At 73.2% G+C, this 113,347-nt stretch carries 87 protein-coding genes, 2 tRNA genes and 41 pseudogenes (2 of these 130 running past the window's edge); 73 read left to right on the forward strand and 57 right to left on the reverse strand.

The window, feature by feature from the left end:
• Positions 1-280, forward strand: the 3' portion of a protein-coding gene (locus tag WKH84_RS19330) for a rhodanese-like domain-containing protein (RefSeq protein ID WP_341854806.1). 227 nt of this gene lie to the left of the window's left edge; the window shows 280 of its 507 coding nt (coding positions 228-507); its start codon lies off the left edge, out of view; the stop codon is at positions 278-280.
• Positions 281-374: 94 nt separating this feature from the next.
• On the opposite strand, the gene WKH84_RS19335 is transcribed toward WKH84_RS19330, so the two are convergent.
• Both WKH84_RS19335 and moaA read right to left on the reverse strand, forming a co-directional pair.
• Positions 375-710, reverse strand: coding sequence for a MoaD/ThiS family protein (locus WKH84_RS19335; protein WP_341854807.1), 336 nt, complete (start codon positions 708-710; stop codon positions 375-377).
• 10 nt (positions 711-720) lie between these two features.
• Positions 721-1,823, reverse strand: a pseudogene (gene moaA, locus WKH84_RS19340) (GTP 3',8-cyclase MoaA).
• 230 nt (positions 1,824-2,053) lie between these two features.
• Between moaA and WKH84_RS19345 the strand changes: the two are divergent.
• From WKH84_RS19345 to WKH84_RS19365, 5 genes and pseudogenes are all read left to right on the forward strand, one after another.
• Positions 2,054-3,016: pseudogene (locus WKH84_RS19345) on the forward strand (molybdopterin molybdotransferase MoeA); the annotation flags it as partial.
• Between the two features lie 166 nt (positions 3,017-3,182).
• Positions 3,183-3,368 carry a hypothetical protein gene (locus tag WKH84_RS19350; RefSeq protein WP_341856972.1) on the forward strand — a complete coding sequence of 62 codons (186 nt, stop codon included), beginning with the start codon at positions 3,183-3,185 and terminating at the stop codon, positions 3,366-3,368.
• Positions 3,365-3,882, forward strand: a pseudogene (moaC, locus tag WKH84_RS19355) (cyclic pyranopterin monophosphate synthase MoaC). Before WKH84_RS19350 ends, moaC begins: the two are co-directional and overlap by 4 nt.
• A 171-nt stretch (positions 3,883-4,053) precedes the next feature.
• A complete protein-coding gene (locus WKH84_RS19360; RefSeq protein WP_341856973.1) occupies positions 4,054-5,163 on the forward strand; it encodes a molybdenum cofactor biosynthesis protein MoaE in 1,110 nt (369 codons plus the stop codon).
• A 306-nt stretch (positions 5,164-5,469) separates the two neighbouring features.
• Entirely contained in the window at positions 5,470-6,327 is an 858-nt protein-coding gene (locus WKH84_RS19365) for a metallophosphoesterase (protein ID WP_341854808.1), read from the forward strand.
• A gap of 84 nt (positions 6,328-6,411) precedes the next feature.
• On the opposite strand, the gene WKH84_RS19370 is transcribed toward WKH84_RS19365, so the two are convergent.
• Positions 6,412-6,576, reverse strand: coding sequence for a hypothetical protein (locus WKH84_RS19370; protein ID WP_341854809.1), 165 nt, complete (start codon positions 6,574-6,576; stop codon positions 6,412-6,414).
• Between the two features lie 628 nt (positions 6,577-7,204).
• Here WKH84_RS19370 and groES point away from each other — a divergent pair.
• From groES to WKH84_RS19400, 6 genes and pseudogenes are all read left to right on the forward strand, one after another.
• Positions 7,205-7,501, forward strand: a complete 297-nt coding sequence (groES, locus tag WKH84_RS19375) for a co-chaperone GroES (protein WP_010551191.1) — start codon at positions 7,205-7,207, stop codon at positions 7,499-7,501.
• A 3-nt stretch (positions 7,502-7,504) separates the two neighbouring features.
• Positions 7,505-9,095: pseudogene (gene groL / locus WKH84_RS19380) on the forward strand (chaperonin GroEL).
• A gap of 426 nt (positions 9,096-9,521) precedes the next feature.
• A complete protein-coding gene (locus WKH84_RS19385) occupies positions 9,522-10,589 on the forward strand; it encodes a hypothetical protein (protein WP_341854810.1) in 1,068 nt (355 codons plus the stop codon).
• Positions 10,579-11,289 carry a pseudouridine synthase gene (locus WKH84_RS19390; protein ID WP_341854811.1) on the forward strand — a complete coding sequence of 237 codons (711 nt, stop codon included), beginning with the start codon at positions 10,579-10,581 and terminating at the stop codon, positions 11,287-11,289. Before WKH84_RS19385 ends, WKH84_RS19390 begins: the two co-directional genes overlap by 11 nt.
• A gap of 16 nt (positions 11,290-11,305) precedes the next feature.
• The gene (locus WKH84_RS19395) at positions 11,306-11,755 is read left to right on the forward strand and encodes a hypothetical protein (protein ID WP_341857044.1); all 450 of its coding nucleotides are present in this window, start codon (positions 11,306-11,308) and stop codon (positions 11,753-11,755) included.
• Positions 11,734-12,075, forward strand: a complete 342-nt coding sequence (locus WKH84_RS19400) for a hypothetical protein (RefSeq protein ID WP_341857045.1) — start codon at positions 11,734-11,736, stop codon at positions 12,073-12,075. Before WKH84_RS19395 ends, WKH84_RS19400 begins: the two co-directional genes overlap by 22 nt.
• Before the next feature lie 119 nt (positions 12,076-12,194).
• Here the strand turns inward: WKH84_RS19400 and WKH84_RS19405 are convergent.
• Positions 12,195-13,824: pseudogene (locus WKH84_RS19405) on the reverse strand (inorganic phosphate transporter); the annotation flags it as partial.
• 201 nt (positions 13,825-14,025) lie between these two features.
• On the opposite strand from WKH84_RS19405, the gene WKH84_RS19410 reads away from it, so the two are divergent.
• Positions 14,026-14,592: an IMP dehydrogenase gene (locus WKH84_RS19410; RefSeq protein WP_341854812.1), complete on the forward strand. Its 567-nt coding sequence runs from the start codon at positions 14,026-14,028 to the stop codon at positions 14,590-14,592.
• A 47-nt stretch (positions 14,593-14,639) separates the two neighbouring features.
• Positions 14,640-15,523 (forward strand): annotated as a pseudogene (locus WKH84_RS19415) (IMP dehydrogenase).
• Positions 15,524-15,598: 75 nt separating this feature from the next.
• On the opposite strand, the gene WKH84_RS19420 reads toward WKH84_RS19415, so the two are convergent.
• A complete protein-coding gene (locus WKH84_RS19420; RefSeq protein ID WP_341854813.1) occupies positions 15,599-16,054 on the reverse strand; it encodes a VOC family protein in 456 nt (151 codons plus the stop codon).
• Between the two features lie 155 nt (positions 16,055-16,209).
• Here WKH84_RS19420 and WKH84_RS19425 point away from each other — a divergent pair, with 155 nt between their 5' ends.
• On the forward strand, positions 16,210-16,887 hold the full coding sequence (locus tag WKH84_RS19425) for an exonuclease domain-containing protein (RefSeq protein ID WP_341856974.1): 678 nt from the start codon (positions 16,210-16,212) through the stop codon (positions 16,885-16,887).
• Positions 16,888-16,959: 72 nt separating this feature from the next.
• Positions 16,960-18,070: pseudogene (locus WKH84_RS19430) on the forward strand (GuaB3 family IMP dehydrogenase-related protein).
• A gap of 90 nt (positions 18,071-18,160) precedes the next feature.
• Here WKH84_RS19430 and WKH84_RS19435 read toward each other — a convergent pair.
• The 3 genes and pseudogenes from WKH84_RS19435 to pta all read right to left on the reverse strand — a co-directional run bounded on the left by WKH84_RS19435 (position 18,161) and on the right by pta (position 22,303).
• Positions 18,161-18,727, reverse strand: a complete 567-nt coding sequence (locus tag WKH84_RS19435) for a hypothetical protein (protein WP_341854814.1) — start codon at positions 18,725-18,727, stop codon at positions 18,161-18,163.
• Positions 18,728-18,933: 206 nt separating this feature from the next.
• Positions 18,934-20,199, reverse strand: coding sequence for an acetate kinase (locus tag WKH84_RS19440; RefSeq protein ID WP_341854815.1), 1,266 nt, complete (start codon positions 20,197-20,199; stop codon positions 18,934-18,936).
• Positions 20,196-22,303, reverse strand: a pseudogene (gene pta / locus WKH84_RS19445) (phosphate acetyltransferase). The gene WKH84_RS19440 and the pseudogene pta overlap by 4 nt, the downstream one beginning before the upstream one ends.
• A gap of 244 nt (positions 22,304-22,547) precedes the next feature.
• Between pta and WKH84_RS19450 the strand changes: the two are divergent.
• The 5 genes and pseudogenes from WKH84_RS19450 to WKH84_RS19470 all read left to right on the forward strand — a co-directional run bounded on the left by WKH84_RS19450 (position 22,548) and on the right by WKH84_RS19470 (position 26,924).
• Complete coding sequence (locus tag WKH84_RS19450) at positions 22,548-23,432, forward strand: SURF1 family protein (protein WP_341854816.1); 885 nt, start codon at positions 22,548-22,550, stop codon at positions 23,430-23,432.
• 2 nt (positions 23,433-23,434) lie between these two features.
• The gene (locus WKH84_RS19455) at positions 23,435-23,848 is read left to right on the forward strand and encodes a DUF3817 domain-containing protein (RefSeq protein ID WP_341854817.1); all 414 of its coding nucleotides are present in this window, start codon (positions 23,435-23,437) and stop codon (positions 23,846-23,848) included.
• 145 nt (positions 23,849-23,993) lie between these two features.
• Positions 23,994-25,596, forward strand: a pseudogene (gene guaA, locus WKH84_RS19460) (glutamine-hydrolyzing GMP synthase).
• Positions 25,597-25,990: 394 nt separating this feature from the next.
• A pseudogene (locus WKH84_RS19465) lies at positions 25,991-26,344 on the forward strand (MFS transporter); the annotation flags it as partial.
• 55 nt (positions 26,345-26,399) lie between these two features.
• Positions 26,400-26,924 carry an MFS transporter gene (locus tag WKH84_RS19470; protein ID WP_341856975.1) on the forward strand — a complete coding sequence of 175 codons (525 nt, stop codon included), beginning with the start codon at positions 26,400-26,402 and terminating at the stop codon, positions 26,922-26,924.
• Between the two features lie 166 nt (positions 26,925-27,090).
• Here WKH84_RS19470 and WKH84_RS19475 read toward each other — a convergent pair whose 3' ends face one another.
• Positions 27,091-29,271: a GNAT family N-acetyltransferase gene (locus WKH84_RS19475; RefSeq protein WP_341854818.1), complete on the reverse strand. Its 2,181-nt coding sequence runs from the start codon at positions 29,269-29,271 to the stop codon at positions 27,091-27,093.
• An 80-nt stretch (positions 29,272-29,351) separates the two neighbouring features.
• Positions 29,352-30,737: an MDR family MFS transporter gene (locus WKH84_RS19480; protein WP_341854819.1), complete on the reverse strand. Its 1,386-nt coding sequence runs from the start codon at positions 30,735-30,737 to the stop codon at positions 29,352-29,354.
• A gap of 140 nt (positions 30,738-30,877) precedes the next feature.
• On the opposite strand from WKH84_RS19480, the gene WKH84_RS19485 reads away from it, so the two are divergent.
• Positions 30,878-31,507, forward strand: coding sequence for a helix-turn-helix domain-containing protein (locus WKH84_RS19485; RefSeq protein WP_341854820.1), 630 nt, complete (start codon positions 30,878-30,880; stop codon positions 31,505-31,507).
• Here WKH84_RS19485 and WKH84_RS19490 read toward each other — a convergent pair.
• Positions 31,473-32,657, reverse strand: coding sequence for an acyltransferase domain-containing protein (locus WKH84_RS19490; protein WP_341854821.1), 1,185 nt, complete (start codon positions 32,655-32,657; stop codon positions 31,473-31,475). The two genes, WKH84_RS19485 and WKH84_RS19490, sit on opposite strands and share 35 nt — an antisense overlap.
• A 90-nt stretch (positions 32,658-32,747) precedes the next feature.
• Here WKH84_RS19490 and WKH84_RS19495 point away from each other — a divergent pair.
• Positions 32,748-34,376, forward strand: a pseudogene (locus WKH84_RS19495) (helicase HerA-like domain-containing protein).
• A gap of 66 nt (positions 34,377-34,442) precedes the next feature.
• Here WKH84_RS19495 and WKH84_RS19500 read toward each other — a convergent pair.
• Positions 34,443-35,190 (reverse strand): annotated as a pseudogene (locus tag WKH84_RS19500) (phosphoglyceromutase).
• A 121-nt stretch (positions 35,191-35,311) separates the two neighbouring features.
• Between WKH84_RS19500 and WKH84_RS19505 the strand changes: the two are divergent.
• Positions 35,312-35,824 (forward strand): annotated as a pseudogene (locus tag WKH84_RS19505) (HAD hydrolase-like protein); the annotation flags it as partial.
• Positions 35,825-36,108: 284 nt separating this feature from the next.
• Here the strand turns inward: WKH84_RS19505 and dtd are convergent.
• Both dtd and WKH84_RS19515 read right to left on the reverse strand, forming a co-directional pair.
• A pseudogene (gene dtd / locus WKH84_RS19510) lies at positions 36,109-36,535 on the reverse strand (D-aminoacyl-tRNA deacylase).
• A 43-nt stretch (positions 36,536-36,578) separates the two neighbouring features.
• Positions 36,579-37,622, reverse strand: a complete 1,044-nt coding sequence (locus tag WKH84_RS19515; RefSeq protein WP_341854822.1) for a hypothetical protein — start codon at positions 37,620-37,622, stop codon at positions 36,579-36,581.
• A 934-nt stretch (positions 37,623-38,556) separates the two neighbouring features.
• On the opposite strand from WKH84_RS19515, the pseudogene WKH84_RS19520 reads away from it, so the two are divergent.
• From WKH84_RS19520 to WKH84_RS19550, 7 genes and pseudogenes are all read left to right on the forward strand, one after another.
• Positions 38,557-38,981: pseudogene (locus tag WKH84_RS19520) on the forward strand (DUF3151 domain-containing protein).
• A 182-nt stretch (positions 38,982-39,163) separates the two neighbouring features.
• A pseudogene (locus WKH84_RS19525) lies at positions 39,164-40,465 on the forward strand (adenylosuccinate synthase).
• Between the two features lie 85 nt (positions 40,466-40,550).
• Entirely contained in the window at positions 40,551-40,946 is a 396-nt protein-coding gene (locus WKH84_RS19530; protein ID WP_341856976.1) for a sterol carrier family protein, read from the forward strand.
• A complete protein-coding gene (locus WKH84_RS19535; RefSeq protein WP_341854823.1) occupies positions 40,943-41,740 on the forward strand; it encodes a copper homeostasis protein CutC in 798 nt (265 codons plus the stop codon). The genes WKH84_RS19530 and WKH84_RS19535 overlap by 4 nt, the downstream gene beginning before the upstream one ends.
• Positions 41,737-42,144 carry a hypothetical protein gene (locus tag WKH84_RS19540; RefSeq protein ID WP_341854824.1) on the forward strand — a complete coding sequence of 136 codons (408 nt, stop codon included), beginning with the start codon at positions 41,737-41,739 and terminating at the stop codon, positions 42,142-42,144. The genes WKH84_RS19535 and WKH84_RS19540 overlap by 4 nt, the downstream gene beginning before the upstream one ends.
• A gap of 164 nt (positions 42,145-42,308) precedes the next feature.
• Positions 42,309-43,800, forward strand: a pseudogene (gene purF, locus WKH84_RS19545) (amidophosphoribosyltransferase).
• A gap of 88 nt (positions 43,801-43,888) precedes the next feature.
• Positions 43,889-44,950, forward strand: a complete 1,062-nt coding sequence (locus WKH84_RS19550) for a phosphoribosylformylglycinamidine cyclo-ligase (protein ID WP_341854825.1) — start codon at positions 43,889-43,891, stop codon at positions 44,948-44,950.
• Between the two features lie 89 nt (positions 44,951-45,039).
• Here the strand turns inward: WKH84_RS19550 and WKH84_RS19555 are convergent, their stop codons facing one another.
• Complete coding sequence (locus WKH84_RS19555) at positions 45,040-45,240, reverse strand: DUF3073 domain-containing protein (protein WP_341854826.1); 201 nt, start codon at positions 45,238-45,240, stop codon at positions 45,040-45,042.
• 311 nt (positions 45,241-45,551) lie between these two features.
• Between WKH84_RS19555 and WKH84_RS19560 the strand changes: the two genes are divergently transcribed.
• Both WKH84_RS19560 and WKH84_RS19565 read left to right on the forward strand, forming a co-directional pair.
• Positions 45,552-45,779, forward strand: coding sequence for a BldC family transcriptional regulator (locus WKH84_RS19560; protein WP_341854827.1), 228 nt, complete (start codon positions 45,552-45,554; stop codon positions 45,777-45,779).
• A 354-nt stretch (positions 45,780-46,133) separates the two neighbouring features.
• The gene (locus WKH84_RS19565) at positions 46,134-46,793 is read left to right on the forward strand and encodes an alpha/beta hydrolase (RefSeq protein ID WP_341854828.1); all 660 of its coding nucleotides are present in this window, start codon (positions 46,134-46,136) and stop codon (positions 46,791-46,793) included.
• 312 nt (positions 46,794-47,105) lie between these two features.
• Here the strand turns inward: WKH84_RS19565 and WKH84_RS19570 are convergent, their stop codons facing one another.
• The 3 genes and pseudogenes from WKH84_RS19570 to WKH84_RS19580 form a co-directional block, all read right to left on the reverse strand.
• Positions 47,106-47,270, reverse strand: a complete 165-nt coding sequence (locus WKH84_RS19570) for a hypothetical protein (protein ID WP_341857046.1) — start codon at positions 47,268-47,270, stop codon at positions 47,106-47,108.
• A 276-nt stretch (positions 47,271-47,546) separates the two neighbouring features.
• Positions 47,547-47,804 (reverse strand): annotated as a pseudogene (locus tag WKH84_RS19575) (lysylphosphatidylglycerol synthase domain-containing protein); the annotation flags it as partial.
• Between the two features lie 396 nt (positions 47,805-48,200).
• A complete protein-coding gene (locus WKH84_RS19580; RefSeq protein WP_341854829.1) occupies positions 48,201-48,563 on the reverse strand; it encodes a hypothetical protein in 363 nt (120 codons plus the stop codon).
• A gap of 79 nt (positions 48,564-48,642) precedes the next feature.
• On the opposite strand from WKH84_RS19580, the gene WKH84_RS19585 reads away from it, so the two are divergent.
• Entirely contained in the window at positions 48,643-48,942 is a 300-nt protein-coding gene (locus tag WKH84_RS19585; protein WP_341854830.1) for a hypothetical protein, read from the forward strand.
• Positions 48,943-49,096: 154 nt separating this feature from the next.
• Positions 49,097-51,912: pseudogene (locus tag WKH84_RS19590) on the forward strand (UvrD-helicase domain-containing protein).
• A 46-nt stretch (positions 51,913-51,958) separates the two neighbouring features.
• On the opposite strand, the gene WKH84_RS19595 reads toward WKH84_RS19590, so the two are convergent.
• From WKH84_RS19595 to WKH84_RS19615, 5 genes are all read right to left on the reverse strand, one after another.
• A complete protein-coding gene (locus WKH84_RS19595; protein ID WP_341854831.1) occupies positions 51,959-52,375 on the reverse strand; it encodes a VOC family protein in 417 nt (138 codons plus the stop codon).
• Entirely contained in the window at positions 52,372-54,360 is a 1,989-nt protein-coding gene (locus WKH84_RS19600) for a multicopper oxidase domain-containing protein (RefSeq protein ID WP_341856977.1), read from the reverse strand. The genes WKH84_RS19595 and WKH84_RS19600 overlap by 4 nt, the downstream gene beginning before the upstream one ends.
• Positions 54,361-54,375: 15 nt before the next feature.
• Complete coding sequence (locus tag WKH84_RS19605; protein ID WP_341854832.1) at positions 54,376-55,482, reverse strand: hypothetical protein; 1,107 nt, start codon at positions 55,480-55,482, stop codon at positions 54,376-54,378.
• 120 nt (positions 55,483-55,602) lie between these two features.
• A complete protein-coding gene (locus WKH84_RS19610) occupies positions 55,603-56,394 on the reverse strand; it encodes a hypothetical protein (protein WP_341854833.1) in 792 nt (263 codons plus the stop codon).
• A gap of 13 nt (positions 56,395-56,407) precedes the next feature.
• Positions 56,408-56,731 carry a hypothetical protein gene (locus WKH84_RS19615; RefSeq protein ID WP_341854834.1) on the reverse strand — a complete coding sequence of 108 codons (324 nt, stop codon included), beginning with the start codon at positions 56,729-56,731 and terminating at the stop codon, positions 56,408-56,410.
• Positions 56,732-56,919: 188 nt separating this feature from the next.
• Between WKH84_RS19615 and sucC the strand changes: the two are divergent.
• From sucC to WKH84_RS19660, 9 genes and pseudogenes are all read left to right on the forward strand, one after another.
• Positions 56,920-58,090, forward strand: a pseudogene (gene sucC / locus WKH84_RS19620) (ADP-forming succinate--CoA ligase subunit beta).
• A 12-nt stretch (positions 58,091-58,102) separates the two neighbouring features.
• Positions 58,103-58,993: a succinate--CoA ligase subunit alpha gene (gene sucD, locus WKH84_RS19625; RefSeq protein ID WP_263311620.1), complete on the forward strand. Its 891-nt coding sequence runs from the start codon at positions 58,103-58,105 to the stop codon at positions 58,991-58,993.
• 207 nt (positions 58,994-59,200) lie between these two features.
• A complete protein-coding gene (locus tag WKH84_RS19630; RefSeq protein WP_341854835.1) occupies positions 59,201-60,064 on the forward strand; it encodes a hypothetical protein in 864 nt (287 codons plus the stop codon).
• Positions 60,010-60,201, forward strand: coding sequence for a CPBP family glutamic-type intramembrane protease (locus tag WKH84_RS19635; protein WP_341854836.1), 192 nt, complete (start codon positions 60,010-60,012; stop codon positions 60,199-60,201). Before WKH84_RS19630 ends, WKH84_RS19635 begins: the two co-directional genes overlap by 55 nt.
• Before the next feature lie 172 nt (positions 60,202-60,373).
• Positions 60,374-60,685, forward strand: a pseudogene (locus WKH84_RS19640) (metal-dependent transcriptional regulator); the annotation flags it as partial.
• Positions 60,686-60,834: 149 nt separating this feature from the next.
• Positions 60,835-61,062 carry a FeoA domain-containing protein gene (locus WKH84_RS19645; protein WP_341854837.1) on the forward strand — a complete coding sequence of 76 codons (228 nt, stop codon included), beginning with the start codon at positions 60,835-60,837 and terminating at the stop codon, positions 61,060-61,062.
• 189 nt (positions 61,063-61,251) lie between these two features.
• A complete protein-coding gene (locus tag WKH84_RS19650) occupies positions 61,252-62,223 on the forward strand; it encodes a C40 family peptidase (protein ID WP_341854838.1) in 972 nt (323 codons plus the stop codon).
• 113 nt (positions 62,224-62,336) lie between these two features.
• Positions 62,337-62,786 (forward strand): hypothetical protein, encoded by a 450-nt coding sequence (locus WKH84_RS19655; RefSeq protein ID WP_341854839.1) that lies wholly within the window; start codon positions 62,337-62,339, stop codon positions 62,784-62,786.
• Positions 62,783-63,160: a hypothetical protein gene (locus tag WKH84_RS19660; protein ID WP_341854840.1), complete on the forward strand. Its 378-nt coding sequence runs from the start codon at positions 62,783-62,785 to the stop codon at positions 63,158-63,160. Before WKH84_RS19655 ends, WKH84_RS19660 begins: the two co-directional genes overlap by 4 nt.
• On the opposite strand, the gene WKH84_RS19665 is transcribed toward WKH84_RS19660, so the two are convergent.
• Positions 63,157-63,660 (reverse strand): HAD hydrolase family protein, encoded by a 504-nt coding sequence (locus tag WKH84_RS19665; RefSeq protein ID WP_341856978.1) that lies wholly within the window; start codon positions 63,658-63,660, stop codon positions 63,157-63,159. The two genes, WKH84_RS19660 and WKH84_RS19665, sit on opposite strands and share 4 nt — an antisense overlap.
• 44 nt (positions 63,661-63,704) lie before the next feature.
• Positions 63,705-63,998 (reverse strand): annotated as a pseudogene (locus WKH84_RS19670) (HAD hydrolase family protein); the annotation flags it as partial.
• A gap of 150 nt (positions 63,999-64,148) precedes the next feature.
• Between WKH84_RS19670 and WKH84_RS19675 the strand changes: the two are divergent.
• Positions 64,149-65,150, forward strand: a complete 1,002-nt coding sequence (locus WKH84_RS19675) for an IS481 family transposase (RefSeq protein WP_341854841.1) — start codon at positions 64,149-64,151, stop codon at positions 65,148-65,150.
• Between the two features lie 40 nt (positions 65,151-65,190).
• Here the strand turns inward: WKH84_RS19675 and WKH84_RS19680 are convergent, their stop codons facing one another.
• Positions 65,191-66,054 carry a putative RNA methyltransferase gene (locus tag WKH84_RS19680; protein ID WP_341854842.1) on the reverse strand — a complete coding sequence of 288 codons (864 nt, stop codon included), beginning with the start codon at positions 66,052-66,054 and terminating at the stop codon, positions 65,191-65,193.
• A gap of 233 nt (positions 66,055-66,287) precedes the next feature.
• Positions 66,288-67,478, reverse strand: a complete 1,191-nt coding sequence (locus WKH84_RS19685) for an NlpC/P60 family protein (RefSeq protein ID WP_341854843.1) — start codon at positions 67,476-67,478, stop codon at positions 66,288-66,290.
• Positions 67,479-67,501: 23 nt separating this feature from the next.
• Between WKH84_RS19685 and WKH84_RS19690 the strand changes: the two genes are divergently transcribed.
• The 4 genes and pseudogenes from WKH84_RS19690 (at position 67,502) to WKH84_RS19705 (ending at position 68,928) form a co-directional block, all read left to right on the forward strand.
• Positions 67,502-68,131, forward strand: a complete 630-nt coding sequence (locus WKH84_RS19690) for a hypothetical protein (RefSeq protein WP_341854844.1) — start codon at positions 67,502-67,504, stop codon at positions 68,129-68,131.
• The gene (locus WKH84_RS19695; protein ID WP_341854845.1) at positions 68,089-68,220 is read left to right on the forward strand and encodes a hypothetical protein; all 132 of its coding nucleotides are present in this window, start codon (positions 68,089-68,091) and stop codon (positions 68,218-68,220) included. Before WKH84_RS19690 ends, WKH84_RS19695 begins: the two co-directional genes overlap by 43 nt.
• Positions 68,208-68,429, forward strand: a pseudogene (locus WKH84_RS19700) (FAD-dependent oxidoreductase); the annotation flags it as partial. The gene WKH84_RS19695 and the pseudogene WKH84_RS19700, both read left to right, overlap by 13 nt.
• A gap of 142 nt (positions 68,430-68,571) precedes the next feature.
• Entirely contained in the window at positions 68,572-68,928 is a 357-nt protein-coding gene (locus tag WKH84_RS19705; RefSeq protein WP_341854846.1) for a hypothetical protein, read from the forward strand.
• Between the two features lie 139 nt (positions 68,929-69,067).
• Here WKH84_RS19705 and WKH84_RS19710 read toward each other — a convergent pair whose 3' ends face one another.
• Positions 69,068-70,588: an LCP family protein gene (locus WKH84_RS19710; RefSeq protein ID WP_341854847.1), complete on the reverse strand. Its 1,521-nt coding sequence runs from the start codon at positions 70,586-70,588 to the stop codon at positions 69,068-69,070.
• Positions 70,582-71,028 (reverse strand): hypothetical protein, encoded by a 447-nt coding sequence (locus WKH84_RS19715; RefSeq protein WP_341854848.1) that lies wholly within the window; start codon positions 71,026-71,028, stop codon positions 70,582-70,584. The genes WKH84_RS19710 and WKH84_RS19715 overlap by 7 nt, the downstream gene beginning before the upstream one ends.
• 1,073 nt (positions 71,029-72,101) lie before the next feature.
• Between WKH84_RS19715 and WKH84_RS19720 the strand changes: the two are divergent.
• Together WKH84_RS19720 and galE are read left to right on the forward strand one after the other, a co-directional pair.
• A pseudogene (locus WKH84_RS19720) lies at positions 72,102-73,562 on the forward strand (GuaB1 family IMP dehydrogenase-related protein).
• A gap of 141 nt (positions 73,563-73,703) precedes the next feature.
• Positions 73,704-74,702, forward strand: coding sequence for a UDP-glucose 4-epimerase GalE (gene galE, locus WKH84_RS19725; RefSeq protein WP_341854849.1), 999 nt, complete (start codon positions 73,704-73,706; stop codon positions 74,700-74,702).
• 141 nt (positions 74,703-74,843) lie between these two features.
• On the opposite strand, the gene WKH84_RS19730 is transcribed toward galE, so the two are convergent.
• The 4 genes and pseudogenes from WKH84_RS19730 to WKH84_RS19745 all read right to left on the reverse strand — a co-directional run bounded on the left by WKH84_RS19730 (position 74,844) and on the right by WKH84_RS19745 (position 76,998).
• Positions 74,844-75,548: a pyridoxal-phosphate dependent enzyme gene (locus WKH84_RS19730; RefSeq protein ID WP_341856979.1), complete on the reverse strand. Its 705-nt coding sequence runs from the start codon at positions 75,546-75,548 to the stop codon at positions 74,844-74,846.
• A 125-nt stretch (positions 75,549-75,673) separates the two neighbouring features.
• Positions 75,674-76,243 (reverse strand): annotated as a pseudogene (locus WKH84_RS19735) (pyridoxal-phosphate dependent enzyme); the annotation flags it as partial.
• A pseudogene (ispF, locus tag WKH84_RS19740) lies at positions 76,232-76,702 on the reverse strand (2-C-methyl-D-erythritol 2,4-cyclodiphosphate synthase); the annotation flags it as partial. The pseudogenes WKH84_RS19735 and ispF, both read right to left, overlap by 12 nt.
• Complete coding sequence (locus tag WKH84_RS19745; RefSeq protein WP_341854850.1) at positions 76,699-76,998, reverse strand: PTS lactose transporter subunit IIB; 300 nt, start codon at positions 76,996-76,998, stop codon at positions 76,699-76,701. The gene WKH84_RS19745 and the pseudogene ispF, both read right to left, overlap by 4 nt.
• A 162-nt stretch (positions 76,999-77,160) precedes the next feature.
• Here WKH84_RS19745 and WKH84_RS19750 point away from each other — a divergent pair, with 162 nt between their 5' ends.
• On the forward strand, positions 77,161-77,937 hold the full coding sequence (locus WKH84_RS19750) for an IspD/TarI family cytidylyltransferase (protein WP_341854851.1): 777 nt from the start codon (positions 77,161-77,163) through the stop codon (positions 77,935-77,937).
• A gap of 36 nt (positions 77,938-77,973) precedes the next feature.
• Complete coding sequence (locus WKH84_RS19755) at positions 77,974-78,258, forward strand: hypothetical protein (RefSeq protein ID WP_341857047.1); 285 nt, start codon at positions 77,974-77,976, stop codon at positions 78,256-78,258.
• Positions 78,259-78,260: 2 nt separating this feature from the next.
• Here the strand turns inward: WKH84_RS19755 and WKH84_RS19760 are convergent, their stop codons facing one another.
• The 3 genes and pseudogenes from WKH84_RS19760 to WKH84_RS19770 form a co-directional block, all read right to left on the reverse strand.
• A complete protein-coding gene (locus WKH84_RS19760; RefSeq protein WP_341857048.1) occupies positions 78,261-78,545 on the reverse strand; it encodes a hypothetical protein in 285 nt (94 codons plus the stop codon).
• Between the two features lie 64 nt (positions 78,546-78,609).
• Positions 78,610-78,654 (reverse strand): annotated as a pseudogene (locus tag WKH84_RS19765) (hypothetical protein); the annotation flags it as partial.
• 351 nt (positions 78,655-79,005) lie between these two features.
• Positions 79,006-79,488, reverse strand: a complete 483-nt coding sequence (locus WKH84_RS19770) for a CarD family transcriptional regulator (RefSeq protein WP_010551260.1) — start codon at positions 79,486-79,488, stop codon at positions 79,006-79,008.
• A gap of 276 nt (positions 79,489-79,764) precedes the next feature.
• Here WKH84_RS19770 and WKH84_RS19775 point away from each other — a divergent pair, with 276 nt between their 5' ends.
• Positions 79,765-80,262: a hypothetical protein gene (locus tag WKH84_RS19775; protein WP_341854852.1), complete on the forward strand. Its 498-nt coding sequence runs from the start codon at positions 79,765-79,767 to the stop codon at positions 80,260-80,262.
• A gap of 88 nt (positions 80,263-80,350) precedes the next feature.
• Here the strand turns inward: WKH84_RS19775 and WKH84_RS19780 are convergent.
• The 5 genes and pseudogenes from WKH84_RS19780 to WKH84_RS19800 form a co-directional block, all read right to left on the reverse strand.
• Positions 80,351-81,042 (reverse strand): annotated as a pseudogene (locus WKH84_RS19780) (response regulator transcription factor).
• A gap of 1 nt (position 81,043) precedes the next feature.
• Positions 81,044-81,286 (reverse strand): ATP-binding protein, encoded by a 243-nt coding sequence (locus WKH84_RS19785; protein WP_341856980.1) that lies wholly within the window; start codon positions 81,284-81,286, stop codon positions 81,044-81,046.
• 82 nt (positions 81,287-81,368) lie between these two features.
• Positions 81,369-81,503, reverse strand: a pseudogene (locus WKH84_RS19790) (sensor histidine kinase); the annotation flags it as partial.
• Complete coding sequence (locus WKH84_RS19795) at positions 81,497-81,823, reverse strand: histidine kinase dimerization/phospho-acceptor domain-containing protein (protein ID WP_341854853.1); 327 nt, start codon at positions 81,821-81,823, stop codon at positions 81,497-81,499. The pseudogene WKH84_RS19790 and the gene WKH84_RS19795, both read right to left, overlap by 7 nt.
• Positions 81,753-82,310: a hypothetical protein gene (locus tag WKH84_RS19800; protein WP_341854854.1), complete on the reverse strand. Its 558-nt coding sequence runs from the start codon at positions 82,308-82,310 to the stop codon at positions 81,753-81,755. Before WKH84_RS19800 ends, WKH84_RS19795 begins: the two co-directional genes overlap by 71 nt.
• A gap of 172 nt (positions 82,311-82,482) precedes the next feature.
• Between WKH84_RS19800 and WKH84_RS19805 the strand changes: the two genes are divergently transcribed.
• Together WKH84_RS19805 and WKH84_RS19810 are read left to right on the forward strand one after the other, a co-directional pair.
• The gene (locus tag WKH84_RS19805; RefSeq protein WP_341854855.1) at positions 82,483-82,896 is read left to right on the forward strand and encodes a PhoU domain-containing protein; all 414 of its coding nucleotides are present in this window, start codon (positions 82,483-82,485) and stop codon (positions 82,894-82,896) included.
• On the forward strand, positions 82,893-83,162 hold the full coding sequence (locus WKH84_RS19810) for a PhoU domain-containing protein (protein WP_341854856.1): 270 nt from the start codon (positions 82,893-82,895) through the stop codon (positions 83,160-83,162). Before WKH84_RS19805 ends, WKH84_RS19810 begins: the two co-directional genes overlap by 4 nt.
• A 161-nt stretch (positions 83,163-83,323) precedes the next feature.
• On the opposite strand, the gene WKH84_RS19815 is transcribed toward WKH84_RS19810, so the two are convergent.
• The 9 genes and pseudogenes from WKH84_RS19815 to WKH84_RS19855 form a co-directional block, all read right to left on the reverse strand.
• Complete coding sequence (locus WKH84_RS19815; RefSeq protein ID WP_341854857.1) at positions 83,324-83,719, reverse strand: DUF4235 domain-containing protein; 396 nt, start codon at positions 83,717-83,719, stop codon at positions 83,324-83,326.
• A gap of 47 nt (positions 83,720-83,766) precedes the next feature.
• Positions 83,767-84,618 (reverse strand): LCP family protein, encoded by an 852-nt coding sequence (locus WKH84_RS19820; protein WP_341854858.1) that lies wholly within the window; start codon positions 84,616-84,618, stop codon positions 83,767-83,769.
• A gap of 225 nt (positions 84,619-84,843) precedes the next feature.
• The gene (locus tag WKH84_RS19825) at positions 84,844-85,362 is read right to left on the reverse strand and encodes a hypothetical protein (protein ID WP_341856981.1); all 519 of its coding nucleotides are present in this window, start codon (positions 85,360-85,362) and stop codon (positions 84,844-84,846) included.
• Positions 85,346-85,456, reverse strand: a pseudogene (locus WKH84_RS19830) (tRNA (guanosine(46)-N7)-methyltransferase TrmB); the annotation flags it as partial. The pseudogene WKH84_RS19830 and the gene WKH84_RS19825, both read right to left, overlap by 17 nt.
• A 208-nt stretch (positions 85,457-85,664) precedes the next feature.
• Entirely contained in the window at positions 85,665-86,090 is a 426-nt protein-coding gene (locus WKH84_RS19835) for a Rieske (2Fe-2S) protein (RefSeq protein WP_341854859.1), read from the reverse strand.
• 138 nt (positions 86,091-86,228) lie between these two features.
• Complete coding sequence (def, locus tag WKH84_RS19840) at positions 86,229-86,795, reverse strand: peptide deformylase (protein WP_341854860.1); 567 nt, start codon at positions 86,793-86,795, stop codon at positions 86,229-86,231.
• Positions 86,792-87,973, reverse strand: coding sequence for a YihY/virulence factor BrkB family protein (locus WKH84_RS19845; protein WP_341854861.1), 1,182 nt, complete (start codon positions 87,971-87,973; stop codon positions 86,792-86,794). The genes def and WKH84_RS19845 overlap by 4 nt, the downstream gene beginning before the upstream one ends.
• 148 nt (positions 87,974-88,121) lie before the next feature.
• Positions 88,122-90,671: pseudogene (locus WKH84_RS19850) on the reverse strand (glycosyl hydrolase family 65 protein).
• Positions 90,668-91,415, reverse strand: a pseudogene (locus WKH84_RS19855) (HAD-IA family hydrolase). Before WKH84_RS19855 ends, WKH84_RS19850 begins: the two co-directional pseudogenes overlap by 4 nt.
• A 339-nt stretch (positions 91,416-91,754) precedes the next feature.
• Between WKH84_RS19855 and WKH84_RS19860 the strand changes: the two are divergent.
• The 3 genes and pseudogenes from WKH84_RS19860 to WKH84_RS19870 form a co-directional block, all read left to right on the forward strand.
• Complete coding sequence (locus WKH84_RS19860; protein WP_341856982.1) at positions 91,755-92,252, forward strand: hypothetical protein; 498 nt, start codon at positions 91,755-91,757, stop codon at positions 92,250-92,252.
• 54 nt (positions 92,253-92,306) lie between these two features.
• Positions 92,307-92,573 carry an MFS transporter gene (locus tag WKH84_RS19865; protein WP_341854862.1) on the forward strand — a complete coding sequence of 89 codons (267 nt, stop codon included), beginning with the start codon at positions 92,307-92,309 and terminating at the stop codon, positions 92,571-92,573.
• A pseudogene (locus WKH84_RS19870) lies at positions 92,567-93,490 on the forward strand (MFS transporter); the annotation flags it as partial. The gene WKH84_RS19865 and the pseudogene WKH84_RS19870, both read left to right, overlap by 7 nt.
• Before the next feature lie 130 nt (positions 93,491-93,620).
• Here the strand turns inward: WKH84_RS19870 and WKH84_RS19875 are convergent.
• A complete protein-coding gene (locus WKH84_RS19875; RefSeq protein WP_341854863.1) occupies positions 93,621-94,157 on the reverse strand; it encodes a CarD family transcriptional regulator in 537 nt (178 codons plus the stop codon).
• Between the two features lie 382 nt (positions 94,158-94,539).
• Here WKH84_RS19875 and WKH84_RS19880 point away from each other — a divergent pair.
• Positions 94,540-94,851: pseudogene (locus WKH84_RS19880) on the forward strand (ATP-binding cassette domain-containing protein); the annotation flags it as partial.
• Between the two features lie 772 nt (positions 94,852-95,623).
• Complete coding sequence (locus WKH84_RS19885; RefSeq protein ID WP_341857049.1) at positions 95,624-96,718, forward strand: hypothetical protein; 1,095 nt, start codon at positions 95,624-95,626, stop codon at positions 96,716-96,718.
• Positions 96,719-96,886: 168 nt separating this feature from the next.
• Here WKH84_RS19885 and WKH84_RS19890 read toward each other — a convergent pair whose 3' ends face one another.
• Genes WKH84_RS19890 through WKH84_RS19900 form a run of 3 tightly spaced genes read right to left on the reverse strand, consistent with a single transcriptional unit; the run spans position 96,887 to position 98,096 of the window.
• Positions 96,887-97,123, reverse strand: a complete 237-nt coding sequence (locus WKH84_RS19890; protein WP_341854864.1) for a hypothetical protein — start codon at positions 97,121-97,123, stop codon at positions 96,887-96,889.
• Positions 97,120-97,482 carry a hypothetical protein gene (locus WKH84_RS19895; protein ID WP_341854865.1) on the reverse strand — a complete coding sequence of 121 codons (363 nt, stop codon included), beginning with the start codon at positions 97,480-97,482 and terminating at the stop codon, positions 97,120-97,122. Before WKH84_RS19895 ends, WKH84_RS19890 begins: the two co-directional genes overlap by 4 nt.
• Positions 97,473-98,096, reverse strand: coding sequence for a PLP-dependent aminotransferase family protein (locus WKH84_RS19900; RefSeq protein ID WP_341854866.1), 624 nt, complete (start codon positions 98,094-98,096; stop codon positions 97,473-97,475). The genes WKH84_RS19895 and WKH84_RS19900 overlap by 10 nt, the downstream gene beginning before the upstream one ends.
• Positions 98,097-98,200: 104 nt before the next feature.
• Here WKH84_RS19900 and WKH84_RS19905 point away from each other — a divergent pair, with 104 nt between their 5' ends.
• Both WKH84_RS19905 and WKH84_RS19910 read left to right on the forward strand, forming a co-directional pair.
• Positions 98,201-99,019, forward strand: coding sequence for a methyltransferase (locus tag WKH84_RS19905; protein WP_341854867.1), 819 nt, complete (start codon positions 98,201-98,203; stop codon positions 99,017-99,019).
• A gap of 31 nt (positions 99,020-99,050) precedes the next feature.
• Positions 99,051-99,506, forward strand: a complete 456-nt coding sequence (locus WKH84_RS19910) for a hypothetical protein (protein WP_341854868.1) — start codon at positions 99,051-99,053, stop codon at positions 99,504-99,506.
• 169 nt (positions 99,507-99,675) lie between these two features.
• Here WKH84_RS19910 and WKH84_RS19915 read toward each other — a convergent pair.
• Positions 99,676-99,749: transfer RNA gene (locus WKH84_RS19915), tRNA-Gly, on the reverse strand.
• 138 nt (positions 99,750-99,887) lie between these two features.
• Between WKH84_RS19915 and WKH84_RS19920 the strand changes: the two genes are divergently transcribed.
• From WKH84_RS19920 to WKH84_RS19930, 3 genes are all read left to right on the forward strand, one after another.
• Positions 99,888-99,961 (forward strand) — tRNA-Pro (locus WKH84_RS19920).
• Between the two features lie 85 nt (positions 99,962-100,046).
• Entirely contained in the window at positions 100,047-101,537 is a 1,491-nt protein-coding gene (gene tig / locus WKH84_RS19925; protein ID WP_341854869.1) for a trigger factor, read from the forward strand.
• A gap of 141 nt (positions 101,538-101,678) precedes the next feature.
• The gene (locus WKH84_RS19930) at positions 101,679-102,347 is read left to right on the forward strand and encodes a dihydrofolate reductase family protein (protein ID WP_341854870.1); all 669 of its coding nucleotides are present in this window, start codon (positions 101,679-101,681) and stop codon (positions 102,345-102,347) included.
• Between the two features lie 58 nt (positions 102,348-102,405).
• Here WKH84_RS19930 and WKH84_RS19935 read toward each other — a convergent pair.
• Positions 102,406-103,243 (reverse strand): annotated as a pseudogene (locus WKH84_RS19935) (NlpC/P60 family protein).
• A gap of 398 nt (positions 103,244-103,641) precedes the next feature.
• Here WKH84_RS19935 and WKH84_RS19940 point away from each other — a divergent pair.
• From WKH84_RS19940 to nrfD, 7 genes and pseudogenes are all read left to right on the forward strand, one after another.
• Complete coding sequence (locus WKH84_RS19940) at positions 103,642-104,217, forward strand: ATP-dependent Clp protease proteolytic subunit (protein ID WP_050815762.1); 576 nt, start codon at positions 103,642-103,644, stop codon at positions 104,215-104,217.
• A 120-nt stretch (positions 104,218-104,337) separates the two neighbouring features.
• Positions 104,338-104,969: pseudogene (locus WKH84_RS19945) on the forward strand (ATP-dependent Clp protease proteolytic subunit).
• A gap of 158 nt (positions 104,970-105,127) precedes the next feature.
• A pseudogene (gene clpX / locus WKH84_RS19950) lies at positions 105,128-106,467 on the forward strand (ATP-dependent Clp protease ATP-binding subunit ClpX).
• A pseudogene (locus WKH84_RS19955) lies at positions 106,464-106,811 on the forward strand (chorismate mutase). Before clpX ends, WKH84_RS19955 begins: the two co-directional pseudogenes overlap by 4 nt.
• Before the next feature lie 144 nt (positions 106,812-106,955).
• Positions 106,956-110,253, forward strand: a pseudogene (gene fdnG / locus WKH84_RS19960) (formate dehydrogenase-N subunit alpha).
• Positions 110,250-111,255: pseudogene (locus tag WKH84_RS19965) on the forward strand (4Fe-4S dicluster domain-containing protein). The pseudogenes fdnG and WKH84_RS19965 overlap by 4 nt, the downstream one beginning before the upstream one ends.
• Positions 111,252-112,367 (forward strand): annotated as a pseudogene (gene nrfD, locus WKH84_RS19970) (NrfD/PsrC family molybdoenzyme membrane anchor subunit). The pseudogenes WKH84_RS19965 and nrfD overlap by 4 nt, the downstream one beginning before the upstream one ends.
• 211 nt (positions 112,368-112,578) lie before the next feature.
• On the opposite strand, the gene selD reads toward nrfD, so the two are convergent.
• A protein-coding gene (selD, locus tag WKH84_RS19975) for a selenide, water dikinase SelD (protein WP_341854871.1) crosses the window boundary here: on the reverse strand, positions 112,579-113,347 show its 3' portion. 251 nt of this gene lie beyond the right edge of the window; the window shows 769 of its 1,020 coding nt (coding positions 252-1,020); the start codon falls outside the window, past its right edge; its stop codon occupies positions 112,579-112,581.

Below are 113,347 nucleotides of genomic sequence, written 5' to 3' on the forward strand. Positions count from 1 at the left end.
GTCGCCCGCCCTGCTCGCGGCCGGGACGAGGGTGATCGACATCCGCGAGGAGCGAGAGCTGGCCGAGGGCGGCATGGTCGCCGGCGCCGAGCACCTCCCGATGGGGGAGCCGCTGCGCGGTGTCGATCACGAGGTCGCGGGCGCGGTGCTGTACTGCGCGGCGGGAACGCGCTCGGCGAGCACGCAGAGGGCGCTCGCCGAGCGGGGGATCCGGGTGCGCTCGCTCGCGGGCGGCTTCGACGGGCTGACCGGCGGCGGGGTCGAGATCCAGCGGCTCTGACGCGGCTCGGCAGGGCGCGAACCCTGCCGCCGGGCAGGGCCCGGGCTCAGCTGTCAGGAAGTGCCCGGGCCCGACCGCCGGGCAGGATGGGGGCTCAACCGCCGGCGAAGGGCGGCGCGACGTCCACGCGCGAGCCGGGGGCGAGCGCACGATCGTGATCGGTGCAGGCCACGCCGTCGACCAGGAGGCTCGACCGGCCGATCACCCGGGCCGCCTCCGGGGTGGTGCCTGCGGTGAGGGCCTGGAGGAGCTCGCCCACAGTGCGGGCGTGCACGGTCGCGTCGTCGGCCCCGAACTCGGCGGCGGCGCCTGCGAAGAGGCGCACCGCGATCTCGGGCGCGGTGGTGTCGGGCGCGGAGACGTCGGGCGGCGCGGCGCCCGGGGCGAGGGAGTCGCCGGGGCGGGCGCTCGCGGTGCGGGTGTCGGTCATCGGGTCCTCCTCATCCGCCGATCGCGCTCATCGGGCGCTCCGGTCGCACGAAATCGGCCCGGTCCATGCCGTGGCCGGCCTTCTTGCCCCACTGGGCGGCGCGCCAGATGTCGGCGATCGCCTCGTCGTCCGCTCCCGAGCGCAGAGCGGTGCGCAGGTCGGTCTCCTCGCGGGAGAACAGGCAGGTGCGCACGCGGCCCTCGGCGGTCAGGCGGGTGCGACGGCAGTCGGCGCAGAAGGGGCGCGTCACCGAGGCGATGATCCCCACCCGGCCCCGGTGACGGCCGGTAGCGCGGTCAGCGACCTCGTACAGCTCGGCGGGCGCGCCGTCGCGCGGCTCGGCGACCGGGGTGAGCGCGTAGCGGGGCGCGAGCATCTCGTGCACGTCCCCGGCGGTGATCATCGTGGAGCGCTCCCAGCGGTGGTCCGCGTCCAGCGGCATCTGCTCGATCACCCGCGGCTGCAGGTCCCGTTCGAGGCACCAGTCCAGCAGGTCGGGCGGCTCGTGGTCGTTGATCCCGGGCATCAGCACGGCGTTGACCTTGATCGGGTCCAGGCCCGCCGCGCGCGCCCCGTCGATCCCGGCGAGCACGCGGTGCAAAGCAGGGGCCTGCGGGTGAGGCGCTCGAAGGTCTCTGTGACCACCGAGTCCAGCGAGACGTTGATCCGGTCGAGCCCCGCTTCCCGCGACCGCTCCGCCCGATGGTCCAGGCCGATCGCGTTGGTGGTCAGGGAGATGTCGGGTCGGCGCTCGAGGGAGGCGACCCCGGAGATGATCTCCTCGAGATCCGGCCGGGTCAGCGGCTCCCCGCCGGTGAAGCGGACCTGCTCGATCCCCAGGCGCTCCACCCCGATGCGGACCAGGCGCACGATCTCCTCGACCGAGAGCGGCTGGTCCTTCTTGAGGAACACCATCCCCGACTCGGGCATGCAGTAGGTGCGGCGCAGGTTGCAGAAGTCCGTCAGCGACAGGCGCAGGTCCGTGGCCTCGCGTCCGAAGCGGTCCGCGAGCGCCGGGGTGTCTGGTCGGTCGGCGGTGTCCGGGAGCGCGTCAGCCGCTTCGTCGGTGCGGCGCGGCACCGGGATGCCGAGGGAGACCCGTCCAGACGACATGCGCGCACCTCCTGCTCAGCGGCCCGGCGGCTCCGGGGTCCCTCCAGGATAGGACGGCTCGGCGGGACGGGGGGCGGGACTTCGGGGTGGGACTGGGCACTGACGCGACACGGACCGGGCGCCGGGGATGGGTTCTCGCGCACGGGCCGGTCGGGCAGCGGCGGCCGCGAGCGCCATACTGGAGGGGACCAGGACGGGCCGATGAGGCACAGGAGACGGAGGTCCGAGCGATGACCCGTGCGCGGCCGCGCCCGCTGGCCGACCACGTGGCCGACGCCGTCGCGCCGCTCGCGGCCGTGCGGGCGACCGAGCCGGTCGCGCTGGGCGGCAGGGCCGTCGGCCGCGTCGCCGCCCGGCCGCTGCGCTCGCATGTGGACGTGCCCGGGGTGGACAACTCGCAGATGGACGGCTTCGCCGTCGCGTCGGCCGATCTCGCGGGCCCCGGTGCCGCGGCGACTCTCCCGCTCGGGCCGACGATCGCTGCCGGCGACGCGCCGGGCCGGCTCGAGCCCGGGCAGGCGCGGCCGATCATGACGGGCGCGCCCCTCCCGGACGGCGCGGACCTCGTGGTCCCGGTCGAGGAGAGCGCCCAGGGGCGCTTCGACTCCGATAACGCGGGGGCCGAGGGAGGCGGCGCGGGTGGCGAGGGAGCGCACGCCGCGCACGGCACGGACCCGGCGACCGTGACGCTCACGCCGGCCGATGTCGCGCCGGGCCGCTTCGTGCGCCGCCGCGGCTCCGACACCCACCGCGGGGACACCGTCGCGCGCGAGGGGCAGATGCTCACCCCCGCGCGGATCGCGCACCTCGCCGCCTGCGGCCTGAGCGAGGTCGAGGTGGGTGCATCGGCGCGGGTCGTGGTGCTCTCGACCGGTTCCGAGGTGCGCGGCCCCTCGGGTGCGGAGCCCGCCCCCGGCACCCTCCATGACGCGAACGGACCCGGACTCGCCGCCGCGCTCACCGAGGCGGGCGCCGAGGTGGTCCACCGCGGCGCCGTGCCCGATGACGCGACGCCGCTGCTGGCGCGCCTGCGCGAGGAGGTCCTCGCGCAGGACGCCGACCTGATCGTCACCAGCGGCGGCGTGAGCATGGGCGCCTTCGAGGTGGTGCGCCACGCCGCCGATCTGCCCGGGACGACCCTTGCCTTCCCGACCCTCGCGATGCGGCCCGGAGGGCCCCAGGGCATCGGCACCCTCGAGGCGGACGGGCGGCGCGTGCCCTGGCTCGCCTTCCCCGGCAACCCGGTCTCCGCGCCGCTGAGAGCGCGAGCTGATCGCCCGCCCCGCCCTCGGCGCGCCGCCGCGCCGGCGGCCGCGCCTGCCCGTCCGCCTCGAGGTCGAGGAGTCCTCGCCCGAGCATCTGGAGCAGTACCGTCGGGCGAGGGTCCTGCCCTCCGGGCACGTGCGCCTGGTCGGCGGCGCGTCCTCGCACCTGATCGGCGGGTACGCCGCGGCCGACGCGCTCGCGATCGTCCCCGTCGGAACCGCCGTCGTGCGCGACGGCGACCTGCTCGAGACCCTGCTGATCCCCGGAGGAGACTCATGACCACCGCCCCCGACCCCGTCGGCCGGTCGACCGACGCGGGCGAGCTCTCGCACGTGCGGGCCGACGGCACCGCCCACATGGTCGACGTGACCGCCAAGCAGGTCACCTCCCGCGAGGCGACCGCCCGCGCCGTCCTCGTCACCCGCGAGGACGTGGTGGCCCGGATCGCGAGCGGCGACCTGCCCAAGGGCGAGGCGCTCGCCACCGCGCGCCTGGCCGGGATCATGGGCGCCAAGCGCACCGCCGAGCTGATCCCGCTGTGCCACCCGCGCCGCTGACCGGCATCGAGGTCGACCTCGACCCGCGCGGGGACCGCGTCGAGATCACCGCGACCGTGCGCACCAAGGGCGTCACCGGTGTGGAGATGGAGGCGCTGACCGCGGCGAGCACCGCGGCGCTGACCCTCTACGACATGATCAAGGCCGTGGACAACCTCGCCGTGATCGAGGAGATCCGCGTGCTCGCGAAGTCCGGCGGCAAGAGCGGGGACTGGCGCCGTGAGGAACCGCGATGACCGCGTGCGACAGGCGAAGACCGCACATGACGAGCGATGACTGCGCGCCACGAGCGATGACGCAGGGGGAGGAACGATGAAGCAGATGCCCGCCCAGCGCACCGACGAGGACTGCACGGTGCGCGAGGACCCGGACGCGCCGCCGCTCCTGCACGGCGGCGCCGGATCATCATCGCCTCGACCCGCGCGACCGACGGCACCTACGAGGACCGCACCGGCCCGCGGCTCGAGCGATGGCTGGGCGGGCGGGGCCTGGCCCCCGTCGAGAAGCAGGTCGTGGCCGACGGCCCCGAGGTGGGCCGCGCGCTCGCCGAGGCGATCGCCGACGGCGTCGACGTGGTCATCACCTCCGGCGGCACCGGCATCAGCCCCACCGACGTCACCCCCGAGCAGACCGCGCCGCTGATCGAGCGGGAGATGCCCGGGATCCTCGAGGCCGTGCGCCGCCGGGGCGAGTCGGCGAAGGCCACCGCCCTGCTCAGCCGCGGCGTCGCCGGGATGGCGGGACGGAGCTTCGTGGTGAACCTGCCGGGCTCCCGAGGCGGGGTGAAGGACGGCATCGCCGTGATCGACCCGCCGCTGGACCACCTGCTCGAGCGGCCGCGACGGCGGGGACCACGGGCCGGAGGGCGGGGCGGGGGCCGATGGGTCCGGCGACTCGGCCCGCGTCGCCGTGACCACGGCGGCGATGAGCGGGACCGACCCGATCGCGGAGGCGACGGACCCGGGGACCCCGTCGGACCAGGCCGATCCGACTCGCGGGACGAGCACCTTCCCGGCGGGCGGCGTCGACGAGCGCGGCGACGCCGCGGTGCGGGGTCGCGGATCGCGGGAGACCCCGCGATGGGGGAGGCTCCGCAGCGGGTGCGGCATGCTGCGGTCGGCACCGAGGAGATCACCGTGGCCGCCATGGCGAAGGACGTCGCTGACCCGCGCCGCGGCGCCGTGGTCACCTTCGACGGCGTGGTGCGCGACCACGACGGCGGGCGCGGCGTGGACCGGCTCGAGTACACCTCCCACCCCTCCGCCCCCGCCGTGATCGCCGAGGTCGCCGCCGAGATCGCGGAGCGCTATCCGGACGTCCTCGTCGCGGTCGCCCATCGCGTCGGGCCCCTCGCCATCGGGGACTCCGCCCTCGTGTGCGCGATCGCGGCCCCGCACCGCAAGCAGGCCTTCGTCGCCTGCGACGAGCTCGTGGACACCGTCAAGCGGCGCGTCCCGATCTGGAAGCACCAGGTCTTCGACGACGGCGCGAGCGAATGGGTGGGGGCGCTGGGCTGATCGACGTGCTGCGAGGGACGAGCGGCAGGAGATCGGCGGGAGGGCTGGGCTGATCGACGTGCTGCGAGGGACGAGCGGCAGGAGATCGGCGGGAGGGCTGGGCTGATCGACGTGCTGCGAGGGACGAGCGGCAGGAGATCGGCGGGAGGGCTGGGCTGATCGACGTGCTGCGAGGGACGAGCGGCAGGAGATCAGCGGGAGGGCTGGGCTGATCGACGTGCTGCGAGGGACGAGCGGGAGGAGATCGGCGGGAGGGCTGGGCTGATCGTCACCTGCCCGTCACCTGCGGCCGCTACCGTTCCCGGCATGCGCATCCTGCACCTGACCGACACGCATCTCTACGGCGATCCGTTCGCCCGCCACTACGACCGGATCGACACCGCCGCCGCCCTGCGCGGACTCCTCGCCCGCCTGGAGGGCCTCGCGGGCATCGACGCCGTGGTCCACACCGGCGACGCCTCCGAGGACGGCACCGCCGAGAGCTATCGCCTGCTCCACGAGATCCTCGACCCCTTCGCCGCCGCTCTCGACGCGCCGCTGGCGATCGTCATGGGCAACCACGACGTCTCCGCCGTCTACGGCGAGGCGGTCGCCCCGGGCGAGCGGACCGCGCCGAGCCAGGACCGGGTCGTGGCGCTGGCCGGAGGGGCCCGCGTGGTCGTGCTCGACTCGAGCGTCCCCGGCGCCGGCTACGGGCACCTCGATCCCGAGCAGCTGGACTGGACTGGCGCGCGGAGTCCTCGCCGAGCCCGCGCCCGGCGGGACCGTGCTCGCGATCCACCACCCGCCGCTCGTCGCGGCGACCCCTCGCTGCGCGGCCTCGACCTCGACGGGCTCGACGAGCTCGCCGCCGTGCTCGACGGCTCCGACGTGCGGATCGTGCTCTCGGGCCACTACCACCACGAGATGACCGGTGAGATCGCCGGGATCCCGGTGCACGTCGCCCCCGGGATCACCAACGTGGTCGACCCCGTCGGGGCGGGCGCGGACGAGCAGTCGCGCGCCCTGTCGGGCGTGAGTCTGGTGGAGCTGGGGGAGGGGGCGCCGCGCGTGGTCAGCTCGGTGTTGCCGAACGCCGGCGACACCCTCGCCGATGCGGAGCGCCCGGTCTACCGCTTCACCCCCGAGCAGGTCGCGCAGATCCTCGAGGCCGCCGGGCGCTGATCCGCGGCCCGGACATGCACGACGCCCCTGCAGGCACTGCCTGCAGGGGCGTCGGCGGCGGCGCTGGGGGCGCGCCTGAGGAGATCAGTAGCCAAAGCCGTAGGGTCGGATGCCCTGGGAGCCGTGACGGGCGACGGAGGCGGTGGCATCGTCGCGATGGTCGCGGTGCGTGCCCGTCTCGACGATGTCCTGCGCGAGCTGGTCGTCGCGGCGACGGAGGGCGGAGCGGAGGGTGCGGATGAAGGCCATGGAGGATCTCCTCGGGTTCGGAGGGGTGTGAGCGTTGCGGACGGGCCCTGGATCGCAGGTGCGCCGTCGGTCTCGACATCCCCAGTCCTATCGCGCGCGGGGCGTGGCGTCACGCCTTCGGGGACGACAAGTTATCGGGTTCACAAGAAGGGTGTGACCTGGGCATCCCACGAGCCTTTCGGGGTGCGGGGGGCGGGTGAAGCAGGGGTTGTGGCCTGCGGGCTCGGAGCCTCGACGCCGACCCCGAGGGGCGGCGCGGCCCAAGGAAGAAAGAGCGGAACGGGAGGGGTGGCAATCCGGTCGTCGCGAACTCGGTCGCCGCGCTCTCCGGAGTCGCGGAGCCGGCGGAGTCGGGTGTACGGCGTGCACGCGGGTGGCTTTCTCCGGGTTCGTTGCCTGCGGCGACGCGTGCGGCGCGACGCATTGACCACATCCGGCCCAGATCTAGCACTCGCCTTGCGTGAGTGCCAGCCGTCGTCCTAGAGTGAGCGCCGTTGGCAGTCGATGGCCGAGAGTGCCAGAAGCTGCGACGAGGGACCCGTCCCGGTCGGCACCGCGACGACGATCGGACCCGGGCCCCGACCCCGAACTCACACAGAGTCCATCTCTTCATGAAGGAGTGAGCCGCATGTCGGTCTCCATCAAGCCCCTCGAGGACCGCGTCGTCGTCAAGCCGCTCGAGGCGGAGCAGACCACCGCCTCCGGCCTGGTCATCCCGGACACCGCGAAGGAGAAGCCCCAGGAGGGCGAGGTCGTCGCCGTCGGCGCCGGTCGCTTCGACGACAAGGGCGAGCGCGTCCCCATGGACGTCAAGGTCGGCGACAAGGTCGTCTTCTCCAAGTACGGCGGCACCGAGCTCAAGTACGGCAACGAGGAGTTCCTGGTCCTCGGCGCGCGCGACATCCTCGCGATCATCGAGGCCTGAGCCATGGCCAAGGAGATCCTGTACAACGAGGACGCGCGCCGCGCGCTCGAGCGGGGCGTGGACAAGCTCGCCAACACCGTCAAGGTGACGCTCGGGCCCAAGGGCCGCAACGTCGTCCTCGACAAGAAGTGGGGCGCCCCCACCATCACGAACGACGGCGTGACCATCGCCCGTGAGATCGAGCTCGAGGATCCCTACGAGAACCTCGGCGCTCAGCTCACCAAGGAGGTCGCGACCAAGACCAACGACGTGGCCGGCGACGGGACCACCACCGCCACCGTCCTCGCCCAGGCCATCGTGCACGAGGGTCTGCGCAACGTCGCCTCCGGCGCGGCGCCCGCCGCCCTCAAGCGCGGCATCGAGAAGGCCGTCGAGGCCCTCTCCGAGAAGCTCGGGGAGATCTCGACCCCGGTCGACGGCAAGGCCCAGATCGCGTCGGTCGCCTCGGTCTCCAGCCAGGACCGCGAGATCGGCGACCTGCTCGCCGAGGCCTTCGACAAGGTCGGCAAGGACGGCGTCATCACGGTGGAGGAGTCCTCCACCACCGCGATGGAGCTCGACTTCACCGAGGGAATGCAGTTCGACAAGGGCTTCATCTCCCCGCACTTCGTCACCGATGCGGACCGCCAGGAGGTCGTCCTCGAGGACGCGCAGGTGCTCGCTGCACCAGGGCAAGATCTCGGCCGTGGCCGACATCCTCCCGCTGCTCGAGAAGGTGGTGGAGAGCGGCAAGCCGCTGTTCATCATCGCCGAGGACGTCGACGGCGAGGCCCTGTCCACGCTGGTCGTCAACAAGATCCGCGGCGCCTTCAAGGGCGCGGCCGTCAAGGCTCCCGCCTTCGGCGACCGCCGCAAGGCCATGCTCCAGGACATCGCCGTGCTCACCGGCGCCCAGGTCGTCACCTCCGACCTCGGCCTGGACCTCAAGACCGTCGACACCGACGTGCTCGGCCACGCCGGCCGCGTCGTCGTCACCAAGGACTCCACCACCATCGTGGGCGGGGCCGGCGACGACCAGGCCGTGGCCGACCGCGTCGCGCAGATCCGTGCCGAGATCGAGAACACCGACTCCGACTGGGATCGCGAGAAGCTCCAGGAGCGCCTCGCGAAGCTGGCCGGCGGCGTGTCCGTGATCAAGGTCGGGGCTCACACCGAGGTGGAGCTCAAGGAGAAGAAGATGCGCATCGAGGACGCGGTCTCCGCGACCCGCGCCGCCATCGAGGAGGGCATCGTCGCCGGCGGCGGCTCCGCCATCGTGCAGGCGTCCTCCGTGCTGGTCGACGACCTCGGCCTGACCGGTGACGAGGCCGTGGGCGTGCGCGCCGTGGCCCGTGCGGTCGTCGAGCCGCTGCGCTGGATCTCCGAGAACGCGGGCCTCGAGGGCTACGTCGTCGTGGAGAAGGTCAAGGAGGCTCAGGTCGGTACCGGCCTGAACGCCGCGACCGGCGAGTACGTCGACCTGGTCTCCGCCGGCATCATCGACCCGGTCAAGGTCACCCGCTCCGCCCTGCGGAACGCGGCCTCGATCGCAGGCCTGGTGCTGACCACCGAGACCCTGGTCATCGAGAAGAAGGACGAGGACGAGGAGGACTGATCCTCCGAGTCGACGATCGGGGTCCGCCGATCGCGTCCGACCCGACGGGGCGGGCGGTGCGGGGAGACCCGCGCCGCCCGCCCCGTCGTCTTGCGCGCGGGGCCACCGCACTTCGGCCGGCCCGCGCCCCCGGAGACCGACCTGCCCGTGACCGGCGTGAGGAGCGCGAGGAGGACCCGGCCGCACGGCCTCCTCATGACGTGCCCGCCGGCCCTGGTCCCACCAGGTCCGACGGGCAGGTCCGTTCCTCGGGTCGCTGCGCTCGCCCGTCCGTTGCGAGTCCTAAGATGAGCGGACCCGCCCGGCATGCGCCGGGACCGTCCTGGGAACGAGAGTCGGAGGAGCAGTGGTGACGAGCACGCCGGACACGCGCCCGCGGCCGCCGGAGGGGACCTCCCCACGCGGACCTACGGGCCGCCTGCCGCCGTGGTGATCGGGGCGCTGATCATCGGCCTCGTGTTCGCGGTCGTGCTCGAGTTCCTCGTGATCATCAGCTTCGTCGGGCAGCGGCTCTGGCGCCATCCGGAGCTCATGCACGATCCCCTGTTCACCCTCCCGCTGGTGCTGTGGGTGCTGGTCGCGGTCGTCTCTGGCGTGATGACCCTGCGGGTGGTGACCCTGTGGCTGCAGCTGGACGAGGACGGCTTCGAGTCGCGCGGCCTCTTCCGGCCCACACGCAGGGCCCGCTGGACCGAGGTCGGCTCCGTGATCGCGGTGCGGGATATCGCCCGCGACTCCGGTTCTGCGGAGGCGCTCGACCCGCCGGAGACCGCCTACGACGGCGTCTACGTGCTGGACCACCAGGGCCGACGGCTTCTCGCCGTCTCGAGCCGCTTCTTCGGCGAGAGGGCACAGCGGATGGCGCCGCAGCGGGCCCGCGAGGCGGGGATCCGCATCGAGCACATCGATGCGATCACCCCCGCCGAGCTCGCGACGCGAGGCCCCGCAGGCTCTGACCTTCGTGGACCGCCACCCCACGCCGCTGCTGTTCGCGCCGCTGGCGTTCTACATCGGGCACAACGTGCTGACCTTCGCCGTGTGGGGGCTGTGACGCCGCAAGGCCCTTTGTCGACCGGGCGGTCGGCGGCCGGCCCGCCGAAGGAGGACCCATCGGGCGCGGCGCCGACGGGCGAGGCGCCGTCGGGCGCAGGGCCGGCGGGCGGGACGCGGACGGGCGGGCCGGGGAGGGGCGCCGGCCCGGCCGCGCCGCCCGCCGCCGCGCCCGTCGGCTCCCGCCCCCGCCGCCGCGCGGGACGGGCTGGACGCGGTGCGCTGGCTCGTGCCGAAGGTCGCCCCCACCGGACCGGCGGCCTCGATGCTCCTCGCACGCTTCCCCGCCCTCGCGGACCCGGCCGCCACGCCGCTGGCCGAGCGCTTCGCCGCCGGGGAGGTGGTCGACGCCCACGGACGTGCGTGGGCGGCCGACGATGCCGTCGGCGTCGGCGACGAGCTGTGGTTCCACCGCGAGCCGCGCCCGGAGGAGGTGCCGGCTGAGCCGCCGCCGATCCTCTTCCGCGACGAGCACCTGCTGGTGATCGACAAGCCCCATGACGTGGCGACCATGCCGCGCGGCGCCCATGTGCTCGCCAGCGCCCTGGTCCGCCTGCGCCGCGACACGGGGATCGAGCGGCTGGTGCCGCCGCACCGCCTGGACCGTCGCACCGCCGGGGTGCTCGCCTTCGGGGTGCGTCCCGAGGAGCGCAGCGCCTATCAGCGGCTCTTTGCGAGGCGCGAGGTCGACAAGCGCTACGAGGCGCTCGTCCTGCCCGGGCCCGGGTGCGCAGCCGCCGCGGACCGTCGGAGAGCGCGCCGAGCTCGCGGACCGGATGGAGAAGCGCCGTGGGGAGCTCACCGCGAGGATCGTGCCCGGCGCGCCGAACGCGCACACCGAGCTCGAGGTGCTCGCGGCGGGCGACTCCGAGGGGGAGGGCCCCGCGGAGGGCAGGGCGTCGCGCTGCTGGGGGCGCGTCCCCGCACCGGACGGACGCATCAGCCGCGCCTCCAGCTCTCCTCCCGCGGCGCCCCGATCGCCGGCGAGGACCTCTACCCCGAGCCCTCCCCGGAGCCGGCCGGGCCGCTCCAGCCGCTGGCCCGCTCGCTCGCCTTCACCGATCCGGTGACCGGGCAGGCGAGGGAGTTCCGCGACCGGCGGGTGCTCGGGGGCCTCGCGCCGGGCGAGCCCCCAGGCACCTGACCGTACGCTGGTCATCGTGAGCACGACCCCGCCCCCGGACCCCGCCGCGACCGTCCCCGCCCCGCGGCGCACCCGCGGCGGCGAGGTGCTCGTCGGCCCCTCGGTCCGCGGCCGCTACCTGCCCGGTGCGCTGATCGGACTGCCGCTGGTCTCCCTGCTGCTGAGCCCCTTCGCCGGCGCGGGATTCCAGCAGTGGCGGATCTCCCGGCTCCGGGACGGGCACGACGGACTGCTCGAGCAGCTGCTCTCCCCCGCCTGGACGCGCCTGCTGCTCGGCGCGCTCGCCCTCTGGGCCCTGTTCGCGCTGTGGGCGCTGGTGCCGCTGCTGCTGACGCGCACCGTCGTGCTCCTCGACGAGCAGTCACGGACCCTGCGCCTGCGCAAGGGGCGCGCACCCGCGACCGCGCCGCGCTCGGCGAGGTCGAGTACGCGGTGGGGGAGGCGATGCGCGGCAGTCTCGGGCTGATCGGTGTGCGCGCGCCGGGGGAGGAGCAGGTGCGGCAGTGGGTCGTTCCGGAGATCGGCTGGGACGCCGCCTCCTTCGACGGGATGCGCGTCCTGCAGACCGCGGCGGGATTCCGTCCGGCGCCGCCGCGCGAGGTGCTCGTGCAGGAGGAGCGGCGCGGCCGCGTGGAGGCGGCGCATCGGGAGCTCGCCGCCCGCCTCGACATGCCCTGGCGGGAGGAGTACGCGCACGACGAGGTCGCCTTCCAGGCCGAGTTCGACCGGGTGCGCCGAGTGCTCGGCGGGCGGGAGGAGCCCCGGGACGGCGATCCGCGCCCCTGAGACGACCGCACCCCGGCGGCGTCCTGGAGGACGCGGCCGGGGCGCGGGGCGCAGGTGCTGCGGTGGCGGACTGCGCGACCGTGCGCCGCCGAGGCCGGCGCCTCAGAAGATCGCGCGCGCACCAGCACGCCGGCCGCGCCGATGCCCGCGGCGGCGGGCAGGGTGATGATCCAGGCGAGGAAGATCGGCCGCATGAGCCGCCAGTTCGCGGCGTGGTTGACGATGCCCACGCCGAGCACCGCGCCGATCAGGATATGCGTGGAGGAGACGGGCGACCCCAGCACCGAGGCGAGCAAAGCACGATCGTCGCGCCGCCAGCTCCGCGGCGAAGCCGGAGGAGGGGTGCATCGCAGTCAGGCCGGTGCCGACGGTGTGGATCACCTTGCGGCCCACGAACCACAGACCCGAGACCAACGCGACGCCGAAGGCGATCAGGGCGGCGGTGGGCACCGCGGCCTCCGCGCCGATCTGCCCGGTCTTCAGAACGTCGAGGACCGCCACGAAGGGGCCGATCGCGTTGGCGATGTCGTTGGCGCCGTGGGAGAAGGCGAAGGCGCAGGCGGTGAACACCTGCATCCAGCTGAACATGATGAAGGTGGCCCGAGAGATCGACTGCTTCTTCAGCGCGCGCGCGAAGATCGTCGTCGCCATCCACACCCCGAGCGCGAGCATGACCAGCATCAGCACGCCGCCGCCGACGGAGATGTTCAGCCCCACGTTGTCCAGGCCCTTGAACACCAGCATCGCGGCCAGCAAGCATCGCGGCGCCGGCGGCCAGCGGCGGGACCCGCTTCTCCAGGGCGTGGTAGGCGGCCTTGCGCTCCACCTTGCGCGCCGCCTTGCGCTCCTTCTTGGTCAGGTCCGCGGAGGCCTCGATGAGCTCGGCACCCGGGCCGCCCGGGGTGAGGTCCAGCGCCGCGGACTCGGCGAAGGCGGACTGCTGCGACTCGGTCATGCGCTCGGAGGCGGGCACGTGACGCCGCCACGACTCATCCGCGTCGTCTTCCTCATCGTCGTCATCGTCGTCCTCCGCGTCGTCGTAGCCGCGGGAGCCGAGCGCGATCGCGCGGGCGGCGGGGGCGAGGATCCGGCGCTTGATCGCCCCGAACAGGAGGAAGGAGGCGATGCCGCCCAGCGACGGGGAGAGGATCCAGGACACGGCGATCTTCCCGATCTCACCCCACTGCACCATGGCGAAGCCGCCGGTGCCGGTGACCAGGCCCGTGGTCACCGCCGCGCCGACGATGCCGCCGATGATCGCGTGCGTGGTGGAGACCGGCCAGCCCATCCTGGTCGCCAGCAGCAGCCACACCGCGGCGCCCAGCAGGGCCGACATCATGATCAGCGCGAAGGCGAGAGGGTCGAGCGACATCCCCTCGAGGTCCACGATGCCGCGCGCACGGTCTCGGTGACGGAGCCGCCGGCGAGCACGGCGCCGGAGACCTCGAAGACCGCCGCGACGACGAGGGCCTGCTTCATGGTCAGGGTGCCGGCGCCGACGCTCGTGCCGAAGGAGTTCGCGACGTCGTTGCCGCCGATGTTGAACGCCATGAACAGCCCGAACGCGATCGCGAGGATCAGCAGGAAGGCGCTGACGTCGGTGCCGGTGTGGGTGAAGGCCCAGATCGTGAACGCGACCACGGTCGCGATGGTCAGCAGTCCGGCACCGACGTGCCAGCTGCGATCGGGACCGAGGAAGCCCTGGGTCACGGGGGCGTCGGTCGAGTCCTGGGCGGAGGTGCGTGCCATCGTCGCGTTCCCGGGGTGAGGAGGTACGGGGGAGGGGCGCGGGGGCCGGACGGCCCTCGCGCGCCGCGGCCACTCTAGGCCGAGAAGTGTCATCGTGGTGTCATCGGGGTGAACTCCCGGGGTGGGGCCGAGGTGCAGACGTGGCCGTTCCCACGTCGGACGGCCTGCCCGCCCCGGTTCTCCGGGACGTAGCATTTCTGCATGACGAGCGCGGATCCCTTCGGTTTCATCGGCCTGACCTACGACGACGTCCTGTCGCTTCCCGGGGAGACCGACGTGATCCCCTCCGAGGCGGACACCTCCTCCCGGCTCACCAGGGAGATCACCCTCAAGCTCCCCCTCGCCAGCGCCGCGATGGACACCGTGACCGAGTCGCGGATGGCGATCGCGATGGCCCGCCACGGCGGCATCGGCATCCTCCACCGCAACCTCTCCATCGAGGACCAGGCCCACCAGGTCGACCTCGTCAAGCGCACCCAGACCGGCCGCATCACGAACCCCGTCACGATCGGCCCCGAGGCGACCCTCGAGGACTTCGACGCCCTGTGCGGCCAGTTCCGGGTCTCCGGTCTCCCCGTCGTCGACCAGGGCCAGCGCCTGCTGGGCATCTGCACCAACCGTGACCTGCGCTTCATCCCCGTCGCCGAGTGGTCCACCACCCGCGTCGCCGACGTGATGACCACCGAGCTGTTCACCGCGCCGGAGGACGTCACCCCCGAGCAGGCCACCGCCCTGCGCGCAAGAACAAGCGCGAGCGCCTCCCGCTGATCGACGCCGAGGGCCGCCTGACCGGGCTGATCACCGTGAAGGACTTCGTGAAGTCCGAGCAGTTCCCCGACGCCTCCAAGGACAGTCAGGGCCGCCTCCTCGTCGGCGCGGGCGTCGGCTTCTTCGGCGATTCCCTCGAGCGCGCCGGCCAGGCGCGCGACGCCGGCGCCGACGTGCTCGTCGTCGACACCGCCAACGGCCACGCCCGCCTGGCGCTGGAGATGATCCGCACCCTGAAGAACGACCCCTACTTCGCCGACGTCCAGATCATCGGCGGCAACGTCGCCACCCGCGAGGGCGCGCAGGCGCTCGTCGATGCGGGCGCCGACGCGGTCAAGGTCGGCGTGGGTCCCGGCTCCATCTGCACCACCCGCGTGGTCGCCGGCGTCGGCGTCCCGCAGGTCACCGCGATCCACGAGGCCGCCAAGGCCTGCGGCCCCGCGGGCGTGCCGCTGATCGGCGACGGCGGCCTGCAGTACTCCGGCGACATCGCCAAGGCGCTCGTCGCCGGCGCCGACACCGTCATGGTCGGCTCCCTGCTGGCCGGCACCGAGGAGTCCCCGGGCGAGGTCGTGCTCGTCGGCGGCAAGCAGTACAAGGCCTACCGCGGCATGGGCTCGCTCGGCGCGATGTCCTCGCGCGGCAAGAAGTCCTTCTCCAAGGACCGCTACTTCCAGGCCGACGTCCCCAGCGACGACAAGATCGTCCCCGAGGGCATCGAGGGCCGCGTCTCCTACAAGGGGCGCTCGGCTCCGTCGTCCACCAGCTCATCGGCGGGTCGCACCAGTCGATGTTCTACGTCGGCGCGAACACCGTTCCGGAGCTGAAGGAGCGCGGGAAGTTCGTGCGCATCACCGCGGCGGGGCTCAAGGAGTCCCACCCCCACGACATGGCCGCGATCATGGAGGCCCCGAACTACTCCTCGCGCTGAGCGAGGCCGCCGGGCTCGTCGCGCCGACGTCATCGGGCACCCGGCGGTGTCGCGCTCCGTCGGCCGACGGCCCGGTCACTCCTGCGTGATGGTGGTGTCCCCCTGCGTGCTGGTGGCGTCGGCCGTCGGGTCCGTGCCGTGCTCGTAGCCGATCAGCCACAGCACCCCGTAGCGGTCGCGGACCTGGCCGTCGGAAGCGCCCCAGTCGCGCCGCTGCAGCGGGTCGACCACGTCGCCTCCCTCGGCGAGCGCCGCGAACCAGGTGCGCAGCGTGGTGGGCTCGGCCGCACCGAGCGCCGCGACCATGAGCCCGCGGGCGGAGAACGGCTCGTCGTGCTCGCCCGCGTCGGAGACGTACAGGTCCACCGCACCGCTCAGCGTGCCGTGGGCGACCGCGGAGCCGGGGCCGTCGGTCCGACCGAACTCGGCATAGGTCGCGGTCGAGGTCTCCCCGCCGAAGACCCCCTGGTAGAACTCGAGCGCCTCGGCGGCGGTGCCGGGCAGGTGCAGGTACAGGGCGGGAGCGGTCATCGGGTCTCCTCGAGGTCGGGAAGCGGGGCGTGCCCCGTGATCATTCCTCCCCACGGCCCTCACGTCCACAGCGCTCGCCGTGCGGGACGGACCACGGGCGCCGGGCCCTAGTCTTGAGGGCATGAGCACCCCCTCCTGGATCGACGCCCCGGCCGCTGGGCTTCGACACCGAGACCACCGGCACGAACGTCGAGCGGGACCGGATCGTCACGGTCGCGCTCGTGCACTCCGTCGGCCCCGGGCGCGAGAACGAGACCGTCGCGACCTGGCTGATCGACCCGGGCGTGGAGATCCCCGAGCCCGCCCAGCGCGTGCACGGGATCAGCACCGAGCACGCCCGCGAGCACGGCATGCGACCCGCCGAGGCGCTCGACGAGGTCGCGGGCATGATCGTCGAAGCGCTCGGGAAGGACGTGCCGCTGGTCGCCTTCAACATCGGCTTCGACCTGGCGATCCTCGAGAACGAGCTGACCCGCCTGGGCCTGCCCACGCTCGTCCAGCGGCTCGGCCACGACATCGCGCCCGTGATCGACGGGCTCGTCATCGACCGCGGCGTGGACCGATACCGCAAGGGTAAGCGCACCCTCACCGACGTCCTCGCCCACTACGGCCTCGAGCAGGACGGTCGCCTCCACACCGCCGACGTCGACGTCTCCGCCACGCTGGACGTGGTCCGCGCGATCGCCGCGAAGTACCCGCAGGTCGCCTCCTCCGCCCTCGAGGAGCTCCACCGCGAGCAGGTGGGCTGGCATGGGCGCTGGGCCGAGGGCATGAACGAGTGGCTCACGAAGAAGGGCAGGACCCCGGACGTGAACACCGCCTGGCCGCTGTGACGACCCGGGACGGCGGTCCTCCCCGGCGGCCGGCCCGCCGCGGTCCCCGGGATCGGTAGACTCCCCGGTGTGATGAGCGAGATCGAGATCGGCCGCAACAAGCGGGGACGCCGCAGCTACAGCTTCGACGACGTGGCGGTGGTCCCCTCCCGACGCACCCGGGACCCGGAGGACGTCTCCACCGCCTGGCAGGTGGACGCCTACCACTTCGACATCCCGATCTTCGCCGCCCCGATGGACTCCCTGATGTCCCCGGAGACCGCGATCGCGCTCGGCGAGCACGGCGGACTCGGCGTGCTGGACCTCGAGGGGCTGTGGACCCGCTACGAGGACCCCTCCGCGCAGTTCGACCGGATCGCCGCCGCCTCCGAGGAGGGCGTGGTCGAGGTGATGCGCGGCGTCTACGAGGAGCCGATCAAGCCCGAGCTGATCCGCGACCGCATCCAGCGACTGCGCGATGCGGGCGTGACCGCGGCCGGCTCCCTCTCCCCGCGCCGCACCCAGGAGCACTGGAAGACGGTCGTCGACGCGGGCGTGGACCTGTTCTTCATCCGCGGCACCACCGTCTCCGCCGAGCACGTCTCCACCGGCCGTGAGCCGCTGAACCTCAAGCGGTTCATCTACGAGCTCGACGTCCCCGTCATCGTCGGCGGTCGCGCGACCTACACGGCGGCCCTGCACCTGATGCGCACCGGCGCCGCGGGCGTGCTCGTCGGCTTCGGCGGCGGCGCCTCGCAGACCACCCGCGAGACCCTCGGCATCCAGGTCCCGCTCGCCAGCGCCGTCGCCGACGTCGCCGCCGCCCGCCGCGACTACATGGACGAATCCGGCGGCCGCTACGTGCACGTCATCGCCGATGGCGGCCTGGGCCGCGGCGGCGACCTGGTGAAAGCGATCGCCTGCGGCGCCGACGGCCTGATGGTCGGTGCGGCCCTGGCCCGCGCCGAGGAGGCGCCCGGCCGCGGCCACCACTGGGGCAGCGAGGCGCACCACCCCACGCTCACCCGCGGCCACCGCGTCCCCGTCGGGACCGTCGCCCCGCTCGAGCAGATCCTCTTCGGCCCGTCGATCTCCGCCGACGGCACCACCAACCTCGTCGGCGCGCGCGCGCCACGCGATGGCGACCACCGGCTACCTCGACCTCAAGGAGTTCCAGCGGGTCGAGGTCGTCACCACCGTCTGAGACGACCACGGGGATGACAGCTCCCGCGGCGGGGCTCCACGCCTCGGGATCCCCGCGAGATCTCACGCCGCAGGCTCCTCGCCCGAGTCCTCAGGCGGAGCGCACCAGCGCGATGATCCCCCAGATCAGCATCACCAGCGCGACCAGACCGAGCACCACCGGCGCGAGGAATCCGACCCCGATGCTGATCGCGAAGCCGCCCATCCCCGCATCCCAGAGCGCGACCGACTCGCCGCCCGTGCAGGTCACGGAGACCTCCTGGTCGCCGAAGACCTGCACCGAGTACAGGTCGTAGTAGGACACGCCGTCCACCGAGCCCATCGAGGAGGAGGCCTCGGCCGGTTCGACGGTGACGTCGGCGCCCTCGATCTCGCAGGTCGTCGCGGCGAGGTCCTCCTGCGGCACCGCGATGGAGTACATGGACCAGGTCGAGGCCTCGAAGCTGTCCCCGGCCGGGTCCAGCGGAGTCATCTCCGTGTTTCCCCCGTAGATGAGCAGAGCTCCGATCATCGCCGCGACGATCGGCATCACCACGAGGCCGATGGCGTTGGCGACCAGGCCCAGCCCGCCGAAGATCGTGCGCTTCAGCCCGCGGCGGCGACGACGCGGAGCCGGGGCATAGCTGTGGGCAGGGCCGTAGGCAGGCGGATAGGTCATCGGTTCCCCCTCAGGACGCATGGATGCGAACCACAGGATATCCAGCGGCGCGACCGACCGGCGCCCTCCGACCGGGACGGCTCGTCGCGCTCGACGAGAGCGGCATCGTGCGAGCGAGACCTGTCGCGCGATGGCGGCGCCTGGCACATTGGGCCTGCTCCGCAGCGATGCTCCGCCGGGTCGACCTCGCCGCCCGCTCGGCCTGCTCAGCGCTTCGAGCGCGCGACCTCCAGCGCCTGCTGCGCGATCGCGAGCTCCTCGTCGGTCGGGACGATCAGCACCGTCACCGGCGAGTCGTCGGCCGAGATGACCCGGACGCCCTTGACGCGCTCGGCGTTGCGCGCACGGTCCAGACGGATCCCGAAGCCCTCGAGCCCGGAGAGCACGCGCTCGCGCACCTCCGGCACGTTCTCGCCGATGCCGGCGGTGAACGCGATCGCGTCGAGGCCGCCGAGCACGAAGGCGTAGGAGCCGACGTACTTGCGCGACCGGTGCACGTACACCTGCATCGCCAGCTCCGCGTCCCGGTCCCCGTCGCGGATCGCGGCGGTGATGTCGCGGAAGTCGCTCTTCCCGCACAGCCCCTGCATGCCGGAGCGCTTGTTCAGCAGGTTGTCGATCTCATCGATGCCCATCCCCGCGCCGCGGGAGAGGTGGGCGTACACGGCCGGGTCGATGTCCCCGGTGCGGGTGCCCATCACGAGGCCCTCGAGCGGGGTGAGCCCCATGGAGGTCTCCACCGGGTCGCCGCCGCGCACCGCCGAGGCGGAGGCGCCGTTGCCCAGGTGGAGCACGATCTGGCGCGGCGCGGAGGTGTCCTTCCCCTGCGCGGCGAAGTGCGCGGCGACCTGCTCGGAGACGTAGCGGTGGCTGGTGCCGTGGGCGCCGTAGCGGCGGATCCGGTACTCGTCGGCGACCTGCTTGTTCAGCGCATAGGTGCGCGCCGCCTCCGGCAGCGAGGTGAAGAAGGCGGTGTCGAACACGGCCACGTGCGGGATCGCGGGGAACAGCTTGCGGGCCGCGTCGATCCCGTCGACCGCCGCGGGGTTGTGCGGCGGCGCGAGCGCGCCGAGGTCCTTGATCTGGTCCCGCACCCAGGAGTCGATGAGCTTCGGGGCGGAGAAGCGCGCCCCGCCCTGCACCACGCGGTGGCCGACGGCGACCACGTTCGCCTCCTCGAGGGAGAGTCCTGCCTGCTCGAACAGCCGCATGACCACCTCCATGGCCACGACGTGGTTCGGCACCTCGCCCGAGAAGGGCTGGGTGACCGAGCCCGTCTCCAGACGCGCGACGCCGTTGTCCAGGCCGATCCGCTCGACGATCCCGGAGGCGAAGACCTCCTCCGCGGTCGGGTCCAGAAGCTGGAACTTCAGCGAGGAGGAGCCCGAGTTCAGCACGAGCACCGTCGCGGCGTCCGGGATCGTCCGGGGGCGCTCGGCGCTGTCGGAGGAGGCATGGGCGGAGGCGGTCATGCCTTCTCCTTCGTCGGCTCCGTCGGGGCCTTCTCCGCGTCGGCCGCCTGGGCCTGGATCGCGGTGATCACGACGGTGTTGATGATGTCGTCCACGAGCGCTCCGCGGGAGAGGTCGTTGACCGGCTTGTTCAGGCCCTGCAGGACGGGGCCGATCGCGATCGCGCCGGCCGAGCGCGCACGGCCTTGTAGGTGTTGTTGCCGGTGTTGAGATCGGGGAAGACGAACACCGTCGCCCGGCCCGCGACCGAGGAGTCCGGCAGTTTGGTCTTGGCGACCGAGGCGTCCACCGCGGCGTCGTACTGGATCGGACCCTCCACGTCGAGCGATGGGTCGATGGAGCGCACCAGCTCGGTCGCCTCGCGCACCTTGTCCACGTCGGCCCCGGTGCCGGAGGTGCCGGTGGAGTAGGAGAGCATCGCGATCCGCGGGTCCACGCCGAACTGCGCGGCGGTGGCCGCGGACTGCACCGCGATGTCGGCGAGTCGCTCGGCGGTGGGGTCGGGGTTCACGGCGCAGTCGCCGTAGACCAGCACCCGGTCCTCGAGCGCCATCAGGAACACCGAGGAGACGATCTTCGCGCCGGGCCTGGTCTTGATGATCTCGAAGGACGGGCGGATCGTGTGGGCGGTGGAGTGGACCGCGCCGGAGACCATTCCGTCGGCCTCGCCCATCTGCACCATCATCGTGCCGAAGTAGGAGACGTCCTGGACCGTCGAGCGGGCCTGCTCGAGGGTCACGCCCTTCTTGGCACGCGCCGCGCGTACTCCTCCGCGAAGCGTTCGACGTGCTCCGGATCGTGCGGGGAGACCACGCGCGCCTCGGAGATGTCGTGGCCGAGCTGGGAGGCCTTGGCGCGGATCGTGTTCTCCTCGCCGAGCGGCACCAGGTCCGCGACGCCGCGGGCGAGGATCGACTCGGCCGCGGCGAGGATCCGCTCGTCCTCGCCCTCGGGCAGGACGATCGTCTTCTTCTCCCCGCGGGCGCGGGCCAGCGACTCGAACTCGAACATCATCGGGGTGACCACCTCGCTGCGGGTCACCTCGAGGGCGGAGAGCGACTCCTCCGTGGGCAGGTGCTCGGCGACCGCGCGACGCGCCGCGTCGAGCTTCTGCGCGCTCGCGGCGCTGAGCCGGCCGCGGGAGCGGGCGATCCGCACCGCGGTGTCGAAGGTGGACAGCTCCGAGGTGATGATCGGCAGGTCCTGCTTGACGCCGGAGATGAGGCGGTCCACCTCCTCGGGCACCTGATAGCCGCCCGTGAGCACGATCGAGGAGAGCGCGGGGAAGGTGCCCGACTCTTCGCGCCATGACGAGCCCGGGAAGCAGGTCGTAGCGGTCGCCGGGGGCGATCACGGTGCAGTTCTCGGTGAGACGGGTGAGCACGTTGGGCAGGCTCATCGCCGCGATGACCGTGCCCACGGAGACGCGCTCGAGCCACTCGGGATTGCCCATCAGCAGCGAGCCGTCCACCGCGTCCTTCAGCTCCTGCACCGTCGGCGCCATGATCACCGGGTTCTCCGGGATCGCGGAGACCAGCGCGCCGGGCACCTTCGCCGAGACGGCCTCGCGCACGGCGTCGAGGGACGCGGCCTCGGCGCGGTTGACGATGACGGCCAGCGGCATCGCATGGTGGCCGCCGAACTCGCCGACGGCGACCGCCGCGAGCGCCCCGATCTGGTCCGGGCTGCGGTCCAGCCCCGAGAGCACCACCACCACCGGCGCGCCCATGTTGGCGGCGACCTCGGCGTTGAAGGCGAGCTCGGTGGGGTTGGCGAGGTCGTCGTAGTCCGAGCCGAGCACGACCAGCACGCTGTAGCGCTCGGCGAGCTCGCGATGGCGAGCGAGGATCCGCTCGTGGGCGGCATCCGGATCGGACAGGACCAGCTCGTGGTCCACGCCGATCGCGTCGTCGTAGTCCTGGTCGACGGCGGGGTGGCGGATGAGCAGGTCCACCGCGTAGTCGCGCGTGGACGTCGAGCGCACGACGGGGCGGAACACCCCGACGCGATCGGATCGGGAGGCGAGGGCTTCGAGCAGACCGAAAGCCACCATCGACTTGCCGGTCATCCCCTCCGGGCTGGCGATATACACACTCTGCGACACGACCCCAGCATAGGCGCGCGGCCCTCCCGTGGCACGGGGCCGGGAGTCCCGGCCAGGAGCCGTCGGCTCGGGTACGGGGGAGCGGCCGACGGGCCGCCGCGCGCCGCGCCGAGACGCCGGTCCGAGACGACGGGGACCTTAACGGCGCAGGTGGGGCGGCCTGGCCCCGGTCGCCCGTTCACCCGGACGTGATCGAGGTCCCTCTCCAGGCCCTGTCCGGGCGCCGGCTCGTACCATGGTGGCCATGCTCCGCGTCGCCCTCCGTCCCCGATTCCTCGGGTCGCTCGCCCTGATGATCGTGGCGACGATCGTGTGCGGTCTCCTCGCCGGATGGCAGTGGGACCGCGCCCACCGCGCGCTGACCGACAAGGCCGACGGCCCCCAGCAGATCGGCGACATCCGCGAGGTCGTCGGCGTCGGCGACGCCGTCACCAACGAGATGGTCGGCGACATCGTCACGGCCGACGGACGCTTCGCCGCCGGCGAGCAGGTGCTCGTCCCCGGTCGCCGGATCGAGGGGCAGGACGCCGTGATCGTGGTGACCGCCTTTCTCGTCGAGCTCGAGGACGGCACCGAGGCTCGCCTGCCCGTGGCCCGCGGCTGGTCGCCCGCCGAGGACGTGACCGGCGAGGACGGCGTGCTCGATCCCGCCCTCGCCCCCGCCGCGCCGGAGGGGGAGGTCCACCTCTCCGGACGCCTCGAGGCGAGCGAGTCCGCCTCCGGCGGCGTCGTCGACGGCGTGGCGCGGGAGATCGCGACCCCGCTGCTGGTCAACGAGTGGGGCTCGCCCATGTACGCCGGCTATCTCGCGCTGGACGAGGCCGAGGCCCCGCTCTCGGCGGCGCCCGCCGCGGAGTCCCAGTTCTCCCGCGGCCTGGACTGGCAGAACATCGGCTACTCCTTCCAGTGGGTGGCGTTCGGCGTGTTCTTCCTGTACCTGTGGTGGCGCTCGGTGCGCACCGCCTATCGCGACGAGCTCGACGACCGCCGCGAGGAGGTCGAGAGGTCGCTCGCCGAGGCCTCCAGCGATCAGGCCGACGGCGCGGACCACGCCGCCGGACTCGCCCCCTCGGGCATCGCCCCGAGCTCCCGCCCCGCCCCCCAGCAGACCCCCGACAAGGACGTGTGACCGTGCCCGCAGAACGCCCCCTCGACGAAGTCGCCGCCAGGACCTCCTTCGCCCGCTTCCGCGTGGCCTCCATCGTGGAGGGCATCGCGCCGCTGGTGCTCGTGGGCATCATGACCATGCGCTATGTCGTCTTCGGCGGCGACGCCTGGTTCACCTCGACCTCCCCGTTCTGGGAGCAGGTCTCCTCGGTGTGGTCCCCGATCCACGGCCTGATCTACATGGTCTACGTGGTGCTCGGCTTCGACCTGTGGATGAAGATGCGCTGGGGCCTGCCGCGGATGCTCGCTGCTGATGTTCTTCGGCGTCGTCCCGGTGCTGTCCTTCTTCGGCGAGCGCTGGACCCACCAGCGCGTCGAGTCCGATCTCGCGCGACGTCCCACGATCCAGGACCAGGAGCGGATCTGACCGCCGGGTGACCGGGCCCCTCCCGACCGGGCCCTTCCCGACCGGGGCAGCGGTGTCGGGCCCGCACCCGAGGAGCGGGCCCGGCGTGAGCAGGCTCGCCCCGGGGGAGCCGGACCGCGGCGCCCCGGGGCCCGGGCGCGACGTAGACTCGCGCCTGTGACCGACACCGACCAGCGCCCCGTCCTCGTCGTCGACTTCGGCGCCCAGTACGCACAGCTCATCGCTCGTCGCGTGCGCGAGGCCCGGGTCTACTCCGAGATCGTCCCGCACTCGATGGCCGTCGAGAAGATGCTCGCGAAGGATCCCCGCGCGATCATCCTCTCCGGCGGGCCGAGCTCCGTCTACGCCGAGGGCGCACCCCGCCTGGACCCGGCCCTGCTCGAGGCCGGCGTGCCGGTGCTCGGACTCTGCTACGGCTTCCAGTCGATGGCCGCGGCCGCCGGCGGCACCGTCTCCCCGACGGGAGTGCGCGAGTACGGCGCGACCCGCCTCGAGGCCCTCGACGCCTCCTCCGAGCCGCTCTCCGGCCAGGACGTCGACCAGAACGTGTGGATGAGCCACGGCGACTCCGTGACCGCGGCGCCGGAGGGCTTCGACGTCGTCGCGACCTCCGCCGCCAGCCCCGTCGCCGCCTTCGAGAACCGCGAGAAGCGGCTCTACGGCGTGCAGTGGCACCCCGAGGTGGGCCACTCCGACCGCGGCCAGGAGGTGCTGGAGAACTTCCTCCACCGCGGCGCGGGCATCGAGCCGTCCTGGACCACCGGCAACGTCATCGAGGAGCAGGTCGAGCGGATCCGCGCCCAGGTGGGCGAGGGCACCGCGATCTGCGGCCTCTCCGGCGGCGTGGACTCCGCCGTCGCCGCGGCGCTGGTGCAGCGCGCCATCGGCGACCGCCTCACCTGCGTGTACGTGAACCACGGCCTGATGCGCCAGGACGAGTCCGAGCAGATCGAGAAGGCCTTCGGCGCCTCCACCGGCGGGGCGAAGCTCGTCATGGTCGACGCCGAGGAGCAGTTCCTCACCGCGCTCGCCGGCGTCACCGACCCCGAGACCAAGCGCAAGATCATCGGCCGCGAGTTCATCCGCACCTTCGAGCAGGCCCAGGCGGAGATCCTGCGCGAGCAGGGCGTCGTCGAGGGCGAGGGCGACTCGGCCCACGCCGAGGCCAAAGCGTTCCTGGTCCAGGGCACGCTCTACCCCGACGTCGTCGAGTCCGGCGGCGGCGAGGGCGCGGCGAACATCAAGAGCCACCACAACGTCGGCGGCCTGCCGGAGGACCTCTCCTTCGAGCTGGTCGAGCCGCTGCGCACCCTGTTCAAGGACGAGGTGCGCGCCGTCGGCACCGAGCTGGGCCTGCCCGACGAGATCGTCTGGCGCCAGCCCTTCCCGGGCCCCGGCCTCGGCATCCGCATCATCGGCGAGGTCACCAAGGAGCGCCTGGACATCCTGCGCGCCGCCGACGCGATCGCTCGCGCCGAGCTGACCGCCGCGGGCCTGGACCGCACCATCTGGCAGTGCCCCGTCGTGCTCCTGGCCGACGTGCGCTCCGTGGGCGTCCAGGGCGACGGCCGCACCTACGGCCACCCCGTCGTCGTCGCGCCCCGTCACCAGCGACGACGCGATGACCGCGGACTGGGCCAAGGTGCCCTACGACGTGCTCTCGCGCATCTCGACCCGCATCACCAACGAGGTCTCCGAGATCAACCGCGTCACCCTCGACATCACCTCGAAGCCCCCGGGGACGATCGAGTGGGAATGAGCCCCCGCTGATCCGACGCGGTCGCGACCGCGCGGAGAGGGGGAGCGACGACAGCGGGGGACTCCGGACCGGATCCCCCGCCGTCGTCGTCCCGCCGTCGGGGCCCTCGACGCACGTTCCCGACCGACCGGCCGCTCCCGACCGACCGGCGGGGAGGAGCCTTGCCGCGACGGGCGGCGAAGGGCTACGTTCCCCGGACGTCGCTGAGCGGTCGTCCTCCGTCGGCCCCGCGACATCCCCGAGCGAGGAGGGCGGACCGATGGCCGAGGCCGGGACCGATACGATCACGACGCAGGTGCCCTCGAGGCTGGACCGCCTGCCCTGGTCCCGCTTCCACTGGCGCGTGGTGATCGGGCTGGGCGGCGTGTGGATCCTCGACGGCCTCGAGGTGACGATGGTCGGCAACGTGGCCGCCCGGCTCACCGAGGACGGCAGCGGTCTGGACATCTCCGCCGCCCAGATCGGCGTCGCGGGTGCCATCTACATCGTCGGCGCCTGCCTCGGTGCGCTCTTCTTCGGCCAGCTCACCGACCGGCTGGGCCGCAAGAAGCTCTTCCTGTGGACGCTCGTGCTCTACCTCGTGGCCACCGTGGCGACGGCCTTCTCCTTCTCCCCCTGGTACTTCTTCCTCTGCCGCTTCCTGACCGGCGCCGGGATCGGCGGCGAGTACGCGGCCATCAACTCCGCGATCGACGAGCTGATCCCCGCGAGGGTGCGGGGGCGGGTCGACCTGATCATCAACGGCTCCTACTGGCTGGGCTCGGCCGCGGGCTCCGCGCTGTCGCTGGTCTTCGCTCAGCACAGTGCTGCTGCCCATCGATCTGGGATGGCGACTGGCCTTCGGCTTCGGCGCGGTCCTCGGCATCTGCGTGCTGATCGTGCGGCGCCACGTGCCGGAGAGCCCCCGCTGGCTGTTCATCCACGGCCGCGAGGAGGAGGCCGAACGGATCGTGCGCGGGATCGAGCAGGGCGTCGAGGAGCAACGGGGCGAGAAGGCGCCCGCGGCGGAGGGCTCGCTCACGATCCGTCAGCGCAGGGCGATCCCGTTCCGGGAGATCGCTTCGGTCGCGTTCCGCAAGTACCCCCGGCGTTCGATCCTGTGCCTCGCGCTGTTCGTCGGACAGGCGTTCCTCTACAACGGCATCACCTTCAACCTCGGCGTTCTGCTCTCGTCCTTCTACGACGTGGGCGCGTCGCTCGCCCCGCTCTTCATCATCTTCTGGGCGCTGTCGAACTTCGCCGGGCCGGTGATCCTGGGACACTTCTTCGACAGCGTCGGCCGCAAACCGATGATCACCCTCGCCTATCTCGGCGCGCCGCCGTGGTGACCCTGCCCCTGGCGTGGGTGTTCCTCAGCCAGACCGGCGGGCTCACCGCCTTCATGATCCTGCTGGTCATCACGTTCTTCCTGGCCTCCTCCGGCGCCAGCGCCGCCTATCTGACGGTGAGCGAGATCTTCCCGATGGAGACGCGAGCGCTCGCGATCGCCTTCTTCTACGCGCTCGGGACCGCGGCCGGCGGCATCGCCGGCCCCCTGCTGTTCGGAAGCCTCATCGACACCGGGGAGCGGATTCCTGTGGCCATCGGCTTCCTGATCGCCGCGGCGGTGATGTCCCTCGGCGGCGTCGCCGAGCTGGTGTTCGGCGTCCGCGCCGAGGGGCAGGAGCTCGAGGACCTCGCCACCCCGCTCACCGCGCAGGAGGGCGACGGCCCCGGCGACGGTGACGGCGAGCGCGGCGGAGCAGGGACGGGTGATCGAGCATGACGCCCGTAGGGTGCCTGGTGTTCGGCCACCGGCCGGCCTTCCGCGCCGAAGGTCGCACGATGCGCTGGGAGTGCGAGCGGGGCCGCGGAGAAGGCGGAGGCGCGAAGAGCTACGACACCGCGGCCGAGGCGGAGCGCTTCGCCGCGGCCTTCGACCGGCGCGGTGACGCCCGCCTCGGCGAGCGCGCCCCGCCGCTGGGCATGTTCCCGGCGCGGCTCTGGCGATGGATGCGCGGGCGCGGCGGGCCCAGCGCCTGACCGGCGCCGTCGCGCCCGGTGCGCCGGCGGGTCACGCCGAGGGCGGCGGCTCCAGCAGACGCGAGGGATGCGAGGGCGCGGTCGCATGCCAGGAGTGGGTCCGCTCGTAGGTCTCCCATCCCATCGAGGCATAGATCCGGTCCGCGCCGGTGGGGGAGTCCTCGTCCACCTCGAGGTCGACGAACGTCCGCCCGCGCTCGGCGGCGTCGCGCGCGCGGCCCGCAGCAGGGACTTCGCGATCCCGTGCCCGCGGGCGCTGCGGTGCACCCCGAGGTATTCCAGATACGTGCCCTCGCCGCGGGTCGCGGTGGCCGTGATCGGGGCGGCGACGAGACCACCCGCCGGCGACCATCGGCCCTCGCGCTCGATCTCCGCGATCCACCAGTGGTCCCAGTCGGCCTCGTACGGAGCCTCGATCAGGCGCTGGACGAACTCGGCGAAGGACTCGCGGTAGGAGCCCCAGTGGTCGGCGAACGACTCCTCGAGCATCCGGTGCACGGTGCGGACGTCCTGTGCGACCGGCAGGCCGGACTCGTGACGGTGCACGCGCCGGACCCGGGTGCCCTCGCGCGGGGTGGGCAGCGAGGTCGCCTCCTCGGGGGAGACGGGGCGGCGCATGTGCGACCAGGAGCGGACCATCTCGTAGCCTGCCGCCTCGAGCAGGTGGGCGCGGTCGGTGTCCAGCGCGTTCGCGTCGGTGGTGAGCTGGGTGGCCTCCACGCCCCGGGCGCGGGCGAAGGAGCCGCCCACCTCGACCGCCCAGTCCAGCAGCGAGGCGGCGAGCTCTTCCCTCTCGGGGGCGTCGGCGGCGATGACGAACTGGACGTTCGTGCGCCCGCTCGCGCGGTCCTCGAGCGCGATCCATGCGAGAGGCGGCGGCTCGAGGGTGGGCGAGCCGTCGGCGCCGGCGGGCACGACGACGACCTGCCGCCGGGCCCACGACTTCAGCCCCACCATCCGCGAGCGCAGTCCTGCCTCGTCGACCGCGGCCTCGGGGTCGTAGCGGCGCATCGCGGCTGTGAGCCGCTGCGCGGACACCGGGGCGACGTCCGCCGTGATCGGCAGGCGCGTGGTGACCCTCCCCTCGAGCGATGCGGGGAGGGCGGGCGGGAAGTGATCCACGAGCAAAGCATCCGTCCATCTTTTCACAACGGGCACGGGGTGCCTCGGCGTACTTCCGGACGGCTGGGGCGTCGGTCCGTGCCGAGGTCCCACCGTCGAGACGTCCTGACCGAGGTGCCGAGAGCACCGTTCCTCCCGGGTGGAGCGGGTGGGACGGTGCTCTCGGCGTCTCGGCGAGGTGTGTCGCCGGAGTGGGTCGACGGCCGGCGGGCCGGCGGGCCGGGTCAGCGGGCGGTGCCCACCGGGTCGCGTCCGTCGTCGGCGGGGCGCTGGGCCGCGTCGGCGTCGGCCTCGGGGTCCACGACCGGGATCGGCCCGGTGCGCGGGGTGGAGGTCCTCCGGCTCGGAGCCGGTGCCGCTGAGCTCCGCGGCCGCGTCGAGGCCGGGCTGTGCGACCTGCTCCTCGGCGGTCTCGACGGTCTCGCGCAGCGGCACGTGCTTGATGAACAGCGAGAGCACCAGCGCGAGGACCGCGAAGGGCACCGCGGTGAGGAACACGTCGTGCATCGCGTCGCTCAGCCCGCCGCGCACCGGGTCCACGAGGAACTCGGGGCGACTTCGCGAGGGCGGTGGGGTCCAGCACCGCGTTCTCGAGGGTGCTGGTGTCGACCTCACCGCCCGTGCTCTGCGGCGCGGCGAGTCGCTCGGGCGGCAGGGCCGCGATCTTCTCGGGGATCGCGGTGGACATCGAGGCGGTCATCACGGTGCCGAGCACGGCGGTGCCCACCGTCGAGCCGATGTTGCGGAAGAACTGGATCGCGGCGGTCGCGGTGCCCAGCTCGCGGCGGGAGACGGCGTTCTGCACGACCAGCGTGTAGACCTGCATCGACAGGCCGAGCCCCAGGCCGATGACGATCATCGCGAGGGTCAGGTGCCACTGCGAGTCCCCGTAGGAGAGGTTCGCCAGCAAGCAGGTAGCCCGCGACCATCACCACGCCGCCCAGGATGAGGAAGGGGCGGTAGCGGCCGGTGCGCGAGATCAGCAGGCCCACGAGGATCGAGGTGAGGATCATCGCGAGCGACTGCGGCACGAGGATCATGCCGGAGTTCGTCGCGGAGACGCCCATGACGCCCTGCGCGTAGACGGGGATGTAGATGATCGCGCCGAACATCGCCACCGCGATCGCGAAGGAGGCCGCGACCGACAGCGCAACGATCGGGCGCAGCAGCAGGTGCAGGGGCAGCAGCGGCTCCTCGACCCGGGTCTCGATCACCACGAACGCGATGAGGAACAGGGCGGCGACCGCGTACATCCCCACGATCACGGGGGATGTCCACTCGTAGGCGCCGCCGCCCCAGGTGGTGGCCAGCGGCGCGAGCACGAGCCCGGGGGTGAGGGTGAGGATGCCCCAGTAGTCGACCCTGCCGTGTCGCTGGGCCTTCTCCAGGTGGAGGAAGCGCAGGATGAAGGCGAAGGCGACCACACCGATCGGGAGGGTCAGGAAGAAGGCCCAGCGCCAGCCCAGGTGGTCGGTGATCGCACCGCCGATCAGCGGGCCGGCGACCGAGGTGACGCCGAAGACGGCACCCATGATGCCCTGGTACTTGCCGCGCTGACGGGGCGGGATGATGTCGCCGATGATCGTCTGGCTCAGCGGCATCAGGGTGCCCATGCCCAGACCCTGCACGGCGCGGGCGAAGACCAGGAACCAGAAGCCCTGGGCGAGGCCGGCGAGCACGGAGCCGATCATGAACACGGCGAGACCGCCGAGGTAGAACCAACGGCGGCCGTAGAGGTCGGAGAGCTTGCCGACGACGGGGACCGCGACGGCGGAGACGAGCATCGCGGCGGTCGCGATCCAGTTGTAGTGCTCCACGCCCCCGAGCTCGGCGACGATGCGCGGCATGGCGGGGCCGACGACGGTCTGGGAGAGGGAGGCGACGAACATGCCGAGCATGAGCCCGACGAAGACGAGCTTGCCCTGGCGGTCGAGGCCGGTGAAGGAGGCGGGCTCCGCAGCGGCCGGTCGCGGTGCCCGGGTGGTGGATGCAGTCATGAGGTCCTCGGGAGTGAGCGGTGGGGGAGCGGCCGCGGACCCCGTCGGGCTGTGACTCGGCAACGATACAGAACTGTTGCATTGACTGCACTATTGCATCGAGTGCAGATTTTGTGATGTGTCGGACCTAGGATGGCGGCGTGACTTCCGCGCAGACGACCGATGACCATGACCCCGCGGGCTCGGAGGAGCTCGGCCTGCGGGAGCTGAAGAAGCGCCAGACCCGCATGGCGATGCACCGCGCCGCCCTCGAGCTGGTGGTCGAGCACGGACTCTCGGCGGTCACGGCGCAGATGATCGCCGAGCGCGCCGGGGTCTCCACCCGCACCTTCTTCAACCACTGGGCCACCAAGGAGTCCGCGATCCTCGGGATCAACGGCGGGGAGGGTGCACAGGCGACCGCCTCGTTGCGGGAGAAGCTCGCGGTCATGCCGGCGCGCGAGGCGATGCGCTCGATCATGCGTGAGGCGATCGCGAACGTCCCCGTCGACCGCGGTCTGCGCGAGCTGAAGAAACAGGTCATGGAGCAGGAGCCGAGCCTGCACCTGGTCTCCAGCGGAAACCTCCAGGCGATGCAGACCGAGCTGGTCGAGGAGCTCGCGGAGGCGCTCGAGGGCGAGTTCGCCCGCGATCATGCGGTGATCCTGGTGCAGGTCAGCTTCGCCCTGACCCGCGGCGCGTTCGCGATCTCCATGCGGCGCGGCATCGACCCGGTCCGCGCCTTCGACCAGGTGCTCACCCTCTACGACGGGTCGGACACCGAGATCTGAGCCGGAGGCCGCGCGAGCCCGGGCTGTGGTGGGCAGGCTCAGCGGAGCAGGCGCCCGAGTCCGCCGGTCCAGCCACGCCCGTCCTCGAGGCGCTCGGCGACCCCGCGCTCGAGGCGTGAGGAGCGGGGAGCGCGGCGACGTCGACCGGGGGCCGGCGGCCGAACACGAAGAAGAGCGCCCCGTCGTCCATCCGGGAGCGCTCGAGCATCTCCCAGCGCGCGGCGAAGCGGGCGAGGTTCGAGTCCTCTCCCGTGATCTCGGCGAGCTGGTCGCTCAGCGACCACGAGTCGCAGACGAACTCACGGCCGAACGCGGGCTCCTCCGCGCCGCGCCCCGCGCCGAGCTCGGGGTAGTGCTCCGTGAAGTACGCGGTCGCGGCGTCGAAGGAGGCGTCGACCTCCGCGGGATCCAGCGGACCGCGCGCCGGGATGTGGGTGCCGAGCACCCAGCGGCTGGGGTCGCCTGCCGACGGCGCAGGGCCTGCGGCCGGAGCAACCGGGCCGTCCACCGGCCCGCCCGGCCCGTCGGCCAAGGGAGCCGGCCCGTTGGCCAAGGGGGCCGATCCGTCGGCCGACGGCGTCGAGCCGGTGCCCGCGAGCAGGGCGGCCCTCTGGCGGTGCAGGTCGAACTGGAGGCGCCCGAGGTGCACCAGCCGACCCGCCCAGTTCATGCTCACCCAGTTCAGCTGGTGGAGGCCCAGGTGTCCTGTGCCAGCGCGGTGGACCCGCATCTGCTGGCCGAGGTCGGCGAGCACCTCCCAGGACTGCTCGGGGGTGAGGCCGCGGGCGGCGTGCCAGGCGCGCACCGTCGAGGTCGAGACCAGCGGCGCGAGGATCGCGACCAGGCCCTCCCCGGGGGCGAGACGCCGCTGGAGCGCGTCGTGGCGGTCCTTCTCGGCGGCGAGGTCGACCTCGGGCACCTCGAGTCCGGCGGCGGCGCGCAGACGGTTCGCGGTCGCGGTCACCTCGGCGAGCACCTCCTCGTCGGCCGCGGCGGCGTCGAGCAGGGGGAGCAGGTCCGTCGCGTCCGCGCCGGTGATCCCGAGATTCTCGAGCAGGGCTGTGCGGGAGGGGGCGGTGAGCATGACGCGCACGTCCGCGGCGGCGAGTTCGTCATCGGCGCGGATCTCGGCCGGCGGGGATGGCTTCATGTGATGACGGTAACGGGTGGGTCGCCTCCTCCCGCTACGATCGGTGCGTCCCGACCACGAGCGCGCCGGTGCACCGGCGAGGAGGCCACGATGACCAGCCCGCAGCAGGATCCCGCCACGCCCGAGACGCAGGACGCACCGGCCGCCGCGGCGCAGGATGCCCCGGCCGCGCCGCCCGCGAGCTCGGAGGAGGCCGAGGCGATCCGCACCGCCTACGGCTTCGAGGGTGCGCGCATCCACCTCGGCGCGATGCTCGACGGGAACGAGCCGGACCCGAGCGTGCCGGTGAACCTCGCCGTCTCGATGCTGAACCGCCACGGCCTGATCGCGGGCGCGACCGGCACCGGCAAGACCCGCACCCTCCAGGTCATCGCCGAGCAGGCCGCCCACGCCGGCGCCGCCGTGTTCGTCGCCGACATGAAGGGCGACCTCTCCGGCATCGCCGTGCCCGGCACCGCCTCCGACAAGCTCACCGCGCGCGCCGCGGCCCGCGGCCAGGAGTGGGTCTCCCGCGCGGCGCCCACGGAGTTCTTCACCCTCGGCGGGCAGGGCGAGGGCGTCCCGATCCGCACCACCGTCAGCGACTTCGGGCCGGTGCTGATGGCGAAGGTGCTCGAGCTGAACCCCACCCAGGAGTCCTCGCTCGGGCTGATCTTCCACTACGCGGACACCCAGGGCCTCGCGCCGCTGGACCTCAAGGACCTGCGCGCCCTGATCCAGTTCCTCACCTCCGACGAGGGCAAGGACGAGCTCAAGGGCATCGGCGGCATCTCGAGCGCGACCGCGGGCGTGATCCTGCGCGACCTCACCGCCTTCGAGGCCTCCGGCGCGGACGTCTTCTTCGGCGAGCCCGCCTTCGACACCCAGCAGCTGCTGCGCACGAAGGACGGCGCGGGCATGATCTCCTGCCTCGAGTCGCCCGGGGTCGCCTCCCGGCCGGCGCTGTTCTCCACTTTCATGATGTGGATGCTGGCCGAGCTGTACCAGGAGCGCCCGAGGTGGGTGATGCCGAGGTGCCGAAGCTGGTGTTCTTCTTCGACGAGGCGCACCTGCTGTTCAAGGACGCCTCCAAGGCGTTCCTGGACCAGGTGGTCCAGACCGTGCGCCTGATCCGCTCCAAGGGCGTGGGCATCTTCTTCATCACCCAGACCCCGAAGGACATCCCCGGCGACGTCCTCGCGCGCTCGGCAACCGGGTCCAGCACGCGCCGCGCGCGCCTTCACCCCGGACGACGCGAAGGCGCTCAAGGCCACCGCGAAGACCTTCCCCACCTCCGAGCACGACCTCGAGGAGGTCATCCCCGCGCTCGGTACCGGTGAGGCGATCGTGACCGTGATGAGCGAGAACGGCGCCCCGACGCCGGTCGCGATCACCGCGGTGCGCGCCCCGGAGAGTTCGATGGAGCCCGCCGGCGAGCAGGTCATCAAGGAGTCCGCCGCGGCCTCTCCGCTGATGGACGAGTACGGCGAGGCGGTGGACAACGAGTCCGCCTACGAGATCCTGCAGCGGCGCGCCGCGGCCGACGCTGAGGCCGAGGACGCCGCGGCCGCGGAGAAGGAGGCCGCGGGGAAGGGCGCCGGGCCGGCCGCGAAGAAGCCCGCCAAGAAGGACGAGGGGCTCATGGGCAACCCCGCCGTGAAGTCCTTCCTCCGCTCGGCCGGCACAGTGCTCGGCCGCGAGATCAGCCGCTCCCTGTTCGGGACCCGCAAGCGTCGCTGAGGCCGAGAACGAGAACGGCGCCCCCGCCGCGAGGTGGGGGCGCCGTTCTCACCGGGCGAGGTCAGATCACTTCTTGCCCTGGTTGGCGACGGCCTCGGCGGCGGCCTTCGCGGCGACCGGGTCGAGGTAGCGGCCGCCCTTCTGAACGGGCTGGAAGTCATCGTCGAGCTCGTAGACCAGCGGCTGGCCGGTGGGGATGTTCAGGCCGGAGATCTCCTCGTCGGAGATGCCGTCGAGGTACTTCACCAGCGCGCGCAGCGAGTTGCCGTGGGCGGCGATCAGCACCGTCTTCCCCTCGGCGAGGTCGGGCTTGATGCCCTCCTCCCAGTAGGGGAGGAAGCGCTCGACGACGTCCTTGAGGCACTCGGACTTCGGCGGCTGATCGCCGAGGTCGGCGTACTGCGGGTCCTGGTCCTGGGAGAACTCGGTGCCGAACTCGATCTCGGGCGGCGGCGTGTCGTAGGAGCGGCGCCAGGCCATGAACTTCTCCTCGCCGTACTTCTCGCGGATCTCGGACTTGTTCATGCCCTGCGGCGCACCGTAGTGACGCTCGTTCAGGCGCCAGTCGCGCTTGACGGGGATCCAGTGGCGGTCGGCCGCATCCAGGGAGAGGTTCGCGGTCATGATGGCGCGACGGCGCAGCGAGGTGTGCACGACATCGGGGAGGATGCCGGCCTCCTTCATCAGCTCGCCGCCGGCGACGGCCTCCTGGCGGCCCTTGTCGGTCAGGGCCACGTCGACCCAGCCGGTGAACAGGTTCTTCGCGTTCCAGTCGCTCTCGCCGTGGCGGAGCAAGCACGAGTGTGTAGGTCATGGGCCCAGCCTACGCGGGCCGAGGCCAGCCGTGCATTCGGTGGCCACGGGCGGCCGTCGGACCGGTGCCCGTGCCTCGGGCCACCGGGGCCCATGACCTGCCTCCTGGATATGGTCGGGCCATGACCGCTGTGACCTCCCGTGATCTCACCTCCGTGCCTGTCGTGCCGCTGGACCTGGACGGCGCCGTCGTCGAATCGGCGCCCGGCATCCTCGCCGCCCTCGAGCGCGCCTTCGACGCCTGCGGCGAGGAGCATCCCGGTGCGGAGCGCCTGCAGTCCTTCATCGGGCCGCCGCTGGTGGACTCCTTCCGCTCCGAGCTGGGGATGGACGCCGAGCGGGCCGAGGCGCCGCGCCTGGCCTACACCGACCACTACCTCGCCGAGGGCTACAAGCTCAGCGTCCCGTACGCAGGGATGGCGGACCTCATCGCCGGGGCGCGCGCCGACGGCCGCACCGTCGCGATCGCGACCAACAAGCCCGAGACCACCGCGCGCAGGGTGCTGGAGCACCAGGGCCTCGCCGCGGACCTCGACCTGATCGGCGGCACCGATCTCGCCGCGGGCCGCACCCACAAGGCGCAGGTGATCGCCAGCGTCCTCCAGCGGCTCGGCGTCTCCGCGGCCGACGGGGCCGTGATGGTGGGGGACCGGCCGCACGACGCGGAGGGCGCCGCCGTGCACGGCCTCGAGGCGCTCGCTCGTGGGTTGGGGGTACGGCGGGGACGCCGAGCGCGCCGCCGACCTGCCCTACGCCGCGACCGTCCCCGAGCTCCACCGGATGCTCGCGCGGCTGACCCGTGGCCCGGCCGTGCCGGGCGGGCTCCCGGGGCGGCAGGGCGATCGGCCGGGCCGGCCCGGGCTGGGGGCCGACCGGCCGCGGGCTCGGGCCGCGAGGTGTGGGCCGAGGGTCTACGTGCTCAGGCCTCGAGCAGTATCGTCACCGGCCCGTCGTTCGTCAGCCCCACCCGCATGTGGGCGCCGAAGCGGCCCGTCGCGACCGTGATCCCGCGCTCGCGCGGCCGCGTCGACCACCTGCTCCACGAGCGGCTCGGCGACCGGGGCCGGGGCGGCGCCGTTCCAGGATGGCCGGCGCCCCTTGCGCACGTCGGCGTAGAGGGTGAACTGGGAGATCACGAGCACCTGCGCGCCCGTGTCCTGGACCGAGCGCTCGCCGTCCAGGATCCGCGGCTCGGCGATCTTCCGCGCGATCGCGGCGACCTGCTCGGGGCCGTCCTCATGGGTGACGCCGACGAGCGCGACGAGGCCCTCGCCGGTGATCTCGCCGACCACCTCGCCCTCGACCTCGACCCGGGCACCGTCGACTCTCTGGAGCACTGCACGCATGCCCTCGATCGTGGCACAGGTGCGGACTCCGCCGGCGCGGGGGTCAGCGGGGAGGGCTTGAGGAGATCCTCCGCTCCTGGGTGGGGGAGTCGTCCTCGGGATGCTGGTCGACCGCCTCGGACGGGCGGTCCGTCGGGGGAGCGGACGGCTGTGACGGAGCCTGCGGGGGAGCGGACTGCTGCGGCGCCGCCTGCGGGGGAACGGGCGCGTCGGCGCCGTCTGCTGGACCGGTGCGGCGAACTGCTGCGGCGGGGCGACGTACTGCGGCGCGGTCGACTGCGGCGGGGGTGCCGAATGCTGAGCCGGTGCCGACTGGTGCGGGTCCGACTGCGGCGGCGCTGAGTGGTGCGGTGGTGCCGACTGCTGAGCCGGTGCCGACTGGTGCGCCGGCACCGAGTGCTGCGGTGCCGACGGGTGCTGGGCCGACTGGTGGGGCGCCGACTGCGAGGGTGCCGAGCGCGCGGCGGAGCGGACTGGTGCACCGCCGAGGAGCCCGACGGGGGAGCGATCCCGGGACCGCTCTGCACGTGCACACCCTGGGCAGGGACCTGCCGCACGCCCGTCGGCCCCTGCGTCGGAAGGGACTGCGCGGCGTCTTGCGCCCCCGCGGCCGGACCAGGTCGCTGGGCGACCGGTTGGCCGGGGGCGGGCGTCGCGGGGCGCGCCGCGGCGGCCCGCCCGATGCGCCGCTCCGCGTGCCGTGCCGCGGCGACCCACTCCTCGGCCACGCGCACGATCGCCTCGGTCGCGGCCTCCCAGGCCGCCTCCTGCTGACGGTGCGGCCCGGTCGCGAGCGAGAGCACGACCCCTGCGGAGCGCGCGCGAGCTCCACCGGATCTACCCGCTCCTGGAAGGTCTCGTGCCAGGTACGGATCGCGTCCTCGACCCGCTGCTGCATGCCACGGTCGATGCGCCCGGCGTTGCCGTAGTCGGCCAGGACGCTCAGATGGGCGAGCAGACAGGCGAGGTCGTCGGCGCGGCGACCCGGACCGACGGTGTCGATGTCGAGCAGGCCCACGACCCTGCCGTCCTGGACGAACACCTGCGCCTCGTAGAAGTCGCCGTGGACGACGTCGTGCGGGCGCATGTCGATCCGCTCGCTCGATCGCGGCCAGGCCCTCGCGGATCTCCCGCACCAGCGCGTCCAGACGCGGCCCGAGCGCGGGCACGGCGGAGGCGACGATCCCCGCGTAGAACTCGACCGAGTCGGTCCACGGCGGCCGCAGCGACAGGCCGTACATGGAGGCGGGCAGGCGGTCCAGCGGCGCGACCAGGTCCTCGGCGCGGCAGGAGTCCACGCCCTCGTCGATCACCGCGCGGGCGAGCGGCCGGCCCGGCGGCTCTGCGAGCACGACGAGGCCCTGATGGTGCGCGATGACCTCGGGCACCGGCACCCCGGCGGAGAGCAGGCGCTGATGGCGCTCCACGATCTCGCCGCTGCGGTGCGGTCGCATGACCTTGAGGTACACGGCCGCGGCGCCCTGGGAGGCGCGCGCAGACGGCGCGCCGGCCGGGACGGTAGGAGACGACGTCGATCGCGATCGGCTCGGACGGGTCCGGACCGAGGGAGACGCCCAGGTCGTGCAGGGTGCGGCCGACGATGTCGGGATAGCAGACCTGCGGGAGCATCGGCGACCAGGGATCGTGGGGGTAGCGCCACACGCGCACGTTGATGTCCCCGTCGGTCATCACCAGGGTCTGCTCGGCGACGTAGAGGTTCTTCTCGCGCTCCCCGATGTGGGCGCTCGCCCCGAACAGCTCTTCCCGGGCCGGGGCCTGGGGGCCGTCCAGCTCGGGCCAGGAGACCTGGGTGCGGTACAGGGCCTTGGTGCGCGGCCGGGGCGGTGGTCGACGTGGTCGAGTCGCCAGCTGTGCGAAGACCCCGCCCGAGTTGCCGACGGCCGAGCGGAGCGACCCACCGGCTCCGGGCCCGGTGAGCGACTCGGAGCCGTCCTGCGTGTGTGACATGGGCGATTCACTCTGTTCTGTGGTCATCGGGCGGTCGCGCCTACGATGCTTGCATGGCTGATCGTACCGATAACCTCACCAGCGGGAATCTCCTGGGCATCCCGGAGACCCGCCTCCCCGACGACTTCGTCGACGTCCAGGTCGCCGAGGAGCTCGTCGAGGGCGAGCCGCGCGAGGTCGTCGCCCGGCATCTGGACTCCCCTCTGGCCTGGGCCACCCTCGCCGAGGACGCGCTGAGCGACGGTGACGAGATCACCGCCTACGCCTGCGCCCGCACCGGCTACCACCGGGGCCTCGACGCGTTGCGCCGCAACGGCTGGCGCGGCCAGGGCCCGATCCCCGCCTCCCACGCGCCGAACCGCGGCGTGCGCGTGCGCTGGCGGCGCTGGGCGAGGTCTCCCGCCGTCTCGGCGACCAGCCCGAGGCCGACCGCATCACCGACTTCCTGCGCGAGGCGGACCCGAGCCTGCTCGACTGAGCCGCACGGGCGGCGCCGCCCGGCCGCACGGGCGGTCCGCCCCGTCGGCCGACCATCCCGCGGCGCATCGAGCCGGCGGGAGCGGTGCGCGTCGTCACCCGACGAGCGGGCACCCGGGCGGTGCTTGGTAGGATCCTCGCGGTCGTCCGACCGCACCCCGCACCCTCGTCCCAGGAGTCGCCATGCCCGCCGTCGTGATCGTCGGAGCCCAGTGGGGCGACGAGGGGAAGGGCAAGGCCACCGACCTGCTCGGAGAGCGCGTCGACTACGTCGTCAAGCCCAACGGGGGCAACAACGCCGGCCACACCGTGGTCGTCGACGGCGAGAAGTTCGAGCTCAAGCTCCTCCCCGCCGGAATCCTCTCGCCGCAGGTCACCCCCGTGATCGGCAACGGCGTCGTGGTGAACCTCGAGGCGCTGTTCGAGGAGATCGACATACTCGAGGCGCGCGGCGTGGACACCACCCGTCTGCGCATCAGCGCCAACGCCCACATCGTCGCGCCCTATCACCAGACCCTCGACAAGGTCACCGAGCGCTTCCTCGGCAAGCGCGCGATCGGCACCACCGGGCGCGGCATCGGCCCCGCCTACATCGACAAGGTGGGCCGCCTCGGCATCCGCGTGCAGGACCTCTACGACGCCTCGATCCTGCGCCAGAAGGTCGAGGGCGCGCCGCGCCAGAAGAACGAGCCGCTGGTCAAGCTCTACAACCGTCGCGCCGTCGAGGTCGACGAGATCGTCGAGGGCCTGCTCTCCTACGCGGAGCGCCTGCGCCCCATGGTCGTGGACACCACCCTCTTTGCTGGGCGATGCGCTTGACCGCGGCGAGGTCGTGCTGATGGAGGGCGGCCAGGCCACCTTCCTCGACGTCGACCACGGCACCTACCCCTTCGTCACCAGCTCCAACCCCACCGCGGGCGGCGCCGTGACGGGCACCGGCGTCGGCCCCACCCGCATCGACAGGGTGATCGGGATCGTCAAGGCGTACACCACCCGCGTGGGCGCCGGACCGTTCCCCACCGAGCTCGAGGACAAGTGGGGCGAGTACCTCCAGAAGACCGGCGGCGAGGTGGGCGTGAACACCGGCCGTCCCCGCCGCCGCGGCTGGTACGACGCGCTGATGATCCGCCACGCGGTGCGCATCAACGGCTTCACCGACATCGTGCTCACCAAGCTCGACGTCCTCACCGGCATCGACGAGGTCCCGATCTGCACCGGCTACGACGTGGACGGCGTGATCCACCGCGAGATGCCGATGACCCAGACCGAGTTCCACCACGCCGTGCCGGTCTACGAGACTCTGCCCGGCTGGACCGAGGACCTCTCCGAGGCGCGCACCTTCGAGGAGTCGTGCCCGGGAACGCGCAGGCCTACGTGCGCCGCCTCGAGGAGCTCGCCGGTCGCCGTATCAGCGCCATCGGCGTGGGCCCGGACCGCGCCGACACCATCGCCGTCCACGACCTCCTGCCGGAGACGACGGCCTGACGTGGTGACCCGCCGTACCGACCCCGAGGCCGGCCGCGCCGCGCTCGCGGCCTGGGCGACGGATCCCGCGGCCGCGCGCCGCCCGGTGCTCGCCCCCGCCGTGCGGCACACCCTGGAGCTCTTCGCCGAGGAGCATCCCGGCGGTGCCGTGGAGCCGCGGGTCCCGCCCTACGCCGCGGTCCAGGCCATCGCCGGCACCCGCCACACCCGCGGCACCCCGCCCGCCGTGGTCGAGACCGACGCCGCGACCTGGCTCGCTCTCGTCACCGGAGACCTGACCTGGGCCGACGCCGTCGCGGACGGCCGGGTCACCGCCTCGGGCGAGCGCAGCGACCTCTCCGAGCCGCTGCCCCTGCCCGGCCCGCGACGCACGGTCCGCACCGCCCGCGGCACCGGCGCGCGGCCCGCCGGCGGCGAGGCGCCGAACGACGACGGGTCGGCCCCGGACCGCGGCGAGCAGACCGCCGAGGAGACGCGATGAGCCCCGCCGTCGAGATCGCCGTGGAGGACCTCGCCGGCCTCGAGGTCGCCGCGCGCGCCGGCGCCGACCGGATCGAGCTGTGCCAGGACCTCGACCTCGGCGGCACCACCCCCGCGCCCGAGCTCGTCGAGCAGGTCGTGCGCCGCGCCCGCGAGCTCGTCGCCGCCCGGGACGCGAAGCCCCACCTCGACGTGCACGCGCTGATCCGCCCCCGGGCGAGCGGCGCGGACTTCCTCGGCAGGCCGGCCGAGTTCGCGGCCGACGCCGACGCGACCTGGCAGATGGCGGACCAGGCGGCCGCCGTCGTCGACGCCGGCGCCGCGGGCGTCGTGCTCGGGGTGCTCACCGAGGCCGGCGAGCTCGACCTCCCCGCCCTCGAAGCCGTGCGCGACAGCGCCCTCCTCGCCGCCCAGCGCGCCGGCCGCGGACTGACCCTCACCCTGCACCGCGCCGTCGACGCGATGCCCTCGCGCGAGGCCCGCGTCGCCGCCGTCCAGGCCGCGATCGGCCTCGGGATCCACCGAGTTCTCAGCTCGGGAGGGCAGGCTCGGGCCCTCGACGGCGCCGACGACCTCTCCGCGATGGTCGACGCCGCCGAGGACCTCGTCGAGATCTGCGCCGGGGGAGGGGTCCGCCCCGCCGACGTCGTGGACCTCGTCCGACGCTCCGGCGTCGGCTCCGTGCACCTCTCCGCCCGTCGGCGGCCCGGTGCGCCCGTCGAGCCCGACGCCCCCGAGACCCTGACCGACCCGGCGATCGTCGCCGCGGCGGTCGATGCCGCAGGAGAGCTGTGAACACCGTGAACACCACCGAGAACCCCCAGGCCCGTCCCGACGACGAGAACCGCGAGCACCTGACGGGTCGCACGGACGCCGCGGAGGATGCCGTCGACTCGGCCCCCACCGCCGACCCGACCGACGCCGACGGCGCCGGGGAGCCAGAGGAGGCCGGGAGTCCGCGCACCGCGCTCTACGTCCGCCGCCGGCGCGCCCCCGCCCTCGGGTTCTGGGTCCTGCTGTCCTTCCTGGTGCCCGGGATCCTGGCCCTGCTGAGTGTGCCGCTGTTCGGGTTCGGCGACCTCCGCGGCGTCGTGAACTTCGTCTCGCTGGCCATGGTCGTGATCGGGCTCCCGCTCGCCGCGATCGCCTCGTTCGTCGACGCCCGCCGCCACCGCCGCGAGGACCGCCGCCGCGGCTGAGCGCCCGCATCCCCTGGCCGAGTGCATGCACCCCGCGGTCGAGCGCACGCCTCCCGCACCGGGGACCGCGTCGGCGGGCGGGTGCCGCACCCCTGCCTGCCGCGCCCTGCCCGCGGGACGGACCGCACGGCGGCGTCAGGTCCTCGCTGTGGCATCATGGACCGGTGGCACGCGGCGACGGAAAACTCTCCCATGACCTGCTCCCCGGGGAGAAGGGCCCGCAGGACGCCTGCGGGGTCTTCGGCGTCTTCGCCCCCGGCGAGGACGTCTCGAAGCTGACCTACTACGGGCTGTACGCGCTGCAGCACCGCGGCCAGGAGTCCGCGGGCATCGCGACCTCCGACGGCTCGCAGATCCTGGTCTACAAGGACATGGGACTGGTCTCCCAGGTCTTCGACGAGGCCTCGCTCGGCACCCTCCAGGGGCACATCGCGATCGGGCACACCCGCTACGCGACCACCGGCGGGTCCGTCTGGTCCAACGCCCAGCCCACCCTCGGCCCCCGGCACGAGGGCACCGTGGCGCTCGCCCACAACGGCAACCTCGTCAACACCGAGGAGCCGCTCGAGCTGATCCACGAGCGGCAGGGCACGCCCCGCACCGGCGAGCTCGCCCGCGGCAACACCACCGACACCGCCCTGGTCACCGCGCTGCTGAACTCCGAGGGCACCCTCGCCGACTCGCTGCGCGAGGTCATGCCGCACCTGCGCGGCGCCTACTGCTTCACCCTCATGGACGAGACCGCGCTGTACGCGGCGCGGGACCCGCAGGGCATCCGCCCGCTGGTGCTGGGCCGGCTCGAGCGCGGCTGGGTCATCGCCTCGGAGACCGCGGCGCTGGACATCTGCGGCGCGAGCTTCGTGCGCGAGGTCGCCCCCGGCGAGATGGTCGTCGTCGACGAGCAGGGCCTGCACAGCGAGCAGGTCGTCCCCGCGGAGCCCAAGGGTCGCGTGTTCGAGTACGTGTACCTCGCCCGTCCCGACACCCGCATCGCCGGACGCGGCGTGAACGAGTCCCGCGCCGAGATGGGCCGCCAGCTCGCCCGCGAGCACCCCGTCGAGGCCGACCTGGTCATCCCCACCCCCGAGTCCGGGACCCCTGCCGCGATCGGCTACGCCCAGGAGTCCGGTATCCCCTACGGGCAGGGCATGGTCAAGAACGCCTACGTGGGCCGCACCTTCATCCAGCCCTCCCAGACCATCCGCCAGCTCGGCATCCGCCTGAAGCTCAACCCCGCTGCGCGAGGTGATCCAGGGCAAGCGCCTCGTGGTCATCGACGACTCCATCGTGCGCGGGAACACGCGCCGCGCCGTGGTGCGGATGTCGCGCGAGGCCGGCGCCGCCGAGGTCCATGTGCGGATCTCCTCGCCGCCGGTGCGCTGGCCCTGCTTCTACGGCATCGACTTCGCCTCCCGGGCCGAGCTCATCGCCAACGGCCTGGGCATCGAGGAGATCGCCCGCTCGCTCGGCGCGGACTCGCTCGGCTACATCTCCGAGGAAGGGATGATCGCCGCCAGCGGCCAGCCCGAGGAGCGGCTGTGCACCGCCTGCTTCTCCGGGAAGTACCCGGTCGCCCTGCCGGAGCCCGTCGCCCGGGCACAGGGCATCCTCCAGGCTCGCCCCGGCGAGCCGGCCGCCGTCGGGAAGGACGCATGAACACCACCCCCGCCCCGCCTCGGGCGACGCGATCACCTACGCCTCCGCCGGTGTCGACACCGCTGCGGGCGACCGTGCCGTCGAGCTGATGAAGGAGGCCGTCGCGGCGACGCACGGCCCCGACGTCCTCGGCGGGATCGGCGCCTTCGCCGGGCTCCTCGACGTCTCCGCGCTGAAGGAGTACCGCCGCCCGCTGCTCGCCTCCTCGACCGACGGCGTCGGCACGAAGATCGCGATCGCGCGCGCCCTCGACGTGCACGACACGATCGGCCAGGACCTGGTCGGCATGGTCGTCGACGACATCGTCGTGGTCGGCGCCGCACCGCTGGCGATGACCGACTACATCGCCTGCGGCGCCGTGGTGCCCGAGCGGATCGCCGACATCGTGCGCGGGATCGCCGAGGGATGCCGCCTCGCGGGTCGCGCCCTCGTCGGCGGGGAGACCGCCGAGCACCCGGGGCTGATGTCCGCCGAGGACTACGACGTCGCGGGCGCCGCGGTCGGCGTGGTCGAGGCCGACGACCTGCTGGGCCCCGACCGGGTGCGCCAGGGCGACGTCGTGATCGGCATGGACGCCTCCGGCCTGCACTCCAACGGGTACTCCCTGGTCCGCGCCGTGGTCTCCGCCGCCGGGCTCACCCTCGAGCAGCCGCGTCGAGGACTTCGGCCGCACGCTGGGGGAGGAGCTCCTGGAGCCCACCCGCATCTACGCCGCGGACCTGCTGGCCGTGCGCGCGACGCCCGCACCGTCGGCGCGGTCCACGCCCTCAGCCATGTCACCGGCGGCGGGCTCGCCGCGAACCTCGCCCGGGTCATGCCGCACGGCCTCGCGGCCCGCGTGGACCGCGCCCTCTGGGAGCCGGCCCCCGTGTTCTCCCGCGTCGCCGGGTGGGGCTCCGTCCCGCGGCTCGACCTCGAGGGCACGCTGAACATGGGCATCGGCATGGTCGCTCTGGTCGCGCAGGAGCAGGCCGACGAGGTCCTGGCCGTGCTCGCCGAGCGCGGCCTCGGTGCCCGCGCGATCGGCGAGGTCGTGGCCGAGGAGTCCCTGCCCGAGCCCGGCCATGCGCTCGAGCACGTCGTCGCCGGCGCCAAGGGCGTCGAGGGCGGCGCGGTCATGCTCGCCGGCCAGCACCCCGGCTGGGCCTGAGCGGCCACCCCGCACACAGCAGGAGGGCCGACCCATCGGTCGGCCCTCCTGCTGTGCCACGGTGCTCCGCGGAGCCTGCCGCGCGCCGCTCAGCGGCGATGTGCGGACGGGGCGTCCTCGTCGGCCCAGTCCTCGGCGTCCTCGCCCCAGTCGTCGCCGTCGGCGGAGGAGGTCTCGCTCCGCTGAGACTGCGGCTCCCGCTGCGGCGCCGAGAGATCCGTCGGCGGGCTGTAGTACTTGAGGTCCCGTGCCACCTTGGTGTGCTTGGCTTTCTGTCGGCCGCGACCCATGGATCTGACCCCCTGTGCGTCGGGTGCCGGGTGTTCTCGACGACCCGGAGGATGGCATTAGTTTCGGAGGCCCAGAGTACATGGTCGCTCCGGCCGACGGCGAACCGCGACCCTCCGGACGTGCCCGACGTCCCTTCCGCGGCGCCCGGTGTGACGGGCGGAGCACCGCCCGGCGAAGGAATTGGGCGTTTCGCGGCCCGCCTTCTACCGGCCCATACACCGTACCGGGTAGTCTTATCTCGGTACTCGAGTGCAGTGGGGACCCCCGTCCCGTCTCGAGCCGTCTCCCCCAGCGAAAGGTCTCCTCCTCGATGAACGCTTCCACGGATCAGCACCCCGGTGGAGTGCCCGACGGGGACGACGCCGCTGAGCTGATGACGCCCGCGGAGGTCGCGAGCATGTTCCATGTCGACCCCAAGACCGTCACGCGCTGGGCCCAGGCGGGCAAGCTCACCTACATGCGCACCCTCGGCGGTCACCGCCGCTACCGCCGCGGCGAGGTCGTCGAGCCGCTGCGGGAGAGCTCCAAGGACGTGTGAGCACCGACCCGGTGCTCGGAGCGGGCTACACGCTCCACCGGATCGACCTCGGCAGCGACGACGAGGGACCGCTGCAGGCGAGCCTCATCCACCGCGAGCCCGTCCCGGGTGACGCTCCCCGCACCGGACGGACCCCGCCCGTGCCGCTCATGCACGGCTGGTCGGACTACGTCTTCGACCGTGACCTGATGGATCACCTCGGCACCCGCGGCCACGACGTCTGGGGCCTGGACCTGCGCAAGTACGGCCGCAGCATCCTGCCCGGTCAGACGCCCACCGAGATCGACCACCTCAGCCGATACGACGAGGAGATCGGAGCGTCGCTGCGCCGCATCGGCCGCAAAGATGCCCCCGGTGATCCTCGCCCACTCCGCGGGAGGACTCGTCGCGACGCTCTACGCGCCGCGCCATCCCGGCGCGGTCCGGGGCCTGGTCCTGAACTCGCCGTGGCTCGAGATGCACCTCGGACCGGGCGCGCGGAAGTCGCTCGAGCGCCCGGTGCACCTGATGGCCCGCCGGCTGAGGAGCAGGCCCATCCTCCCCGTCGGCGACGACGCTTACGCCCGTGCCACCCATCGTGACCTGGGCGGGGACTACGACTACGACCTCGAGCTGAAGCCGCCCGGGGGCCACCGCTTCCCCGCCAGCACCCTCCGGGCGATGCTCGACGGGCACCGGCGTCTGGCCGCGGCCGGCCCGCTCGCCGCACCGGCGCTGGTCATGCACTCGGACCGCACCGCGATCACGTCACGACGGGGCGAGCGCGCCCTCCGCGCCGACACCGTCCTGGACGTGCGCTCCCTCGCCGCCGCGGCGCGGCGGCTCGGCCCCCGGGTGCGGATCGTGCCCGTCGACGGGGCGCGGCACGACGTCTTCCTCTCCGATCCGCCGGTGCGGGCGACGGCGATCGAGATCCTCGACGACTGGCTGGCCACGGATCTGCTCTCAGCGCCTACGATGACCGGGACAGGCCGCACCGCGGGACCCGACGCCTCCGAGACCGGGACCTCGTGACCCCCGAGACCTCGTGACAAGGAGGAGCGCGATGACCGCGGACCCCCATGGCCTCAGAGCCCTCGCCGATGCCCAGCGCCGTGGGGCGGATCGGCTCACCCTCCTGCGCCTGCGCCTGGCGAACACGCTGGCCCAGGCCGGTCGCGCCGAGGAGCCCGAGGTCCGCGAGATCGGGGAGCAGGTCCATGAGCGCTGGACCCGCGAGGAGCATCCCGAGCTGGGACGCCTGGTCACGGGTCTGCGCGCGGCCGCGAAGCGGCTCGACCAGGAGGCGGTCCGGGCGGAGCGGCTCAGCGGCCGCCGCATGGGCGGCTACACCGGCGCCGGCTTCCTGGGGCGCGGCAGGGAGGCGAGCCGCCACGTGCACGAGGTCGCCGCGGTCGTCGCCGCCGAGCCCGCCTTCGTCGGCACCGAGCACGGGGCGAGCATCGGCGGCTTCCCGCTGCGCCGAGTGTCCAGGAGGGATTCCTCGCGCATCCCTCCTCCGCCCTCGGCATCGAGACCCCCGACTTCGACGAGGACGACGAGGGCTGAGCGGCGACGCGGCCCCGGCCCGCGCCCGACCGGTGCCGACGCGACGCCCGTGCCGCCGCCGCGGGACGCGTCAGCGCCGCGCGGGGGTCCGCGTGAGCACCGCGGGCATCGCGACCGCCCCTGCCAGCAGCGGCACCACCAGCATCGCGACCAGCAAAGCAGGAGCATCGCGGCGGCGGCATCGGCCGAGCCCACCCCGAGGCCGACCAGCGCCGCCCCGCTGACGGTCTCGGAGATCCCCGCACCGCCCGGCGTCAGCGGCACCAGCGCGAGCACCCTGCCCAGCGCGAAGACGGCGAGGACGAACAGCGCGGGCACCTCGGCGCCGACCGCCTCGATCGCGAGCCACAGAGCGGCGAGCTGGAGCGCCCGCGCCGCGAGCGTGGGCGCGCGAGGGCGGGGAGCCGGCGCCGCAAAGATCCCCACCAGCGCCTCCCGCTGGTGGAGGATCTCCGCCGACGCCCCGGCGGGGAGCATCCCGTCGGCCTGTGCGAGCGCCGCCGTGAGCACGCCGCGGCGCAGCGAGCACCGCGCTGAGGACGAGGGCGATCACGGCGCCGGTCGCGGCGACGGCGGCCGCCCACAGCCAGCCGGCGGCGAGCGCGCCGGCCGGGGTGAGGGCGGAGCCGAGCAGGTAGGAGCCGGCGCCCAGCAGCGGCACCAGCACCGAGGTGATCGCCATCTCGACCAGCGAGGCGGCGAGGATGCCGGTGAGCACCACGGGCAGGGCGATCCCGCTGCGACGCAGGACCCAGGCCAGCAGTCCCAGACCGAGCACGGACCCGCCCGGCAGGGCGAGCGCGGCACCCTGGGAGGCGACGTGGCCCTGCAACACGGGGGAGGGGCGGGAGCCGGGCACCGCGGCGCGGACCGTCATCGCCTCCAGCAGCGCAGCGCCCCCGCGCCGAGCACGAGCATCGCGGGCACCGACCACCACGGCGCCGCGGCGAGGCTCGCGACGATCTCGCCCCAGCTCGCGCCGGTGGCCCACGGCAGGCCCCAGACCAGCAGAGCGATCACCAGCAGGCCCGAGGCCGCCGCGGCGAGCAGGCGCCCGGCGCCGGGACGCTCCGGCGGGGCGGAGCCGAGGTCCTCGGTGAGCGGCGCGAGCCGCTCCGGGCTGTGGACCGCCCGCGAGGCCCGGTCCGTGCTCCGCGCCGGCTCTGCGCCCTCGGGGGCTCCGGTGCGGGGTGCTGGGGGCCGGGAGATGCCTCTGACATGCGGTGATTCTCGCACGCTGTGTCGCCCGAGTTCCCAGGCCCGGGATCTAACATGGTGTCATGTCCTTTCTGATCTCGCTCTTCGTCGTCCGCACATGATCTGCTGGGCCGTGGCGCTCGGCACCTGGGTCGCCTCCGCCCGCACCCGCGTCCCGAACAAGGGGATGGCCCACGCCACCGCGGGCGCGCTCGTGTTCGGCATCGTCCTGGCCGCCCTCGTCTCCATCGGCGGCGACCCGAACCACATGAAGCTCGGCATCAAGTCGCTCCTGGCGATCGTCGCCACCGTCCTCGCCTACATCGCGAACAGGAAGCAGACCGAGACCCCCTCGGCCGTCTGGTTCGGCATCCCCACCGCGATCATCGTCAACATCATCGTGGCGGTCTTTGTCTGATCCGATCCCCGCGGGGAGCCTCCCGCCAAGCGGCGGAGCCGCGGGCGGTGCGCGCGGCGACGAGGGAGCCCACTTCCCCTCCACCGCGACCTCCGTCCCCACGGGGCCCGGCAAGACACCCGCTGTCGGGCCCCGCGCCTATCCTGGAGGCCTCATGAGCTCACTCTTCGACGACCTCTCGCTGCCCGACGCCTTCCGCCGCCTGGACGGCGTGCAGGTGACGCCCTCGGCCCCGCCCTCCCGGGCCGCGGCCGACGACGACGCTCGCGCCGACGGACGCACCGACGGCGAGGAGCCGCACCGCGAGGAGGAGGCCCCGGACCTGCTCGACCGCGAGCCGCCGCCCGAGGACGAGGAGCCCCCGTACGAGGAGGAGCCGCCCTACGAGGACGAGCCGCCGCGGGAGGATCCCGCGCCCGTCGCCGCCCCGCCCGCCCCGGCGCCGTCCCGTCGTCGGGTCCCGGCGGACTCACCCGCCCTCGCCGAGCTCGTCGACGGCCTGAACCCCGCCCAGCGCGAGGCGGTCGAGCACCGGGGCGCCCGTCGCGCTGATCGTCGCCGGCGCCGGCTCCGGCAAGACCCGCGTGCTCACCCGCCGCATCGCCCACCTGCGCGCGCCGGCGAGGCGCCGCCCGGCGAGATCCTCGCGATCACCTTCACCAACAAGGCCGCCGCCGAGATGCGCGAGCGCGTCGAGGAGCTGATCGGCCCCGCCGCCCGCTCGATGTGGGTCTCCACCTTCCACAGCGCCTGCGTGCGCATCCTGCGCCGCGACGCCGCCGCGGCCGGGCTGAAGAGCTCCTTCACGATCTACGACAGCGCCGACTCGCTGCGCCTGATCACCACGATCGCCAAGGACCTCCAGCTCGACACCAAGAAGCACGCCCCCCGCGCGCTCGCCTCCCGCATCTCGACGCTGAAGAACGACCTCGTGGACCCGATCGACTTCGCCGATCAGGCCGAGAGCGCGAAGAACCCGTTCGAGAAGACGCTCGCGAAGATCTTCACGAACTACACCGAGCGCCTGCGCCAGGCCAACGCCGTCGACTTCGACGACCTGATCGGCCTGACCGTCGCGCCGCTGCGCGATAACCCCGCGATCCGCGAGGGCTACCGGCGCCGCTTCCGCCACCTGCTGGTGGACGAGTACCAGGACACCAACACCGCCCAGTACCAGCTGGTGCGGGAGCTGGTGGGGGAGGACCCGCGCGCCGATCTCACCGTGGTGGGTGACTCCGACCAGTCGATCTACGCCTTCCGCGGTGCGACGATCCGCAACATCATCGAGTTCGAGCAGGACTTCCCCTCCGCGCGCACCATCGTGCTGGAGCAGAACTACCGCTCGACCCAGAACATCCTCACCGCCGCGAACGCCGTGATCGAGGAGAACCAGGGCCGCCGCAAGAAGAACCTCTGGACCGACCAGGGCGAGGGAGAGCAGATCACCCTCTACGTCGCCGACGACGAGCAGTCCGAGGCCCGCTACATCGGCCGCCAGATCGACGCGCTCGTGGACGACGGCCGCCGCGCGGGGGACATCGCGATCTTCTACCGCGCCAACGCCCAGTCCCGGGCGCTGGAGGACCAGCTGATCCGCGTGGGGTCGCCGTACCGCGTGGTGGGCGGCACGCGCTTCTACGAGCGGCGCGAGATCAAGGACGCGATCGCCTACCTGCAGGTGCTCGCCAATCCCGCCGACGAGATCAACCTGCGCCGCATCCTCAACGTGCCCAAGCGCGGGATCGGCGACCGGGCCGAGGCCGCGATCGCGATGCTCGCCGAGCGGGACCGGATCGGCTTCGGGGAGGCGCCGCGCCGCGCGGAGGAGGCGCCGGGCATCGCGACCCGCTCGCTGAACGCCGTGCGCACCTTCGTGGCGATGCTCGAGGACCTCCAGGAGATGGCCGAGCGCGGCGACGGCCCCGCCGAGTCGCTCGAGGCGATCCTCACCCGCTCCGGCTACTACGCCGAGTCGCAGGGCAGCGACGACCCGCAGGACGAGTCCCGCCTGGAGAACCTTGCCGAGCTGATCAGCGTCGCCGCGGAGTTCGAGGCGCAGATGGAGGAGCTCGACGCGCTCGCCAGCGAGATGGAGGACGAGGAGGGCGACGCCGCCGCGGCCGGGGGCGCGGAGGGCGCCGCCGAGACCGAGGAGGACGCGGCCGGCGCCGTCGTCGCCGGAGCGGCCCCCGCCACCGACCCCGTCGGCGCCGACATCGCCCCGGATGCGGCGCTGACCGCGCCGGACGATCCCGAGGCGAGCCTCGTGGATCGCTTCCTGGAGAAGGTCTCCCTCGTCGCGGACGCGGATCAGCCGCCGGGGGAGGAGGACCAGTTCGTCACCCTCATGACCCTGCACACGGCCAAGGGCCTCGAGTTCCCGGTCGTGTTCCTCACCGGCATGGAGGACGGCACCTTCCCCCACAGCCGCACGCTCCAGGATCCCGACGAGCTCGAGGAGGAGCGGCGACTGGCCTATGTGGGCATCACCCGCGCCCGCGAGAAGCTCTACCTCACCCGCGCCCAGATGCGCTCGATGTGGGGCCAGTCCCAGTACATGCCCGCCAGCCGCTTCCTCGACGAGGTGCCGGAGGAGGTCCTGGACGTGGCGCGCGCCGGCTCCACCCTCGGCGGTGCCGGGTTCGGCGGCGGTGGCTTCTCCGGCGGCTCCGGCTCCAGCTTCGGCGGCGGTCGCGGCGGGGGCCGGGGGCCGTCCTTCAGCGGCGGGGTCGGCGGCGGCCGCGCCGACGTGAAGCGCCCCAGCTTCGGCTCCGGCCGCACCGCCACGCCCACCGACAAGCTCCCGCGGCTCGCCGTCGGCGACCGCGTCACCCACGACTCCTTCGGGATGGGCACGGTCGCGGAGGTCTCCGGGCAGGGTGACAAGACGCAGGTCGAGGTTCAGTTCCGCGATCCCCACGGCCGCAAGCGCCTGCTGCGCTGCGCTATGCCCCGCTGACCAAGCTCTGAGCAGGCCGGCGCGCGGGCCGCGCGCCGCAGGGGCGAGCCGCGGCGGTCAGGGGCCGGCGACCAGCTCGACCTCGATGCCGTGAGGATCCTCCGCGTACCAGGCGGTGTGGTCCTCGCCGCCCGCATGCGGGTAGTGCTCCGCGAACAGCTCCCGCCAGCCGTGCCCGGGCCCGTCCCGTCGGACCCGGTCCAGCAGCTCGCGGTCCCGCACCCGCAGCGCGAGATGGTTCATGCCCGGGGCGCGCCTCTCGGCGTTCTCGCCGCGCACGTCCTCGGACTGCTCGAGGACGAGATAGGAGCCGTCGGCGTGGCGCCAGATCCGCCCGAGCTCCCAGGCCTCGACGCGCTCGGCCCGCCAGCCCAGCGTGGTCATCAGCCAGTGCCAGGCCGGCTCCGAGACGGCGAGGTCCGCGGTCCAGAGCTCGAGGTGGTGCAGTCCGGAGGAGGGCGGCGGTGCGTTCATGGGGCCGACGGTATCCCGCGGCCCCGCGTGCTCCGAGCACCGCCGACTCTCCGAGGGACGGGCGCCGGGCGGCCGCACGGGCGTTCTCCGGCCACAGGCCGTGCGCGCCCCGGGGGAATGCTCAGGCCGTGACGCGGATCAGGGCGCGAGCGCCTCGCTCCATCTCCACGAAGGAGTGGTTCACGACGGTGTAGGTGCCGGGCTCGTCGAAGACCAGCTCCACGAAACCGCCCTGGGCCGCGGCGAGATCGAGCGCCTGCGCCCCGCCGCCCTCGTCGTCCTCGGGACGCAAGCAGATAGGCGCCCTCCTTGAAGACGGTGTCGAACACCCCGCCGACGACGTGGAAGGAGATCCCGCGCGACGGGCCCGCGGCGAGGACCCACAGCCGCACCCGCTCGCCCACCCGAGCCTCGAGCGGGGAGTGGACGTACTGGGTGGCATGGCCGTTGAAGACCGTGAGGTCGGGGCGCTCGGCGGCGATCTTCACGGGGCTCACCGGCAGGGCGCCCTCGTGCGTCGTCGACTCGGAGCCGGGGGCGCCGGCGGGCACGAGATAGTGCTCCGACTGCACCAGCACGTACTCCCGCTCGACGGGCGCGAGCTCCGGCGGCGGGACCACGAGCGCGCCGACCATCCCGGCGGACAGGTGCACCGACATCGGCATGGTCGAGCAGTGGTAGAGCCAGATCCCGGAATGGTCGGTGGTGATCGCGTACTCCAGCCGCTCACCCGGCGGGATCGTGCGCATCGCCTCGTCGGGGGAGACGCGGCCCGCGTGCAGGTCGAGGGAGTGCCCCATCGACCCGTGGTTGACCAGGTCGACGGTCAGGCGCGCCCCGAGCTCGGAGCACAGCACCGGTCCGACGACGGCGCCGCCGTAGGTCATCGCGTCCATGGTCACGCCCGGTGCGATCTCGGCGGCGACCTCGACGACCTCCAGGGTGACCCGCTGCTGCGGACCCGTCGCGGCGGGGAGGCGGGCATCGCGCACGGCGAACGCCGGTCCGGGGGCGGCCATCATGTCGGCGGGCACGCGGGCGAGCTCGTCGGTCCCGGACCCCGCGGCCACGGCGCCCCCGTCGGCGGACGTGCCCGTCGCGGCACCGGTCGCGACGATGCTCAGCGTCATCCCCATCGCGCGATGGCCGACGATCGAGCACCATCCCTCCATGTCATGGGCGACCACGCCGCCGTCGAGGACCGTCGACTCGCCCGGTCGCAGGCGCCCCGAGGTCGCGCCGGTGGCGAGCACGAGGTCGTGCACGTCATGCGGATCGTCGTTGCTCAGCTCTATGACCAGGGTGTTCCCGGCAGGGACCTCGAGCCTGTCGGGCGTGAACCGCATCGCGGCCATGGACACCGCGATCGTGGTGGTCTCCCCGGTGGGCGTCACGGCGGCGGCGCTCGCGGCGGCGCCCGCGGTGCCGGCGGCGTCGGGGATCGAACCCTGGGAGCGGTCCAGGGAGCCGCCGAGCGCGGTCGCCCCGAGCACGGAGCCGAGGCCCAGGAGCGCGCCGGTCAGCGCGCGTCGGTCCATGGGCGCCGCGGCGGCGGGAGCGGGCCCGGTCCTGGACCCCGTCGACGGGCCGACGGAGGGCGACGGGCCGGCCGACGGCGACGGCGGCTCGCTGCGCGCGGGGGAGACCGGTGCGGGGGCCTCGGGGCGGCTCGGCGTCGGCGCCGGCACCGCGGCGCCGCGCAGGCGCGAGCTCGTCCGCACCGCGAGGACCAGCAACACCACGAAGCTCACCAGCACCGCGAAGCCGAGGAGGGAGAGCACCACCCGGGAGAGCGAGCCGACGTCCTGGGCGTCCGCGGTGCCGAGCGTGAGCGCGGAGAACAGCGCCCCGGAGCCGGCCGTGGCCCGCTCGGCGAGCACGAACAGGGCCACGACGAGGTTGTACGCCACCACGCGCGACACCGCGCCGCGGCTCATCACCGCCAGCGCCGCCGTCGTCGCGCGGGGACCGCCGCCCAGGGTCACCGGCAAGCAGATGGCTCATCGCCCCCAGCAAGACCTGCAAAGCAGGAAGCCGGCGACGAAGGGGACGGTGAGTCGCTGCACGTCGGCGGCGACGAGGGAGCTCGCCATCTGCGCATCGGCCGAGCGCCACCACATCACCAGCAGGCCCGCGGTGGTCAGCGCGAACCAGCCCGTCCCCGCGGCGATCGACAGGATCGGGAACGGGGCGAGCGGCACCCGGCGCTCCTGGCGCACGCCCCGCACCGCGACCCGCACGAGCGTCGCCGCGACCCAGGCGAAGGAACCGAGATAGGCGAGCAGCGCCGCACAGCCCAGCAGGGTGGAGCCGATCAGCGCCCCGGCGACCGCGCCGAGGACGGCCAGGAACATGCCCAGCGACCCGCCCGCGGCCCGGGTCGCCGCGGCGAGCTCGATGCGCGTGCGCGCGACGGTGGGCCACAGGGTCAGCAGCGTGCCGGTCACGGTCAGGCCCACGAACCCCAGCACGTTCACGATCTGGTGGGCGAGCATCAGCCGTCCCTGCCAGGGCTCGCCCGGGCCGAACGCCATCACCGCGCCGAGCACCGCACCGACGGGGAGCAGACAGGCCGCAGTGATGTAGGCCCTCACCGTGAACGCGAAGCGCGGCGCGAGCGCGGCCCGGATCTGCGCGCCGAGAGCGGCGGCGTACCAGAGCGCCGCCGCGGAGACCGCCAGCGCGCCGAGCACCACCAGCCACGGCCATCCCGGCAAGATCCCGGCGATCGTCACCACCACCCCGGCGGTGAGCGGCCGCGGCCTCGCCAGCTGACGTGGCCGGGACTCCTCGCCCAGGCGGGTCTTCAGCGACGCCTCGGCGAAGTGTCGCCCCCAGACCATGATCGAGGTGGTGATCAGGCCCAGCGTGACCATGTGGACCATCAGCCAGCGAGCCTGCGGCGCCCACTGGTGCACCAGGACCACCATGACCAGCGCGAGCATCCAGCCCATCACGGGGCGGGCGGCACGGCGGTGCCAGGCACCGCGCCCGGTGGCGGGGGAGCGCCTGGCGGGGCGAGGACCAGGGGCGGGGGACGACGGCTCGGAGGACGACGGCTCAGGAGCCGACGGCTCGGGAGGAGACGGCACAGGGGAGGACGGCACGGTGCAGGACCACCTCGGGCGTGATCCCGGTCGGGACGGCAGGCGACCGGTCGGGAACGGGCAGGGACCGTTCCAGGCTAGGACCGGCCGAGGACGCTCCGTCCGGCCATGGTCCCGACGTCAGGGCACCACGCTCGGCCGCTCGGGCCGCCGCGTCACGGTCGCGTCGTCACGCGTCCCGAGCGGGGCGGACCGATGCTCGTTCGGGAGCGGTGCGCGCAGCGCTCGACGCGCGCTCAGCGGTCGCGGGGATCCTCGGCCTGGTCGATCCGCTCCCTCGTCGCGCTTCCACTGCGCGTACAGACCCGCGCCGAAGCTCACCACCACGATCAGCCCGACTGCGATCAGCACGGTGGTGAAGGGGATCGGGATCCCGGCGGCGGCGAGCACCGCCCAGATCACCACCAGCGAGAGGCCGATCAGCAGGGCGTCGCGCAGGGCGCGCATGATGCGCGGGAAGATGTTCGCGCGCTCGACGTGCCGGCTCGCGACGGCGTAGTACGCGGCGGCCTCGCGACGACGCTCCTCGCCGGAGGGGCGGGAGCGCTGAGCGGTGCCCGTCCCGCCGTCCCGGTCCGAGGAGCGATGCCGGCCCTCCCCGTCCGAGGGACGGCGCCCGTCGGCGGCGGGACGCTCGCCGGGCGCGGGACGCTCGTCGGTCGCGGGACGACCGTCGGCCGAGGAGCGCTCGCGGGCCTGCTCGCTCCGCGGCTCCCGGCGCTCGTCGCGCTCGTCGGCTCCGGCCGACGTGCGCGGTTCGTCCTCCCGCCAGCCCTCGTCGACCGCGCGCCCGGCGGCGCGGAAGTAGCCGCCGGCGCGGTCGCCGGCCCGTCGGGCGGCGTCCTTCGCGGCAGGGGCCTGCTTGCGGGCGGTGTTCCGCGCCGCCTTCACATAGATGTTCCAGTCGGCCATGGCTCTCCTCGCCTCAGCGGTGCCAGTCGCCGCGGTCCCGCGGGTCCAGGTGCTCGATGCGCCGGTGGTCCCGGGGCCGCCGGTCGTCCTCGCGGAAGCGGATGTCCCCGCCGCCACGGGGCTCCCGCCGCGGACGCGGGTTCCGGGCACGGCGCTCGTAGTAGTACGACAGGGCGACGTTCAGTGCGAGGGTGATGCCCACGGACAGCACGAAGCCGCCCAGGGTCGAGCGCATGCCCAGCAGGCGCAAGACGATGAACAGCACCCCGATGGCGACGATGCTGAATCCGAGGTGGTCTCGCACGCGCTGGACGAGGTCGCGGGAACGGCGGCTCATCGTCCCATCGTAGACGCGGCGCCTGGACGCGAGCCGGACGGGATGAGAGTCGCGCCACAGTCCCCTTCTGTGTCGGGCCCGGGTCCGGCGGGGCCTGCGGACGCGTTACCCTGGCGGTGTTCCCAGGGGTGGCATCGAGGCCAGTGCGGCCTGCCGCCCACTGCCGACATCGAGAGGAAAAGCACCCCGTGGACCTGTATGAGTACCAGGCCCGCGATCTCTTCGAGAAGCACGGCGTGCCCGTGCTCGGAGGAGTCGTCGCGGAGGACCCCGCGACCGCCAAGGCCGGCGCAGAGAAGCTCGGCACCCCGGTCGTCGTCGTCAAGGCCCAGGTGAAGACCGGTGGTCGTGGCAAGGCCGGCGGCGTGAAGGTCGCCAAGTCCCCCGAGGAGGCGGAGCAGAAGGCCTCCGAGATCCTCGGCATGGACATCAAGGGCCACACCGTGCACCGCGTGATGATCGCGGCCGGTGCGGACATCGCCGAGGAGTACTACTTCTCGCTCCTGCTGGACCGCGCCAACCGCAACTACCTGGCCATGTGCTCGGTCGAGGGCGGCATGGAGATCGAGCGAGCTCGCCGTCGAGCGGCCCGAGGCCCTCGCCCGCGTGGCCGTCGACCCCAACGTCGGGATCGACGAGGCCAAGGCGAAGGAGATCGTCGAGGCAGCGAAGTTCGACGCCGAGACCGGCGCGAAGGTCGCCCCCGTCTCGCAGAAGCTGTGGGACGTCTACCGCGAGGAGGACGCGACCCTCGTCGAGGTCAACCCGCTGGTCAAGACCGGCGCCGGCGACATCGTCGCGCTGGACGGCAAGATCACCCTGGACGACAACGCCGCGTTCCGCCACGAGGCCCACGCCGAGCTCGTCGACGTCACCTCCGAGGACTCGCTGGAGACCAAGGCGAAGGCCCTGGACCTCAACTACGTCAAGCTCGACGGCGAGGTCGGCATCATCGGCAACGGCGCGGGGCTGGTCATGTCCACCCTCGACGTGGTCGCCTACGCCGGCGAGAAGCACGGCGTCAAGCCCGCGAACTTCCTGGACATCGGCGGCGGCGCGAGCGCCGAGGTCATGGCCAACGGCCTCGACGTCATCCTCGGCGACGAGCAGGTCTCGGCCGTGTTCGTCAACGTCTTCGGCGGCATCACCGCGTGCGACGCGGTCGCCAACGGCATCGTCGGCGCCCTGAAGAAGCTCGGCGACGCGGCGACCAAGCCGCTCGTCGTCCGCCTCGACGGCAACAACGTCGAGGAGGGCCGCAAGATCCTCGCGGACTTCGCCCACCCCCTCGTCACCCAGGCCGACACCATGGACGGCGGCGCCGCGAAGGTCGCCGAGGCCGCCGCCGCAGGAAAGTGAGCAAGACCCGACATGTCTATCTTCCTTGATGAGAACAGCAAGGTCATCGTCCAGGGCATGACGGGCTCGGAGGGCATGAAGCACTCCCAGCGCATGCTCGACTCCGGCACGAACATCGTCGGCGGCGTGAACCCGCGCAAGGCCGGCCAGTCCGTGTCCTTCGAGGGCGGCGCCGAGGTGCCCGTCTTCGGCACCGTGGCGGAGGCCATGGAGGCCACCGGCGCGAACGTCTCGGTGGTCTTCGTGCCGCCGAAGTTCGCCAAGTCCGCCGCGCTCGAAGCTATCGACGCCGAGATCCCGCTCCTGGTGATCATCACCGAGGGCATCCCGGTCAAGGACTCCGCCGAGTTCTTCAACTACTCGCAGGCCAAGGGCACGACCCGCATCATCGGGCCGAACTGCCCGGGCCTGATCAGCCCCGGCAAGTCCAACGCGGGCATCACCCCCTCGAACATCACCGGTGCGGGCAAGCTGGGCCTGGTCTCCAAGTCCGGCACCCTGACCTACCAGATGATGTACGAGCTGGCCGACATCGGCTTCACCACCGCCATCGGCATCGGCGGCGACCCGGTCATCGGCACCACCCACATCGATGCGCTGAAGGCCTTCGAGGCCGACCCCGACACCGCCGGCATCGTCATGATCGGCGAGATCGGCGGCGACGCCGAGGAGCGCGCGGCCGAGTACATCAAGGCCAACGTCACCAAGCCGGTCGTCGGCTACGTCGCGGGCTTCACCGCCCCGGAGGGCAAGACGATGGGCCACGCCGGCGCGATCGTGTCCGGCTCCGCCGGCACCGCGCAGGCGAAGAAGGAGGCCCTCGAGGCCGCCGGCGTCAAGGTGGGCAAGACCCCCACCGAGACCGCCGATCTCATGCGCGAGATCATCAAGGGCCTCTCCTGATCCCTCTCGCCCAGCGCTCCTGAGCGCGAGGCCTTCGTGCCCCGGACCCGCACGGTTCCGGGGCACGTCGCCGTCCAGGGGAGGAGCGGTGCCGTGGCCCGACGGGCAGGTCTCAAGCGCTGAGTCGTTCCGGACCGCAGGAGCAGGGTGCGGATCTCCTCCGGGAGGAGGAGGCGCCTCCGTGCGGCCGCAGGACAGGATCGGGGCATGACCGCTGCTCCCGCCCATCGCCCCGCCCCCTCCGATCGCGGGCCCGGTGCAGGCCGCGCTGTCCCTCCCTCTGATCCTGCGCCCGCCGTCGGACCCGGTGCGGACCCCGCCGCCCCTCCCGCTGATCCTGGGCCCACCGGCCGGACCGCCCGAGCGGACAGCCCCGCCGTCGTCGGCATCCTGCTGGCGCTGTTCGTCCTCGCGATCGCGGTGACGGCCTGGCGCCATCCCGACGGGGTGGTGGTCTCCCGGGACCCCGGCTACGCCCCGATGCCGGTCCTCCTCCTGCTCGTCCCGGCACTGGCCGCGATGGCGCTCACCGCGCTGTCGCCGCGGGGACGCGGCGCGGCGGAGCTGAGCGTGCGGCGAGGTTCCGCCCTGCGCGCCGAGTCGGCGGTGCCGCTGGGCCTGGTCCTCGCCTTCCCGCCGCTCGTGCCGCTGCTGCCCACCGGGGAGGACTACGTGCTGGCGAAGGCCGCGCTGTTCCTGCTGGTCCCGTCGGTCGTGCTCGCGCTGTCCGCCCGGCGCAGAGGCGCCTCGATCATGATCCGACGACCCGAGGTCGGCGCAGCGGTGATCGCACCGCCCGCCCTCGTGCTGGGCGTGCTCTCGACCGTCGGCCCCTTCTCCTCGGGCGGCCCCGCGAGCTGGCCGCCCCTCGAGGTCCTGCTGATCGCGGCGACGGCGACCGCGATCACCGCCGGTCTCGGCGAGGAGCTCATCTACCGCCGCTTCCTGCAGACCCGTCTCGAGGCGCGCTCGGCCCGTGGACCGGACTGCTGCTCGCCTCGCTGCTGTTCGGCCTCATGCACGTCCTCAGCCACGGGGGAGGGGCCTGGTGGGAGAGCGCCGCGCAGGTGATCGCGCCGCAGGGCACCACCGGGATCGCGCTGGGCCTGATGTGGCGGCGCTGGCGACGGCTGTGGGTGTGCGTCCTCGCGCACGTCCTGCTCAACGGCCTCGGGGTGCCGCTCCATCTCCTGGGGTCGCTGGGGTGAGGGCAGGGTGGGGAGCCGCGACCCGGGGATCCGTCGGTCCGATCCGATCCTGCCCTCGCTCGGCCCGGGGCGAACGGGGCGTCCGACGTCGGCGCGCCCGATAAGCTGGACGTCGCCAGTCGCGCTGACCGAGGAGGGGCCTGTGTCCGGAGATCTCATCGACACCACCGAGATGTACCTGAAGACGGTGTTCGAGCTCCACGAGGCCGGGATCGCCCCGATGCGCGCCCGCATCGCCGAACGGCTCGGGCACTCCGGACCCACCGTCTCCCAGACGGTCGCCCGGATGGAGCGCGACGGGTCGCTCCACCTCGACGACCAGCGCCGCATCCGCCTCACCGCCGAGGGCGCCGAGGTCGCGACCGACGTCATGCGCAAGCACCGCCTCGCCGAACGGCACCTGCTGGACGTGATCGGGCTGGACTACGCCCACGTCCACGAGGAGGCCTGTCGCTGGGAGCACGTGATGAGCCTCGAGGTCGAAAAGCGCCTCGCCCGCCAGATCACCCCGCCCTACGTCGATCCCTACGGCAACCCCATCCCCGGCCTCGCGGCCCTCGGGATCGAGGAGACCCGGGCCACGGACGAGGGTAAAGACGAGACCTCCGCGGTCCAGGAGCGCGCGGCGCGGTCGTGGACGGCCAGAGCCGCGAGGTCCGCCTCGAGCGCATCGGCGAGCGGCTCCAGAGCGATGTCGAGTCGCTCGGCGAACTCGCACGTCACGGCATCCTTCCCGGGGTACGGCTCGCAGTGGAGCGGGTGGGGGCGAGCGTCGTCCTCCGAGGCCCCGAGGGCGGGGAGGTGGCGCTCGGCGACCTCGACGCCGACCAGCTCCACGTGACCCCGATCGCCGCCGGGTAAAGCCTCCGTCAAGCCCTTCCCCAGAAGCTTCCAGTCATACTGACGAGGGCGCGACCAGTCCGTAGTCTCGAGGGCGTGTCGCGGCGCAGAGGTTCGCGACATCCCTTCCGGAAGCCCCGCCGCGCACCGGAGAACAGGGTGCGAGACGTGACTACGCGCGGGGGCTGAGCCCGGGGCTGGGAGCGATTCGTGTCGAACACCGTGCACCACACCCACCGCCGCGCCATGCGCACCGTCACCCCCGTCTCCCGCGCCGGTCGCGCAGGGGCCGGAGCGGCGATGGCCGCGGCGATGCTGTTCGGTGGCGCCGCCGCCGCGACCGCCGAGCCGCAGGCCGATGCCCCCCGCGCCGACGCCGGCGCCGCGGTCTCGCCCGCCGTCGCCGCCCCCGCCGTCGGCATCCCCGCCGCGGGCGGTGCCGAGGACGCTGAGGGGGACGAGGCCGCCGTCGCCGCCCTCGCCCCTGCCGCCGGCACCGCCTTCTCCGTCGAGGTCGGCCCGACCGCCGAGGAGATCGCCGCCGCCGAGGCCGCCGAGCGCGAGGCCGCCGAGCAGGCCGCGCAGCGAGGAGGCCGCCGAGCAGGCCGCGCAGGAGGAGGCCGCGCAGGAGCAGGCCGAGGCGCAGGAGACCGAGTCCGCCGACGAGCAGACCGAGACCCGCGAGGACGACTCCGCGGAGACCTCCTCCCGCTCCAACGAGCGCGAGGAGCCGGCCGAGGACGAGCAAGCAGGAGAGCGGCCGCGGACGAGTCCCGCGGCTCCGAGCGCTCCGAGAGCGGCTCCTCCGAGGAGCAGGAGGAGTCCGCCCCGGCCCCGTCCGCCGCCAAGGGCGGCTCCATCCTCGCCACCGCCCGCTCCGGCATCGGCACCCCCTACGTCTACGGCGGCACCTCCCCGTCGGGCTGGGACTGCTCCGGCTTCGTGCAGTGGGTCTACGCCCAGCACGGCATCAGCCTTCCCCGCGGCGCGGCTGACCAGGCCGCCGCCGGCACCGTGATCCCGCGCTCCGAGGCCCGCCCCGGCGACCTCGTCTACAAGCCCGGTCACATCGGCATCTACGCCGGCGGCAACCAGTTCGTCGACGCCGGCAACAGCCGCGTGGACACCTCCGAGCGCAACATCTACTCCGGCGGCTGGACCTTCATCCGCATCGGCGGCTGAACGACCCTGCCCCTCGACGGCCCCGCCGCGCCCCTCCCGGGCGAGGCGGGGCCGTCGACATGCGTGGGCGAGGACACGGCGACGGACGAGACGCACGGCGGTACCGTGTCCTGGTGTCCTCCCTGCGCGACCTGCTCTCCGTCCTGTCGCTGACCGCGGCGACGCTCGGCGCCCTCTGGTCGCCCGGCGCATGGATCGAGCGCAACGTCGTGGACCAGGAGGGGTTCCTCGCGATCACCCAGCCGCTCGCCGAGGACGCCACCCTGCGGCGCTCCCTCACCGACAGCGCCGTGGACGAGGCGCTGGACCACGAGCTCGTCCCCGGGTTCGTCGCCGACCGGGCCACGCCGCTCCTCCAGGAGCAGGCCTCGAAGGTCACCGGCACCGAGGCCTACACGGAGGTGTGGGACCGGGCGATGGTCGAGCCGCACGGTGCGCTGTTCACCCCCGGCGCCTCGCCCCTGGACGTGGACCTGTCGCCGCTCATCGACTCCCTGCTCACCGGGGTCGAGGACACCCTTCCGCTGATCGACGACCTGCCCCGCCCGGGGAGGCGAGCGTGACCCTGGCCAGCATCCCCGACGTGCCGCTGCTGCACCGCGCCACCGTGCTGGACCCCTGGGCGCACCGGGCCGGACCGATCGCCCTGGGCCTGGCCGTGCTCGCCGTCCTCGTCGCCGGGCACCGTCGCCTCATGCTCACGCTCGCCGGGATCGGCACCGTGCTCGCCGGGCTCGCGACCTGGGCTGCCACCACCCGCATCGAGGGCCTCGTCCCCGACGCCGTCGACCAGGCGGTGTTCCTCGGCCCGATCGTGCAGGCCTTCGAGCGGCGCTTCGCCGCCGAGGTGATGCCCCAGGGCGTCATCATGCTCGGGGCCGGGGCGCTGGTCGCCGCCGCCGGACTCGTGCTGATCGAGGCGCGCCGCAGCAGCTAGAGCATGCCGAGGCGGGCGAACGCCTCCTCCACGCCGTGCTCGGACGGGGGAGCCACCTCCATGTCCGCCGCGGCGAGCACCTCGGGACGGGAGCCGCGGATCGCGACGCCCGTGCCCGCGGCGCGCAAGATCCCCAGATCGTTCGGTCCGTCGCCCACCGCGACCGTGTCCTCGATGCCCACCCCCAGGTGCTCGGCCGCCAGGCGCGGCCCGTCGGCCTTGTCGACCTCGACGAGGTGCGGCTCCCCGGAGCCGCGGCCGTCCTCCGAGATCGAGTTCGGCGGCGCCCGACCTCCGGACCGATCTCCGCAGCGAGCCGCTGGATCGGCACCGGCGAGCTCCACACCGAGATCTTCGCGAAGGAGACGGAGGCCGGATCCTCGGGGACCGAGATCGCCTCGAGGATGTCGGCGAAGCCCCGCCCCAGCTCGCCCGCGGCGGGGACGGGCGCCCCGCGGCGGCGACGCTCGAGCCGATCGGCCGACGAGGCCGAGCACCACAGCGCCTCGGGCGCCTCGAGCGCATAGGCGGCGCCGTGCGCCTCGAGCGACTCGACCGTGCGCCGGGCGAGCGCGGCGGGGAAGCGCACATCGCGCAGCGACTCCTCGCCGATCCGGAGGTGCCCGCCCGCCGAGGTGATCATGCCGTCGAACAGCGCGGCGACGTCGGAGGCGACGATCGAGGCGGGCCGACCGGTGCTCAGCAGGATCGCATGGCCGGCCGCCCGGGCGGCGAGCACCGCCTCGGCCTGGGCGCGCGGGACGATCCCGCTCTCGGCGAGGGTGCCGTCGAAGTCGAGGAAGGCGGCACGGCGGCGGAAGGGGGCGGACGAGGACACGACGCTCCTGGGGTGGGACGGACGGGACCCTCAGCCTAGGTGTTGCGGGTCATGACGTTGTGGACGCTGGCCGGGGATGAGGGAACGGGCCCCGTGACCGGCACGATGGGTGGTGTCTAAGCAACCATCTCGCAGGAGGGGACCCGTTCCGTGACCCACCGTAATGCCCCGCTGACGACGCTTGGAAGGCAGCGAGCCGTCGACCAGGTGATCGGGAGAGGCCGTCCGATCGCGCACGTCGCCGCGGAGTTCCACATCTCCCGTTCGACCCTGTCGAAGTGGGTCGGCCGCTACCGGGAGCATGGCGAGGTCGGTCTGCAGGACCGCTCCAGCGCACCGGCGAAGCGACCCACCCGGCTCCCGGTCTGGGTGCTCGAACTGATCGAGTCCTGGCGACGGGAGAAGAAGTGGTCCGCCCGTCGGATCGCCCGCGAACTCACCGACGGCCACGGCTTCGCATGCCGCGTGCGGACGGTGACTCGCTGGCTGGACCGGCTCGGATTGAACCGGGTCCGGGACATCACCCCGGACGGAGAGAACCTCCGCCGACCTGGGAAGATCCATGCCCGCTATCCCGGGCACATGGTCCACATGGACGTGAAGAAGATCGGCAAGCTCCGCGACGGCGGCGGGTGGTGGGCGCATGGCCGCGGTTCCGTGCAGGACAAGAAGAAGCACTCGCAGCGGATCGGTTACACCTACCTCCACTCGATCATCGACGGGTTCTCCCGCCTGGCCTACACCGAAGCACTCGAGGACGAGACCGCCGCAACGACCATCGCGTTCTTCCACCGAGCCCGGACGTTCTTCACCGCGCACGGCATCACGCGGATCTCCCGCCTGATCACCGACAACGGCAGCAACTACACCGCCAAGGCATTCCGACGGTCAACCAGGGCATTCATCGGCCGGCACCAGCGCACCAGGATCTACACGCCCCGCCACAACGGGAAGGTCGAGCGCTACCAGCGGATCATGACCGACGAATGCCTCTACGCCCGCGCCTACGACTCAGAGAACGAGCGGCGAGACGCGATCAGGATCTGGGTCCACCACTACGACTACCATCGCCCGCACACCGCCTGCAGCGATCAGCCCCCAGCCTCACGACTCCATACCGGCGTCGATAACGTCATGGCCAACTACACCTAGGCGAGGGGCGGCGTCGAGCCTGGGCGGGAGCGGCGAGCGCTCAGCGCGGACGGTGCAGGCTGGCGAGCACCGAGACGGTCACCTCGCGGGGCGCCCCGCCGGGGCCGTCGGGGCCGTCGAGGGCGGCGGGGTCGACGTGTCGGGCGCTGGGGGTCATCGCGACCAGGTCCCGGGCCATCGCGTCGTCGAGGGCGACCGTGAGCCGCGGCGGCCGGGAGTCCTCGACGGTGAAGTGCGGGGCGAGCGCCTCGGCGAGCCGCTCCTCCTTGCGCGGGTCCGGCCGGACCATCCCCGGCACGTGCTCGCGCGGCTCGGCCAGGTGCTCGGCCGCGGGCCTCACCACGAGCAGGTGCCCGCCCGGTCGCAGCACCCGCGCGAACTCCGCCGGGTTCCGGGGCGCGAACACGTCCATCACGAGGTCGACGCCGGCATCCCGCAGGGGGAAGGGCGAGAACACGTCCCAGCCGGCCGCGGCGGCCCGGTCGTGGGCGCGGGCGGCGAAGCGCAGGGCCCGCGGTGCGGTGTCCACGCCGAGGCCCTGCGCCCCGGGGACGCGGTCCAGCACCGAGGAGAGGTAGTGGCCGGTGCCGCGGCCGATGTCGAGCACGCGCGGATCGTCCGTGCCCTCGAGCGCCCGGGCGGCGAGGTCCGCGGTGAGCGCCCGCAGGGCGTCGTACGCGCCGGTGGAGAGGAAGGAGTCCCGGGCCCGGGCCATGTCGTCGTCGTCCCCGCTGATGGGGGCGCCGCCGGGCAGCAGCGAGACGTACCCCGCGCGGGCCAGGTCGAAGCTGTGGCCGCTCGGGCAGCGGAGGGTGCGATCGGTGAGCGCGAACGGCTCCCGACAGTGGGGACACAGCGGCGCGTTGAGCCAGGGGAGCAGGGCGGCGGGGACGGGACGGGACACGACCGACAGCGTACGTCGCGTCGCCGCCGGGCCCGTCAGACGGCCGACGTGCCCGGGGCGCGGCCGGCCGGCCGGTCCCGCCCGAGAACGCGCCGGGTCCGCCGCCGATCGGCTTCTTCCGCTCGCCCGGCACATGCGGCAGGCCCGGCCCCGTGGTTCGGGACCGGGCCTGCGGCGCGGCGGTGCCGAGCGCCTCGGCGAGGGAGCCGGGGCTCAGCGGGTGAGCTGGCGGCTCAGCGGTAGGTGACGAAGTCGGTCGGGTTGCCCCAGATCTCGCGCTCGACGACCTGCTGCTTGGAGCCGGAGGCGTCGATGATCTTGCCGTCGCCGGAGTAGATCGCGATGTGGCCGGGCCACACCACGAGGTCGCCGGGCTGCAGCTCGGACTGCGAGATGCTGGTGCCCGCGGCGGCCTGCTGGTCGCTGGTGCGGGGCACGTCGATGCCTGCCTGACCGTAGGCGTAGGCCACCAGGCCCGAGCAGTCCATGCCGCTGAGCGAGGACTCGCCCCAGGAGTAGGGGGTGCCGACGGCGGTGCCGGCCGCGTCGACGATCGCATTGCCGGAGGTGGAGGTCGAGGCGGTGCTGACCGACGCGCCGCCGGTGGACACGGAGGTGGTCGAGGAGGTGGTCGCGGTGCTCGAGTCGACCGAGCCGCTCCCGCCCTCGAGGGCGGCGCGGGTGTCGCCGCCGACCACGCCGTCCACGGCGATGCCGGCGGAGGACTGGACGTCCTGGACGGCGGCCTCGGTCATCGAGCCGAAGAAGCCGGTGACGGGCGGCTCGGCGCCGCGGTCGTTGAGCGCGGACTGGAGCCGCTCGACGGAGGCGCCGGAGTCGCCGCGGCGCGCGTCTCGGCCGAGGTGGAGGCGGTGTCGGCGGCCGGGGCCTGCTCGGCGGCGGAGGTGGACTGCGAGGAGGAGGAGTCCTCCATCAGTGCCAGGTCGTTCGCGTGGGCGGCGCCGCCGGTGAAGGCGGTGCCGAGCGCGACCGAGCCGAGGACGGCGGCGCCGCCCGCTCCGGCCGCGGCGCGGCGGGCGGGGAGGAGCGGGGTGCGGGCGCGGCCGAGCGCGCGGTGCGAGTTGTTCAGAGCCATGATGCGGTGTGTTCCTAACGGCCTCGGGGCGAGGCGGGTGTCTGCTGGTCCGTGCGTCCTGCGGTGACGACCCTCGGGGAGGGGGATCGTGCCCGGCTCCCCGGGCGGGGAGGCCGTTACCGTGCCGCGCGGCCGCACCGCGGGGCGGGTGCCGGGCCGATGGGCTGTGGACGTGGCATCCACGGTAGGAGCCGGGCCCCGGGGAGGAACACCGAGTTGAAAGGGCCGCCCCCTCGTTTTGAACGAGGTTTTGCCCGCGCCGGGCGAGCATGGTGCGACTTGGTGTGACTTGACGGTCCGTGGGGGATCTGGGCCACATCATCGGCATCGGCGCGAGGCTAGCCTGAGGCGGTGACTGAGACGACCCATTACGACATCGCCCTCATCGGCTCCGGCTCGGCGAACTCCTTCCCGGGCCCCGATCTCGCCGACCGCACCATCGTGCAGATCGACCGGGGCGTCGGCCCCGACCGCGTTTTCGGCGGGACCTGCCTGAACCTGGGTCGCATCCCCACGAAGATGTTCGTGCACACCGCGGATCTCGCGGCGACCCCCGCGGACGCGGCCCGCTTCGGCCTGACCGAGCGCCTGCAAAGACGTGGACTGGCCGGCGATCCGCGACCGCATCTTCGGGCGCATCGACCCGATCACCGCCGGGGGCGAGGCCTACCGCCGCGACCACGAGGACAACGCGAACCTCACCCCGCTGCGCGGCACCGCCCGCTTCGTGGGGGAGAAGGAGCTTCACGTCGACGGCAACGACGGCGACCAGCGCGGATCACCGCCGACACCATCGTGCTCGGCGCCGGCTCCCGCCCCGTCCTCCCGCCGATCGACGGGCTCGCGGACCTCGCCCCGCACACCTCCGACACGATCATGCGCGTGGAGGCGCGCCCGCCTCCCTCGCGATCCTCGGCTCCGGGGTGGTCGCCGTCGAGATGGCGCACGTGCTCTCCGCCCTCGGCGTCGAGGTCACCCTGATCGCCCGCTCGCAGCGGGTGCGCGCGCCGCCGACGCCGACATCTCCGCGCGCCTCACAGAGATCCTCGGCGAGCGGGTGCGCCTGGTGACCGGCTTCGACACCACCTCGGCCCGGCGCACGGCCGACGGGGTCGAGCCGCGGGGCACGCAAGAGGGCCGCGAGGAGACGCCGCGGGCCGAGGAGTCGCTCGTCGCCGTCGGCCGCCGCCCCAACTCCGACCTGCTGGACGTGCGGGCCGCGGGGATCGACGTGGCCGAGGACGGCCGCGTCGAGGTCGACGCGTACCAGCGCGTTCTCGCAGGGGGAGAGGTGCGCGAGGGCGTCTTCGCCTTCGGCGACCTCTCCAGCCCCCACCAGCTCAAGCATGTCGCGAACCACGAGCGGCGGATCGTGCGGCACAACGTCTCGCACCCCGAGCAGCCTGCGGCGCTCCGACACGATGCCGGTCCCGAGCGGCGTGTTCACCCATCCCCACGTCGCCTGGGTGGGGATGGACGAGGAGACCGCGCGCGCGAGCGGCCGCGAGGTGCGCGTGGCGGTGCAGGAGTACGCCTCGATCGCCTACGGCTGGGCGCTGGAGGACACCACCGGCTTCGCGAAGATCATCGCGGACGCGGAGACCACCGAGATCCTCGGCGCCCACCTGATCGGCCCCGAGGCGACGACGCTGATCCAGCCGCTGATCCAGGCGATGAGCACCGGGCAGACCGCCCGCGACATCGCCACCACCCAGTACTGGATCCATCCGGCGATGCCCGAGCTGATCGAGAACGCGCCGCTCCAGCTCGTGGACTGATCCGGCTCGCGGACCGATCCCGCTCGCGGACTGATCCAGCTCGCGGACCGACCAGCGTCGGTCTCCCGGGACACGGAACGGGGGCGGCCCTGGGCATCTGCCCCGGGCCGCCCCCGGCTCCCCGCGTCGAGGGAGGTCCTCAGCCCTCCGCGCCCGGCAGGCAGGATTTCAGCGGGTCCTGCTCGATCTCCGGCGCGTCCGTCGGGGTCGCCTCCTCGGTGGGCGCCGAGGTCGTCGCGCTCGAGGACTCCTCCTCCGTGGTGGTCTCCTCCTCCGTGGTGTTCTCCTCGGAGGTCGGCTCCTCGGTGGTCGCGGTGTCCTCCTCCGGCGGGGCGCCCGTCTCCGCGGGCTCGGTCGAGCCGGGCTCGGTCTCGCCCTGCACCGACTCCGGCGGGTCCTTCTTCATCGAGTCCTGGATGGAGGCGTCGACCCACTCCTCGAGGTACTCCCAGTCCGGGTTCCCGGAGAAGGTGACGTCCTGCGTGATCGGGTACGAGGTGAAGCCGCCGTCCTTGATGCGCAGAGCGAGCTCCACGAAGGCGTCGACGTTGCCGACGGGGATGTCGGTCTGGATGTTCTCCTCGGTCGCGGTCACCAGGCGCGGGATCGACAGGGCGAGGGAGGTGGGGTCCGCCTCCTCGCTCACGGCGCGCACGATGCGCCGCTGGCGGCACATGCGGTTGAAGTCGTCGGAGCCCTCGCGGGAGCGGGCGTACCACAGCGCGTGGTAGCCGTCGAGCTTCTGCTCGCCGGGCTCGATGTAGCCCTCGACCTCGCTCGCGCCGCCGCCGATGGGGATCCGCCGCTCGACGACGAGGTCCACGCCTCCCAGGGCGTTGACGAGGTCCTCGAAGCCCTTGAGGTTCACCATCGCGTAGTAGTCGGTGGAGATCCCGAGGGTCTCCTCGACGGCCCAGCGGGTCGCGGTCAGGCCCGGCTCGGGATCGCCCGGGAACAGGTCCTTGTTCTCCTCGGCCCACGCCCACACGGCGTTGATGAGGTTCTCGTTCTTCCCGTAGTAGTCGAAGCCGTCGGGGAACTCCTCCGCGGCGACGGTCCCCTCGGGGAACTCGACGTTCTCGAGGTTGCGGGGGATGGAGAACAGGGCGGTCTGGCCGGTCTCCGTGTCGATCGAGGCGACCATGATGGTGTCCGGCCGGGTGCCGGTGCGGTCGGCGCCGGCGTCCTGGCCCAGGAGCATGATGTTCAGGCGCGGGGTGTCCGCCCACGGGTCCGGGCCCTCGGCGAAGCCGTCGCCGTCGCCGCCGAACACGCTCGTGGAGCCGAACAGGCCCTGCGGCGCCCAGAGCGACTGCACGCCGCGGCCGAAGGGCACCGCGACCGCGATGACCATCACGGCCGCCAGGGCGAGGGCGAGATACCGCTTGGCGCCCTCGAGCCGCTCCTTGGTGGTCTGGGCGAGGTTGGCCAGCACGATCTGCAGGCACCACACGAGGCCGACGACGACCACCACGACGAGCGCGCCGATCAGCACGCCGCGGTGGGTGCCCAGCGTCGCCGCGATCCGCAGCGGGTCGCCGATCACGAGGATCGCCGCGATCGACGCGACCGCGAGAAGGAGCACGGCGAGCATGATCACGCCGATCTGCCGCATCCGCGTGGTGACGAGGCCGGAGCCGGGCAGTGCGGAGGTCAGCACGGTCCAGCCGGCGACCTTCGCGAGGGAGCCGTCGTCCGACGAGGGACGGTCGCCGCCGGAGCGCGAGTCGCCGGAGCCGCCGGAACCGCGCGGCCTCCGCCGGAGGCCTCTCCGCCCCGACCGCCGCTCTCGCGGCTCGCGCCGCCGCCGGCGTCACCGGTGCTCGCGGCGCCGGAGGCTGCGATGCCGGTGCTCGCGGCGGTGGCCCCGGCTCCTGCCCCGAGAGCGGCCGCGGCGACGGGACGGTCCCGGTCCTCCTCGCGGTCCTCGTCCCGCGGTGCGTCGTGGTCCGCGGCGGGGGCCGCGGAGGCGGCAGAGGTGCCGGGCTCGTCCGTGTCCGTGTCCGTGTCCGTGCCCGTGCCGCGTGCGGCGCGGTCGTGCGCGAGGGCGTTCTCCTCGTCGTGGGGAGAGGCGTGCTCCGCATCGTCCTCGGGCTCCATGGGGGAGGGGACGACGGGGGCGACCTCGTGACCGGGGGCGAGAGGCGCCTCGGCCGGCGCGGGCGTCTGGTCGGACGTGGTCCAGGCGTCCTGCGGGGAGGAGCTCGCAGAGCCCGCCGCCGAGGCGCCGGCCGCCGCCGCGGTGCCCGCGGCCGCCGCGGTGCCGGAGCCGGCCGCGGTGCTCGGGGCGGATGCGGTGCCCGAGGGGGCGCTGGCGGAGCCGCTCCCGGAGGGGGTGGCGCTCGCCGGCGTCGCCCCGTCGGCCGGGGTCGGGACGCCCGCGCACGCCGTCCGCGCGGGGACGGGGACGGTGCCGACGCGCCCGGGCCGCCGTCGGCGGAGGTCTCGAGCCGCTCGAGGGGGAAGGCGGCGCGCCGTCCACGGGGCCGGCGCGGGACGGCCCGCTCGGGCCCCCGCGGCGCGGACGCACCGGTCTGCTCCGCTCCCGAGGAGGACGGCGCGATGCCGTTGGTCGCAGAGGCCGTCGCAGCAGGCTCGTCCGAGCGAGGTGCGCGCCCGGGAAGGAGCGGCGCTCGGCGGTGTGCGGCAAGGAGCCGGTCGAGGCCGAGGACGCCCGCGACGCGGACCGTGCGCCTCGGACGGTGCGCGAGGAGCTCGAAGGAGTCGTGGCACGGGGTGCGGGGGCCTCCGCCGGACGCGCCTCGTCGGTCCGGGCGTCGGTCTCCCGCGGGCCCGCGGGGCGCTCGTCGGCAGGTCGGTCGTCTGCGGTCCGCTCGTCGGCCGGCGCCTCGGGTGCCGAGGGCGCGGGGGCGGGCGTCGCCGCAGTGTCGATCCAGGTGCGCTTTGGGTTCGGGGCGCCGAAGGCCGCGTCACGGTTCCGTCGAGCCTGCTCCTTGGGGAGCGGCGTGGATTCCGCGCGTCGGACCGGTTGCTGCCTGTGCCGTCCGGACCGACGGCGGGCGCGGCGCGGGGCCGAGAAAGGGTCCGTCATACGCCACATCCTAGGGATATGCCCGCGACAGGACGCACAGATCACTGTGTGGACCTCGTGGAGGTCCGCTCCCGGGCACCGCACGGGACCGCTCTCGCGCACCGTACGTAGCATGGTGCCCATGCGCCTGGCCCATACCCCGACGACCGACCTGACCTATGACGACTGCTTCTTCCTGCCCGGTCGTTCCGCGATCACCTCCCGCTTCGACGTCGACCTCGGCAGCGACGACGGCACCGGCACCACGATCCCGCTGATCGCCGCGAACATGACCGCTGTCACAGGGCGTCGCATGGCGGAGGTCATGGCGCGCCGCGGCGGCCTCGCCGTCCTCCCGCAGGACCTTGCGCCCGAGCGCATCGACTCGATCGTCCGCTCCGTGAAGTCCCGGGACCTGCTCGTGGACCACCCGCTCACCCTGACCGTCCACGGCACCCTCGGCCAGGCCGCGGACCTGCTTGCCCAAGCGCCCCCACGGCATCGTGGTCGTGATCGACGAGGACCGCCGCCCCCTTGGCACCATCTCCGCCGAGGAGATCGCCGGTCGGGACTCCTTCGCCCAGGTCGGCGACGAGCTCAGCACCGACGTGCCGATCCTGACCCCCGAGGACCTCGAGGTCGAGCCCGCGCGCCTGCACGCCCGCATCGCCGCGACCCACCACGACGCCGCCGTGGTCGTGGACGCGGAGGGCGTCGCGCGCGGAGTGCTCACCGCCACCGGCGTCTTGCGCTCGACCATCTACCGCCCGGCCACCGACGCCGAGGGCCGCCTGCGCATCGCCGTCGCCGTCGGGATCAACGCCGACGTCGCGGGCCGGGTCCGCGACCTCGTCGACGTCGGCGCGGACGTGGTCGTGCTGGACACCGCCCACGGCCACCAGGACAAGATGATCGAGGCGATCCGCACCGCACGGGCCGAGCTCGGCCCCCGCGAGGGGACGGCCGTGCGCCTGGCCGCGGGCAACATCGTCACCGCCGAGGGCACCCGCGAGCTGATCGAGGCCGGCGCCGACATCGTCAAGGTCGGCGTGGGCCCGGGCGCCATGTGCACCACCCGCATGATGACCGGCGTCGGCCGCCCCCAGTTCTCCGCCGTGCTCGAGTGCGCGGCCGAGGCCCGCCGCCTGGGCGGCGCGTCTGGGCCGACGGCGGCGTGCGCCATCCCCGCGACGTCGCCCTCGCGCTCGCCGCCGGCGCCTCCAACGTGATGATCGGCTCCTGGTTCGCGGGCACCTACGAGTCGCCCGGGCAGATGCGCACCGACGAGTCCGGACGCCGCTACAAGGAATCCTTCGGCATGGCTTCCAAGCGGGCCGTCTCCCACCGCACCGCCCACGAGGACGCCTTCGCCCGGGCCCGCAAGGGCCTGTTCGAGGAGGGCATCTCCACCTCCCGGATGTACCTCGCCGACGGCCGCGGCGGCGTCGAGGATCTCCTCGACGAGATCACCGCCGGGGTGCGCTCCTCCTTCACCTACGCGGGCGCGGCCAGCACCGAGGAGTTCCGCGAGCGGGCCGTGATCGGGCCGCAGAGCGCCGCCGGCTACGCCGAGGGCCGTCCGGTCGTCAGCTCCTGGAGCTGACCGACGGCGGGTGGCCGGGCGGAGCCTCCCGACCGGTCGCCCCGCCGCGCCCGGAGCGGCCTGCCCGGTCGGCCACCGCCCGCAGGCCGGTCGGGCGTGGGGAGGTCGGGGCGCGCGGCGGCGGCCGGTAGGCTTCGGACCATGACGACTCTCGTGATCGGTGGTGCCGGATACATCGGGTCGCACGTGGTGCGACTCCTCCTGGAGCAGGGGCGGCAGGTGGTCGTGGTCGACGACCTCTCGACCGGCCTGCGCGACCGGACGGAGGGGGCCGAGCTCATCGAGCTCGACGTCACCCTGCCCGATGCGCGCGAGAAGCTCGCCTTCCACCTGCGGGCCTCCGGAGCGGACTCGGTGATCCACTTCGCCGCCCACAAGCAGGTCGGGGAGTCCGTCGAGAACCCGGAGATGTACTGGCACGACAACATCGCGGGCCTGGCCAACGTGCTCGCGGCCTGTGCGAGCGCCGGGGTGCGGGACGTGGTCTTCTCCTCCTCCGCCGCCGTCTACGGCGTGCCGGACGTGGACCTGGTCACCGAGGACCTCGCCCCGCGGCCGATCAACCCCTACGGCGCGACCAAGTACGTGGGGGAGTGGATGCTGGCCGATGCCGAGCGCGCCCACGGCATGCGCACCGTCGCCCTGCGCTACTTCAACGTCGCCGGCGCCGGCTGGCCCGAGCTCGCGGACACGGCCGTGATGAACCTGGTCCCGATCGTGCTCGACCGTCTCGAGCAGGGGAAGGCCCCGATCGTCTTCGGTGACGACTACGACACGCCCGACGGCACCTGCATCCGCGACTACGTGCACGTGCTCGACCTCGCCCACGCCCACATCGCGGCGCTGGACTACCTGCGCGGCGAGGAGCGGCCCCACCGCACCTTCAACGTCGGCACCGGCGAGGGCTCGAGCGTGCTCGAGGTGATCGAGGCGATCGCCCGCGCGAAGGGCATCGAGATCACCCCCGAGATCGGGGAGCGCCGCGCCGGCGACCCCGCCCGGCTGATCTGCTCCGCCGACCGCATCGCGAAGACCCTCGGCTGGAAGTCCGAGCACGGCCTGGACGACATCGTGCGCTCCGCGGTCGAGGCCCGCTCGGCGGGGATCACGCCCGACGTCGAGGCGTATCCCGAGGCCTGAGACCCCCTGCCGCCTGATGCCACGGCGCCCCTGCTCCACGAGGAGCAGGGGCGCCGTTCTGCGTGGGTCTCTGCGTGGGGCGTCCCGGGCGTGCGCCCGCCGCCGCCGGGAGCGCTCCCGTTCAGGGAAGAGAGCGGCCGCTCAGGTGAGATAGCGGTAGATCGGGTCGTGCGGGTCGATCCGCTCGATCTCCATGTTCGAGGCCGCCATGCGCGCCATCAGCGGCTCGAGGTCCTCGCGGTGCCCGATCTCGAGGCCCACCAGCGCCGGGCCCTCCTCGCGGTTGTTGCGCTTGATGTAGTCGAACAGCACGATGTCGTCGTGAGGACCCAGCACCCGGTCCAGGAAGCGGCGCGGCGCGCCCGGCTCCTGCGGGAAGGTCACCAGGAAGTAGTGCTTGAGCCCCTCGTGGACGAGGGACCGCTCGACCACCTCGGTGTAGCGGGAGACGTCGTTGTTGCCGCCGGAGACGACGACCACCACGTCCCCGCCGTCCTCGCCGGGGCGGGCGATGCCCTCGATCACGCCGGTCGCCACCGCGGTCGCGGCGAGCGCCCCGGCCGGCTCGGCGATGATCCCCTCGACCTGGTACAGCTCGAGCATCTGGGTGCACACCGCGCCCTCGTCCACCGCGACCAGCTCGGGACCTATCGCCTGCACCATCCGCGGCGGGCCCGCGCCCACGCGGCGCACCGCCGCGCCGTCGACGAAGCGGTCCATCTCGTGGAGCGCGACCGGTCGACCCGCACGCACCGCCGCGGCCATCGAGACCGCGCCGGCGGGCTCGACGCCGACGATCCGGGTGGAAGGGCGGCGCTCCCGCGACCAGGCGCCGCGGCCGCCCAGCGACCCGCCGCCGCCGACGGGCGCGCACCATCGTGCCCAGCTCCCGGCCGTGCTCCTCGCGCAGGCTGCTCGGCGGCCTCGAGCGCGACGGTGCCCTGGCCGGCCATGATCGTGGGGTGGTCGAAGGGAGGGACCTGCACGGCGCCGGTGCGCTCGGCGTCGTCGGCCGCGGCCTCCGCGGCGTCGTCGAAGGTGTCCCCGATCAGCACCAGCTCGACCAGGTCCCCGCCGATCGAGGTGATTCGCTCGCGCTTCTGCCGCGGCGTGGTGCTGGGGACGTAGATCCGGCCGGACACCCCGAGGGTGCGGCAGGCCTGGGCCACGCCCTGGGCGTGGTTGCCCGCGCTCGCCGCGACCACGCCTGCCTCGCGCTGATCGGCGTCGAGGGAGTCGAGGAAGAGGTGGGCGCCGCGCGGCTTGTAGGAGCGCACGGGCTGGAGGTCCTCGCGCTTGAGCCAGACGTCCGCTCCGGCCAGGGCGCTCAGGCGCTCGCTGTGCTCGAGCGGGGTGCGGCGCACCGTCGTGCCCAGGCGCTCCGCGGCCTGCTCGACGTCCGGGGCGCGGACGGGCAGCGGCGGGGACTGTTCGGAGCGGGAGGCGGTGGTCATGCTCCGTCCTCCTCGGGGCGGGTCTGCTCGGGTGCGCGGCCGGTCCCGGAGGCGCCGTCCGCGGGCACGAGCGGCCGCGGTCGCCATCGCGGCCAGGCCCTCGCCCCGGCCGGTCAGCCCGAGCGCGTCGGTGGTGGTGCCGGAGACGGCGACGGGGGCGCCGGCGGCGGCGGTCATCGCCGCGCAGGCCTCCTCGCGGCGGCGGGACAGCCGTGGCCAGTTCCCGATCACCTGCACCGAGATGTTCCCGATCTCGTAGCCGGCCTCGCGGACCAGGCGCGCGGCCTCCCCGAGCGACCGGGAGCCCGAGGCGCCCTCCCACTCGGGGCGGCCGACGCCGAAGTGCGTGCCGAGGTCGCCGATCCCGGCGGCGGAGAACAGGGCGTCGCAGGCGGCATGGCAGGCGACGTCGGCGTCGGAGTGCCCCTCCAGAGCCCGCTGGCCCTCCCAGCGCAGGCCCGCGATCCACAGATCGCGCGGGGAGTCCTCGGGTGCGGCGGCGTGCACGTCCACGCCGATGCCGATCCTGGGCGCCGCGGCCGTCATCGGGTCCCGTCCGGGTCGATGCGCTCCAGCAGGCGGTCGATGTCGTCGAAGGTGACCTTCGGGTTCGTGCCCAGCAGGAGGGGCATCCCGGAGACGCGCGGGATGCCGAGGGCGTCGGGCAGGTCCACGGTGGAGACCACGAGGTCCGCGTGGAAGTCCGGGGAGAGCAGGTCCATCACCGTGGCCTGCACGACGGTGACGCGGCGGCCTCGGGCGGCGATGTGCTCGCGCACTTGCTCGGCGACCAGCGCGGAGGTCGCGATCCCGGCGCCGCACACGATGGCGATGGTGAGCATTCGAACTCCTGGTGCAGGGGAAGCGGGGGCGGGCGTCCCGGGGCGCGACGAAGGCGCCGACGGTCCGCCGACGGGGTCGATTCTGTCACGTCCGGTCCGCACCGGGCAGGCGGAGGTCCCTCCCCGGACGGTCCGCGCCCCACCACCGTCTACGATGCCTGCGTGAACCAGCCCCGCCGCTCGTGCCCGGCCCGTCCCGTCGGACGGGCCGCCGGCGTCGTGCTCGCCGGGGGCTCCGGCACCCGGGTCGGGGCGGGCATCAACAAGGCCTTCCTGCGGCTGTCCGGGCGGAGCATCGCCGCCTGGGGTCTGAACACCCTCGCCAGCGTCGAGGGGGTGGGGATCCTCGTGTTCGTGGTCCGCCCCGAGGACCTCGAGCACGCCCGCTTCGTGGAGGCGCGCGAGACCGATGTGCCGCTGGAGATCATCCCCGGCGGGGACACCCGCCAGGAGTCCGAGCTGGCGGCCCTGCGCCATCTCGCCGACCGGATCGACAGCGGCGCGGTGGACACCGTGCTGATCCACGACGCGGCCCGCCCGCTGGTCTCCCACGGGCTGGCCTCCGCGGTGTCGCACGCCGCGCGCGAGCACGGCGGCGCGGTCCCCGGGATCCCGGCCGTGGACATCGCCCCGGTCGCGCCGGGGGAGCGGCTCGCCGGCCCGGGGGAGCAGGGCGCCGGTGCGGGGGAGCCGGGCGCCGGACCGCTCGTGCGCGTGCAGACCCCGCAGGGCTTCCGCGCCGCGACCATCCTGGACGCCTACGAGGCGGCCGCGCGCGACGGCTTCGTCGGCACCGACACCGCCTCCTGCGCCGAGGAGTACACGGACATCCCGGTCACCTGGGTGCGCGGCGAGGAGACCAACTTCAAGATCACCTACGCCCAGGACCTCCTCCTGGCCCAGGACGTGGTCAGCGCGCTAGGTTTGAGGTCTTCGTGAGGAGGAGACGATGAGCGTCGAGGAGAGCTTCCTGCGGTGCACCGCGTGCGAGCAGGACGCGGAGCACGAGGTGGTCTATGCCGGGCGCTTCGTGTCCCAGATCCGCCGCACCGGCCGCGGCGCGGTGACCCGGCTGGACGTCTCGGAGGACTACCTCCCCGACCTGCGTCAGCGCATCTCCAGCAAGCCGCGCCGGCTCATGCGGCGGCGCGCCGCGATCCGGGCGAGCTCGCGACCAGCCTCCCCGAGCGCACGCTGTCCAAGCCGCCGCGGATGGCGCAGGAGTTCCGCACCGTCTGGCGCGGCCGCCAGGACGGCTGAGCTCAGCCGCGGCGGGCCAGCCCCCGTCGGTGCGAGGTGTCCCGGGCCAGGCCCAGCGAGATCTGCGCCTGCCACAGGGTGAGCCGGTCCAGCACCGCGAAGCCCGAGTGCGATCCCTGGACGGTCCCCACCCGGGCGCCGGCGGCCAGGGCGGCGTGGATCTCGTCGAAGCGCCCGCACGGAGGGGCCTGCTCCGCGCGGGGGCGCGCCGGGTCGAGGGCCGTCTCGAGCACGTCGCGCCGCAGCAGGCGGGGGCTCTGGAGGCCGGCGAGGGTGGAGCGGTCCACGTTGCGCGACCCGCCCGGCGGCGACCTCCTTGACCGAGTCGGTCATCGCGACCACCGGCACCACCGCGTCCAGGCCTCCGTGCAAGGAGGCGAGCACCTCGGCGATCACGGTCTGCGGGGTCAGGGCGCGCTCGGCGTCGTGGACGAGCAGGAGCGGGTCGTCGCAGACCTCGAGCGCGACGCGGCGCCCGTCGGCGGTCCCCGTCGGCCGCGAGGACCGTCAGGCGCGGGTCGAGCAGCGACCGCAGGTGTCCCGCCGCCTCGGAGCGGGCGACGACGACCGGGGCGGGCAGGCCCAGCGCATGGAGGGTGCCCAGCGACCGCTCGATCAGGCGCGAGCCGCCGAGCGTCTCGAGGGACGGCGTCTCGGCGTCGTGCGAGATCCCCGGTGCGGGCGGCGCCAGGGCGAGCACGAGCGGTCGGATCCGCCCCGGGGCGGACGAGGACGTCACCGGGGCGCTCAGGAGGCGAGGACCTCGTCGAGGATGGTCTCGGCCTCGGCCTCGTCGGTCTTCTCGGCGAGGGCGAGCTCGGAGACGAGGATCTGGCGCGCCTTGGCCAGCATCCGCTTCTCCCCGGCGGACAGGCCGCGGTCCTGGTCGCGGCGCCACAGGTCGCGCACGACCTCGGCGACCTTCTTGACGTTGCCCGAGGCGAGCTTCTCGACGTTGGCCTTGTAGCGGCGGGACCAGTTCGTCGGCTCCTCCGTGTACGGCTGGCGGAGCACCTCGAAGACCTCGTCGAGGCCCTCCTTGTCCACGACGTCGCGGACGCCGACGAGGTCGACGTTGTCGGCGGGGACCTCGATCGTGAGATCGCCCTGGGCGACCTTGAGCTTGAGGTAGGTGCGGTCCTCGCCCTTGATGGTGCGGGTCTTGACCTCCTCGATGAGCGCGGCACCGTGGTGCGGGTAGACGACGGTCTCGCCGACAGCGAAGTTCATGTGGTGGGTCCCCTTTCCGGCGCTCATCCTACCATCCGGGTCGGATGGTGAAACGCCCGCCGACCAGCGCCGACCCGCTCTCGGCGCCGGTGCGGAAAGCGGTGCTGAGCGGGGGAGCCGCCGGGCGGCCCGCGGCCTCCGGCGTGGCGCGGCGAGCGCCGAGGAGCCCGTCGTCGGACCTGCGGTGCGGTCCGTCCTAAGTGCCGCGGTGGGGTACCCTGTGAGGGCTGTCCCCGATCGTCCCCGCCGCTCCGCGGCATCGAACAGGAGTCCTCCGTGCGCCGTCCCCGTCGTCTCGCACTCTCCGTCGCCGCCCTGGGCCTCGCCCTCGCGGCGTCCGGTCGCACCTTCATGAGCCCGGTGCAGACCCACGAGTTCTACCAGGCGGGCGACGGCACCAACGCGAACCTCGAGGTGGACGGCGCCTTCCACGTCGGCGTGCGCAACGCCGTGCTGGTGATGGACGAGACCGGGACCGCGACCTTCTCCGCGACCGTCGTGAACTACTCCGACGAGGACCTCGTCGTCGAGCTCGAGGGCCAGGACGAGGGTGTCGCCGTGTTCTCCACGCGCGTGCAGGTCCCGGCGCAGGGCACGGTCGAGCTCGGCCCCGAGGAGGGCCAGCAGGCCGTGCAGATCGGTGCCCTCGACGTGCTCCCGGGGACGATCCTCGATCTCGAGGTGAGCTCCGGGGACCTCTCCACCACGGTCTCGCTGCCCACGCTCGAGACCACCCTCAGCCACTACGGGGAGAGCGAGCCCGCCGCCGGCTGAGCCGGCTCCGCGCGAGCCCCCTGGACGACGAGCGCCCCGCGGCCTGGCGCGGGGCGCTCGCGTGTTCCGGGACGTCGCCGGCCCTCGCTCAGGCCCCGGACTCGAACTTGTAGCCCAGCCCGCGCACGGTCACGAGGTGGACGGGGTTCTTCGGGTCCTCCTCGATCTTCGCGCGCAGGCGCTTGACGTGGACGTCGAGGGTCTTGGTGTCGCCGACGTAGTTCGCGCCCCAGACGCGGTCGATGAGCTGGCCGCGGGTGAGCACGCGGTCGACGTTGCGCAGCAAGCATCTCCAGCGGCTCGAACTCCTTCAGCGGGAGGGCGACCTCGGTGCCGTGCACCTGCACCACGTGACGCTCGACGTCCATCATGATGCCGCCCGCGGTGAGGGTCGTGTCCTCCTCCGCCTCGGCCGTGTCCTGGCCGCGCCGCGACGACGGCCTTGATCCGGGCGAGCGGCTCGCGGGAGGAGTAGGGCTTGGTGACGTAGTCGTCGGCGCCCAGCTCGAGGCCCAGCACCTTGTCGAACTCGTCGTCCTTCGCGGTGAGCATGATGACCGGGACCGAGGAGGTGCGGCGGATCTCCCGGCACACCTCGGTGCCGCTCATCCCCGGGAGCATGAGGTCCAGGAGCACCAGGTCCGCGCCGTGGGCGGAGAAGATGCGCAGGCCGTCGGTGCCGGTGTCCGCGACGGCGACCTCGTAGCCCTCCTTCCGCAGCGAGTAGGAGAGCGGGTCCGAGAACGATTCCTCGTCCTCCACGATCAGGATGCGTGTCATCTCAACTTCCCTTTCCAGAGGGTCGGTCGGAGGGTCGGGGGCGATCGTCGCCGGGAGCGTCGGTCGAGGCGGTCGCGCGCGGGTTCGCGGAGACCTCGAGCGTGCGGGAGCCGACGGTGATCGTCTCGGTGCGGCCCATCTCCGGCAGTCTGAGGGTGAAGGTCGATCCCTGGCCCTTCATCGACCAGGCGGTCACCTCGCCGCCGTGGTCGGTCGCGATGTGCTTGACGATCGCGAGGCCCAGGCCGGAGCCGCCGGTCTTTGCGCGAGCGGGCCCGGTCCACGCGGAAGAACCGCTCGAAGACCCGCTCGAGGTGGTCCTTCGCGATGCCGATGCCCTGGTCCTTCACGGACACCTCGACCATGCCGCCGTCGCGCCGCACCGAGATCCCGACCCGGGTGCGAGGGTCGGAGTAGGTGATCGCGTTGGAGATCAGGTTGGACAGCGCCGTGGTCAGCATCGAGGAGGAGCCGAAGACGCGCGACCCGCTGCGCCGCCGACGGCGACCTCGATGTCCGAGCCGAGCGCGAAGTTGCGGTTCAGCGCCACCGCCTCCTCGACCACCTCGTCGACCTCGACCGGCTCGGCGTCGGTGAGGGCGGAGTCGCCCTGCACGCGCGAGAGCTCGATGATCTCCTGCACCAGGTGGGAGAGGCGGCGGGTCTCCGTCTGCATCCGCTCGGCGAAGCGGCGCACGGCGTCGGGATCCTCAGCGGCGTCCTCCATCGTCTCGGCGAGCGGCGTGATCGCGCCGACGGGGGTCTTCAGCTCGTGGGACACGTTCGCGACGAAGTCGCGCCGCGTCTCCTCCACCCGCACCGCACGAGTGAGGTCGTCGGCCAGCAGCAAGCACGCCGTGCTCGCCGAGCGCACCGATCCGCACGTCGATCACCGCGTCGGTGTCGCCCTGGGCGGAGCGGCGCACCGTCAGGCGCTCGTCGCGGAACCCGCCGTTGCGGCCTACGTCCGACGCGAGCTCCATCAGTCGCGTGCTCGCCAGGCGCGGGTAGTCCCCCTCGGCGGCGCGCACGATCCCGTAGGAGTACGCCATGGGGGAGGCGCGCAGGACGTCGCCGACGGAGTCCAGCACCACGTAGGCGGAGGAGAGGATCGCGAGCACCTCCGCGGCGGCCTCGGGGACCACCTCGTCCCGCGCCGCGGGCTGCTCGGCGCGGCGGCTCTCGGAGCGGCGCGGCGCCGACGTGGCGACGACTCCGATCACGAGTCCGATCGCCGCGGCGAGCAGGAGCAGGGCGGACTGGGGCACCAGCACAGCCTAGGCCCCGTGCGCTCCGCGCTCCCGCCACCTGTCGCAGGGCGGGACGAACGAGGGGAGGAGTTCACGGGGACTACGCTTCGAGTTCACCCAACGGCGATGCACGTTCATCCGGCATTGCGAGGATCGGGGAGAAGTCCCCATCAGACAGAGGAGCGAGAACATGCGCGAGGCCTACCAGAGCGATCTGCGGCACATCGTCGACGACCTGCTGGACATGGCCGAGCTGGTGAGCACGGCCCTGGCAGACGCGACCAGGGCCCTTCTCGAGGGCGACCTGGCCCTCGCCGAGCGGGTCATCACCGCCGACCCCCACATCGACGACCGTCACCTCGAGCTCGACGCGAAGGCCGTCGAGCTCCTCGCCCGACAGGCCCCGGTCGCCACGGACCTGCGCCTCCTGGTCGCCACCCTGCGTATGAGCTCCTCCCTCGAGCGCATGGGCGACCTCGCCGCGCACATCGCGCTGATCGCGCGCCGCACGCACCCGGAGGCCGCGGTCCCCGAGCAGTTCCGCGAGAAGATCGCGCGGATGTCCGAGGTGGGCCTGGAATCCCTCAGGGGGCCTCCGAGGTGATCGCCAACCGCGACCTCGCCCAGGCCGCCGAGGTCGAGAAGGGCGACGAGGAGCTGGACGAGCTCATGCTCCAGGTCTCCCGCGAGATCTCCTCGGCCGCGCCCGGCACCTTCACCGCCGGCCAGGTCATCGACATGACGCCGCTGATCCGCTTCTACGAGCGGATCGGCGATCACGCGGTCTCCCTCGTGCGCCGCGTCGGATTCCTCGTCACCGGCGACGCGATGGACACCCTCTCCGAGGGCGTCGACGTCCCGGAGTTCTGAGCCGGGCCCCGGAGCTACGGTCCGACCGCTCCCGGGCCCGACGGGTCCGCGGACGGCCGAGCGTGACGTAGTGCGCGCACTACGGAGCCCGAGCCCGAGCCCGACGGGTCCGAGCACGCCGAAGGGGCGCCCCGCAGAGTCTGCGGGGCGCCCCTTCGGCGTCAGGCCGACAGGCCGTCGGCCGGTCGGGTCAGCCGCGATTCGGGCGGGGCCGCCTGGTGGTCAGCCGCTCCGCGCCCGCCTTCGCCCCGCGCTGGGCCGCCGTCCGCAGGCCCTGCAGCAAGCACGCCGGAGACCAGCGTCCACAGCATCAGCTTCCAGACCGGCTGGTCGTCGTCGGGATCCCTGATCGCCTGGATCTCCGCCTTCGAGGCGCCGTCCTTCTTCGCCTGCTTGCGCCGCGCGGCGACGTCCTTCTTGGCGGCCTTCTGGGACTTGGTGGTCGGGGCGTCCTCGCCGAACACGACTCCCCAGCCGGTCTCGGCCGCCTTCTTGCCGACGGAGGCGGCGATGATCCCCGCGACGGGGACGATGATGCTCACGAGCGGATTGGCCACGGTTTCCTCCAGGCGTCGGGTTCGCGGGTTCTCTCCTGCGAAGGGGCTCAGTAGGCCCCGGCGTACTGAGCGTAATAGGTTCCCATGTCGTCCGTGCGCAGTGCCTCGCGCAAGACGTCCATCGCCTCCTCGTCGGTCGCCACCACGCTCGCGCCGCCGCTGGTCGTGGTGGGGCCCCCGTGGGGGACGGAGAGGAAGTGGAGGTCGTCCCCTCGGATCGAGCGGAGCGACAGCCCGAGCTTCGTCATCTCGCCGGCGGTGAGGCCCTCGTCGGTGGTCAGGTACGGGGAGACCTCCTCGATCGTGTCGGCGAGCTTGCGCGGATCGGTGAGGGTGTCGGCGCTGATGAGCTTGTCGGCGATGCCCTTGAGGACCGCCTGCTGGTTGCGGTTGCGCTGGAAGTCGCCGTCGGCGAACTGCTTGCGCTGACGCACGAAGACCAGCGCCTCGTGGCCGTCCATCGACTGCGTGCCGGCGGTGTACTCGATGCCGTCCGCCTCGAAGTCCGTCGGGACCTGCACGTCGACTCCGCCGAGCGTGTCCACGAGCCCCTCGATGCCCTCGAAGTCGATCAGGGCCACATGGTCGATCGGCACTCCGGTGTAGTCCTCCACCGTCGTCACCGCCAGGGAGGGGCCGCCGAAGGCGAGGGCCGCGTTGATGCGGTCCTTGCCGTGGCCGGGGATGTCGATGTAGAGGTCGCGGGGGAACGAGGTGATGTACACGCTCTCGCCGTCGTCGGCGATGTGCACGAGCATCATCACGTCCGAGCGCTGGCCGGTGACGCCCTCCGCGGCCGCGGCCTCCTCGGAGCGCTTGTCCGAGCCGAGCAGGAGGATGTTCCGCCCGGTGCCCTCCTCCGCCTCGGGGCGCTCGCCCTCGGCGCGGGTGATGTCCACGACGGAGCGCTTCTCGTAGGGAGCGCGCGCCCGTTGAGATAGTCGCCGACCACGATGCCGACGCCGATCACCAGCACGGCCACGAGGCCGAACGCGATGAGCGCCGCGCGGCGGCCTCGTCGGCGTTCCGTGCCGGCGTCCGAGTCGTCGTCCCAGTCGGCGGGCGACTCGACGTCGTCGTTGCGGTTCATGGATCGGTCCCCTCGTCCGGTGCCGCCGGGGCGGTCACAGCCTGCGGTAGGCGAGATCCCATATTAGGCGTCCGGCCTGCATCCCCTTGGACTCGAAGCTGGTCTTCACACGACCTCCGTACCGCGGTGCCCAGCCGGTTCTCGCCATGCCCTCGGGGACGGCGTCGGAGCTTACCCCCTCGGGGCGCGGGCCGTCCGGATGCACGAGCTCCAGTTCGGGCCTGGCATCGAGCTGGCGGCGCATGTGGTGGGCGTACTGCGCCCAGTCGGTGGCCAGGCGCAGGTGCCCGCCGGGGGCGAGCAGCGGCGAGACCGCATCGAGGAAGGGCGGGTTGATCAGGCGCCGCTTGTGGTGCCTGGCCTTCGGCCACGGATCGGCGAAGTACACCCACAGCTCGGAGATCGAGGCCTCGGGCGCATCGCGGGCGCGCGCCCTCTGCGCGTCCAGGGGCGCAGGCGCAGGTTCCGGGGTGCTCCGCCTTCTCGACGCGGCTGAGCGTCTGGGCCAGTCCGGGGAGGTACACCTCGACGCCCAGGTGGTCGCGCTCGGGATGCGCGGTCGCGGCCGCGACGATGTTCTCGCCCAGGCCGTCGCCGACCTCGACGACCAGCTCCGCGCGGCGGCCGAAGACCTCCTCGAGATCCATCCGGGCCCCGTCGGCCGGGAGCGTGTCGCGCTCGCCGCGCGGCGGGTCCAGCACGTACTCGGGGAGAGCCGGTCCCAGGAGTCGCGGCGCGAGGGCGTCAGCCGTTCGCCGCGGCGCACGAAGGAGACGACGTCGCGGCGGGTGGTGCCCGCATCACGTCGGGCGGGATGCAAGGGCGGGGGAGTGGTGGGCGGGGTCACGGCGCGCCTCAGGACGCGCGACGGATCTGATCGCCCTCGACGACGATCTCCACGCTCGGCAGGTGACGGGTCGCGGGGCCGACGAGCACCTCGCCGCTGGTCGCGTCGAAGCGCGAGCCGTGGCAGGGGCAGTCCAGCTCGGTCTCCTGCTGGCGGAGGGCGCGACCGTTGTGGGTGCAGTAGCCGGAGTAGGCGGAGACGTCCTCCCCGGTCCCGCGGACCAGGAGCACGAAGGGTCGCTGGCCGCCGAAGTTCACCAGCGTCGAGGCGTTCTCGGGCACGTCCGCCAGCGGGACCGAGCCCTCCTCCGCGCGCGGCGGCTCGGCCGTGCCGAAGCCCTGGTCCTCCGGAGCGCAGGCCGCGAGGCCTCCGAGACCGGCCGCGGAGGCGGGCGCGAGGAGGGCGTGGCGGCGGGAGAGGCAGGGGCGTTCCATGCCGCCAGGATAGCCAGGGGCGCCGGGCGTCGGGGCGCGGCGGGCAGCGGGTGTGACCGCCGCGACCGCGTCGTGATCGTCCCACGATCCTCCCGGGGCGCGCCGGGGCATGCACAGCGTCGCCGCCGCGCCCTCGGCTCAGACCTCCGCGGCCTCCATCTCGCTCGGGTCCCAGGTGAGGATGCCGCCCGCGCGCCAGCCCCGGTCGCGCACCGCGTCCAGCGCCTCCCGCTTCCTCGCCGGGGTGAGCCGGTCCAGATAGAGGGACCCCTCGAGATGGTCGACCTCGTGCTGGAGCGCGCGGGCGAGCACCCCGCCCTCGTCCTCCAGCACGACCTCGGCCCCGTCGAGATCCGTGCCCGTCACCCGGGCGCCGCGGTGCCGTGCGGTGGGGAACCCCTCGCCCGGCACGGAGAGGCATCCCTCGAGGGTCTCCTCGTCCAAGGTGATCCCGCCGAAGCGCTCGAGGACCGGGTTGAGCACCACCCCGCGTCGCAACGTGTCGCTCACGTCGGGGCAGGAGTACACGAACAGCCGCCAGCGGGAGCCCACCTGCGGTGCGGCGAGGCCGACGCCGCCTGCCGCGTCCATCGTCTCGAACATGTCCGCGACGAGCGTGCGCGGCTCGTCGGTGACCTCTCGGACGCGGCGGGTGCGCTGCGAGAGCGCGCGGTGGCCGGCGATGGTGATCGGGCGGACGGTCATGCGGGGGAGCCTCCTTGGCTCGACGGGTCGGCGGAGGGCCCCGTATCGGTGCTCTCCACGGGGAGGGGGTCGCTGGTGACCCGGTGTCGGCGCGGCGGGTTCACCGCGAGAGGGTTGGTCGACTCGACGATCCAGGCGCCCCGCTCCCGCCGCAGGGGCTCCCCGCTGCGGACGGACTCGGCGACCGCGCGGCCCAGCTCCTCGGCCTCGTCGGCGTCACGGGCGAGGAAGTCCAGGGTGTGGGTCGCATGCGGCGCGAGCTCGAGCTTGTGCCATGCCTCCAGGCCGGTGGCGAGCTGACGGGCGCGCAGGAACTCGGCGTCCAGCGCCGCGCCGGTGATCACCACGATGTTCGCGATCCACATCAGCAGCAGGATCGCGATCAGGCCGTTGAGGACGGTGAGGACCTCCGCGAAGCGGGTCGCGTAGACGAGCGGCTGCCCGGCCAACAGCGCGGTCCCGAACAGGGTGAGCACGCTGAGGGTCGAGCCCAGCGTCATCAGCCGGTAGCGGGGCAGTCGCACGTTGGGGAACAGGTAGTAGGCCAGCGACACCCCGATGATCAGGATGACCAGCAGTACCGGCCACTTCACGATGTTCCAGGCGTGGAAGGCGATCATGGGGATGCCGATGAACTCGCCGATGCGCTGGCTCGCCTCGCCGCCCAGGATGATCATGCCGATCGCGAGCAAGACCACCGCGGTGATGAGCACCGTCTCGCCGAACACGATCGTGCGGAACCACAGGAAGGGTCGCCCCTCGCGGGTGTCGTAGACCCTGTGCGGCGCGCGGTGGAAGGCGGCGACGCCGTTGGACGCGGAGACCAGCGAGCCGAGCGTGCCCAGCAGCAGGCCCAGCAGGCCGCCGCTGGTGCTGGAGACGGCCTGGATCGCCCCGAGATAGGGACGCGGATCCAGGGTCGGGAAGATCTCGGTGATCAGCCCGGAGAGCGCGGAGAGCGTCTCCGTCTCGATCCCGATCAGCGACATCATCGACACGACGGCCACCGCGCCCGGGAACAGCGACAGCAAGAGGTAGAACGTCATCGTCCCGGCCACGTCCCACACCTGGATGTCCAGCGGCCGCATCCGCACCCGGTTCAGGACGTGCAGGATGCTCAGCCGGGGTCGGGCGAGCTCGACCTGCGGCCGTGGCCGACGCGGACGGGAGGTGGTCACCGTGGAGCCGCTCCGGAGGGGTGTCGGGTCCCGGGCCGGGAGGTCGGGACGGAGGGACGGGGGCCGTGCGGGCGGTGTGGAGCCTAGTCCACCGCGCCGCAGGGGCCCCGCCCTCGTGACGCGCCGGTCAGCCTCCGTCGATGATCTCTCAGCCCTCGTCGACGATGTCGTCGGGGTCGGAGGCGACCGGGTACTCCCACGGGTCCTCGGGATCGCCCGGCACGAAGGAGGTCATGATCGAGCCGTCCGCGCGGGCATCGCCCAGGCCGACGGGCCTGGACAGCACCGCATCGTCCAGCAGCGGGCCCTGGTCAGCGAGCGGGACGGAGACGCCGTCGGCGGTCACCCGCACGCTCTCGCCGCGCACGGAGACCTCGATCTCCTCGCCGGTCTCGAGCGTGAAGGAGATCTCCTCGCGCACCAGGCGCACCCGGAAGCGGGAGCCGCGCACCGTCAGCGGGAAGGAGAGCTCGGGCCACTGCGCCGGCAGGCGCGGGTCGAAGCTGATCCGGCCCTCGTCGTGGCGCATCCCGCCGAAGCCGTGCACGAGCGCGTTCCACACCCCGCCCGCCGAGGCGATGTGCACGCCGTCGGAGGTGTTGCCGTGGAGGTTCCCGAGGTCCACGAAGAGCCCGGCCCGGAAGTAGTCCAGCGCCGCCTCCTGATGGCCCACCTCGGCGGCCATGATCGACTGGACCACGGCGGAGAGCGAGGAGTCCCCGGTGGTGATCGGGTCGTAGTACTCGAAGTCGGCGCGCTTCTCCTCCGCGGTGAACTCGCCGCCGCGCAGGAACTGGGCCAGCACCACATCGGCCTGCTTGAGCACCTGGAAGCGGTAGATCACCAGCGGGTGGAAGTGCGAGCAGCAGCGGGAACGCCTCTTCCGGAGTGTTCGCCACGTCCCAGATCTCCCGCTCCAGGAAGCGATCCTCCTGGAGGTGGATGCCGAGGGAGTCGTCCTTCGCCACGAACATGCCGTCCGCGCAGGCCTCCCACTGGTCCAGCTCCATCTCGTCCAGCTCGAGCTCGACGCGCAACGCCTCGTAGGCGGCCTCGTCGGCCGCGCGCAGGTCCCGCACGGCGCGGGCCGCGCGGCGCAGGTTGTAGCGCGCCATCACGTTCGTGAACAGGTTGTTGTTCACGACCGTCGTGTACTCGTCCGGGCCGGTCACGCCGTTGATGTGGAAGCTCGAGACGCCCGCGGCGGTGACCCGCCAGAACCCGAGGTCCGCCCACATCCGGGCGGTCTCCACCAGCACCTGCACCCCGTCGCGGCGCTCGAAGTCGACGTCGCCGGTCACGTCCGTGTACTGGCAGAAGGCGTAGGAGACGTCGGCGTCGATGTGGTACTGCGCGGTGCCGGCCGCGTAGTAGGCGGAGGCCTCGTCGCCGTTGATCGTGCGCCAGGGGAACAGGGCCCCGCGCTGGTTCAGCTCCCGTGCCCGCTCGCGCGCCTTGGGCGGCATGGTCGTGCGGAAGCGCGGCGCGTTACGGGCCCAGCGCGGCTGGGTGAAGGTGAGGAAGGGGACGACGTAGATCTCGCTGTCCCAGAAGTAGTGGCCCTCGTAGCCCGAGCCGGTCACGCCCTTGGCGGGGATGCCCCACTGGTCGGAGCGGGCCGTGGCCTGGGCGAGCTGGAACAGGCACCAGCGCGTCGCCTCGCCGCGCCTCGGGCTGGCCCGGCGGCTGCACGTCCGAGCTCTGCCAGAAGTCCGCGAGGTACTCCCGCGCGTCGCGAGATGCGCCTCGAAGCCGTCGCGACGCACCCGGTCCAGGGTGCGGCGGCGGCGGTCGAAGAGCTCGCGATGGGGCACCGAGCGCGAGGAGTGGTAGGCCACCGACTTGCGCACCGTCAGCACCGAGCCCTCCTCGAGATGGGCGCGGGTGACCTGTCGGCCGAAGTCGGCCGAGGTGTCCGTGAGGTGCTCGGTCTCGGCGTCGGACTCGATCACGTGGTCCGCGCCGACGGCGAGGGTCATGCCCGAGCGCGCCACCCGGTAGCCCAGCAAAGCATCCGCCGCTCGCTGTGCCAGTCCTGCATCGGCTCGAGCACCCGGTGGGTGAAGGCGGTGGTCTGGCGCGGATCGGCCTTGTCGGTGACGGGGCCGCCGTCCACGCCCTTGCCGAAGTCGTCGCGGTAGTCCTGCCGGTTCACGATCTGGGAGGAGATCGCGATCGGGGCGGAGCCCTCGAGCATCTCCACCCGCATCGTCATCAGCGCGAGGTGGCGCTGGGAGAAGGAGATCATCCGCGCGGTGGAGACCTTCACGCGCTTCCCGGCGGGGGTGCGCCAGATCAGCTCGCGCCGCAAGACGCCCTCGCGGAAGTCGATCCAGCGCTCGTACTCCTCGAGGTCCGCGATCGACAGCAGCAGCGGCTCGTCGTCCACGTACAGCTTGAGCGTGGAGGAGTCCGGCACCGAGATCATCGTCTGCCCGGTGCGGGCGAAGCCGAAGGCGGACTCGGCGTGGTTGATCTCCCAGGTCTCGTGGAAGCCGTTGAGGAAGGTGCCGTGGCTGTGCGCGTCCCGGCCCTCCTCGGGCGTGCCGCGCATGCCGAGATAGCCGTTGGCGGTCGCGAACAGCGTCTCCATCAGGCCCAGGTCGCCGCCCGGCCGCGACTCGACCAGGCGCCATTCGTCGACCGGCAGGCGGGTGCGGTCCACGGGGTCCTCGGGCAGCGAGCGCAGACGGGTCATGCCAGCTCCTCCAGATCGGCGACGACGAGGGTGGCTCCGGCGGCGGTCAGCTCCTCGCGCCCCGCCCCGCGGTCCACGCCGACGACGGCGCCGAAGCGCCCCGCGGCGCCGGCGGCGACGCCGGAGACAGCGTCCTCGTAGACCACCGCGTCGGCGGGCTCGACGCCCAGCGGCGCGGCGGCGCGGAGGAAGGTGTCCGGGGCGGGCTTGCCCGGCAGGCCCTCGCGGGCGGCGACGTTCCCGTCGACCACGTGCTCGAAGCGCTCCCGCGGCCCGGCCGAGCGCAAGACCTCCTCCGCGTTGCGGGAGGAGGAGACGATTGCCAGGCGCGCTCCCTCGCCCAGCGAGTCCAGATAGGCGACGGTGCCCGGATAGGGCGCCACGCCGTCGCGGCGCAGCAGCTCGAGCACGAGCTGGTTCTTGCGGTTGCCGAGGCCGCGCACGGTCTCCTCCCCGGCGCTCTGCTCGCCGGGGTCGGTGTCCTCGCCCTCGGGCGCGCTCGAGGCCGCGGGAGGCGAGGACCGCACGGACGCCGTCGTAGCGGGGGCGGCCGTCGACGTGCTCGAAGTAGTCCGCCTCCGTGTACGGCGGCTCGACGCCGCGGGAGGAGAGGAACTGCTCGAACATCGTCGCCCAGGCGCGCATGTGCACCTCGGCCGTCGGGGTCACGACCCCGTCGAGATCGAAGAGATGAGCCGTGAGATCTGCTGGTCGGAAGGTTCGCGCTGAAGTCACATCGGCCATGCTACGGGCCCTGGCGGTGGGCTACGCTTCGGGGGTCCGTGCCCGCGCCCGTGCGCCGGCCCGGAACGGCTCGAGACCTTCCGAGGAGACGATGACTGCCACCGAGTCGCTGCCCGCCCTGCAGGCGGTGCGGCGCGAGCTCGAGATCGACGAGCAGGCCCCCGGCGGCCACCCGCAGGTGCGGGCGGTGCTCACCCTCACCACCAACCTGGACCTGGCCCCGGCGCAGCTGTGGCCCCTGCTGACCCGCCCCGAGGAGCTCGAGGCCTGGTACGGCCCCGTCCGGGGCGAGCGCGCGAGGGCGGGCGCTTCACCGCGCCGCACGGCGCGAGCGGGACCGTGCTCGAGGTCGAGGAGCCCCACCGTCTCTCCCTGCTGTGGGAGCAGATCGGCGAGGAGGACCCGCTCCAGATCCGGCTGGACCCGGAGGACGACGGCACGACGCCGCTGCGGCCGCGCCACACCGTCCTCGTCCCCCGCGAGCGCTTCGACCGGGGCGGCCCGGGCGAGGTGGCGCTCGGCTGGGAGCTCGCGGCCGCTCGCGCTCGTCGCGCACACCGACGGCTGGCGCCACGGTCGCCTCGCCGAGGCGCCCGTCCCCACCCGCGAGTGGATGCGGGGCGAGGAGGGGCGTCGGTACCTGCGCGCCTGGTCCGTGCGCTGGGCCGCCGAGGCGGTCGCGGCCGGGGTGGACGAGGGCGTCGCACGGCGCGTCGAGGCGGAGGCGCTCCGCTCCCGCCTGGCCTCCCCGCAGGAGACCTGAGCGGGCGGGACGGCGTCCGCTCCCCGGGAGGTCTTTGCCCCGGCTCACGAACCGGTGCCACACTCGGGCGGTGACCACCCCTGCCCCCGGCCCCGCCTCGAGGGACGGGCGCTCACCTGCGGCGGTCTTTGCGCGGGCTGGTCCCCTCGGTCTACGCGCCGAGCCTGCTGGAGTTCGTGGGCCTGGCCGCGCTGATGCCGGTGATCCCCCTGCTGGCGCGCGACCTCGGCTTCAGCGTCCCGCAGGCCGCGGCGCTGTCGACCATCTTCGGCCTGACCTCCTTCCTCGGCCCGATCCCCGCCGGACGCCTCATCTCCCGGATCGGGGCGCGCGCGGCGCTGGTGATCACGGGTCGCGCCTGCTCGTGCTCTCGAACGTCTTGGCCTTCGTGCTGATCGCGCCCGCGCTCGGGGGCGGCGGCGACCTCCTGCACCGGATCATGCTGGTGGTCCTGCTGCTGGTGATGGCCGCGAGCACCCAGGTGTGGCGCCTGGGACGGCAGGCGTATCTCGGCACCGCCCTGCCCGCGACGATGCGGGCACGCGGCATGACCCTCTTCGGCGGGGTGATCCGGGTGGGGGAGGTGATCGGGCCGCCGCTCGGCGCGGTCGTGATGGCGGCCGGATCGATGGCCTGGGTGTTCCTGCTCTTCGCGCTCACCGCCGCGGCCGGCACCGTGATGGTGGCCGCGTTCCTCCCTCCGGGGGAGGCGCGGTCCCGGGGTGCGGAGGGCCGACGCGGACGCGCCCCGCGCTCCCCGGCCCAGGTCACGCTGGACCGGGCGGTGCTGAGGCGGATGGTGGCCGTCGGCGTCGGGATCGCGCCGGTGATGATGGCGCGGGTGAACCGGCCCGTGATCGTCCCGCCGCTGGGCGATGCGCTGGGCCTGGACCCGGTGTGGATCTCGGTGGTCTTCGGGATCTCCGCGGCGCTCGAGATCCTGCTGGTGATCCCGGCCGGGACCCTGATGGACCGCTATGGCCGCGCCGCCGTCGCGGTGCCCTGCGCGCTCGTGATGGGCGCGGGATTCCTCCTGCTCGCCCTGCTCGGGACCGCCTGGGCCGACGGTGGCGGCACCGCCTCGGTCCTCGCCCTGCTGCTGCCCAGTCTGCTGATCGGCGTCGGCAACGGGCTCGGCTCCGGGATCGTGATGACCCTCGGGATCGACGTCTCCCCGGTGCACGGGCGCACCCGCTATCTCTCCTGGTGGAACACGATGCTCGGCGCCGGGCGGCTCTCCGCCCCGTCGCTGGTCACCGCGATCACAGTGGTCGCCCCTGTCGCCGCGGCGGGTGCGGCGACCGGTGCGCTCTGCGTCGCGGGCGGGCTGTGGCTCTCACGCACGCGCCCCGCGTCACACCCTCCGGGGGGACCCGGGGCGCTGACACGGGGCGACGGGGCGGGGCGGCGGCTCCTGGAGCTGGAGCGCGCCGGGTGGGCGGTCACGCCGCGGCGTCGACCAGCGCGCCCTCGGCGGTGCTCTGCAGCGACTCCGCGGCGTCCTCGCGGCTCACGGAGCGGGCGATGGCGATCTCCGAGGCCAGCGGGTCGATGGCCTGCTTGAGCAGGTTGCGCTCGGCGAGGGAGGACGGGGTGCCGCCGGAGTCGCGCACGATCGATCGGATGACCTCGATGCGGTCGGTGAGACGGCCGGACTGGAGGCGCATCTGCAGCGACTTGATGCGGTGGGCCCAGGACGCCTTCTTCGCCGGCGGCTCGATGGGCTCGCCGAGCTGGGCGATCAGCGTGTCGATCTCCTTCGTCCCGAGCACGGGGCGCAGGCCGACGACGTCCTTGCCGTCGGCGGGCACGGAGATCTGCATCTCGTCGCCGATGACCTCCAGGTCCACGTACTCGCGCGGCTCGCCCTTGACGGTGCGGGTCAGGGTCGAGACGATGCGCACCGGACCGTGGACGGGGTGCGTGAGCACCTTGCCGACCTTCGAAGCGGTGGAGTCGGACGCAGTGGCAACGGACAAGGGGGTTCCTCCTCGGTGGACCTGTGCGCCGGCGGTACCGCGGCCCTGGTGGGGTCGAGGCGGCCGCCCGCGACCTCGGCCCGGCCCGGGAAGGACCGGTCCACGAGGGGAAACAGGGCGGCTCGAGCCCCGCTCGACCTGCAGGGACAGGGTGGCGGAGCCTACGACAGCGCCTATCCATGGTCTCACGGATCTGACAATTAATCCAGGCCCTGACGTTTCCGCATGGGTCACATCCGTGCCGGGCCGCTCCGGCCGGACTGCCGCGATCGGGCGGTCGCGATCGCACGGCCGCGGCCGTGCGACGCCGCTCCCCGGAAGCGCGACGGAGTGCCGACGATCGTCGGGGGCGGGCGGCGGGTCGATGCGGTGGAATGGGGCCATGCCGGTCCCTCCTCGACGACCCCGCCGCCCTCGACCCCGCCGGAGGTCGTGGCCTTCGAGGCGGTCGGCGTCGTCGCGCGAGGAGAGCGTCTCGCTGCTGGAGGCGAGCGGCGGCGCGGCCGCGGGCGAGGTCCTGGCGGTCACCGGCCCCAACGGCGGCGGCAAGACCACGCCGCTGCGGGTCCTCGCAGGCCTGCTCGCGCCGACCGCCGGGCGGGTGCGCGTGGCGGGCAGACGCCCCGACGACCGCGACCCCGCCTTCCGTGAGGCGCTGGCGGCGCTGATCGGCCCCGCGCAGACCGCCCGTGATCTCACCGTCCTCGAGCACCTCCAGTTCGTGGGGGCGACTTGGGGGAGCGGAGCCTCCGCCGCCCGTGCGCGGGGACGGGAGCTCCTCGAGGAGCGCGCATCCTCCCGCTCGCGGGTCGCTTCCCCCACGAGCTCTCCAGCGGCCAGTCCCAGCTGGTCTCCCTCGCGCTCACCCTCGCCCGCCCCAGCGCCGTGCTGGTCCTGGACGAGCCCGAGCGGCCGCCTGGATCCCGACCGGCTCGATCTGGTGATCGACGCGCGCGCGCGCCAGGGCACGGGCCGGGACCGCGATCGTGCTCGCGAGCCACAGCCCCCGCTTGGTCGAGGAGCTCGCCGAGCGGCGGATCGCGCTCGAGGAGCCGTGGTGAGCGCCTCCCTCGGCCCCGTCCGCGAGGTGTGGGCGCAGCGGTCCCGCGCCCGCACCCGCGGCGACCTGCTCTACCTGCTCTACCTCGTTGCGATGGTGGTCGTCGTCATCGGACTGCCGGCGCTGCTCTCGGCGGGCCGGGCGCTGGCCAGGCCGGACGTGATCGCGCTCCTGCTGAGCCCGCAGACGCCGCGCGTGGCCCTGGGCCTCGCGCTCGCCGGCGCGGCAGGACTCGTCGGCCTCGGCGCGGTGCGCGGCCCCGCCCTGCTCCCGCCCTTCTTCACCGCCACCCTGGCCGCCGGCCCCATGCCCCGCCGCATCGTGTGCGCGGCGCCCCTTCGCACGCGCCCTGCTGCCGCCGCCGCTGGCCGCCGTACTGCCTGCCGCACTCCTGGCGGCGACGCTCGTGGCGGCAGGACGCGCCGGGGCCGGCGCGGCGGCGCTCCTCGTCCTCGGCGGGGTCGGGCTGGGACTGCTGTGGGGCTGTGCGTGGTCGGCGGGCCAGCTGCTGCGTCCGTCGGGAAGGCGGTCGCTGGCCCTCTCCGTCGGTCTCGGGGCGGCGCTCGCCGTCGTGCCGCCGCCGCTCGCCGTGGCGGACGCCGCCGGGGGCGAGGTCCGGGACGGCGCGGGGACCTGGAGCGGACCGGAGACGGTGCGGGCGGCGGGCCTCGCGGCGGCGGGCGCCGCGGGTGTGGTGCTGTGCGGGGCCCTGCTCGGCCGGGCGCGCGGGGTCGAGCTGGCCGCGCAGGCCGCCCGATGGGAGGCCGCGACCACGACCGCGGCCTCGACGGATCTCGCCGGGGCGGCCGGCACCTTCCGCGCCCTGCCCACGACGGGCCGTCGCCTGCGGGCGATCGGGGCGGGGCCGCTCGCCGTGCTGTACGCGCGCCGGGACGCCGTCGCCTGGTCGCGCACCCCGGACCGCTGCGCTGGCGGCGCGCTCGGCACGGCGCTCGGCGCGGTCGCGCTCGGCGGGGCGGCGCTGTCGGCGGGGCCGACGGCGTGGGCGCCGCTCGCGCTCGGCACTCTCCTCCTCCGGGCCGGGGCCGGGGCCTTCGTCGACGGGATCCGTCATGGCGTGCACACCCTCGGCGCCCCGCCGCTGCTCGGCCAGCGCGCGGGGACGCAGCTGCTCCTCCACGCGATCGCGCCCGGGCCGCTCCTGGCGGTGCTCGGCGCGTTCGGCGGTCTTCTCGCCCGCGTCACCATCGGAGACCTAGCAGGGACCGCTTCGGTGCTCGCTGCCCGTCGCCGTGGCCGCCGTGGTCCTCGCCGCGCGGGCCCACGAGGCGGCCAAGGGCACCATGCCGCTCGCCCTCGCCACCCCGATCCCGACCCCGCAGGGAGACCTCTCCGTGCTGGTCATGCTCGCCTGGCAGGCCGACGTCCTCGTCGTGCCGATGCTCGGCGCGGCCGTCTTGCTGCTCGTCGCGCCGGCCGGTCCCGGGGCCGTCTTCGCTCGCCGCGGCGGCGCTCCTCGGCGCGCTCGCGCCGCTGCTGACGTCGTCGCCTGCAGGAGCCGCAGGCATGAGGGAAGGAGACGCGCGATGGACATCCGCACCACGCCGAACCCCGTGATCCGCTGGGCGGGGCGGGAGCAGAAACCGGCTTGTGCCGCCGGCGGAGCGAAGGGCTCAGGCGCGGGGCAGGGCTCAGCCGCGGCGCCGGCTCAGGCGCGGTGCGCGGCGATGACCTCGCCGAGGTGGGCGACGGCGTCCTCGATCACGGCGGGGGAGTGGGTGACGAAGCTCAGGCGCATCGTGGAGCGGTCCGCGTTGTCGGCGTAGAAGGACCAGCCGGGCAGATAGGCGACCCCGGCCGCGACCGCGTCGGCGAGCATCTCCTGCGCGTCGTAGCCCTCGCCGAGCGAGGCCCACAGGAACATCCCGCCCTCGGGCCGGGTCACGTGCGCGCCGTCCGGCGCACCGGGGAGATCGCCGCGGACATCGCGTCGCGCCGCTCGCGGTAGACGGCGCTGACCCGCGCGACGTGGGCGTCGAGGTCCACGGTCTCGAGATAGCGGGCGACCATCAGTTGATCCACCACGGAGGACTGCATCGAGATCGCGGCCTTCGCCACGGCGAGGGTGTCGAGCACCGGGCCCTCCGCGCGCATCCACCCGATGCGCACGCCCGGGCTCATGAGCTTGCTCATCGAGTTCAACAGGATCGTGCGCTCAGCCATGCCGGGCGGCGCCGCGATCGGTGCCCAGGTGCCGCCGGTGAAGCTCAGCGCGCCGTAGGGGTCGTCCTCGATCAGTGGCACGTCGGTGCGCTGCGCAGCACCTCGGCGACGGCCTGGCGGCGCTCGATCGGCATCGTCCTCCCGGTCGGGTTCTGGAAGGTGGGGATCAGGTACACCATCCGCGGATGGTGGGTGCGGATCGCCTCCTCGAGCGCCTCGGGGATCACGCCGTCGTCGTCGGTGTCCATCCCGATCATCCGCGCGCCGTGCACGGAGAAGGCCTGGACCGCGGCGAGATAGGTCGGGGACTCCACCAGCACCACGTCGCCCGGCTCCAGCGGCGCCTGGGCGACGACGAACAGCCCCTCCTGCGAGCCGGAGGTGACCCGGATCTGGGAGGCGTCGGTGGGGAGATCGCGCGAGACACGGCGCGCGGCCTGCTCGCGCGGCTCGAGCTCGCCCTCGCTGACCCCGTACTGCGGCGCGCGATGGCCCTGCTCGGCGAGCACCCAGTCGTAGCAGGCGGTGACGTCCTCGAGCGCGAACAGCTCCGGGTCCGGGATACCGCCGGCGAAGGAGACCACGTCCTCGCGGGCGGCGAGGGAGAAGATGTCCTTGAGCGGGGAGGACTCCATCCCCGCGTAGCGCGCGGCGACGGGGAAGCGGAACGAAGCGGGGCTCGGGGTCGTGGTCATCGCACCATCGTGTCACGCAGGCCGCACGGGAGCGGGCGGCGTCGCAGTGAGATCCGCCCGCCGCCTCCCTGGCCCTGCCGGGACTCGGAGAGGACACTGGAGGGATGGATGCGGGCGGGCAGGGCACGACGGCGACGCGGTCGCGCGCCTCGGGCGGCGTCTTCGCCGAGGAGGAGGCCGAGGTCGCGCGCGCGGCCGCCCGGGACGCTGACGAGCTCGAGGCGATGACCCGTCGGCGCGAGGCGGGGGAGTTCCTCGAGCAGGTGGTGGAAGAGGTGGAGGTGATGGGGGAGCGCCTCGTCGTCGCCCCCGGGGTGTTCGTGCCGCGACAGCGCACGGCCCTGCTGATCGGGGAGGCGGTGCGGGAGGCCCGTGCCCGGCGCGCGCCGCGGGTGCTCGAGATGTGCGCGGGCGCCGCGCCCGTCGCCGCGCTGGTGGCCCGCGGCGTGCCCGGTGCGCGCGTTCACGTCGCCGACGTCGACGACGCGGCGCTCGCCGTGGCCCGGCAGAACCTCCCCGCGGAGGCGGTGCTCCACCTCGGCGACGGCTGGGCGGCGCTCCCTCCGGGCGAGCGCTTCGACGTGATCGCCGCGGTCCCGCCCTATGTGCCGCGGGACCGTCTGGCCCTGATGCCCCGCGAAGCACGGGAGCACGAGCCCCCGGCCGCCCTCCTGGGCGGCGAGGACGGGCTCGACCACGTCCGCACGCTCCTTGCCGGAGCCGCCGACCGCCTCGCCCGGGGCGGCGTCGTCGCTCCTGGGAGCCGCACCGCGGGCAGTGCCGCGCCGCGGCCGAGGTCGCCCGCGCCACCGGCCGGCTCGGCGCGGTGGACCAGGTGCTCGGCGAGGACGACGGCACCGCCGTGCTCGCGGGTGCGCGACCCCGCGGGCGACCTCATCCGCATCCAACAGCCCACCGACTGACCGACCCGAGCCCGACACCAGGAGGGGCACCATGAGCACAGACGCCGACGACACCCCCGGCACCTTCAGCGCCGCCGAGAAGGACGCGATGCGCGCCCGTGCCGAGGAGATCCGCGCCGAGAAGGCCCAGGGCCGCGGCGCGAAGAAGCGCGAGAACGACCGGACGAAGCTCGAGGAGCTGATCGCCGGCCTGCCCGAGGGCGACCGCCGCGACGCACATCGCGTTCACGAGATCGTCTCCCTCGTCGCTCCGCGGCTCGATCCCCGCACCTGGTACGGGATGCCCGCCTGGGCCCTCGACGGCGAGGTGATCTGCTTCTTCACGCCGGCCTCGAAGTTCGATGAGCGCTACAGCGGCTTCGGTTTCAACGCCGCCGCCCGCCTCGACGAGGGCGGCATGTGGCCGACGGCCTTCGCGGTCACCGAGGTGGACGACGCCGCCGCCGAGCGGATCGCGCGACTCATGGCGCGCGCCCTCGGCGATTGACCGACGGATGCCTGCAGACGGGCGGCGGCCCAACGGCCCGAGCCCGGTGCGACAGCGGGTGGGATCCGAGCACGCCCGAGGCGTTGGAGCCGCGGTGCGACGGCGGGGACGAGCGCCGGAACGGAGACGGGCCGCATCCCCCTGAACTGGGGAGATGCGGCCCGGATGCTGGAGCGGGCGACGGGAATCGAACCCGCGTAATCAGTTTGGAAGACTGAGGCTCTACCATTGAGCTACGCCCGCATGCGGCACCTATTGAACCAGATCAGAGCCGTCCGAGCACATCCGGCGTGGCTGGGACGACATGCATCTGCTCACAGCGCCCCGGGCGCTCCCCGCCGCCGCACGGGCGGAACGGGTAATATTCCCTGGGTTGCCTTCCGGGGTGTAGCTCAGCTTGGTAGAGCACCCGCTTTGGGAGCGGGAAGTCGCAGGTTCAAATCCTGTCACCCCGACTCCGCCGCCGGGTCGCCGCCGCGCGAGCTCCGGGGCGCCACCAGAATCGTCCATCCGATGTCCATCTACAGGGAGACCTGACCAGTGAAGACCGAGTCCGAGAAGCTCAGCCCCACCCGGGTGAAGCTCACCGTCGAGGTGCCCTTCGACGAGCTCAAGCCCGCCGTCGAGGCGGCCACCACGAAGATCGCCGATCAGGTGCAGATCCCCGGCTTCCGCAAGGGCAAGGTCCCCTCCAAGCTCGTAGAGCAGCGCTTCGGCCGCCCTGCGATCATGCAGGAGGCCGTCAACGACGCCCTGCCCGACTTCTACCAGCAGGCCGCGGCCGAGGCGGAGCTCAAGCCCGTCGGCCGCCCCGAGGTCGAGGTCACCGAGGTGCCGGGCCTGGACGGCTCCGAGGAGGGCAACCTGCTCTTCACCGTCGAGCAGGACGTCCGCCCCGAGATCGAGTCGCCCGACTTCGCCTCCTACGAGGTCGAGATCGAGGAGCCCGAGGTCGACGCCGACGCCGTCCAGGTGCGCCTGGACGAGCCGCGCGAGCGCTTCGGCACCCTCGTGGGCGTGGACCGCCCGGCCGAGGACGGCGACTTCGTCTCCCTCGACATGATCGCCACCATCGACGACGAGGAGATCGAGTCCGTCGAGGGCGTCTCCTACCGCATCGGCGAGGGCAACATGCTCGAGGGCCTCGACGAGGCGCTCATCGGCCTGTCCGCCGAGGAGTCCACCACCTTCGTCTCGAAGCTCGCCGGCGGCGACCGCGCGGGCGAGGAGGCGCAGGTCAAGGTCACCGCGCAGTCCGTGAAGGTGCGCGAGTCGCCCGAGGCCGACGACGAGTTCGCCGAGATGGCCTCCGAGTTCGACACCATCGACGAGCTCAAGGAGGACCTCAAGGTCCAGGCAGAGAAGGACGCCGAGGGCAACCGCGTGGCGCTCGCCCGCAACGCCCTGCTCGAGAAGCTCCTCGAGGAGCTCGAGATCCCCGTGCCCGAGCGACTGGTCGAGGACGAGATCCTCTCCCACCTGCAGAACGAGGGCAAGGAGGCCGGCGACCCGCACGCCGAGGAGATCCGCGAGGACACCGAGAAGGCGATCCGCGCCCAGTTCGTGCTCGACGAGATCAACGGCACCCGCCAGGTCGACGTCGACCAGAACGACCTCATGAGCTACATGACGCGGCTCTCCGCGCAGTACGGCATCGAGTCGAACCAGCCGCTGCAGATGCTCGCCCAGTCCGGCCAGCTCGAGCAGATCTTCGCCGAGGTGCGGCGCTCCAAGGCGCTCGACGTGGTCCTCGCCGACGTCACCGTCAAGAACGCGAAGGGCGACGTGCTTGACCTCGGCCTGAAGGCCGAGGAGGCCGACGACGCCGAGCAGGCCGAGGACTCCGAGGAGAAGCCCGACGCGAAGAAGGGCGCGGCGAAGAAGGCTCCGGCCGAGAAGGCCGCCGCCGACGAGTCCGCCGAGGACGCGGAGGCCGAGAAGCCCGCCGCGAAGAAGGCTCCGGCCAAGAAGGCCCCCGCCAAGAAGGCGGCGGCGAAGGACGAGGCCTCCACGGACGAGACCGCCGAGTGACCCTCCGCCGCTGACGGGGCCTGGCCCCGCACGGCAGATCGACGGGCCGTCACCCCTTCCGGGGGTGGCGGCCCGTCGGCGTCGGTGGGAGACTGCCCGTCCTGGCGAGCGCCGGGGACCGCGGACTCCCGGGAGCGACGCATGGCACCGCACCGACCCGACCGCCCCGACGACCCCGTTGCGGCCACGGCCAGCATGCGGGCGCCGCGGGGCAGGGTCACCTGGGGGTTCACCGCCTCGCTCGACGGCTTCATCACGGGGCCCGAGCACGACATGGCGTGGCTCGAGGCCTGCCCGCCCATGGACGGCGAGGTCGTGGCGCGGCTCGCCGACAACGTCGGCGTGATCATCTCCGGCCGGCGGGGCTACGACGCCGCGGTCGCGCAGGCGGCCGAGCGCGGCGAGCTCACCTCGGAGGCCTACGGCGGCGCATGGAGCGGGGTCGAGATCATCCTGACCCATCGGCCGGAGGAGCTCGCCGGCGATCCCTCGGTGACCGCCCTGGACGTCGACGTGGCCGAGGCGATCCGTCGCGCCCACGAGCTCGCGGGCGGCAGGGACGTGCAGATCATCAGCGCCGACATCGCCCGCCAGGCCCTCGAGCTCGACCTCGTCGACGAGCCGCAGATCTTCTCCGCGCCGGTGATGCTCGGCGACGGGACGCGCGCCTTCTCGGTGCCCGGCGGGCGGCGGATCGACTGGGAGCTGGTCGGGCCGATCCCCGGCGCGGAAGCAGGATGCGGCCGGATCTACCGTCCCCGCGGGGCGGCGGGGAACGGTGCAGCGGCCGGATCGAGCGGGGACGGATGAATGAGAACGGCCCGGCTCCCGCGAGGGGAGCCGGGCCGTGGACCGGGGAGCCGGTGGCTCAGCGGTAGGTGACGAAGCCGATCGGGTTGCCCCAGATGGAGCGCTCGACGACGCGCCGCTTCGAGCCGGAGGCGTCGATGATCTGGCCGTTGCCGGCGTAGATCGCGACGTGGCCGGACCAGGCGACGATGTCGCCGGGCTGGGCCTGCGACTGGGAGATCCAGCGGCCGCCGTTGGCGATCTGGCCGGAGGTGCGCGGCAGCCGAGATGCCGGCGGCCTTGTAGGCGTAGTTCACCAGGCCCGAGCAGTCCATGCCGCTGAGCGAGGAGCCGCCCCAGGAGTAGGGGGTGCCCACGGCGGAGCGGGCCGCGTTCACGATGGTGCTGGAGGAGCTGGAGGAGGAGCTCGAGGCGCTCGAGGACGGAGCGGACGCGCCGCCGGTGGAGACGCCGCCGTTCAGGGCGGCGCGGGTGTTCGGGCCGACGACCCCGTCGACCTGGAGGCCCTTGGAGGACTGGTAGTCCTTGACCGCCGCGTGGGTGCGCTTGCCGAACACGCCGTCGACCGCGAGGCCCGCGCCGTTCGCGTTCAGCGCCGTCTGCGGCTCCTGCACGGCGCCGCCGCGGGAGCCCCAGCGGAGCTTCTGGGTGGAGTTCAGGGCGGCCGACGGGGCGACCGAGGGGGCGGCGTCGGCAGTGGCCGGAGCGGCGGCGGCCGGAGCGGCCGGGGCGCTCGGGGCGGCGGGCGCGGCCTGGGCCGAGGCGCCGGTGAAGGCGGTGCCGAGGACGACGGTGCCGAGGACGGCGGCGCCGCCGAGGCCGCGGGCCGCGGTACCGGCCTGGCGGGTGGGGAGCTGAGCGCGGCCGGGGAGACGGTGGGAGTTGTGCTGAGCCATGATGAGCGGGAGTTCCTTCCGATCCCGACCGGGGGTCGGGGGCATTCCTGCGGGATGTCGCGACCTCTGGGGCCGGGGTGGTGACTTCAAGGTAGGAGGGTCGCCGGGCGGTTCTGAAGGCGCTTGGCGGACCCGGAGAACGCTCTTTGTCTCTTTTTTACACTTCGGCAGGAAGTCGTGACCGACTCTCGCCCCTCCTTGACGTTCCCGGGGGCGGGGCGCCACAGGGGCCGCGACGCCGTGGCAGTGCGCCTGCGGCGAACAGGACCCGTCACCCTCCCACCCAGCGCCTAGAGTCGACGCATCGACGATTCCCGCGATCAAGGAGCCCCCGTGACCTCTCAGACCCCGCAGAGCGCCAGCCCTCCGCGCCCCGTGACGCGGCCGGCGATTCCCCGATGGGCCTCGACGACAACGTCTACCAGCGCCTTCTGCGCGAGCGCATCGTGTGGCTCGGCTCTGAGGTCCGCGACGAGAACGCCAACGCGATCTGCGCCAAGATCCTCTTGCTGGCCGCCGAGGACCCGGACAAGGACATCTACCTCTACATCAACAGCCCCGGCGGCTCGATCACCGCGGGCATGGCCATCTACGACACGATGAAGTTCGTCAAGCCGGACATCGTGACCGTCGGCATGGGCATGGCGGCCTCGATGGGCCAGTTCCTGCTCTCCTCCGGCACGAAGGGCAAGCGCTACGCGACCCCGCACACCCGCGTGCTCATGCACCAGCCGCTCGGCGGCCTCGGCGGCACCGCCACCGACATCCGCATCCAGGCCGACCTCATCCTCTCGATGAAGAACCAGCTCGCCGAGCTGATCGCCGAGCAGACCGGCAAGAGCGTCGAGCAGATCCACGCCGACTCCGACCGCGACCACTGGTTCACGGCGGCGGAGGCCCTGGAGTACGGCTTCATCGACAAGATCGTCGCCGGCTCCGGCGACGTCACGGGCGGCGGCGGCACCGACAGCTGATCGCCCCCTCCAGCACCTTCCGACACCTTCGAGACCAGGAGACCCCGTGACCTTCGATCCCCGCACCATCGGCGCTCTGCCCATGGCCCAGGCCGGCGCGCGCCCGCCGCCGCCGCTCAGATGCCGACCTCCCGCTACGTCTTCGCCCCAGTACGAGGAGCGCACGCCCTACGGCTTCAAGCGCCAGGACCCCTACACCAAGCTCTTCGACGACCGCATCATCTTCCTCGGCGTGCAGGTGGACGACGCCTCGGCCGACGACGTCATGGCGCGGCTGCTCGTGCTCGAGTCCCAGGACCCGGACCGCGACATCACGCTGTACATCAACAGCCCCGGCGGCTCGTTCACCGCGCTGACCGCGATCTACGACACGATGCAGTACATCAAGCCCGAGATCACCACCGTGTGCCTCGGCCAGGCGGCCTCCGCCGCCGCCGTCTTCGCTCGCGGCCGGCGCGCCCGGCAAGCGCCTCGCGCTTCCGAACGCCCGCATCCTCATCCACCAGCCCGCGATGGGCGGCGAGGGTGGCGGCGGCCAGGCCTCCGACCTCGAGATCCAGGCCAACGAGATCATGCGCATGCGCGAGTGGCTCGAGGAGACCCTCGCCCACCACTCGGGTCGCACGAAGGAGCAGGTCAGCGCCGACATCGAGCGCGACAAGATCCTCACCGCGCAGGGCGCCCTCGAGTACGGCCTGGTCGACCAGGTGCTCACCTCCCGCAAGGAGGCGCGTTCGGCGCTCGGGCGCTGACGCGTCGGCGGGCCGCCGCGACGGCTCCGCCGCACGACGATCGACCACGACGGCCCCGCTGCGGCGGGGCCGTCGTTCTGCCCACAGCGAGCCTGCGCGGTCACGCCAGGAGCGGCGGGTAGGCTGGACGGACCTGAGCGCCGAGGAGGATGACAGCTGTGGCACGTACGAGCGAGAACGGGGACGTTTTCAAGTGCTCCTTCTGCGGCAAGTCGCAGAAGCAGGTCGAGCGACTGATCTCGGGGCCGGGGGTGTACATCTGCGAGGAGTGCATCGAGCTGTGCAACGAGATCATCGCCGAGGAGATCCAGGCCGCTCAGCCCGCCGCCGAGGAGCAGGCCCCGCGCCCGCCCCGCGTGAGATCTTCGACTTCCTCGAGGAGTACGTGGTCGGCCAGGAGCCCGCCAAGCGCGCCCTCGCCGTCGCGGTCTACAACCACTACAAGCGCGTGCGCGCGCAGGACGCCGCGCAGGCGGCTCCGAACGCGAAGAGCGCCGCCGCGACCCTCGCCGAGGAGGCGAGCGACGACCACGAGGACATCGAGGTCTCCAAGTCCAACGTCATGCTGGTGGGCCCCACCGGTCGCGGCAAGACCTACCTCGCCCAGACCCTCGCCAAGATGCTCGACGTCCCCTTCGCGATGGCGGACGCCACCGCGCTGACCGAGGCCGGCTACGTCGGCGAGGACGTCGAGAACATCCTGCTGAAGCTCCTGCAGGCCGCGGACTACGACGTGAAGAAGGCCGAGCGCGGAATCATCTACATCGACGAGGTGGACAAGATCGGCCGCAAGGCCGAGAACCCCTCGATCACCCGTGACGTCTCCGGCGAGGGCGTGCGGCAGGCGGCGCTGAAGATCCTCGAGGGCACGGTCGCGGCGGTGCCGCCGCAGGGCGGGCGCAAGCACCCCCATCAGGAGTTCATCCAGATCGACACGACGAACGTGCTGTTCATCGTGGCGGGCGCCTTCGCCGGCATCGAGGACATCATCGGCTCCCGCATCGGCAAGCGCGGGATCGGCTTCGGCTCCGAGTCGCACTCCCCGCTCGCGCAGGAGGCGCTGTACTCGAAGCCGCTGCCCGAGGACCTGCTGAAGTTCGGCCTGATCCCCGAGTTCATCGGTCGCCTGCCGGTGATCACGAGCGTCTCGAACCTCGACCGGGAGGCGCTGATCACGATCCTCACCGAGCCCCGCAACGCGCTGGTGAAGCAGTACCGCAAGATGTTCGCACTGGACGGCGTCGAGCTCGACTTCGAGCGCGGCGCCCTGGAGGCCATCGCGGACAAGGCGGTCGAGCGGGAGACCGGTGCGCGCGGCCTGCGCGCCATCCTCGAGGAGTCCCTGCGACCGGTCATGTTCGAGGTCCCCTCCCGGGACGATGTGGTCAAGGTGGTCATCACCGAGGGCGTCGTGACCGAGGGCCGGGCGCCCCTGATGCTCACCGGCAAGGACGCGGATCGCGAGCACGACAGCGACCGGCAGGAGCGCACCGCATGAGCGCACCCGGCCACGCGGGCGCGCCGCGCGAGGCGGACGTCGCCCGGGCCCGGGAGCCGCTGGGCGAGGAGCGGCGCAAAGCATCGACAACATCGACGCCGCCCTCGTGCACCTGCTCGCCGAGCGCTTCTCCCACACCCAGCGCGTGGGCCTGCTGAAGGCCGAGCACGGCCTGCCGCCGGCGGATCCGGACCGCGAGCAGCGAGCAGATCGAGCGCCTGCGCTCCCTCGCCGATGCCGCGGGGCTGGACCCCACCTTCGCCGAGGCGTTCATGCGCTTCATCGTCACCGAGGTGATCCGCCACCACGAGCGGATCCGCGACGAGGGTGCCGCCGGGGCCTGATGTCCCCAGCGGGTTCGTTCGTCCCGCCGACGGGCTCTCGGCGGGCCCGCTCCGCCCGGCCGACGGGTCCGGTTCGCCCATCCGGTCGGTCCGCTCCTCGCAGACCGCGCCGTCCGAGCCGAAACCGCTGATAGCATCCGGGACATGGCTCGAAAGACGTTCCTCGACTGGCCGGTGATCCGGCGGCTGCGCGGGGCGGATCCGATGGGACGCGGCACCGCCGTCACGTCCCCGCGGACCCGCAGCACCGCGCCGCGCACCGCAGAGGCGGACGGCGTCGCCGACAGCATCTGCCCGTACTGCGCCGTCGGGTGCGGCCAGCGCGTCTTCCACAAGGACGGACGCGTCATCAACATCGAGGGCAACCCGGACTCCCCGGTCTCCCGGGGGCGCCTGTGCCCCAAGGGCGCAGCGAGCGAGCGACTCGCGAACTCCTACCTGCGCCAGACGAAGGTCCGCTACCGCCGCCCCTACGGGACCGAGTGGGAGGACCTCGACCTCGACACCGCGATGGACATGATCGCGGACCGCTTCCTCGAGGCGCGCCGGAAGCACTGGGAGGACGAGGACGAGCAGGGCAACCCCCTCCGTCGGACGATGGGCATCGCGAGCCTCGGCGGCGCGACCATCGACAACGAGGAGAACTATCTGATCAAGAAGTTCTTCACCGCCGCGGGCGCCATCCAGATGGAGAACCAGGCCCGCATATGACACTCCGCCACGGTTCCCAGTCTGGGAGCCTCGTTCGGTCGTGGCGGTGCCACGAACACGGTGCAGGACTTCGCCAACGCTGACCTCATCGTCATCGAGGGCTCGAACATGGCCGAGGCCCACCCGGTCGCCTTCCAATGGGTGATCGAGGCGCGCAAGCGCGGCTCCCGGGTCATCCACGTCGACCCGCGGTTCACGCGCACCTCTGCGAACGCCGACCGGCACATCCCGATCCGCACCGGCACGGACATCGTCGCCGCTCGGCGGCGTGATCCGGCACGTGCTCGAGAACGAGCTGTACTTCAAGGAGTACGTGCAGGCGTACACGAACGCCTCGACGCTCGTCTCCGAGGAGTACGGCGATCCCGAGGACCTCGGCGGCCTGTTCTCCGGCTACGACCCGGAGACCGGCACCTACGACAACTCCACCTGGGCATATGCGGGTGATCCCGACGCGATCGCGCGCGGCCTGCCCGAGCGGGACGAGACCTTGCAGCACCCCCGCACGGTCTTCCAGATCCTGAAGCGTCACTACGCGCGCTACACCCCGGAGATGGTGCAGGAGACCTGCGGCATCGCTCCGGAGGACTTCGAGTACCTCGCGAGTTCGATCGCGGAGAACTCGGGCCGTGAGAAGACGACGATGTTCGCCTATGCGCTGGGCTGGACCCAGCACCAGGGCGGGGCGCAGATGATCCGCACCTCCGGCATCCTCCAGTCGCTCATGGGCAATATGGGACGCCCCGGCGGCGGCATCATGGCGGCGCGCGGACACGCCACCATCCAGGGCTCCACCGACATCCCGACGCTCTACCACATCCTGCCCGGCTACCTTCCTATGCCGAAGGCCGGACAGGACGACTTCGACGAGTACACGCGACTGGTGGGGAAGAAGGAGCAGAAGGGCTTCTGGGCCAATGCGGACATCTACACGATCAATCTGCTGAAGGCCTGGTGGGGGAAGCACGCCACGGCAGAGAACGACTGGAGGTATCACTACCTGCCCCGGCTCACCGGCGCGCACGGCACGTACCAGACCGTCATGCGGATGCTCGAGGGCGGGGTCGACGGGTACTTCCTGTTCGGCCAGAACCCCGCTGTCGGCTCGGCCAACGGGCGTATGCAACGTCTGGGCCTGACGCACCTGAAGTGGATGGTGGTGCGCGACTTCTACATGATCGAGTCGGCGACCTTCTGGAAGGACGGACCCGAGATCGAGTCGGGGGAGCTCTCTCCGGAGCAGATCGGCACCGAGATGTTCTTCCTCCCGGCCGCGAACCACACCGAGAAGGCCGGGTCGTTCACGCAGACCCAGCGCATGGTGCAGTGGCGTGACCAGGCCGTCGAGCCGCCGGGCGACGCGAAGAGCGATCTCGAGTTCATGTACGAGCTGGGACGCCGCGTGCGGGAGAAGCTCAAGGACTCCTCCGACCCTCGCGACCGGCCGATCCTCGACCTGACCTGGGATTATCCTGTCAACGAGCACGGCGAGCCGGACGCCGAGGCGGTGCTCGCCGAGATCAACGGCCGACACATCTCCGGTGAGAGGGCCGGGCGACCGCTGGCCTCCTTCGGGGAGATGAAGGACGACGGCTCCACGAGCGGAGGTCGCTGGATCTACTCCGGCGTCTACGCGGACGGGATCAACCGTGCCCGGAAGCGGACACCCGGTCAGGAGCAGGACGAGACCATGACCGACTGGGGCTGGGCCTGGCCCGGGAACCGACGGATCCTCTACAACCGGGCCTCGGCCGATCCCGAGGGCCGCCCGTGGAGCGAGCGGAAGAAGTGGGTCTGGTGGGACGAGGAGACCGGGACATGGACCGGGAAGGACGTGCCCGACTTCCCGCCCACGAAGCGTCCCGACGACCCCGGTGACCCGGGCAAGGGCGGCGCGGCGGCGCTGGCGGGGACCGATGCGTTCACGATGCAGTCCGACGGGCGCGGATGGCTCTTCGCGCCGACCGGCATGGTGGACGGGCCGTTGCCGACCCATTACGAGTCGCCGGAGTCGAACATCCCCAATCCTCTGTACCCCCAGCAGTCCAACCCCACCAGGGTCACCTTCCAGGACGAGGACAACCTCAGCTCGCCGGGCGCGTCGGCGCAGGGCGGTGAGGTGTATCCGTACGTGTTCACCACCTACCGGATCACCGAGCACCACACCGCCGGCGGCATGAGTCGGTTCCTGCCCTATCTCTCCGAGCTCCAGCCGGAGATGTACTGCGAGGTCTCCCCGGAGCTCGCCGCGGAGATCGGGCTCGAGCCCTACGGGTGGGCGACGATCATCTCGGCCCGCAACGCGATCGAGGCGAAGGTTCTGGTCACAGAGCGGATGACCCCGCTCCACGTGGGCGGGCGCACTGTCCACCAGATCGGCCTCCCGTTCCACTGGGGCCGCGGCGGCGCCGCGGTGGTGCAGGGCGACGGGGCGAACGACCTGATCGGGATGAACCTCGACGCCAACACGCAGATCCAGAACAGCAAGAACAACTCGTGCACGATCCTGCCCGGGCGCCGCCCCCGCGGGCCGGGCCGTGCCGAGCTGGTGGAGGAGTACCGCCGCAGGGCCGGGCTGATCCCCGCGCCGCACCCGCAGGTCGACGGGGCCGAGGGCGCTCCCGGTGCCGGCCCGGCCACGGGCGGGACCGCGCACGAGATGCGCGGTCCGGAGGAGGCCACCGCCGTGCCCACAGGGGAGCCGTCGATGAAGGAGATGAGGAACCGATGAGCCTGCTCGCCGGACCGGAAGGACCCTCCGCGGACGCGGGATGGGACCACGACCACGAGCGCAAGGGGTTCTTCACCGACACCTCCATCTGCATCGGGCGCAAGGCCTGCGAGGTGGCGTGCAAGGAGTGGAATCGCAACCCGATCGACGGCAACCTCGAGATCCTCGGCTCGAGCTACGACAACACCGGCGAGCTCGGCGCGAACACCTGGCGCCATGTCGCCTTCGTCGAGCAGGGCCAGGAGCGGATCGAGGAGGCGCGGGAGTCCGGGCGCAAGCTCGTCAGCCTCGGCATGCCGGGGATCGGCCCGAAGTCCTCCGGCACGCGCGGCGCGACCCCCGCCGGTGACCTCTCGGACGTGGACCGCACCCCGCCGGACACCCCCGAGTTCCGCTGGCTGATGTCCTCGGACGTGTGCAAGCACTGCACCAACGCCGGTCGCCTGGACGTCTGCCCGACCGGTGCGATCTTCCGCTCCGAGTACGGCTCCGTCGTCGTGCGAGCAGGACGTGTGCAACGGGCGCGGCACCTGCGTCAGCGCCTGCCCCTTCGGCGTCATCGAGCGCCGCGACGACGGGACCGTCTCCCCGTTCGCCGTGCGCGAGGAGGAGGACCCCCGCCGCAACACCGCGAGCAAGTGCACGCTGTGCTACGACCGGCTGGTCGACGGCGAGCGACCGGCCTGCTCCGCCACCTGCCCCACGCAGTCGATCACCTTCGGCGACCACCCCGATCTCACGGCCGACGCGAAGCAGCGGGTCGCCGACCTGCACGAGCGCGGCATGACCGAGGCGCGGTTGTACGGGGCGAACCCCAAGGACGGCGTGGGCGGCACCGGCTCGGTGTTCCTCTGCCGCTGGACGAGCCCGAGGTGTACGGCCTCCCGCCGGACCCGCAGGTGCCCACTAAGGCGGCCGCCGAAGCTCTACGCCCGCACCGGCATCGCGGGCGCGGGGATGGTCGCGGCCGTCGCGCTGTCCTTCCTGGGGGCGCGTCGATGAGCATCACCGAGTACGACGCGGACCGTCCGCCGGAGAAGCCCCGCCGACGCGGCGGAGGGAAGCGTCGACGCCGCCGCGGCCTCGGCGAGGTCGGGATGGGCGACGGCTCCCGCGAGGGCGCGGTCGTCGAGGACGTCGAATTCGAGCGGTCCGACGAGTTCGACTCGTACTACGGTCGGCCCGTGGTCAAGGCACCGCCGTGGAAGGCGCCGATCGCCGTGTACCTGTTCCTCGGCGGCGTCGCCGGCGGGTCGGCGCCGCTGGCCTTCGGTGCGCAGTGCACGGATCGCCCGCTGCTGCGGCGCAATGCGCGCCTCACGGCGCTCGGCACCGTCGGTGTCGGCACGCTGGCGCTCATCGAGGATCTCGGCCGCCCCGAGCGGTTCCTGAACATGATGCGCACGGTCAAGGTCACCAGTCCCATGAGCCTCGGCACCTGGGTGGTGGGAGGTTTCGCCTCGCTGTCCGGCGTGCTCGGCGCGGTCGAGGTGGACCGTCTGACGGGGGAGAAGGTGCCGCTCGGGGCGCCGCGCCCCCTGCTCAAGGCAGCGGAGGCACCCGCCTCGCTCGGCCAGGTCGCCCTCGCCCCGCCGCTCGCCTCGTACACCGGTGCGCGCTGGGCAACACCGTGGTCCCCACCTGGGAGGCAGGCCGCGGCCACCTCCCGTACCTCTTCGCCTCCTCCGCGAGCCTCGCCGCCGGTGGTGCCGCGATGGTCACCACCCCTGTCGCCGAGGCCGGTCCCGCCCGGCTCCTCGCGGCCGCGGGGGTCGCCGGGGACGTGGCGAGCATGCACCTGATGAAGGAGTCGATGCATCCCCTGGAGCGGGAGCCGCTCGAGACCGGGACGCCGGGCAAGCTCCTGACCTGGGCGGAGCGCCTCGCGATCGCGGGCGGCGTCGGCACGCTCCTCGGCGGGGCGCGACCGCGTGATCGCCGCGGCGAGCGGCGCCGCGCCGCTGACCGCCTCGGCGCTGACCCGCTTCGGGGTGCTGAACGCCGGGCTCGAGTCCGTGAAGGACCCGCGCCGCGTGATCGAGCCGCAGAAGGCGCGCCTGGCGGCCCGCCGCGCCGCCGGCATCACCGACGACTCGATCACCACCGCCGGTTGAGCGGGCGGGCCGACGGGCGAGGCACCCGTCGGCCCTGCCGCCTCAGCCCTCCCTGCAGGTTCTGCCCGCCCCGCAGGCTCGGCCCGCCCTCCTGCCCGCCCCGCAGGTTTTGCTGTCCAGAGGATCGATGCGTCGCGTCGCATGGGTCGTCAGGCACGCAAAAGCGTGGCGCGCCGGAGACCGATCGGGAGAGGTGGGGTGGACCGCCTGCTCAGCGGACCTGGATGCCCTCTCCCGCGACGGTCTCGCCGATCACCGGATAGCCGGGCACCTCGCCGATCACCAGCAGGCCGCCCGAGGTCTGCGCGTCGGCGAGCAGCAGCAGATCGTCCTCGTCGATGCCGGGGCCGGCCTGGACGGCATGGCGCACCCACTCGAGGTTCCGTCGCGTCCCGCCGGAGACGAACCCGTCCCGCGGCGCCTCCGCCGCGCCCTCGACGAGCGGCACCGCGGCCCGGTCCAGGATCATCCCGACCCCGGAGGCGCGGCCCATCTTGTACAGGTGGCCCAGCAGGCCGAAGCCCGTCACGTCGGTCGCGGCCTTCGCCCCGGCCTCGAGCGCGGCCTTCGAGGCGTCCCGGTTCAGGGTCGTCATCACCTCGATCGCGGCGGCGGAGACCTCGCCGGTGGACTTCATGCGGTTGTTCAGCAGACCCACGCCGAGTGGCTTGGTCAGCGTGATCGGCAGGCCGGCCTCCGCGGTGTCGTTGCGCAGCAGACGGTCCGGGCGGGCGGTGCCGGTGACGGCCATGCCGTACTTGGGCTCGGGATCGTCGACGGAGTGCCCGCCGATGACGGGCACTCCGGCCTCCTTGGCGATCGCGAGACCGCCGGCGAGCACCTGCTGCAGCGGCTCGTAGGGCAGGACCTCGCGGGGCCAGCCGACGAGATTGATCGCGACCACGGGATCGCCGCCCATCGCGTAGATGTCGCTGAGCGCGTTCGCGGCCGCGATCCGGCCCCAGTCGTGGGCGTCGTCG

The sequence above is a fragment of the Brachybacterium sp. GPGPB12 genome (assembly GCF_038396325.1).
Classification (GTDB): domain Bacteria; phylum Actinomycetota; class Actinomycetes; order Actinomycetales; family Dermabacteraceae; genus Brachybacterium; species Brachybacterium conglomeratum.

Excerpts from the sequence above, each read along its gene's own strand:
- WKH84_RS19695 (WP_341854845.1), top strand. The coding sequence starts at position 68,089 with ATGGCGCACGTGCTCTCCGCCCTCGGCGTCGAGGTCACCCTGATCGCC.
- WKH84_RS19805 (WP_341854855.1), top strand. The coding sequence starts at position 82,483 with ATGCGCGAGGCCTACCAGAGCGATCTGCGGCACATCGTCGACGACCTG.
- WKH84_RS19715 (WP_341854848.1), bottom strand. The coding sequence starts at position 71,028 with ATGGAGCCCGAGGACGATGCGGAGCACGCCTCTCCCCACGACGAGGAG.
- WKH84_RS19835 (WP_341854859.1), bottom strand. The coding sequence starts at position 86,090 with ATGGAACGCCCCTGCCTCTCCCGCCGCCACGCCCTCCTCGCGCCCGCC.
- WKH84_RS19635 (WP_341854836.1), top strand. The coding sequence starts at position 60,010 with ATGCACGTCCTCAGCCACGGGGGAGGGGCCTGGTGGGAGAGCGCCGCG.
- WKH84_RS19420 (WP_341854813.1), bottom strand. The coding sequence starts at position 16,054 with ATGACCGCTCCCGCCCTGTACCTGCACCTGCCCGGCACCGCCGCCGAG.
- WKH84_RS19335 (WP_341854807.1), bottom strand. The coding sequence starts at position 710 with ATGACCGACACCCGCACCGCGAGCGCCCGCCCCGGCGACTCCCTCGCC.
- sucD (WP_263311620.1), top strand. The coding sequence starts at position 58,103 with ATGTCTATCTTCCTTGATGAGAACAGCAAGGTCATCGTCCAGGGCATG.
- groES (WP_010551191.1), top strand. The coding sequence starts at position 7,205 with ATGTCGGTCTCCATCAAGCCCCTCGAGGACCGCGTCGTCGTCAAGCCG.
- WKH84_RS19515 (WP_341854822.1), bottom strand. The coding sequence starts at position 37,622 with ATGCGCCCGCACGACGTCGTCCACGGCGACTTCTACGAGGCGCAGGTG.
- WKH84_RS19435 (WP_341854814.1), bottom strand. The coding sequence starts at position 18,727 with ATGACCTATCCGCCTGCCTACGGCCCTGCCCACAGCTATGCCCCGGCT.
- WKH84_RS19490 (WP_341854821.1), bottom strand. The coding sequence starts at position 32,657 with ATGAAGCCATCCCCGCCGGCCGAGATCCGCGCCGATGACGAACTCGCC.
- WKH84_RS19595 (WP_341854831.1), bottom strand. The coding sequence starts at position 52,375 with ATGAACGCACCGCCGCCCTCCTCCGGACTGCACCACCTCGAGCTCTGG.
- WKH84_RS19905 (WP_341854867.1), top strand. The coding sequence starts at position 98,201 with ATGGATGCGGGCGGGCAGGGCACGACGGCGACGCGGTCGCGCGCCTCG.
- WKH84_RS19555 (WP_341854826.1), bottom strand. The coding sequence starts at position 45,240 with ATGGGTCGCGGCCGACAGAAAGCCAAGCACACCAAGGTGGCACGGGAC.
- WKH84_RS19535 (WP_341854823.1), top strand. The coding sequence starts at position 40,943 with ATGAGCCCCGCCGTCGAGATCGCCGTGGAGGACCTCGCCGGCCTCGAG.
- WKH84_RS19900 (WP_341854866.1), bottom strand. The coding sequence starts at position 98,096 with ATGACCACGACCCCGAGCCCCGCTTCGTTCCGCTTCCCCGTCGCCGCG.
- WKH84_RS19365 (WP_341854808.1), top strand. The coding sequence starts at position 5,470 with ATGCGCATCCTGCACCTGACCGACACGCATCTCTACGGCGATCCGTTC.
- WKH84_RS19685 (WP_341854843.1), bottom strand. The coding sequence starts at position 67,478 with ATGCCGATGATGTGGCCCAGATCCCCCACGGACCGTCAAGTCACACCA.
- WKH84_RS19450 (WP_341854816.1), top strand. The coding sequence starts at position 22,548 with ATGCTCCGCGTCGCCCTCCGTCCCCGATTCCTCGGGTCGCTCGCCCTG.
- WKH84_RS19745 (WP_341854850.1), bottom strand. The coding sequence starts at position 76,998 with ATGCTCACCATCGCCATCGTGTGCGGCGCCGGGATCGCGACCTCCGCG.
- WKH84_RS19480 (WP_341854819.1), bottom strand. The coding sequence starts at position 30,737 with ATGACTGCATCCACCACCCGGGCACCGCGACCGGCCGCTGCGGAGCCC.
- WKH84_RS19930 (WP_341854870.1), top strand. The coding sequence starts at position 101,679 with ATGGCACCGCACCGACCCGACCGCCCCGACGACCCCGTTGCGGCCACG.
- WKH84_RS19705 (WP_341854846.1), top strand. The coding sequence starts at position 68,572 with ATGCCGGTCCCGAGCGGCGTGTTCACCCATCCCCACGTCGCCTGGGTG.
- WKH84_RS19585 (WP_341854830.1), top strand. The coding sequence starts at position 48,643 with ATGATCTGCTGGGCCGTGGCGCTCGGCACCTGGGTCGCCTCCGCCCGC.
- WKH84_RS19410 (WP_341854812.1), top strand. The coding sequence starts at position 14,026 with ATGACGAGCGCGGATCCCTTCGGTTTCATCGGCCTGACCTACGACGAC.
- galE (WP_341854849.1), top strand. The coding sequence starts at position 73,704 with ATGACGACTCTCGTGATCGGTGGTGCCGGATACATCGGGTCGCACGTG.
- WKH84_RS19400 (WP_341857045.1), top strand. The coding sequence starts at position 11,734 with ATGCGCGGCAGTCTCGGGCTGATCGGTGTGCGCGCGCCGGGGGAGGAG.
- def (WP_341854860.1), bottom strand. The coding sequence starts at position 86,795 with ATGACCGTCCGCCCGATCACCATCGCCGGCCACCGCGCGCTCTCGCAG.
- WKH84_RS19370 (WP_341854809.1), bottom strand. The coding sequence starts at position 6,576 with ATGGCCTTCATCCGCACCCTCCGCTCCGCCCTCCGTCGCCGCGACGAC.
- WKH84_RS19615 (WP_341854834.1), bottom strand. The coding sequence starts at position 56,731 with ATGAGCCGCCGTTCCCGCGACCTCGTCCAGCGCGTGCGAGACCACCTC.
- WKH84_RS19610 (WP_341854833.1), bottom strand. The coding sequence starts at position 56,394 with ATGGCCGACTGGAACATCTATGTGAAGGCGGCGCGGAACACCGCCCGC.
- WKH84_RS19560 (WP_341854827.1), top strand. The coding sequence starts at position 45,552 with ATGAACGCTTCCACGGATCAGCACCCCGGTGGAGTGCCCGACGGGGAC.
- WKH84_RS19440 (WP_341854815.1), bottom strand. The coding sequence starts at position 20,199 with ATGACCGCCTCCGCCCATGCCTCCTCCGACAGCGCCGAGCGCCCCCGG.
- WKH84_RS19910 (WP_341854868.1), top strand. The coding sequence starts at position 99,051 with ATGAGCACAGACGCCGACGACACCCCCGGCACCTTCAGCGCCGCCGAG.
- WKH84_RS19550 (WP_341854825.1), top strand. The coding sequence starts at position 43,889 with ATGAAGGAGGCCGTCGCGGCGACGCACGGCCCCGACGTCCTCGGCGGG.
- WKH84_RS19630 (WP_341854835.1), top strand. The coding sequence starts at position 59,201 with ATGACCGCTGCTCCCGCCCATCGCCCCGCCCCCTCCGATCGCGGGCCC.
- WKH84_RS19940 (WP_050815762.1), top strand. The coding sequence starts at position 103,642 with ATGGGCCTCGACGACAACGTCTACCAGCGCCTTCTGCGCGAGCGCATC.
- WKH84_RS19570 (WP_341857046.1), bottom strand. The coding sequence starts at position 47,270 with ATGCGCGAGGAATCCCTCCTGGACACTCGGCGCAGCGGGAAGCCGCCG.
- WKH84_RS19770 (WP_010551260.1), bottom strand. The coding sequence starts at position 79,488 with ATGAACTTCGCTGTCGGCGAGACCGTCGTCTACCCGCACCACGGTGCC.